Source organism: Methylocaldum sp. GT1TLB (assembly GCF_051027445.1).
Classification (GTDB): Bacteria; Pseudomonadota; Gammaproteobacteria; order Methylococcales; family Methylococcaceae; genus Methylocaldum.
Genome location: NZ_CP194898.1, coordinates 4953419 through 5068761, shown reverse-complemented (window position 1 = coordinate 5068761; position 115343 = coordinate 4953419). Strand labels below are relative to the sequence as shown.

Below are 115343 nucleotides of genomic sequence, written 5' to 3'. Positions count from 1 at the left end.
CTCGTCGACCAGCATGCTTACGGAGTCGTCCAGCCAGATTTCGATAGAGCGCGAATCGGTCCAGCGGGCTCCGGCCTCGGCGAGAATCAGCAGGGCGAGGATCAGAGCACGGCGGCGCCACGCCGGATCGGCGGAACTCCAGCGGCTTCCCGTTGTTTCTTCGGATGCCGCAAATCGCCACAGAAAAACGGCGGACACCGCAAGTTCTCCGCGTCTGGCCCTTAGTTTGTGCAAGGCCCAAACCAGCGGCAGAACGACGAGGCCCCAGAGCCAGCCGGGCGAGGACCACTCAATCATTCGAGGCCTCGAGCTTTCGGATGTGATCGATCAGCCATCGGTCCCAGGTCCGCGAGGTCTCGCACGAACTGAACGGTATGCCGCGCCGACGGCAATACGCGTCCGACGATCCTCTAAACCGGTTTAAGCTAGTTTGGGCGGCGGCTCGGCCGGATTCCGAAGCATCGACGGGCAGACTGACGCCGTTTTCGACGTCCCGGATAAGCGTCGGCCCGGTCCGATGCAGCGTGCATTCCTCGGCCGAGAGCGTCTGCACGACCTGCACTTCGTGGCCGCGCCGCAGCAGAAGGTCCAAGGCGGGCCGCATGCCGTCCTCCGTCAGCAAGTCGCTGATCACCAACACGGACGCGTCGGCGCGCAGGGCGGGGATACAGGCGGCCAGGTTCGAGCCGCCTCCCTCCTCTCGAGGGCGGCAGCGGCGCACGGCGTCCAGCAGCCGGGTGTATTGTTCCCGCCCGCTTCCGGACGCGCACAGCGTATCGATTCCGCCGCTGAAGACGATCAGACCGACCCGGTTGCCCGCGTGGAGCAGTACATAGGCGAAAGCTGCCGTCAGATGCGAGGCCAGCGCCCACTTGCCGCTTTCCGGCAAACGCATGGACGCGCTGCGATCCAGGCAGATGAACCAACGCGTCGAGCATTCGCTTCCGAATTGTTTCACCTGGGGATGCCAGGCGCGCGCCGAAGCGCGCCAATCGAGGGCTCGCAGATCGTCGCCCGCCCGATAGTCGCGATAGCCCAGAAAATCGTTGCCGGATGCGGTGGGGCTTCGCCGCGGACGACGTCCGGGCAGAGCCGCCGCCCGGCCGCGGAACAGATGTCCGGCTACGGATGCAAGTCTGCGGAGGGTCGGCTCATCGATAAAGCATTCATCTAGATCGAACGTCGCCATGAGCCGATCACTCTCTCCAGTGCAGAGTCGATCGCGATACCGTCCATTTCGCTTTCGATGTTGAGGAGTACGCGGTGCCGCAAAGCCGGCAGCGCCACGCCGGCGATATCGTCCGCAGCCACGTGCCCGCGTCCGCTTTGCAAAGCTCGGACGCGCGCGGCCCGCAAGAGAGCCTGCAAGCCCCGCGGACTCGCGCCGTAACGAAAATGACGGCGCGCCTCTTCGCTGCCCGCACCGTGCTCGGGATGAGTGGCGAGTACCAAGGAAACCGCCGCCCGCTTCATCTCGTCGGCGATCACGACTTCGCGGCACAAGGCCATCATCTCGCTGATCCGCTGAAGCGAGATCACGGCGTTCATGTTTTCGGTGGGTTCTTCGTCCAGGGAGATGTCGATCAGTCTGAGCATCGCGTCCACCGCCGGGTACCCCACGGACAACTTGAACAGAAACCGATCGGTTTGCGCCTCGGGAAGCGGAAAGGTCCCTTCGATCTCGATCGGGTTTTGGGTGGCGATGAGCCAGAACGGATCGGGTAGACGATGGCTTCTGCCGGCGGCGGTCACTTGCCGCTCCTGCATGGCTTCCAGCAGCGCCGCCTGCGTCTTCGGAGTCGCACGATTGATCTCGTCGACCAGTACCATGGGCGCGAAAATCGGCCCCGGCCGGAACTCCAGACGGTGTTCGCGATCGTCCTCGGCTCTCAGCAGGACTTCGCTCCCGGTGATATCGGCGGGCATCAGATCGGGCGTGCATTGCACCCGCGACATGGGAACCCCGATACAGCAGGCCAGCCCCTTGGCCAGATGGGTCTTGCCGAGGCCGGGATAGCCTTCGAGCAGAATGTGTCCGCCCGCCAGCATCGCGCTGACCATATCCCGGATCAGTGCTTCCTGGCCCACGATGACCCGGGCCAGGGATTCGCACAGCCGATTCATATCATCCTGGAAATGCTTGATTGCCGTTCCGATATCCGGGTCCGCACGACGGGAAGTCGATAGCGCCATGGTGTCAATCCGAGTGTTTCGTCAAAAATTGAAAGTAGCGGTCCGAATAGCGGCGCATGGCCGGAGACAAGGGAACGAATGCTTGCGATTCTCCGTGTCTGGACGCCCCGGACGGCGGTGCGAGCTCCCCCGATGCCGGCCGCGTTACCGAACTGTGCTTCAGCGCCCGGCGCCGGTTCGAAGCGTGTTCGCCTTTGCCCCGTTCGAGGTCGGTCCAACGAAGCGTGAGTTCCGCTTGCTCCGTGCTACGGCCGTAGGTTCTCGAAAAATCCGAGCCCTCGCCCGCCGCAGAGGTTTTTTGAGCGGCCCGATCATCGGGCGATACGTGATCCGATGTCGTCGACTGCCCGCCGGATCGATCCGGCGACGGCATGGACCTTATGGACTGTCGTCCCCCGGTTTCCTGTCCCGAGTTTTTCGCACTCGCGGCGTTCCGAATCGGCGTTTCGCTCGTATGGGATTTCGGCGGCTGCGCTAGTCGAGGATTTCGCTCCGTTTCCTCACGAAGACTGCTCGCCGCAACGAATTGCGAAACCTTGGAGTGGGTATCGGGATTTTCGGAAAACGAAATCGGCTTTTCCGGCGTGAATTGTCCGACTTGTTCAAGGGGCGTCTTCCCATCGGCCGCAACCGGAAATGTTCGGTCCGCGCCCCCGGAAAACAGCACGAAAAAGCCGCCCAGCCCCAGTCCGAGCGGTATCCAGGCATTGGACCAGGCCTCGAGGCGGGGCAGTCGCTCGGGATATTGTTTCCAGGAGGCGGCGGACAATTCAGCTTGCTCGAGCACATAAAACCTCATGCGGCTCCGGTCGACGGAATCCTGGAGCACCAGATCGAGGCTCGTAATGAACAGGTTCTTGCCGTCGAATGTTTCATCCAGTCGTTTTGCGGCTTTCCGATAATCGGAACGGGAAAAGCACATGAAAAACACGGGAGGAATCAGTACGGGCAGTAATGAAATCGCAAACGTCGCAGAAAGCGGCAGCGGACGTAGCCCGAGATGAACGGCCCCTGCCAGAGCCATAAGCACAGCGGAACACCATGACCCGATTCGGAACAGCTTCCACGCGCCGCACCACCGAAGCCGCGCGGCTGTTGTCTTAAGCAGCGCGGAAAGGTTCGGGCAATCGACTAGTGCATTTTCCGATTCGGCGTAGCGGAACCCAAATGTAGGTCGGCAATCCTTTGCCGACAAAACCCCTTGCCGATCTTGTGCGTCGGCAATGGATTGCCGACCTACGATCTTCCGACCCGTACCGCTAAACCGGGGTGAAAAACGCGCTAATGGGTGATCCAGCCGAGCCATACCTTGTCGAACCGCCAGACGAAATAGACGAGCACCAGACTCAAGACGCCGTGCCACGCCCAAGGAGAGCTGTGACTGATCCTCCCGAGCCCGCGATTAATGGCCAGAAGCGCCGACGAGAATGCAAGAGCCGCCGCCAATCCTCTCGCCAACATCCATGCATCCGCGGCACCGCCTGCCCAAACGAGGGTAAGCAAGGGAAGCGGCACGAGCCAGAACGCCAGCATTCCTTGGGCGTGTTCAATCGGATCATTCTCGACCGGCATCGTTGCCATCAGCGCCGCCGCGCAAGCTTGAACCAGCCACAACGCTTCGACGGCAGTTCTCAACGTCTCATCCGTTTTCGCCGACGCTGCCGTCGAATCCGACATTAATTGTCCGGCCGTCCAGATCAGTACGGGTCCGCAGCACAACAGCGCCATCAACAAACCGAAGCGAACCGAATTCATAAGCGGGCCTTGATAAGCAGCCATTCCGCATCGCCCGGCACTTCGTTCCCGCGCCACAGGCGCGATGCATAGGGAATAAGCAGCGCCGCCATCCGATCCCGATTTAGGTAGGGGCGCAGCTTGTAGGCTTCGGGACTGTCAGGAGCGACCGGAGCTTGGTTCTCGGCAGACCAGCGCTCGCCGGGACGCAATGACGGCAGAGCGAACAGCTTGCCGTCCCAGGCTAGCAGTCCAGCCGGCTGAGTCGTTCCGCCGGGATTCGCGACGGCGACGGCATCCTGGTCGAGATCGAGCGTCAATGGCGGATGGAATCGGCGGATGGTTCCCCGAAACAGCAGCTCGTCGTACGAAAACAATTCGGTCTTTAGCGCCAGCCCGTGAGTTTCGGGCCGGTCGATGTCCAATTGAATGTCCGGGTAGGTCTCTGCCTTCGGTAGCCAGAATTTGATCGGCGCCGGCAGCCTGCCTTGCCAGCGGCCGGTGCCCGACACGGTCAGGAGCGCGATGAAGCGAGCGTTGTCGTCTCCCACGCTGGTTTCGGTCCAGCCGGTCAGCCGCATCTCCGGCGGCTTGCCGGTCAGCAAAGCCGCGGCCAAGGCGCTGAAAGCCAAGGGCAATAAAAACAGGGGCCAGGGACGCGACGATGTGAGGCCGGCCACGCTCAAGGCGGTGAAATAACAAAACAATAGAACGGCCGCCGTGCGCAAGGCCATGGGAGGCTGCGCCGCGGACAAATCCCGGAGATCTTGAATGCCGGGCAGAGACGGCTGCGCGCGGTCGAGCAGTTCACCGGCAAGCTCCGCCCCCTGGCCGGGATGTTCGGCGCGGATAGCGAACGCACCTCCGCATCCCGCCTCGGCTTCGAGGTTTTCCCAGGTTTCCTCCGCTCCCAGAAATACGAGACGCCCGCAATCCCGGAGATAGTCCGACAGAGCCTCGAACTGCTCCGGATCGAGCTCGGCGAATTCCCGGTCGCCCAGGAGAATCATGTCGACGACCTGGTAGGATTGAGCCATTCTGGGCAAGTCGGACGCGTGCGCGCTTATGACCGCGGCGGTTCCGGCCAGGGATTCCAATAGGCTATTTGTCTCGACGCCTTCGGCCGCGACCGCCACCGCCCTGCCGCTGATCGGGTACGAGGCCGCGATCTCCGCTTCGAAAGTCCGACGGTTCGGCAGGAAACCGCTTATCCGAATCGGTTGTTCCGCGGATGGCGTGACGGGTATCGAGATAAACCGGGGAGTGCCGGGGTCTACCGCTAATGCCGCGTCGATCGGGGCCGTATCTCCGGAGACGAGCCGAACGGCGGCCCTGCCTCCCTCGGCGGAAATCAGGGTGAGCCCGATCTCGGTCCGGACGCCGCTCCGAAAATACCCGCCCCAAGCGATTTTCGCTGTCAGTTGTTCCGGCTCGTCCGCTCCCGCGTCGAGGCTCAACGCCAAGAAGACGGGAAGCAACTTCAGAAGCGGACGGCCGATCATCGCGTCAAACTCAGCGCACTGCCAAATTGAGCGCAATGATGCTCCATGCCGTGACCAGATTCTTGTCGCCCTCCCACCATTTCGTGGTCGAGTTGACCCAGGATCCGTCGGGATTCTGAAGGCTGACGAGCTTGCGCATCAAATCTTCCCGCCAATTGTGCTTGCTTCCTTTCCCGTCGGTAATTTCCGCTTCCCCGTAGGCGTACATGCTCTTCGCAAAAGCGTTGTAATAGTAATAAAGACCCTGCTTATTAGGCGCTCCGGGATTTTCGTCGACGCTGTAATGGTTACGAATCCAGTCGTAAGCCGCCTGAACGCGTGGATCTTGCTTGTCCGCGCCGGCAAACAGCAAGCTGAGCAGACCCGCGTGGGTCATGCCGCCATAGGAGGCGGTGGCTTCGTGCGGGCTGTATCCGGGCATATAGGTAAAGCCGCCGTCGTTGGCTGCCCAAGTCTGGTCGTTGCTTTCGCTGCGGTTTTGACAGCGGTTGATGAACACCAGGGCTTTTTCCCAGGCCGGGTCCTTGGGATCCAAGGCCGTGGCTTTCAGCGACTCGAGCGCCAGGTAGGCGTTGGAGAGGTCGGGGCGTTCATCGCCGCCATAGCCTATGCCGCCATAATATTTATGGTCCTTCGAATAGCCCTCCCCCTCGTCGATCAGATGTTTTTTCAGGAAACTCTGGCCGCCTTTGATGGCCTCTTGATACTTCGGATTTCCGGTGGCCTGAAGCGCCGTAATGGCGACTGCTGTGTTGTAGCTCAGATTCTGCATTTCACCGCTGATCGCCCCGTCCTCTCGAACACGGGATAGAACGTATTGGACAGGCTTGGTGATGAAAGCGCCGTCGTCCTCGGTGTATTTCCGGGGGCTTTCCAAAAATGCCCGCAGCGCCAGGGCGGTTATGCCGACGTTCTTGGACCAGGAACCGTCTTCCGCCTGATTCTCGCGCAGATAATGAAGTCCTCGATCGATGGCACGCTTGGCCTCTTCCGCGAGCTTTTCATCCTGCTGCATCACGGTCTTTTCGATGGTTTTCCGTGACGTCGATTTATTCGTTTCCTTGGCGGCAGCGGAAACCGTCGTCGCCGACATCATCAACGCGACCAATATAGGCAGATATTTCATGGTTTGGCTCTTTATTCGGATTAACGGACGATTACGTATCATGTTGGAATTTTCCAAACGGTTCGTTCGGACTGCTTTTCCGGAATCGGCGGTCTATCCGTACCGCAGCCAGACACAGGAATCCGTAAACGAAAATCAGTAGGCCCGCCGAAGGGTATTCGTATCGGTGCATGGCGTAGGCCGTGTGCTTGTAGAACCAGGGGCTCCGCAAGTAATCGTAGTCAAGCGCCACGGCAAAGCAGGTGGGCGGGCTCATGGCCAATGCCAGATCCATCAACGGGCTGTGCTCGCCCGACCATTCCAGCCATGGGCTCAGCCATATTGGCGATGAGGCGCAGAGTATCGTCAGAGCCGCGACGAGAACGCCGGCGCGAGCTTGTGAAAAACGTCGGCCGATCACGTGTCTCAAGAGAAGAATGGTGGCTTGGATCAGTCCGATGGCCAGGCCGAGCCGAATGACCAGCGGCAGGGCCAGGGTGACCGAAACCACGAGCCAAAACGCAAAGACGCTAATGGCGGCTCCGGAACTCCAGACGAAAATGGCCAGGAGCGGGCTAGAACAAACCGACGATTTGACAGGGTAGAGAATATAGCCGACCGCCGTGCCGACTATCGCATACAGAAATAGCGCATGCGTGGAAGAACCCGATTCGCCGCCACGCCAAAAATCGAGCGTCATCAGCAGCGAGATCCCGATTCCCAGCAGATACGGCGGGATCATGGCCACCAGTGGATTTCCGCGCCACATAGCCGGCTATCATCCTTCGTGCTGTTAGCCGTGAATTCCCTAAGTCGCTGCCCTTAATCCGGCGAGGTTCTTACCGCCTGACTTGGCTGCAATTTTGGACCGATGGCGCTCGACGTACTCGAGCAACAGCCCGAACTGGGCGGATAACGACTGCTCGGCCACGCCGATCGGATTCTTGAAGAAACTGGCGAGGTGTGGCGTCGGTCCGGACTCTCCTTGACAGCCGGCGAAATGGATCAGACGGATCAGATCCAGTACCAAGGGAGCGGCCAGTATGGAATCGCAGCCTTGCCAGGTGAACTGCATCGTCATGGGCACATCCATGAATCCCTGAAAGTGGATCAAGTCCCACGCCGTTTTCCAATCGCCCAAGGAAGGCACGAAATTGATGGAGACTCCCGCTTGAACCGGATAACCGAGTATTCTCTCCAGAACGGCTTCCTTATTGCCGATTTTCGCTTTGCTGTTGTCGGGATCGTTCAGTGTCCGCCCGTCGTTATTGCCGAGCAGGTTATAGCCCTCCCAGCTCATGACGCGAAGGTTGCGGCAGGCGAACATCGGCGCCAGCGCGGTTTTCACCAGCGTTTCGCCGGTTTTACCGTCGTTGCCGCAGTACGATACGCCTTTCGCCTCGGCGAGCTGCTGCAGAGCCGCCACGTTCGCGCCCAGATTGGGGGTGAAGTTGACGTAAGCGCAGCCTTCGGAAAAGCCCGCGTAGACCCAGGCCATGCCCGGCGAAATCAAATCCTTTCTGTCCTCGTTCAGGAGTCTTTCGAAAGCGGTCAAATCCAGGTGATATTCAGATAGCGGCGGATTCGGCTCGGCCGATGTCAGATTGACCAGCACCACACGATCGAAACCGAATTTGTCGATGAAGCCGCGCAGATAGCCCCGCATCCGTTCAATCAGCGCATCGAGCGGCGGCAGACGGTCTGACGGACTCAATACGTTCCATTGCAGGGAGGAATCGATGACGACGTTACCGTTGATGCGTTGCAGATCGGCCTGAACCGCATCCAGAATTTCCCGCGAAAAGGTCCGCGACTCGCGGTAAATGCGGTCGGCGGACTCCGGCACGGAGCCCTCGGCAATGTCGTGCCCGCCGAATTCGAGATTCTCCAAGGCAACCAAATTCAGATCGGCAAAAGGCGTCAGGTCTGTGACGAGTCCGGCGCCGGAGACTAATCCCCGCCGTATCGCCGAACACCCCACGAACAGCGTGTTTGCGATGTCCCCCAAGGCACCGATTATGAAAACTCCAGTTTTCGAGACCATTTTTATGAAACCTTATTATCGTTTTGATCGAGGCACGATCCTTTTCAGGCGCGGACGACCGCTGCGGAAGCGAATAGGCCGCTCGATGCGTACCAGGCAAAAAGTCAGAGGGCTGACCAACAGAACTCACTGACCGTAGATCCAGCAGCCCCAGGTGTTTACCGGCTTTGAAACTCCGGCGAGCGTGCGGCTTGGATGTACGGACGCCGGACCTGCGCAGGTGTCTCTGTCGGAATTTGGACTCCGAGCCAGAACGCGCACGGCTCACCCGTTCCAGAAAGTAGCCGACCCAGGAGAGAGATTGAGTCGGCTTTCGTGAGAAGAGAGTTTTCGATTGATTTTAGAGCAAACTATAGACCAAGTTTTAAAGCTCACCGATTCAAGACTGAATCTGCCGTAAATTCCGACACTTAGATCACCTGGTTTTCTTGGGCACGCTGACGACGGGTCGTTGGCGTGTCGGTTTTTTGTACAGACGCCTTTTTCGGTCTTTACTCAAAACCGCTTGTAAAGCCGGTACAGCTGCGGAATTCGAATCCGAGAAGGAAACAAGTACCGCTGTACAATTTTGCATCAGGAGGGGAAATATTTTTTTCTCAAGGTCGTGCGGTGCAGGCCCAAAAGTTCAGAAGCGGCTACCTGATTTCCTTTCGTGATTTGCAGAGCCTCGTCGATAATCGCGCGTTCGACCGCTTCGATCACTGTATAAAAAACCCCCAAAGTCGAATCTTTGGGTCCATCGACGTTAATGGCGTCGCGCAGCGCGCGCCGGGCGGCATCCAGTAAATCGTCCAAATCCGTGGAATCCAGGGAATGGCCGTCCGTGCGAGCCTTCGGTTTTATACCGAGTTCGTGCAGGCTTAACGAATTGCCCCGGCAGAGCAACACCGCACGCTTGATCGTATGTTCCAGCTCCCTGACATTTCCCGGCCAGTCGTGGGCTTGAATGGCTTTCATGGCGTCGGCCTCTATACCCGTGATTTGCCGGCCGAGTTCGTTGTTTGCCTGTCCAAGAAAATGCCGAGCCAGTAACGCGATATCTTCGCGGCGCGTTCGTAACGGCGGGATTTCGACCGTAATCAGTTTGAGCCGAAAATAGAGATCTTCGCGAAACCGCCCCGCGGCCGTTTCGACATCCAGATTCCGGTTGGTGGCGGCGATAAGTCTGGCTTTAAATGGAATCGACGCGACGCTGCCGACACGCTCGAAGTTTCGCTCCTGTAAAACCCTTAATAGCTTGCCCTGCAATTGAAGGGGAAGTTCTCCGATTTCGTCGAGAAACAGCGTACCCTCGCCGGCCGCTTCGAATCGACCGATGCGTCTCGCCTCCGCTCCGGTAAACGCGCCGCGTTCATGGCCGAACAATTCGCTTTCCACGATGTTCTCGGGCAAGGCGGCGCAATTGACCGCGACGAAGGGATGCTCGCGCCTAGGGCTATTGAAATGAATGCCGCGCGCGACCAATTCCTTGCCCACGCCGCTTTCTCCGGTTACCAGAATCGTGAGATCGTTAGTGGTTAGCAGGGACATCAGCTTGAAGATTTCCTGCATCGCTTTGCTCTGACCGATCATGACACCTTCGCCATTCGTATCCAGGCTAGCCTCAGCAGGGATTCCGGCGGCAGATTCGGCACGGCTCGACAGGGCACGCTGCAGCAACGTTCGAATCTGCGACAGTTCCAGAGGTTTTCCGAGATAATCGAACGCGCCGAGCCGCATCGCCTCCATTGCGCTTTGCATGGTTCCGTAAGCCGTCATGACGATGACCGGCAGTTGCGGATCGCGTGCGCGGATTTGAGCGAGGGCATCCAGACCGCTCAAATCCGGCATGTTGACATCGAGAAAAACGGCCGCCGGTTTCTCCCTCTCGACCAATTCCAACGCTTCCCGTCCCCCGGAAGCGATGAGCGGCTCATAACCGTCCCGCTTCAGCAGCTGACTGAATGCCAGGCAGATGGCGCGTTCGTCGTCGGCGATCAGAATCTTGGTCATCTGATCGACTCAATCGGCAACAAAACGGCGAAACGCGCACCGCCCAAATCGCTTCGCGATATCTCTATAGTGCCTCCATGGAGCTCGACGAGCTCTTTGGAAATGGGCAACCCTAGCCCGAAGCCACCTTTTTTGTCGGTATGCAGCGGCGTGAAAATCAAGTCCATCCGCGACGGATCGATCCCCGAACCCGAATCCTCGACCGTTAACGAGACATGATCGCTTCCCGTCCGGCACGTTCCGATTCGGATCAGCCCGCCCGTCGTCATTGCTTCGGCGGCATTGACGAGCAGATTCAGCAACACCTGCTTGATGCGGTCGGCATCCAAGCGAACCTGCGGCAGCGAAGAGTCGAGCCGGCATTCGAGAGCAATGGCCCGGTGTTGCAGTTGCGGACCGAACAGGCGCCTTACGTCGCCGACCAGATCGTTCAGGTCGACCTCGACCGGATCGAGACTCCGGGGCCGCCCGAAGTCCAGGGCACCGGAGACCACCAATTCCAGACGACGGATCTCGTCGAGCGTTTGTCGTATCGGTTCCGCCTGAGCCTCATCGACATTCTCCTGCATCAGTTGCAGTTGCAATTTGATTGCCGTGAGCGGGTTTCTCACCTCGTGGGCGATACGGGCGGACATTTCGCCCAGGGCTTCCAGCCTGGTTCTTCGCGACAGGGCCTGTTCGAAAGATTGGAGTTTTTCCGCCATGGTGTTCAAAGCGCCCATCAATTCACCGATCTCATCGGATCGACGAGACTCGACGCGCACATCCCTGTCGCCTCCGGCGAGTCTTTCGGCCATGCGAGCGAGATCGCGCAGCGGATTGATGATGCCCGCCGCAATCCGCTGACCTGCCCACGCGATCAGCATGCCCCCCAGCAGCGTGGCTGCGCCGATCCAAACCGCCGCATTGCGGGTAGCCGACTGAACGTCGGCAAGCGATGACAGGACGGCCACCGCCCGATAGCGGGAGTCGCGCCCTGCCGGAACTAGCCTGAGAACCACACTGTAAAGACCGCTTGGCAATTGCATCGGCATCGGGCGTATACAGCCACTTTCCTGAGGACACTGCGCGAAGATTTTCGATATTTGGCGATGTGCTTCATCCCGGCCATTACCCCAGGTCGACATCGCGATATAGCCATCCCTTTGTATCAGCACGATTTCGGTCTCGAGCAATTGCCGAACCTTGAATACCAAATCGTCGGTCAGCGGAAGATTGCCCTTGGCCAAGACGGTCGCGACATTCGTAAGCTGTTCGTTGACACGCTCCTCCAGCGCTATGGAAAACATACGCGTCGTGAGCCACCAAGCGATAGCGGCTGTCACCAGCAAAACCACCGAAAAGGGAACCATCAGTTTCAGATAAATGCTGGGCGTCCAGTTCCGGAGCGCGTGCCGGCTCAAAAGGCTTGCTCTTGCCATGACCAATCGACTTTTGACGAATCGGAATGCTAGTGAAGCGGCAAGTCTACATCAACCTTTCGTGAAGGCCCGGATCACTGTCAGTTTTTTTTACAGCAGTTGGCTCGATCGTGAACACTTTTTCAAAGAAAGCAGCCACCCACTTGATTTTTAAGTCACCTTTCATCGTGGCTCGACTCTTGCTCGGAACCTCCTTGTTTCCGGAATCGCTTGGAGAGAGGGGATTCCCGGACATGGGCGCAGGGAAGCCTATCGAGACGAGTTTGAGAAGAGAGAGAGAAAACCAATGAAAAACTTACGATTGAAACCCGTGATACTGGGCACGGCGCTGAGCCTGGCCGGAACGGGCGCGCAAGCGGTCACGCCTTTCGAGCAGGATGTGGCCGTGGCGATCGACCGCGGCTTGGAATATTTAGCCAACGTGGGCGCCTACAACAACCCCAGCAGTGCCGGGGATGCAGCCGGTCTGACAGCGCTCGCATTGCTCGAGAAACGCGCTACCGGAAACCCTGCCGATCCGCCACAGGGCTATTCCGGCGCCAATGCAACCGACAAGGCCCGCATGCGCACAGTCGTCGCCTATATGCTGGATCGCGTCAACGAGACTTCGCTTTACCTGTATCGCGACGGCAGCTTCCTCATGGCACTGAGCGAATATCTGCGCTCCGGCGGACCGGACAAGGGCGACCCCAGCGCTCCGGAAATCCCCGATACCGCAGATTACGTGGATCTGATCACCGCCATCAACACGCTTTCCGACCGGATCGTCGCCGGACAGACTAAAGACAACACCCCTCCGGAAGATCCCCCGAGCACTTCGAACAACTACGGTTATTGGGGTTATACAGGTCCGGGTGCGGACTCCTCGACCACCCAGTTCGGCGTAGCCGGTCTCGCGGCGGCCAAGGCCGTGTACACGGATCCGGCCTTCGGCGATCCGGGCAATCGGCTTCCCACGCTTAATGCCGCCTTGGAGCGCTCGAAGCTGGCTTACGCCGCCAATGGGTCTGCGGCGGGTTCGAACAACTCCGCTTGCGACTCGATCGATGCTATAGAGCGAGGACACGGCTACCAAAGAACCGGTTATGCCCCCAGCCTGCAGCAAACCGCCTCGGGCACTTGGGTACAGCTCCTGGGCGGGGCCAACGTCAACGACCCTTCCGTTCAGGCTTATCTCCGCTGGCTGCACAACCACTATCGCTGGCAGGACCTGGACAGCATGGGCAATAGCTGGCCCGGCAACTCTTACTGGTATTACCTGTGGAGTTCTTTCAAGGGCATGGAGTTCATGCGCCAATCGGGCATAGCGCCGGCGCCGGGCAACCTGGGTCCGGACGATCTCGGCACCAAGGCGCCCGATGCGGCCTGTACCGTACGCCAGGTACACCAGGATCCGGATGCACTGCCCCGCGTGGCGAGCTTCGGTGCCGGCGGCGTAGGTTATTACGGCGCGGACCCGACGCAGACCCAGAACCAATATTTCGACTACGCCTACGAAATCCTCGAACACCAGTGTTGGGACGGCTCTGCGCCCATCAACGGCAACGACGGTAATTTCATTTGCAACAGCGCTCCAGGTTCTTGGAATAACTACTCCAAACAAGCGTACGCGCTCCTGGTGTTGCAGCGGGCCACCGGCGGCGCCTTTATCGACAGCGACGGCGATGGCGTGCCTGATAACACGGACAATTGCCGCGCGGTTGCCAATCCGGATCAGAAAGACAGCGACGGCGACGGCGTGGGCGACGCCTGCGACAACTGCCCGAACGCTGCCAATGCCGATCAGACGGATTCGGACGGCAACGGCAAAGGCGATGTCTGCGATTTCCTGCGCTGTGACGTGGAGCCGGACGGCGATGTCGACCGCGATGACATTAATGCCATTTCCGCGGCGCGGAACCAGCCTGCCTCAGGTCCGAACGACCCGCGCGATGCTGACGGCAACGGCTGGATTACCGTGCTGGATGCGCGTAAATGCGCCACTCAGATGACTGTTCAGTAAAGCCAAGAAATACCCGACGCACCTTGCGGGGTGCGTCGGACATAACTCGAATTGAGACTTAAGACGATGGGGAAAGTGATATGAATAAATTACTCAAGATATTGGGACTTGCCGTCCCGCTCAGTCTGCTGGCCGCCCAGCCGGCCTCGGCGATTTCTCTGGTGTTTAATCCAGTTTCCCAGGACGTGGCGCTCGGTGACCCGGTTAAGGTCGATGTCATAGTCACCGACCTTAACAATCAACTCGTCGGTACCTACGATTTCAACGTCCATTGGAATGACAGCATTCTGTCTCTTGCCAGTGTGGATTTCGATATCTTTCTGGATGGTCCGTTCGACTCCATTCAAGGCTTTGACGACAGTGTTTCCGGTACGGTGAATGTATTTGAGACCTCCTTGGATTTGCTTACGAACCAGGACGGCAACACCGCATTCCGGTTGTTCACATTGACCTTCGATACCCTTGCAAACGGCCTCAGCCCACTGTCGTTCACGGATAACATCGCTTCGACCGGCGAGTTTTTGGGAGATGAAAACGGCGATCCGTTTGTTCCCCCGGTATCGGCTGGAAGAGGCAGTGTTTGCGTGGGGGGCAATTGCCAGCAGTCACAGCCTATCCCTGTCCCCGAACCGCCGGTCGTGATGCTGATGGGAGCGGGATTGTTGGGGTTCGCATTTAACCAAAGGCATCGTAGGGCCGGCGTTCGATAAAAATAACGGTTTAGTGAACAACGGGTGGGTTGTTTTTGATTCCCATCCGTTGTTTTCGGAGATGGAAGTTCCAGGCTGGATCGATTAAGCGCATGAATATTCGTAGGACAACCCTGTTTTCGTTACCGGCATTTCTATTGGCTATCGTCAGGGTGGATATCGCAATCGCCGCATCTTCGTCGGAACCGCCCTTCCGTCTTTCAGGTGTGGTGACGGTCGGCGACGAAGCTCGGGTTGCCATGATCGAATTCCCGGACGGCCGACAACAGACGGCGCGACGGAATACCTCGATTCCGGACGTGGGCAAAGTCGAAAAGATTTCTCGCGACCGCCTTTGGCTGAAAACGGAAACCGGCGAGATCGAGATCCAGTTGACCGCGGATGGTTTGCCGTCCGAGCAGGGGCATCGGAATTTGTTGTCGCCCGAGTCATCCAATGCCGATGCGGCAGCCCCGACAGCCAGCGAGGCCGAAACACAGCCGAAACACCGAACGGTGGAAGTAAGCGAGGAGATGGCCTACCAAATCGAACAACTGGCCAAAACTCCCGCCGCGACGATAGACGAACTTTATTTCGCCCTCAAACCGATGCTGGGATTGCCGTCCGCAGCGGAGCTGAAGCTCAACGGCCTCAGTTTCGAACCGATGGACTCGGTCTCGCAAATCAAGCAGCAGCTGGACCAGGGACAGATGATGCGTGCAGTCGTCCAAGGCGCAGAGGGTGTCGAAATGATTTACCTTCAACCCGGTCCTACCCAGCAGCCGTAACCCGGTAGCAGGGCCGATCCGTTTTCGAGGTTTCAGTTTCCCGTTCGCATGACTTTGCTCTTCTGCTTTTTCCGAAGGCGCCATCCCAGCCAGGCAATGACGGGCAATGTCATGGGAACGATGATTCCTGGTCCGACTATCGCATCGGGTAATAGTGCGGCGCCATTTCCGGCCAGTACCACCGAGTACAATAAGTTGCCCGCAGCCGCCGTCAGCAGAAATCGAGAAAAATCCAGACCTTCGGCACCGGCTGTAAAAGCCACGGCCTCCGCCAGCACCGGGACCGGCCGGCTCGCGAACACCGCTAAGAGCGTCGGCACTTCCGGGAGCCGCGTGCCGAGCCGGGCCAGCAGCAGCCGCCCGGCGGCATAACCGATAAGATGGCCGATAGTCAGTCCCGCCCATGTCCATAATGTTCCGGAGATGAAACCGAGACGCGCGCCGAGCAGGGTTCCGATGACGCTGGACGGTATGGGCAGGAGGGCATCGCCGGCCAACAGCGCACCGCCGAGGAAGCCGAACCGAAGCGCGTTGTCATCCGTGGCCGACAGCCATCGTTCCCCGGGCAGTTCGCCAATGACGAGAAAAGGAATGATCGGTATCGCCAGTGCCGTGGAAACCACGAGAATAAGCTGTCTGTTGATTTTCATGGGTTAAACGTATCGGGAACGCGATTCGGCATACTACACTAAGTGCCGATCCCGGTAGACCTTAAAACACGCTTCGACAAGCTCAGGGCGAACGGCCTGCCGGGATAGGCTTTAAGCCCAAAGAAGAACTCAGGAGACCAATGCCATGCAGCCTCCCGCCCTCCCAGAAACCGCCAAACGCAAACTGGATCTGATTTTCGAAGGCATTCGCTACACCGACGCTTTGGGACGGGCGACGGAGCACTCGTTTCCGGGTTTCTACCCGTATCGTTTCAAACCCGGCGAACACGATCCGACCGGCAGGGGCAAGGCGATGGTTCCCTACTCGCTTGCCACGTCCGACGGCGTTTTCGCCAGGATCAAGGGAAACGGGGACTCGGCTTGGTCCGTAACCGGCTCTTTCGAATCCGGCTACCGCTTGGCTCACGATCGCGGTACGCACCCGGAAACGTCGGTCGAGTTCATGAATCTTCCCAAGTGGATGCACGGAAAAACCAGCGACGGCTTTCCCATGGCCCAGGCCGGCATCACCTTGCACCACGACATGGCGGTCATCAACGTGGCGCCTGCTTGTCAGTATTTTCTCGCCGATAAACAGGACGGGCAGTCCATGCGCTGCCTGTTTTGCGGTTACGGCGCTCCCGACGCGCGTACCGAGCAATTGGGGCAGGTGATGGATCGCACATCCTTGTCGCCCCTGACTTACACGCGCCTAAAGGAGACGCTTGATGCCGCCTTGCGGGAAAGCGAAATCCGCCACATCTATCTGGTCGGAGGCTCCATGACCGATTGGCGGGAAGAAGGCGAACGCTTCATCGAATTGGCCCGCGAGGTACAAACGGTCAATCGGCATCGGATTCCGGTCACCTGCGGTTCCGGTGCGTTGCCCGAGGAATGTCTACGCCGGTTACATGATGAGAATCTGGTGGATGCCGTTTGTTTTAATCTGGAAGTCTGGTCCGAGCGATTGTTTAGCCAGGTTTGCCCCGGCAAGCACCGGTTCGTGGGTTATCAGCGTTGGATCGGGGCCCTCGAAAGTGCAGTGTCTTTTTGGGGTAAGGGACGTGTCTACACGGCCATGGTGGCGGGAATCGAACTGGAGCCGGAGTACGGATTAACCGAGAAAGAAGCGATCGAGCTTGCGCTCGAGGGCGCCGAGACGCTTGGTGCGAAGGGCATCATTCCGATTTACTCACTTTATTGGCCCATCGCGGGGCGGGATCATCCCAAACACCTGGAGAAACTGCGCAGCTACTTTGAGCGCGTTAACCTAGGCTATTTTGACATCCGCCGGAAATACGAATTGAACATCTGGGATGGATTCATGTGCCATCGCTGCGGTTACATGCAGATGGAATGCGACATCGACCATGCCCTTTGCGCCTAAGACATCACAAGGAAACGATCACATGCTCGATCCGACACCGATCATGCAACTCACCACCGCCTACTGGAATGCCATGACATTTCTGACGGCCAATCGTATCGGCGTGTTCGAAGCTCTCGCCAAGACACCCATGAGCGTCAGCGAGGCAGCCGATGCCCTGAATACCCACCCTCGGCCTACCCGTCTGCTGCTGAACTCTTGCGTTGCCTTAGGGTTACTTGAAGAATCCGAAGGGGTTTACACGAATAGCGCTCTGGCCAGTGCCTTTCTGGTGCCGGGCAGTCCGGCGTTCATGGGAAATGCCGTGCGTTACAGCGATGACCTTTACGCCACATGGGGCAAGCTGGAACAAGCGCTCCGGGAAAATCGCCCCCCTCTCGCCCAGGAAACCTATCTCGGCGACGATCCCGCGAAAACGCGCCATTTCGTCTATGGAATGCACAACCGCGCCTTGGGCATCGGCAACGCTTTGGCCGGCCTGGTCGACCTGAGCGGACGCAAACAACTGCTGGATATCGGCGGCGGACCGGGTACATATTCCGCTTTGTTCGTCCGAAGATATCCGGAACTCCGGGCGAAAGTGCTCGACCTGCCCCATGTGGTGGAACTGGCCGATGAAATCATAGGAAGTCTGGGCGCCAAGGATCGGGTGTCTACACTCGCAGGCGATTACCACACCACCAAATTCCCGACCGGTAACGATGTGGTGTTGATCTCGGGGGTCCTGCATCGAGAGAGCGAAACGGGATGCCGGGAACTCATCCGCCGCGCCAAGGACGCCCTGGCACCCGGTGGGCTGCTGATTTTGAGCGATGTCTTCACCGACCACGGCGGAACCGGCCCCCTGTTCGCGACCCTTTTCGGCCTCAACATGATGCTGACGGCGCCGGAGGGCGGCGTACATGCCGATACGGACGTGGCGGCGTGGATGGCCGAAGCCGGATTTACGCACATTGAAACCCGTCCCTTTCCTTCCCCGATGCCGCATCGGGTGGTCACCGGCATGGTCGGCTAGGAGATCGGCCGATGCGACAAATCAACTTTGTTATTTATAGCGCTTTGATCGGTGTTCTGGTGTCGTCCGCCACCTTTGCGGAAGCCCCGCTGGAATACGGCTCTCAACCCATGCCGCCGCAGCCTGAAATCCGCCACCTGGGCGGCCAGCGATACCAAGTCGGCAGCATCGAAGTCAACAAGGCCGAACGGAACTTCGCCGTTCCAGGCACAGTGATTCGCTCCGAGCCGCCGCTGGAATTTCTGGCGGTTACCAAGGGAGCGTATAAATCCTACGAAAGCCTTTTCGAACTGGATGCCAACGCGGTCGAATTCAATTTGGCCTGCATTCTCATCGGCTTGGATGCAAAAAAAGCCAAGCCCGCCAGCTTTCATTTCGATAAAGAACCGGTCGCAGGCGACAAGCTCGAATTGTGGATTACCTGGGAATCCTCCGGCAAAACCGTTCGACGCCGGGCCGAGGAGCTATTGACGGCAGCGGAAGGCCAAGCGACTCACGAGTGGGTTTATACCGGATCGACATTTACGCCCGATGGTCGCTACCTGGCTCATATGGACGGCACGTTAATCGGATTCGTGCACGATCCGGCCAGCGTCATCGAGCATAGAGTTGGCATCGGCCTCGGCGCTTTCGGAACCATTGAGGCGAGAAAGGACCTATTACCCCCTGTCGGAACTCGTATTCGGTTGTTCGTCCAAAAAAGCAATTAACGAATGCCCGCCGTCATCACATCTATCGCCGGGAATTTTCACTATAACCAAATATCGCTAAAGCATTTTCATATCTACTGTACGGGCATTCGCGAGTAGGTCGGGAATCCTTTCCCGACGCGACGCCACGTCCCGGCCGAGCGTCTTCGTCGGAAGGGTCGCGACTAAAGCGACCGTTTGCGATTGGGAAGGGATTGCCGACCTACGAATGCTTGAATCCATTCACCCGAGCCGAAGGCGCCAACGACGTCCGCCAAGCTGGTTTTGCCGTACGAGCGGGATGAAAACGCTCTAAGCACATTCAGGGAAGTCTTGCGGCATACGCACCACTGCAGGAGAAACCTGCCAATCGAACTAATTTGTCGAGATTCCGCAAAAGTTTATGGAATGTACTTAGATTTGAGGCCTGGATTTCTAGTTCGATTCTGTCAACGCAAATCGTAGCCAGATAAGTGCTGCAACTTTGGATTTACCCCAGAAGTCCGGTCGCCCTGAGCTTGTGGAACGGGTCCGCGGACCTACCGGGATAGGCTATAACAAGCCGCGGCCATCTCGAAGGCGTGCGTCACCAAGGCTAAGGCGATGTGCCGATGCCACGCGGCCCACACATGCCCTGCCTTCTATTCATCCAGCCCACAGTCTGGCTTGGCCGCTTCGAAACGCGATATTCGATGGACCGAGGCCTTTCCGCGACGTAAACCAGGGCGTCCAGCATGCCGTCCCTCGGCGCGAAGGTCACGTAGTATGCCCGGTCGCTCGGGTCGTCGAGACTCCGGCGCAGCAAAAGCGAATGGGCCTTCGCGTTCCTCGGCCGTTCGTTCAGCCGTCACTTCGTTCGATGCTGCGGATCAAAGACCGGAACAAAGCCCTGAGCAACTGGCTGCGTACCCACCGTCGCGATATTGCAGATTATCGGAGAACTCAACCGAACCTTGCGCGGCTGGCCAACGATTTCACGAACGTAACTGCACCAGGACGATCTCCAACGTGAAGCTGCGTGTGGATGAGCGGGTGCAAATTCATCTGCTGCATCGTCACAAGCCAGGAGCGAGCACATGGACACAGCCGCTTCCCGGGACCTGTGATCTATGGACGCAATGGACTGTTTAAACTGCCGACAAAGGCGCTTTGGCGATCGGCACATGCCTTGTTGCGAAGACCATCGGAAAGCCGTGTACGGAAAAGCGTAGGCATGGTCCGATGAGACGGGACAGGCCAACTTGACGTCGTCGCGGTTTGTGACGCAACGCCAGACAAAAGGGTGGCAACAGACAGACCGGCGCTAAACTAATGGCAACCCGTCCTCTACTTTACCCAGCTTCATTAGGACAACTGGCGAAAGCTCATTTCCTACCCTTGTCGATCTTGGCTAGTGACTGCTGCGACACCAGTTTTAGCTGCCGCGCCTGCTGGAGTTTGATAATGCTGTCCAGGCTCATGTTACCGGAGTTTGTCTGCTCCAGGCGATCCTGCTCCTCGACAACGAACCGCAACGCACCCGCAGCCTCGTCGCCCCCAAGCTCCCCCAAGGCTGCTGCGGCGAGTATCCGGGTCTCCATCGGAGACTCCTTCACGAACTCGATTAATGCAGGTATTACGGAGGTATCGCCGATCTTTCCCAGAGCCTGGATGATGGCGTTTCGCAAAGGAATATGCTCTTCCTTCTTAAGATGCGCCTCCAGTTTGACCGCGGCATCATGGGCTTTGAGCTCTCCTAGAGCCCACACGGCGCGCATGCGTACGGAAGTCGCGGGGTCGTCTAGCGCCACGATGAGCGCATCGACAGCCTGAGGCCGCCTAAGTTGTCCTAACGCTGCGGCAGCCTCGCCGCGCACCGATTCCTCCGGATCTTTGAGGGCATTTAGCAATGGCGGAACGGCCGAGTCGCCGCCGAGTTCCGCCAGCACTCGGGTTGCCAGTTCCCTAGCGCTCGGATCAGCGCTACGGATAACTTGCGCTAACAGTGGTACGGCTGCCTCGTCATGCAGTTCCATCAGCCTGCCGGCAGCCTCTCCCCTCGCTTCGCCATCGGCGGAGGCCAGGATGTGAACTAGTCGTTCGATCTCACTCATATTCCCAATCTCCGGAGCCCGGTTACTAACCACACGATAACCCGCGGTTATGGCGGCAACGCTCTTGATATCTTCCTGCAAGATTCCGGAATCGCCAACTCGAAAGGCACCCTGCTCAAAACATCTAGCGACGATCTCCATCATGTCCGAAAGGCTTGCGTATCTTCTGACTGGTATGCGGTCCTCGTTCGTAATGAAGTATACGGGGGACACCTCGATCGGCCGATCGGAACCTTCTACGACGTAAAAATCTCCGTGACTGACAAACACCGGGAACCACCGCGAACTCCAAAGTTTGTCTGGTTCTATCTTGGCTAGTGTGGCGATCCGAGCCGCGGTTTCGATTTGCAGCTTGTAGATTGCCATAGCCTCGGAGAGAGTTAACATCGTGCCGCCGGGAAAAAGTTCAGCCACCTTCGCCCCTTCGGCCACTCCATCTCGCCAGGCATAGAAACGGTCGAGTTCTCGCGGCAGTTGCCACGGGAAATCCGCTAACACGGCCTGTCGGTCCCTATCTGACAACCCGGGTCTGAGTAGACCAGGCAACAGATATCCACTCCGCTCCATCGCGGCAAGGATCCGGCCAAGGGCATTGCTTAAACAGTCGTCCACGGCAGAATGAATAAAACACTCAGTGTCAATCGGGCGGCCGGTTATTAGATCGGCGTTTTCCGAATTGGGTAACCGCAGGCCGGCGGAATATGCCCCCAGGTAAAGGGCGACCGCCACGATTACCTCAAGCAAACATCCAAATCTGATAAATCTTTTCATCCCTTAGCATAAACCCACCTGGCACACCCGAAGCGGTTACTTACATTGCCACGAGGTTGTCGGTGTTCCGGGCACGACTCCGAAAACGCCGTTCAACGGATCGTTGGCGACCACGTTACAAGCAAAGTAGAACGCCGACAGCATACCTCCCTGATACATCTGCTCCACCGCTGGAACCAACATCAGCGACGGGCCATTTGCCTGTCCACCCCGGTCAGTGGATGCGAATGGATACTCATCGCACCACAATAAAGTCTGGCTTGCAACGTTTCCGGAACAGCGCGGATCGCTCCGCAGCCAAGCTCTGGAATGTGGCGGCGAAATCCGCCGCAAAGGCGATGCGGGCGCGCCGGTCGCTATCGCCGATGCGATATGAGCGGTCGTAAACGGGGTATCCATGCCCGAGTAGAAGATATTGAATTTGCTCACATCGCACGCCCCGCCCGAGCCGATTGCCGTCGAGAAGGACAGCGCGGCATTCAAAGCGCAGGCGGCAACCGCGGCACCGGCAACGGCCAGCGTCACCTTCGCGAGAAGGAGCGCCGCGCTCGCGATCGCTGCGGTATTGATGCTAATGCTTATGCTGATGCTCGGCATCGCCATCGCTACACCCGCAAAATGTCCCGAGGGATCCACCAAGTTAACCGGATCTCCGTTTGCATACACGTATTTGTGTAGCGATTTCGGATCATAGATGTTGCCCTGGAAGCTATCCATCGACGTGAAGCGCCCGACACCCGGATCGTAATAGCGGGCTCTAAGGTAATAGAAAGCCGTCTCTGGATCGAACTCTTCACCGGTAAACAGATACCGGTTATCGGTAATTCCGGAGGAATTCAGCAGATTACCGAATGCGTCGTAAGCATAGCGGTCGGTGATCCCGGCGCCAAAATCCGTCAGCAAGCGCGTGCTGCCCAAGCCATCGTAATGGTAGAAACGAATCTCGGTGCCGCGTTGCTGGCTGATAAGATCGTCGCCATGAATATAGACCACGATGAGCCCGTTGGCAGAGTCACGCTCTTCCAGTACCTCGGGTAACTCCCGGTTCTTATCCACGAGATAGGATGATGTCACTCCGTTACGCACAGTACCGATTCGCACCCCGTCGTCATCGTAGATATATTCGGTGACGTTTCCTGGCTCGGTCGCCTTGACCATGCGATTCTCGTAGTCAAACTCGAATTGAGACGCCGACCCGCCGTTCGACCTTTCAATGAGATTCCCGTTGGCGTCATAGCTATACGTTACCACTCCCTCGCTGATCATCCGGTCATTGTCATCGTATACGTAATTAATGACCTCGCCATCGGTCGTCTTGGATAACCGGTTCCCGACACCGTCGTAAGTATAGGAAACCACTTTTCTCACGATGCCGGATTCGGTGATCTGCTCTTGGGTCAACCGGTACAGTTTGTCGTACGAATAATCGGTCCTGACTCCACCTTCCTCAGTTGCGGCTGTGCGATTGCCGACGGCATCCAGGACATATTCGAACCCTGCCAAAACGCTGCCGTCGCTTGTCACATGGGAAAGGCTCGTAAGTCGGTTCAATGCATCGTAGCCGTAATTTGCTTTGCTGCCGTTTGGATATTCGATCCGCGTCCGATTACCCACATTGTCGTATGAATACCGCGTAACTCGGCCTTGAGTGTCAGTAACGGCTATCAGACGATTGATTGCGTCGAACTCATGGTTAATGGTACCCGACGGCAGCGTTACCGATGTTCGGTTACCTTTCGCATCATACTGGTACTCCAGTATCGTTCCATCGGCGTTCACCACTTTCACGGGCATATCCCGCAGATCGTATTCGAAGGTAGTAACGCCATGATCATCAACGATGGTCGTCACTTTACCGGTTGGAGTATAGGAATACGTTATCTGGCTTCCGTTCGGAAGAGTTTTCAAAATAAGTTGATTATTCGAATCATACGAATAGGAAATAGTCTGTCCTTTGAAGTCGGTATGCGTGGAAATATTACCGTTTGCGTCGTACGTGAAAGTTTCCGTCATGCCCAACGGCAACGTCCGACTCAGAATTCGCCCTAGACCATCGTAAGTCCATGTAGTCTGATGACCGTTAGCATCGATCTGGGCTGTCCGATTTCCCACTTCATCATATGCGTACTGAGTTACACCGCCGAGCGCATCCGTAACTCTTATCAATCTTCCCTGTGCATCGTACGCGAATTGCGTGATATTCCCGGCCTGGTCGCTCTCCGAAATTTTCCTGCCAAGCGTGTCATAAGCGAACACCTTGAAGGTTCCGTCTGGGAACACGGTTTTGGTTTTCCGATCGTTCAGGTCATATTCAAAGCGCGTTATGTTGCCGGTGGCATCAGTCATGGAGACCTGATTGCCTTTGGCATCGTAGGCATAGCGCGTTACGTGACCTAACGCATTGGTGACGCTGATCTTGCGGCCAACGGCATCATAGTCATACCGGGTAGTATGCCCATTTTGATCCGTGATCGAACCCACCTTGTCAATTGCGTTATAGCTCCTGGTTTCTGAAGTGCCGTCGGGGAACTGGGTACGGACCAGCCTGTTGTTGCCATCATACTCATAGCTTGTGATCCGACCGGCCCTGTCAGTCGAACCTATGCGATTGTTTTCCGCATCATAGGTATACGCTTCAAAGGTTCCATCGGCATAAGTGGTTTGAATGAGATTACCGATGTCGTCATAGTATCGGGTTAGCCGATTGCCATTCTTATCGGTAAAGGTCTCCTCTTTGCCCAAACTGTTATATGTGAACCTTACCGAGTTACCCAGTGCATCGATCTGCTCAATCGGCTTATTGCGTTTGTCGTAGAGCATGCTTGTAGTAACGACAACCACATTCCCATTCGCGTCAGTCCTGGATGAGGACTCGGAGGTCTTATTGCCATTAACGTCATATTGATAGGTCGTGATGTTCCCGGCAGCATCGATATACTTAGTTCTATTCCCGGAAGCATCATATTCATATTTAAAGAGATTACCCTCGGCGTCCTGCGTAGAAGTTCGATTCCCACGCGCATCATAGGTATGGGAGGTTGTATTTCCCGCTGGGTCCACGGTACTGATCAAATTTCCTTTGGCGTCATAGTTGTTAACCGTTTTGCGCCCGAGCGGATCGGTTATCGTCAATAACTGATTCCGGGTATTGTAGGTATAGGTAGTGACGTTACCGCCAGCATCGGTCTCGGAAGTTCGGTTGTTATTCTGGTCATAGGTAAACGTCTTTCGATTGCCTAAAGGGTCGGTGATTGACAGCTCGTTTCCGCGATCGTCATAAGTATGCGTCGTCGTATTACCTAAAGGATCGGTTTCGGAGGTCAAATTGCCCTTATCGTCATAAGTGCTAACTGTAACATTGCCATTACGGTCTCGACGAATTTCCCGCTGACCGGCCACATCATGAATTAGCTCAACTCTGTTTCCTTTAGTATCTATCGTTGCGACTAGCCGACCTTCGGCGTCATATTCGTTACGCGCAGGCACATTACCGCGCGGATCACGAATCTCCAATAAGCCATGGCTGAAGTTGTACTTGAATCTCGTGCTGTTACCTTCAGGATCGGTATGGGTAATCAAGTCTCCGTGTACATCATAAGCATATTGAATTATGTTCCCATTAGGATCGGTAATTTTGGTAATACGCCCTTGGCTATCGCGGGTAAAGGTGATGCCTTTGCCACTGGAATGCATGATACCCGTCGTTCCGATGGTCAACGAATTGCCGTTAGCATCGCTGACTTTTTGCACACCTGAATCCTTGTTAATGATGAATACACGACCTTCGGGCGTGCTGTATTCGAAGGTAGTTGGATTATAGACAGTGAAAAAGTCGCCATCGTCCAACAAAGTTACTGCCCCGGGCTGCGAGCCGGAGACGAAAATGCCGCCGCTTAGAGGTCTTAGCTTGCCGAGGGTCCCGGGCCGCGCCTTGTAGACCGGGGTGACGAAATCCAGCGGGAACAACAGCTGACTGCTTGGCTCGGTCGATAGGTCGAATTGCTCTACCTTGCCGTCCGGCAGAGTAATACTGACGACATGGCTTTGGTTGGGCACCAGGGTGTAGGTTGGGAAAAAGCCGCCGCTCTTGTTCACCTGCCAACCCGAGCCCTGCTCTCGATTGACGCGCAGTCTCAAAGTCTGCAGATCCAGCCGCCAACCGAAGCCGAAATCGCCGCTCGTCTTGTCCCGGCTGTCGTAAACCCGGGTGATGGTGATCGGAATGCCGGCAACCGGGATGTTCAGATCCTGGAAAGCCAGGCTGAAATTGCCCACTTTCTGGTCACGGCCCACCTGAACCTGCACACTGACCTGAGCCGTGTTGCCGCCTTTGTCATAGGTGGTCAGGCGCAGGGTATAGAGGTCATTGAGCAGCAGCGTGGGATCGAAGGTACCGAGCGTGCCGTTAACCACCGGCGTCGTACCGGTCGCGAGCACAGTGAAATGGGTCTCGCCGGCAGGAGCATAATCGAGTACGTACTTCAGGAAGTTGGCGTCGCTCGCGGTGCCCTTGACTTCCGTCGGATCGGTCACGGTGCTGTCTGCCGCGGGAGCGGTGAGGACCGCAATCGGCAGAGTGGTATCCGAGACCGTCGCACTGACGGTTAGGAGGGTAGTACCAGCGATCGCGCCCTGGCTGGCACGGATCGTCGTGCTACCTTCGGTCAGGGCCGTGACCACCCCATCGGCCGTGATGGCGGCCACTGACGGATTACTGCTGTCCCAAGTCACTTGCCCCGTCATGTCTTGACCGGTGCCGTCGCTGTTGGTGCCGATGGCACTGAACGGCTGGGTCTGCCCCACCAGGATCGTGGGGCTCGGTGGAGTTACCGTGAGCTGGCTCAGAACCACCGGCGCAGCCCCGGTAGAGACAATCAGGTCGACCGGCGTACCGGCAGCCACGCTGGTTCCACCGACCGGTGTCTGGCTGACGACGCTGCCGGGCGGGATCGTATCGCTACTCTGCTGGGTGACGATACCGACGCTCAGTCCGACGCCGGCAATGGCGGCCGTGGCCGCTGCCTGGGTTTGGCCGACGACATTCGGCACAGTGACTAGGGCGGGACCGGAGGAAACGACTAGGTTGACCGCCGAGCCCTTCGCGACGGACGCCCCGGCCAGCGGATTCTGGCTGATCACCTGCCCGGCCGGGACCGTGTCGCTGGCCGCGGAGGTGACCGTGCCGAGCGTCAACTGGGCGGCGCTGATCGCCGCCGCGGCCGCCGCCTGGGTCTGACCGACCACGTTCGGCACACTGACCAACGCCGGGCCCGTGGACACCACGAGGGCGACCGCACTAGCCTTCTCCACCTCGGTGCCGGCCACCGGAGCCTGGCTGATCACACTCCCCGCAGGCACGGTGTCGCTGGCTTGTTGGATGATCGCGCCCACCGTCAGTTGCGCGGCGATAAGGGCGGCCTCGGCCGCCGCCTGGGTCTCACCGACCACGTTCGGTACCGTGACCAGGACCGGCTTGGCCTCGATCGTGATCGTGTCGGCCTCGCTGTTGAGCTGGCCGTCGTTCACGATGAGTTGCAGCACATAGGCGCCGGTCCGATCCGCGACGAAGGTGGGGGTCGCGCTGGCAGGATCCGACAGCGTGGCCGTGCTGTCCTGGGGCTTGGCCGTGAACGACCACTGGTAGGTCAAGGGGTGGTGGTCGGCATCGCCGGAGGCGCCGCCGTCCAGCTGCACGGCATCGCCTGCTTTAACCTCCTGGTCGGGTCCGGCATTCGCTACCGGCCGGCTGTTTTCGGTGCTGATGATGACGTTCGCGGGATCACTCGCCAGGTGACCATCGTTGACGATCAGCTGGGCGATATACGAACCGGGGAGATCGACCAGGAACTGCGGCTGTTGCGCGCCAGGGTCGGACAATGTGGCGGCGCTGCCGAACGGAATGCTCGTCAATGACCATAGGTAGGTCAGAGGGTCGTTCTCGGCATCGGAGGAGAGACTTCCGTCCAGCGTAACGGTAGTCTGCAGAGGTACCGTCTGAGGAGTGCCGGCATTCGCCACGGGCTTGGTGTTCTCGGTCGTCAGGGTCACCGAGGCCGGCGCGCTGTTGGCTTTGCCGTCATTGACGATCAGCTGGGCGACATAATCACCGGGCAGATCGGCGGTGAATTTAGGTTTGACGAGGCTCGGATCGGAGAGAAAGGCGGTGCTATTGGCCGGTTTTCCGATCAGCGACCACAAGAAGCTGAGGGTGTCGCCGTCAATATCCATGGAGGCGCTGCCGTCCAGCACCACTTCCTCCTGGAGCGCGATCTTGCGGTCCGACCCGGCATGGGCCACCGGCGGCGTATTTTCGGTGCTGATGACGAGCGGCGTCGGAGTGCTGTCCTCGGTGCCGTCGTTGACGATGAGTTCGACCGTGTACTGGCCGGCCTTGTCGATCGGCAGGGTCGGTGTCACGGTGGCTGAATCCGACAGAATCGCCGTGCTGCCCGCCGGCTGGCTCGTGAGGGTCCATCGGAAGGTCAGGGGATCGCCGTCGACATCCGATGATGCGCTGCCGTCGAGCTGCGCGGTTTGTCCCACGCGAACCGCTTGGTTCAGACGGGCCACCGCCACGGGCGGAGTATTGAGCGTGCTGATCGTGACCTGGGCCGGCAGGCTGGATGCCTTGCCATCATCGACCACGAGCTGGAGGGTGTAGTCGCCGGGCCGGTCGATCACAAACGTCGGCTTGATGGCGGCGGCATCGCTGAGCTGCGCCGTACTACCCGGGGGGACCGCCACGAAGGACCAGGCATAGGTGAGATCATCGCCGTCCGGATCGGACGAGCCGCTGCCGTCCAAGGTGACGGTGCCGCCCACGGCCATGGTTTGGCCGGCCCCCGCGTTTGCTGCCGGGGCTCGATTGGCCTGGACCGTCCACACCAAATCGTTCGGATTAAACGGGACGGTGCGGTTTTGGCGAATGGTGAACGTGTCCTGACTGAACAGCGTCGCGCCGCCCGTTACTTCGCCGAAAAACACCGCGCCATCGACGATCATCGTGCTGGCGGCCCGGCTCACCACGGTGGCGGCGACGTCGGGGAAGGTCTCCGTACCGCTGTTGGTGATCTCCGCGCGGTAGGTAAAGTCGATCAGCGTGCTGGACACGCGCTTGGACCCGATCAGCTGGTAGGTCCCGGTGACCGCTAACTCGGTGACTGCCGCGGATGATGGAGAGTCAGAAGGCGTTGCAGCAACAGCGGGGGCCGGCAGACCGAGAAAGATTTGAGTGAAGATTAAAAGCCGCGCGAAAAAGCGGAATAGCGCGGTCTCGTTGAAATGCTCGAGAAATCCTTTGTAGGTATCGGTCTGCATGGACATCGCCATAATCCTTATCTCCCCTCAGATTTAGTAGGCGGCAGGTGTAGACGAGCCGCTTTTGTCACTGCCAACAATCCGGCAGCGGAAAAATGGCTACGGCTTGGAAAGCTCGCGTTGGCTGCGCCGGGTCCGAAACCAGGTCAATCCGAACAGTCCTACGAGCAGCAACGCGGGAACCGCGGGTTCTGGGATCGCTTCACCGAACGGTCTGGTGCGCCCGGCTTCGAGGATGTCGAAGTTGGCATCGTAAATCGCAAAGCTTTGCCCACCCGGGGCTCCGGTCCCGGGCCAGACAAAGTTGACGCTGAAATAAGTATCGGGAAGATTCGGTAGAACCGGCGAAACGGCGACGATCTCGGCATAAAAACGGCCGTCGTCCGGCAGGACCGGGTCGGGCTGAAGGAGGACGACCGTCCAGTCGCCATTGGGCGCCAGCGGATCGCTCAAGTCGCCCGCCTGGTAGCCCTCGCTCAGATTGAAGAACACATCGAACCCCACGGCCGATCCGGGCAAGCCGCTAACGTCATAGCGGTATTGCCAGAGATCCTGACCGACCACGCTGTCGGCGAGATCGATCGCCTGATAGCGAATCACCGTCGCACTTGCATTCGAACCAGAACAGATAAGGAGCAAGCCAAGACTGGCTTTTAGAAGACTTTTCATCCGGATCCTTCCCCAATCAAAGCGGACAAAATGGGCTTGTTCGTAGACGCCCTATGGTTGGCGCTCGAAACCCGTCGACGTCACTCCGAGCGAGCGGCCTACCGGGATAAGCGCTTATTACCGTCGAACATCAGAAGCGTACGGACGACTCAAATGACTTGCCGACCATAACTGCCTCATGTACAAGGCAAGGCCTGTGCCATAAATGCAACAGATATGATAATAAATTGATTTTATGGAGCTTTTTGTGTGATGCAGGGAACTTTAGCAACTCAGGTCCCTTATCGGCCGGCGAGACCGTAAAAGATTTCGACACTCGCGGTGAGGTTTTTTAACGAGTGTTCTCAGACTGATACACCTAAGCACATGTTTGTATTGAAGATTGAGCACGCCGCACCGAACTCTGGTATGTAAAAATTTTTGACATTGCAACTCCGGTTTAAGCCACCTCGATAGCCGAGAGTGCCGGAACTTCCGTTGCCACCCCGCCCCGTACATCACCGCTCGTGGTTATCGCCTGATTCAATAGGGCCCGGCCCCCGGCTTGCCTAAGGGCGAAGATCGCGCCCCCGACGATCATGTGCGAACGACTGAGATAACCGGAAGAATGAACGCCGAAGTTTCAAATGAAGAAATGATGGTGAGCTATGCCGGAGGCGAACCCATGACCATGGACCGGTAGACCCTAAATCCAGTGAATGGCTTCTACGGAAGCCGCTGTCAATTAAGGCTATTCAATATCAGTTGTTTAATTCCGGTTATCGGCAACTGATCAACCGCAAAGTCGCGCCGGGAAGAGATCAAAACGGGATTCAAGTCAGCCGATTGGTGGCACCGGCCATGAGTGCCCTTAACCAGGTCCGGTTTGAGTGGAATCACATCCATCAACATTCGGAAGCCTAGTTGCTTTTGGAGCAGCCGAAACCCAATTTTGAGCTTTGGCCACCGGATGTCCGGATCGACGAAAAGCTCCACCGGATCGTAGCCCGGCTTGCGATGGATATCGACCGTACGGGCAAAGTCAGGACTCTTCGCATCGTCCTGCCAATAGTAATAGCTGAACCAATGCCCGGGTTCGGCGATGGCGATCAATTCCCCGGAGCGCGGATGATCCAGGCCCATTTCGGCTTTTCCCTGCTCCGCCAGTACTCGCTCGATACCCGGTACCGTGCCAAGCAAGCGTTCCACGGCAGGACTGTCCGAAGCGTTCCGCACGTAGACATGGGCTATCTGATGATCGGCCACGGCGAAGGCGCGCGACGCGCCGAAGTCCAGCAACTCGTAGCCGAGGGTCTCGCGCACGGAGATGTAGCCCTGTTCGCGCAAAACTTTATTGATATGGACACAGCCCGTGGCCGGCTCGATGCCGTACTCGGAGACCACCATAACATCGGCTCCCTGAGCCCTAACGTGGTCGATCAAGTCTCCCGCGACGGCATCGATGGCGCGGACGTCTTCCCATATTCGCGGATCGGCCGGCCCGAGGCGCTGAAGGTTGTAATCCAGGTGCGGCAGATACACCAGTTGCAGTTTGCAGGGATGATGGTCGAACGTCCATTTGGCGGCATTTGCGATCCAGCTCGACGATCGTAAGTCCGCCGCCGGGCCCCAAAAGTTAAACATCGGGAAAGGACCCAATTCGGCTTCGATCCTCCGGTGCAGATCTGCGGGATTCGAGTAAAGCGCCGGAATTTTCCGCCCATCCGCGGGATAAATGGGGCGTGGGGTAACAGAGTACTCCACGTCAGCGTACATGTTGTACCACCAGAAGAGTTGAGCGCAGCTGAAATCGCGGATGGACATTTTCGCTGCATCCCAAACCTTCTCGCCATGGACGAGATGATTGGACTGACGCCAGAACCATACTTCGGCAAGATCGCGAAAATACCAGCCGTTGGCGACTATTCCGTGCTCCCGGGGAAGGGAACCGGTCAGCATCGATGCTTGGGCGGTACACGTCACGCCCGGAAAAACCGGCTCCAAATTAGCGACAAATCCATCCGTAATCAGCCGGTTCAAATGTGGCGTGTGCTCGCCCAAGAGCGAAGGATTAAGCCCAACGATATCGATCACAACCAGTCGTTTCATGGTTTAGCATCAATCATTAATAACGAGAAATTTGGAGCTTAAGCTCAAGAACTTAACTTCACAACGGATGAATAAGGACCAGTCGGAGCAATGGCGATATGGGTACGGAGTCCCGAAAATCAATTGAGAACAAACACCCAGGCCGAACAGGTTGTATCCGTGCGATCTTTCAGATGTATGCGGGTGGACATCGCCATACCACCCTGATCAAGACCCTGAGCGGCGATCCAACCGAATCAAGCAAGCCCTGACGACTGAGCCGCCCGACTATCTGGGCGAGATCCAAAAGCTCAAAAAGGAACTGGCCAACTTCATGGCGCTGATTGCCTCGGGCCAGACGTCCACCAGCATCCTCGCAGAAACCCCCAAACGCGAACCCCGGATCCAAAGCCTTGACGAGGACATGAGGCGTTTGAGCGAAACGCCGGCCGCATGGGATCCGCGCCAGCTTCGCCAGCAACTTCATGACGGGATTGGATGCTTCAAGATCCAGATGCAGGGCGATGTGGCCGCGGCACGAAAGGCAGCTTCGGCAGCTGCTCAAGGAACCGATTCGGCGTATTCCGGTGGAACGGGACGGCAAGAAAGTCTTGCTGGCGGAACGACAAACGACCGTTGGGACTTTGCTGCCCCAAGGTTATATAAACGTGGCGTCCCCAAGGGGATTCGAACCCCTGTTACCGCCGTGAAAGGGCGGTGTCCTAGGCCTCTAGACGATGGGGACAAGGAACTTGATTGGTCAATCCGCGAGTGGTGGAGCCAGCGAGGATCGAACTCGCGACCTCAACAATGCCATTGTTGCGCTCTCCCAGCTGAGCTATGGCCCCACGCGATCGAGAACGCGAATATTAAAGAAAGACTTCGCGTTTGTCTAGGCTTTTTTATTGATATAGGCGATGGCTCGGCCGACCCTGGAGAGCGTCGTATCTTTTCCCAACAACTCCAGGGTGAGGTCGATGGGAGGCGATACCGTCGTTCCCGATACGGCAACCCGAAGCGGCTGAGCGACGCTGCCCATCTTCACTCCAAGCGTTTCCGCCGTCTCCACGACCACCTGGTGAATCGCCTCTCGGCTCCAGTTACCCAGCGCCCAGAGTTTTGTTTCCAGCGCTTGCAGCGCCCCGAGGTTATCGGCGGTCAGGTTCTTGCTGGCGGCCTTCTCGTCGTACGCTTCGAACTCTTTGTAAAAGAAGACGCTCGCGTTCGCCATATCGACCAGGGTCTTGCACCGCTCGCGCTGCGCTTCGACCACCCTGACGGGATCGGGCCCCCGAGTGGGATCGATGTCCAGTTGTCCCAGATGCCAGCGCAGATGATGCGCGACATGCAAGGGATCGCTGTGCATGATGTAGTGATGATTCAGCCACAACAGTTTTTCCGGATTGAACGCCGAGGCCGAATGATTGATGTCGTTAACATCGAACAGCTCGATCATTTCGTCCACCGAAAAGATCTCCTGATCGCCATGGGACCAGCCGAGGCGCACCAGATAATTGATGAGCGCCTCGGGCAAATAGCCGTCGTCGCGGTATTGCATGACGCTGACCGCTCCATGGCGTTTCGATAGCTTGGCTCCATCTGGCCCTAAGATCATCGGCACGTGAGCGTATTTCGGCAGCGGCGCGCCCAAAGCCTTCAGAATGTTGATCTGGCGCGGCGTGTTGTTGAGATGGTCGTCGCCGCGGATGACATGGGTGATCTGCATGTCGAGGTCGTCGACCACCACCGTGAAGTTGTAGGTGGGGGTACCGTCCGAGCGAAGAATGATGAGATCGTCCAATTCACTGTTCTTCACAATGACTTGGCCACGCACGAGATCTTCGATGACGACTTCGCCGTCGTCCGGATTGCGAAACCGCATCACCGGCTGAACGCCTTCGCGGGGCTCGGTACGATGGCGGCAACGGCCGTCGTAGCGGGGCTTTTCCTTGCGTGCCAGTTGTTCGGCACGGAGGTTATCCAACTCTTCCCTAGTGCAGTAGCAATGATAGGCCTTGCCTTCGTTCAGCAATTGCTGGGCAATGGCTTTATAACGCTCGAACCGATGGGTTTGATAAAACGGTCCTTCGTCGTATTCCAGCCCGAGCCAGGTCATACCCTCCAGAATCGCATTGACCGCGTCGACCGTGGAACGCTCCAAGTCCGTATCCTCGATGCGCAGGATAAAGGTGCCGCCGTGCTTGCGTGCGTAAAGCCAGGAGAAAAGCGCCGTGCGCGCGCCGCCAACGTGCAAGTAACCCGTAGGGCTGGGAGCAAATCGGGTGCGTATGGTCATTCGAATAATCCTGAAAAAAGACTAGAGTTGCCGACTTTTGCCGTCGGCCCTCAGTGACTAGAGGGTGGAGGAACGCTAATAATACCAAAATCCGGTGTATTCCTTTATCGCGAAGATCGAGGGATGTTACCGAGGGACCGGAACCAGGCTATCCTTATTGTTTTTCCCGGATTCAGTGTCATCGGCGATCCAACGAACGCATTCCATTCGTAATGACTCTCGAGACGGCAGATACTCTTCAAAACCCTTTATTGCAACTTTGCTACCAGGAAATGCGGGCGAAGAAACTGGTGCTGCCCACGCTCCCCGACATTTCCCTCAAGATACGCAAGGCCATCAACGACGACCGGGCGAATAATTCGAAGATCGCGCGGGTCGTTCAAATCGATCCGGCCATTACCGCACGGCTGATTCATATCGCCAACAGTCCGCTTTATCACGGCCGCAAGAAAATAGAGAGCTGCCCCGAGGCTCTGACGCGACTCGGGCTCAAAGCGGCGCAGCACTTGATCACCACGTTTTCCTTGAAAGCAGTGTTTATCGCCAAGTCGTCCCAGATCCGGAAACGGATGCATGAACTGTGGGCGCACAGCAGCTACGTCGCCGCCATCTGTGCCGTGCTCGCCCATAAGACCAGGGGGTTCGATCCCGATCGGGCGATGCTGGCTGCGCTGGTTCACGATATCGGCACCGTTCCCGTGCTCACCTTCGCCGATCGGCATCCGGAATTGATCGCCGATCCCCGCCATCTCGACCAGGCGATACAAACCTTGCGCGCCCCCGTAGGCGCGATGATCTTACGGAAGTGGAATTTTCCTCCGGATTTCGAAGATGTGACGGTCCACGCCGAAAATTGGTTTCGCGATCACCCCGGCGCTCCGGATTATACGGATCTGGTCATTCTGTCCCAGCTCCACAGCTTCGTCGGCACGCTGCAGATCCACAAATACCCCCGCATGGATGAAATTCCGGCTTATCGCAAACTCATGGAGGGACAAGCGGCGACGGATTTGAGCAAAGACGTGCTCGGTCTTGCCAAGGAAGAAATTTTGCAGATTCAGCAAATGCTTACACGTTGACACAAATGGAAATCCGGCTGTCTGTCCTCGTCCCGACGACTCCCCTGCTTCAAGCCGGGGCGCAGCCGCTAAAGCTCGGGGACATTCTTCGAGCGGTCGTTGAGACACAACTCAAGGACAACAGCTTCCTTCTCCGACTCGACGCCGGCGGCCGCACTCTTACGGCAAACAGCAGCGCGAACCTCCAGCCGGGGCAGATACTCGAACTCGAGGTGGTCAAGCTCGGCACCACGCCCGAGCTTCGCATCGTGCCGCGCGATTCCGGCGCCGATGTGCCGGAATCGACGGTTCAGCAGGCTTTACGCCTGTTCTTGCCGAAACAGGAACCGCTCGCCGATGTGATCCAGGAACTCCACCGCCTAGTCGCGCAGGCCAGACAAACGTCCCCGTTGCCCGTCCCGATCACACAAGCTTTAGAAAAGCTGTTGGCCTCGATCCCGAAAAAATCCGAGTTGGCGACACCCGAGGGCTTGGAAAAAGGTTTATTGAACTCGGGGATATTTCTTGAAGCGAAGCTCGCCGACAATGCCGATTCGTCGGCCGAATTCGCCGATTCGGATTTCAAAGCGCAACTGCTCCGAGTTCTCGATAGGCTGAAGGTGCTTCGGACCAGTGCGGACGCTATCCCCGATACGCCCCGCACTACGGCGGACGGAGGAGAGATTCAAACCCGACCGTTCAGCGCCGATGCCGAAGAGCAAGCGGAACTAACCGAGTTTCGTTTCGAAGATGCCGGCACATCCGAAGATATCGCGCTCGCGGATGAGCGAATCGCGCGAACTGCGGAGCGCGGCGAAAAGGATTCACCGAAACTGCCTGGAGACTCGCAGCTCGCGACGCCGCGCACCCCGGAGCACGAATTATCCACCGCACGCCGCAAGACTCTTCCGTCACCGGACGAACAGAACGAACTCGTGCAGGGGAATGAACGCGGAGCCGAACGTATCGCGCAAAAAGTCGAAGCCGCAATCGCCAGGGTGGTCATGGATCAGCTTGCGTCACTGCCCAGGAACGATGCCGCGCCATCCGTTTGGCAAGTGGAAATCCCTTTTACCGATGGACAGCATAAGGACGCGGCAAAACTGCTGATAACCAAGGATGCGAAGCCCGGCAGCGCGGAGAGTCCCGACTCTTGGTCGCTTACGCTGGAATTGCACCCGCCGGGGCTCGGGACGTTCTGTGCGCGCGTCGTCTTGAAGGGCGACCGGATCGACACCTATTTGTGGAGCGACACGGCAACGACATCCGACCTCATCCGCGAGCAGTGCGAACGTCTTAGAGCGCGACTGCATGGCGCAGGGCTAGCCGTAGGTCAACTGACGGCGCTGGATCGACCGCCCGATTCGCCGCGCTCCGAAAATCCCTCCCCGCCGATCCTGGATCTCCGCGCATGACCCGGCTGGTCAATCCTCCCGATATCGCCGTCGCCCTGCATTACGACGGAGAGAGCACCCCGCGCGTGACCGCAAAGGGCAAAGGTGCGGTCGCGGAGCAGATCATAGAGCGGGCGCGGCAACACAATATTCCGCTGCACGCGGACGAGGGTTTGGCGAACGTGTTGGCCAAGGTCCCGCTGGGCAATGAAATTCCGCGGGAACTCTATCTTGCGGTGGCCGAAGTGATCGCTTTCGCCTATTCGCTCAGCGGCAAAATGCCGGGCAAATAGCGGAAGCCGAACCATTCGATCTTTAGGATTTATAGCGCGTGGGATCTGAAATACCGGCTTCGGCAAAACCGATTTTTCGGAATCGGCACGAGTCGCACGAACCGCAGGCTCGCCCTTCATCGTCGGCCGAATAACATGACACCGTTAAAGCATAATCGATGCCCAAATCTGTCCCGATGCGGATGATTTCGGCCTTTTTGAGCGTGATCAACGGCGCATGTACCTTGAAATGCTTCCCCTCGACACCGGCCTTGGTCGCCAAGTTCGCCAGACGCTCGAAAGCCTCGATATACTGCGGCCGGCAATCGGGGTAGCCGGAATAGTCGACGGCATTCACGCCTATGAAAATGTCCGCGCTGCCCAAGACTTCCGCCCAGCCGAGGGCGAATGCGAGAAAGACGGTATTCCGCGCAGGTACGTAAGTGACCGGAATGCCTTCCTGCGGAGTCTCCGGCACGGCGATGCGGGTGTCGGTGAGCGCCGAGCCGCCGAACTCGCCGAGACCTATTCGGATGATCTTGTGCTCGATCGCGCCGCAGCTCTGCGCCACGCGCCGGGCGGCATGGAGCTCCGCGCCATGGCGCTGTCCGTAATCGAAACTGAGGGCGTAACACTCGTATCCTTGCGACTTCGCGATAGCCAGAGTCGTCGCCGAATCGAGTCCGCCGGAGAGTAAAACAACCGCTTTTTTCATCGTCGTCATCACCGTCCGGGTGTGTCGCCCCAGAGGATCTTGTGTAGCTGTACTTGGAAACGAACCGGCAAACGGTCGCGCAAAATCTTGTCGGCAAGCTCCGCAGGATCTTGCGCGCCCATGGCCGGCGAGAAGAGCACTTCGCAACGATCCGACAAGCCGTATTCCTCCATCTTGGCCTTTGCCCATTGATAATCGGCCTCGTTCATGATGACGAACTTGAGCTGATCCTTCCGATCGAGATAGTCCAGGTTGCGATAGAGATTCCTCGACTCTTCGCAGGACGAAGGCGTCTTGAGGTCCAGAACCTTGACGACTTTCGGGTTGACGTCCGACACGTCCAGAGCCCCGCTGGTTTCCAGCGAAACCTCATAGCCTTTCTCGACCAGCGCATCCAGCAAGACGAGACACCCGCGCTGCGCCAACGGCTCGCCCCCTGTGACGGTCACATAACCCGGATGGTAGGTCCCAACTTCAGCCACGATTTCGTTGATGGACATCTTTTGGCCGCCGGTAAAGGCGTAAGCCGTGTCGCAATACACGCAACGCAACGGACATCCCGTCAAACGGACGAAGACCGTCGGCAATCCAACGGTGCGGGACTCCCCTTGCAGGGAGTAGAAGATTTCGGTTACTCGAAGTTGATTCACTAATCAGGCGCTGCCAAAAATCAGCGCTTTGCTTCTTGCCGTAGCTTATCCAGCCGTTTCTCCGCCATCTTTGCGGCGCTGGAATCGGGATAACGCTTGACGACCTCGGTCAGCAGTTCCTTCGCGTTCGCCTTCTGGCCGGTTTCGTACTCGATGAAACCGATTTTCAACAGAGCGTCCGGCACTTTGCTGCTCTGTGGAAAGTCCTTGATCAGTTTCCGGAAAATGTCGCGCGAAGTATTGAAATCACGGCTGACATAATACGCTTCCGCAAGCCAGTAGTGCGCATTGTCCGCGTATTCGCCGGTCGGATAGGCCGCGATGAAGTTTTTGAATTCCTTGACCGCTTCCGGATATTTTCCTTCTTTCAATGTATTGAAAGCCTTTTGATAGGCCGCCTGGCGATTTCCCGGATCGCCAGGCGAAACGGGCGCTTGTGGCGCCGGTGCCTGAGACGCGGTCGCTTCCGTCGGGGCCGCGCCATCGGGCGAAGCGGACTGATCGAGGGGCGCCTGCGGCGCAGCGGAACCGCCGGCGGACAACTGCTGCATACGCTGGTCCAAGTCCGTATACATAGCCTGTTGCTGGTTTTTCAGCTCTTCGAGCTGATGGGCAAGCTCCTCGTTTTCCCCGCGGAGCTTGAGGACTTCAGCCTGCAACTGCTCCATCCGATTGAACATTTCGATCAAGGTGTTTCCCGAGAGACGCTTCTCCAACTGAGAGACGCGCTCCTCGAGGGTAGCCACCCCGTAGCCGGTTTGATTTTGATCGTACCTTCGATCGTATATCTGGTCGTACTGCTGGGCACTCGAAATCGTCGCATGCAGCGATCCCAAAAACAGCAATGTGAAAACCGGCTTTTTTAGATGCATACGGTTAACGTCCCGAATAGGAAATTTCCACCCGACGATTCTGCTGCCAAACCGATTCGTCGTGACCCGATACGGCAGGTTTTTCCTCGCCGAAGCTGACCACTTGGACCTGGCCATCATTAGCGCCCTGGAACTGCATCATCTTGGCTACGGCCTTGGCCCGCTGCTCGCCCAACGCGATGTTGTACTCGGGAGAGCCCCGCTCGTCCGCATGTCCTTCCAGAATGATGTTGCGCTCCGGATGGGAAGCCAAATAATTCGCATGAGCACTGACGACCTGCTGATACTCCGGCAGCACTTCGTAGCTATCGTACATAAAGTAGATGACTCGCTTGGACAACGGACTGGACGGATCATCCAGCATCGGATCGCCGGTACCCCCCGCACCCGGACCGTAACCGGCGCCGCCCGGACCGCCGTACGCGCCGCCATCCGTGCCTTCGCCGTACTTGCTGATCTGCGGGCCGCCGGGCCCACCCTCCATGCCCACTTCGGCGCCGGCCTCCTCTTGCACACCGCCTTTCGAGCTACAACCGCTCAGGACAAGAGACATCATAGCGACGACCAATGCAGTCTTGACAAGTTTCATCTGTTTTCCCCACTAGCAAGATAAAAATCGACCTACTGTTTTTTCTAAGCTTCCGCCCTTCTCACGAAACCCGCCAACGCCGCCTTACGGGGACCACGCCGGCTCGCGCACTTGTCCGCTGTCGATACGAAGGCTCTGCTGAACCCTGCCGTCTATCGAAACGGCTGCCAACTGCCCTACTCCGCCGCTCTTCGAGGCGTAAAGAATCATGCTCCCGTTAGGCGCAAAACCCGGCGATTCGTCCAGACGCCCCTTGGTTAGCACGCGCAATGTACGGGTCTGCAAATCCATCACGGCGATCCGGTAGTCGCCGCCATTGCCGTGGACCATCGCAATGCTGCGTCCGTCGGGCGAGAACACTCCGCGCGCATTGTATTCTCCCTCGTAGGTCAAGCGCTGCGCCGGCCCGCCGGAGGAAGACACGAGATAGAGCTGCGGCTTCCCGCCTCGATCCGAAGTGAATACGATGCTCCCGCCATCCCGCGACCAGTTCGGCTCGGTATCGATGCCGATATGATCCGTAATTCGGCGCAAAGAGCGGGACGCCAAATTCATCACGTAAACGTCAGGGTTGCCATCCTTGGAGAGGGTCATGGCCAATTGAGAGCCATCCGGAGACCAGGCCGGCGCCCCGTTGATGCCGGGCGCGTCGGACACCTTCTGACGTTCGCCCGTCGCAAGGGTCTGGATGAAGATGGCCGAGGTCTTGTTCTCGAACGACACGTAAGCGATCCGCTTGCCGTCCGGCGACCAGGCCGGGGACATGATCGGTTCGACCGAGCTGATGATGGTTTGCGGGTTATACCCGTCGGTATCGGCGATTTGGAGACGGTACTGCCGATCGCGAGGGCCGCTGCCGGTCACGGTTACGTACGCCACGCGAGTAGCGAACGCGCCGGGCTCGCCGGTCAACTGCTGATAAATGACGTCGGCGATACGGTGCGCGGTGCGGCGCGTCTCCGGCGCATTGAACGGGATTCTGGCGCTGGTCAGCAGCGTACCTTTTATCGAGTCGTACAGGAAAAACTCGGCCTCGTACTGGCTGCCGGCACCGGGCTGTACCCGCCCTATGACCAGATGATCCTGCCCCAACACTTGCCAGGTACGGAATCGAACCTGCTCCGGCGACGTCGGCGTTTCCAGCATTTCGCTTTCCGGCAAAGGTTTGAAACGTCCGCTACGTGCGAGATCAGCCGCGATGATGCTGCCGATGTTGTCGCCCGGCAAAATCTGCTGACCGAAAGGCACCACGGCGATCGGCATGGCGCCTTCGACGCCCTGAGTAATTTCCACGTTTAGCTCGGAGCGCGCCCAACCACTGAAGAGCGTGAGAAAGACGCTCAAAAAGAAAACGCTGCGAAATCGTCTATTCATCAAACACCTGGACAAGAATTATTCGGGCTTGAATGTGAACTTAAATGCTCGAAGTTGTTCCGCCACCTTCGGGTCAGAAGGCCATGGCAAAGGCGATGCTTTGCGCACGGCAGCCTCGGCGGATCGGTCGAACGTGGAGTCGCCGCTACTGCTGACCACTTGGACATCAGCCACCTCACCGCCCGGCAGCAAGCGGACTTGAATTATACAGGACAGCCCGCTCTTGGCGGACGGCGGACGAAGCCATGAGCGCGTAACTTTCGGCTTGATGTACGTATTCGCCCAGTCGCTCGCCGCTTTCTTGGCTTGCTGTTCCATCGCGGCTCGGTGTTCTTCCTCGAGCTGCTCGCGCAATGCCAGTTCGCGCTCCGCCTGTAGCCGGCGGGCCTCTTCCTCGGCCTTCCGTTTCGCCTCGGCTTCGGCCTTCCGGCGCGCTTCTTCTTCGGCTTTCCGCTTTGCCTCCAGCTCGGCTTTTCGCTTCGCTTCCGCTTCGGCTTTCTGTTTGGCTTCGAGCTCCGCTTTCCGTTTCGCCTCGGCTTCCGCCTTCTGCTTGGCTTCCAGCTCGGCTTTTCGCTTCGCGTCGGCCTCCGCTTTCTGTCTAGCTTCCGATTCGGCAGCTTTCCGTTTCGCCTCGGCTTCCGCCTTTTGTTTGGCCTCCAATTCGGCCTTCCGCTTCGCTTCCGCTTCGGCCTTGAGTTTGGCTTCCAGTTCAGCTTTGCGTTGCGCTTCAGCCTTTTGCTTGGCATCCAACTCGGCTTTCCGTTTTGCCTCGGCTTCCGCCTTTTGTCTGGCTTCCAGCTCGGCTTTTCGCTTTGCCTCCAACTCGGTCTTCCGTTTCGCTTCCGCTTCGGCTTTCTGTTTGGCTTCGAGCTCCGCTTTCCGTTTCGCCTCGGCTTCCGCCTTCTGCTTGGCTTCCAACTCCGCCTTCTGTTTTGCCTCGGCCTCCGCTTGACGCTTGGCCTCGGCCTCGGCTTTTTGTTTAGCTTCGACTTCGGCCTTTCGCCTCGCCTCCTCTTCAGCCCGGCGCCTGGCTTCGAGCTCGGCCTGACGGCGATCTTCCTCCTGGCGTTTCTTCGCTTCCGCCTCCGCCTTGCGCAACGCCTGTTCTTCCGCCTTGCGCTTGGCTTCCAGCTCAGCTTGCCTGGATTCGTCGGCCTTACGCTTCTGGTCGGCGAGGCGCTTGGCCTCCTCCAGGCGTTTTCTTTCCTCCGCCTCGGCTTTGCGCTGAGCTTCCAGTTCGGCTTGCCGCTTGGCATCTTCGTCCTGTTTGCGCTTCAATTCTTGGGCTTCGGCCTGCTCCCGGCGTTCGGCCTCTTCTTGGACGCGCCGCTCCTCTTCCAGCTTTTCCTGACGAGCCTGCTCCTCGCGCCGCCTGACTTGCCGTCCCCGCTCGATCTGGAATTCGTCGACCGCTGTCGCCTGAATGATTTCCGGCTGGGGCGGCTGCGCGACCGGCGTGACGGAATCGAACTGAACCGCAAAAAGAAGGATCAGAACAGCGTGTAGCGCCACCGATAGCCCGAACGGACCACGGTAGCGTTTGGAATGGGAACGACTCATTCGTCCTCGGCCGGGCCCGTCATCAATCCGACGCTCGGTACGCCCGCGTTTTTGAGCGAGGCCATGACCATCACGACTTTGCCGTAATCCACGGTCTTGTCGCCCCGAATCAAGACCGAGAGCCCCGGTTTTTTCTGGAGAGCATCCATGACTCTGGCGGTAAGCGCGTCGGAATCGACCTCGACGTCCTCCTGATTGCCGGCATCCACGAACAAGCGGCCTTCGGCATTGATCGATACGATGATGGGCAGATCCTGCTGCGGATCGACGGTTCTGGCCTCGGCTTGGGGAAGGTCCACGTCCACCCCGGTTTGAAGCAGCGGCGCCGTCACCATGAAAATGATCAAGAGGACCAAAGAGACGTCGATATAAGGAACGACATTGATTTCGGCCATGGGCCTGCGGCGACGGCCGCGCCCGCTTCCCCCGGATGATACGTTCATTTTGCGTGCGCCTGACGATGCAATAAGCTCAGGAATTCTTCGGTGAACGCTTCGTACCGATTGGCCAGCCGCCCGATATCGGTCGAATAGCGGTTATAGGCCATGACCGCCGGAATCGCGGCGAACAAGCCCATGGCGGTCGCCACCAGCGCTTCGGAAATGCCGGGCGCCACCATGGCCAGGGTCGCCTGCTTGACGCTGCCGAGCGACCGGAACGAGTTCATGATGCCCCACACGGTGCCGAACAGTCCGACGTAGGGACTCGTGGAACCGACCGTGGCGAGAAACGGCAAGCGCTCGTCCAGGCTCTCCAATTCGCGGTTCAGGGCCACGCGCATCACCCTCTGCGTTCCCTCCATCACCGCATCGGGACCGATGTTCGGCTGTTGCCGCAGCCGCGCGAATTCCTTGAATCCGGCCATGAAGATATTTTCGAGCCCTTCCGTCCCCAGATCCTCTCGGGTCAATTGGCGGTAGAGATCGGCAAGATCTATCCCCGACCAGAAGCGTTCTTCGAACTCCTCCGAAGTCTCCTCGGCGCGCCTGATCTCCTTGTATTTCGAAAAAATGAAGGTCCATGAAATAACCGATGCCAAAACCAGAATGAGCATAACGATCTGGACCACCGGGCTCGCTTCGGTGATTAACTTGAATATGGAGAGTTCAGAGGTCATTTTTTAACCGTTGCAATAAAAAATCAGGAATGGCCGTGGGCCGGAAGGTTTCGGCGACGAGACAGACGACGCGCACCCGCGCCTCGCACACGAGTTCGTTATCTTGCCGTACCGCCAGTTGTTTGAACGTCAAGCTCGCCGACTTCAACTGCTCCACTTCGGCAGACACCCAGAGCATCTCGTTGAACCGTGCCGCTTTCACGTAGTCGATCTGCATCGAGCGAACGGCGAACAAGATCCCATGTCGGGTCCGAAGGTCATCCTGCTCGAAACCCAACGAACGCAAAAACTCGGTCCTTGCCCGCTCGAAAAATCTGAGATAGCTGGCGTGATAAACCACGCCGCCGGCATCGGTGTCTTCGTAATATACGCGGACGGGCCAGCGAAACCCGCTTTGTTCGGAAATATCCCCCAACTAAAAGAGCTCCTCGTTCACATTGAGCGCCTTCGGCGGCTCCAGACCGAAATGAAGGTAAGCCGTGCGCGTCGCAACCCTCCCCCTCGGCGTGCGCATGATGAAGCCTTGCTGAATCAAGTAAGGCTCCAGAACGTCCTCTATGGTGCCGCGCTCTTCGCTGATCGCGGCGGCTATGTTGTCTAGCCCTACCGGACCGCCCTCGAATTTCTCGATCATGGTGCGGAGCAGCTTGCGATCGAGCTGGTCGAAGCCGTTATGGTCGACGTTCAGCATTTCCAGCGCCTTGCCGGCCACCTCGACGGTGACTCTTCCGTCCGCCATGACTTCGGCGAAATCGCGAACTCGCCGCAACAGCCGGTTGGCGATGCGCGGCGTTCCGCGCGACCGGCGCGCGATTTCGCGGGCACCTTCGGGGCTCATTTCAACGCCGAGGATTTTCGCCGAGCGGGTGACGATCCGGGTCAATTCCTCCGGCGTGTAGAACTCCAGGCGGTGGACGATCCCGAATCGGTCACGCAAGGGCGAAGTCAAAAGTCCGGCCCGGGTAGTCGCACCCACCAGGGTAAACGGCGGGATATCCAGCTTGATCGAACGCGCAGCCGGACCTTCGCCGATCATGATGTCGATCTGGTAATCCTCCATCGCCGGGTAGAGAACCTCCTCCACCATCGGGCTCAAGCGATGGATCTCGTCGATGAATAGAACGTCGCGCGGCTCCAGATTGGTCAGCAATGCCGCCAAATCCCCCGCCTTTTCCAGAACCGGCCCCGAGGTCTGGCGTAGGCTGACGCCCATCTCGTTGGCGATGATGTTGGCCAGGGTTGTTTTGCCGAGTCCCGGCGGGCCGAAAATCAGAACATGATCCAAAGCTTCGCGCCGCGCCAGGGCCGCCTGAATGAAGATCGCCATCTGCTCGCGCATGGCCGCCTGGCCGATGTAGTCGTCCAGACGGCGCGGACGTATGGCGCGGTCGACTGCGTCTTCGTCCGGGGAGCCGGCGGGATTGATGAGACGGTGGGTAGGCATAGTTATAAATACGGTCTATTTTGAGCGGCAATTACTCCGCCCACAGTTCCCCCAACGCCCATTCGACGGCTTCGAAAGGCGGAACGGAAACCCGGCTGTCGCCGGCATGGGTCTGTACCAGCAACCAGCGCCCCTGCTGGTTTTCGTAAGCCTCGAGAACCCGCGTGTCAGGGTCGACCAGCCAGGCATGAGCTACGCCCAGGGAGCCGTAGAGCGGCAGCTTTTCGGCGCGGTCGTCGCGGGCCGTAGACGGCGACAGCACTTCGCAAACCCAGTCCGGTACGCATTCGAACCAGGCGGCATCGGGCAAGCGGGGCATTCGCTCCCGTCGCCATCCGGCCAGGTCCGGCACCAGGACGTGCCCACCGAGATGAAGCTCCGGCTCGTCCAAAATCCACCAGCCTCCGGGGCCGCCATCACCCAAATCGAAAGGACCGCCGATCCGAACCCCGAGATTCGATGACGCCCGCGCATGACGCGGCGCCGGACGGGGATGGGTGATCAGGCGCCCGTAAACGATTTCTCCCACCAAATTGGGCGGAAGGGCGAGAATGTCTTCGTAGGTCGCGGGTTTAATCGCTGGATTCGCCATGGCTGCTCGGATTCTATCGTATCAAAGTTCAGCCGGTTTTTACTTCGCCGCGGACTGCAAGGCTGAACGAATGATCTCCTCGCTGCTCTTGCCGTCGACCGGAACCTTCCGCACCAGGTTGCTGGCATCCTGCGGCTTAAATCCTAAAGCGATCAATGCGCTGACCGCATCGTCCACCGGACTCGCCGCCGGTGCCGGCAGGGTTCCCGCGCCGGGCAGATGAACCGTGGGCAGCTCGGGCAGACGGTCCCGCATTTCGATGATCAAGCGTTCCGCGGTTTTCTTGCCGACCCCCGGCAAGCGCACCAGACGGGCGGCGTCCTGCGCTTCCACGCAACGGTGGAACTCTTCGGCGCTCAAACCCGACAGAATCGCCAGGGCGAGCTTCGCACCGACGCCGCTGACACGGATCAGGCTGCGGAACAGGGCGCGCTCCGCCTCGGATACGAATCCGAACAGGCTGTGGGCGTCCTCGCGGATCGCCAGATGGGTGTACAGCGTCACCTCTTCGCCGATCTCCGGCAGCTTGTAGAAGGTCGACATCGGCGCGTCGATCTCGTACCCGACGCCGCGCACGTCCAACAAAAGAGAAGGCGGCTTTTTGGCGACCACCAAACCGCGCAAAAATCCGATCATCGCATCACAACTCCGGCCAGCCGCAGACGCCGCAAGGTCTGCCGGTGGTGGATATGGCACAAGGCCACGCCCAAAGCATCACTGGCGTCCAATTGCAGCGGCGAAGAAAATTTGAGCAGGAAACGCACCATGTGCTGGACTTGCAGCTTGTCCGCACTGCCTTTTCCGACCAGGGCCTGCTTCACCTGCCGCGCGGCATATTCATGAACCGGCAATCCCGCCGCAAGGCCCCCGCAGATGGCGGCTCCCCTGGCCTGCCCGAGCTTCAGAGCCGAATCGGCATTCTTGTGCATGAACACTTGCTCGATGGCCAGTTCGTCGGGCCGGAATTCGAGCGCGATTTTATAGACCCCGTCATAGATTTGCTTGAGGCGTTCGGGAAAATGATCCGTTTCCGCGCGAATACACCCACAGGCAATCAAGACGGGTCCTTTATCGCTATCGCGAACGACGCCGTAGCCGGTACGGCGTGACCCCGGGTCCAGTCCCAAAACGACCGTCACATCGCCTCTTTATCCGATCTGGGCGAGGATCTCCTCGCTGATATCGGCATTGGAATAAACATTTTGCACGTCGTCCAAATCTTCCAGTCGCTCCAGAAGGCGGATCATCTTTTCCGCGTCGTCCTTGTCCAAGGCCACGCTGGTGCTGGCTCGCATAGTCACCTCCGCGCTCTCTGGCGCGAGCCCGGCTTGCGCGAGCGTATCGCGCACCGTCTCGAACTGATCCGGAGCGACCAGCACATCGATCGAACCGTCGCCGTTGCTGATCACATCGTCCGCGCCGGCTTCGAGCGCGGCCTCCATCACCCGGTCCTCTTCGACGTTCGCCGGATAACTGATGATGCCGGTCTTCGAAAACAAATAGGCCACGGAGCCGTCGGTGCCCAAGTTGCCGCCCGCCTTGGTGAAGGCATGGCGCACTTCAGAAACCGTGCGATTGCGGTTGTCGGTCAGGCAATCCACCATTACCGCAATGCCGCCGGGGCCGTAGCCCTCGTAGCGCACTTCCTCGTAATTGTCGCCTTCGCCAGCACCGGTACCTTTCTTGATGGCCCGTTCGATGGTGTCCTTGGACATATTGGCGGTGAGGGCCTTGTCCATCGCCGCCCTAAGGCGCGGGTTATTCGCGGGATCGCCGCCTCCGTTCCGGGCCGACACGGTGATCTCCCGAATCAGCTTGGTGAACAGCTTGCCGCGCTTGGCGTCTTGAGCGCCCTTGCGATGTTGGATGTTGGCCCACTTGCTATGACCTGCCATTGATTAACTTACCTCCGCTTCAGCTAAAACCGTGCCGAAAAACCGGAGAATTCTACCACCATTGCTATAGAAGCGAGCGGGCCCGGTCCGTCAAAAATACCGCAAGCGGTTGGCATTGCTCACCACCGTCACCGAGGACATCGCCATGGCTGCGCCGGCGATCATGGGATTGAGCAGGATTCCGAAAACCGGATAGAGAAAACCGGCGGCGATCGGAATAGCAAGCGTGTTGTAGATAAAGGCTCCGAACAGATTCTGCTTGATGTTGCGCACCGTGGCCCGCGACAGCTCCATGGCCTCGGCTACTTTCAGGAGCGAACCGCCCATGATCACCACGTCGCCGCTTTCTATGGCGACATCGGTGCCGGTGCCGATCGCCAGCCCCACGTTGGACTGGGCCAAGGCCGGTGCATCGTTGATGCCATCGCCTACCATGCCTACGATCTCCCCGGCCTCCTGCAAGGCTTTCACGACAGCAGCCTTATCCTGGGGAAGCACCTGCACGCGTACCTCGTCGATGCCGGCCTCGGCGGCAATCGCCTTGGCCGTGACCTCGTTGTCGCCGGTTACCATGAGCACCCGCACGCCCATGGACCGCAATCGCGCAACGGCTTGCTTGGAATCCGCCTTGATCGGATCGGCCACTGAAAGCAGCCCGACCACGGTTCTGTCGACCGCCAACAGGACGGGGGTTTGCCCCTCGCTAGCCAACTCGGTCAAGCGTTCGGCGAAACGTCCGCAATCGATTCCCTGTTCGGCCATCAAGGTCAAATTACCCAACAGTACGGCACGGTTTTCGATGAGACCCGAAACGCCATGACCCGCAACCGCCGCGAATCCCGTAACCGGCAGGAGAGTGCCGTTCTTCTCGGCGGCCGCCGCCAGAATCGCCGCGGCCAGGGGATGCTCGGACCCGGTTTCGAGACTCGCCGCCCATTGGAGTACCTGTTCCTCGGTCCAATCCTGGGAGGTCTCGATTCGAACCAGACGCGGTTTGCCCTCGGTCACCGTTCCGGTTTTGTCCAGCACGATGCAGGTCAGTTTCCCCGCCGATTGAAGCGCGTCGCCGTTGCGGATGAGGATGCCCTTCTGCGCCGCCTTTCCGACCGCCACCATGATGGATATCGGCGTAGCCAGCCCCAAGGCGCAGGGACAGGCGATTACCAGCACCGTCATGGCCGTGACGAAGGCGTAGCCGAGCGCCGGGGCCGGCCCGGCCGTCCACCAAACCAGGAAGGTCAGCAGCGAAACCGCCACGACTGCCGGAACGAACACGGAAGCAACACGGTCCACGAGGCGGGCGATTTCCGGCTTGCTCGCCTGCGCCTTTCGAACGCTGGCGATGATTTGCGCCAATACGGTGTCGCGCCCGATCCGGGTTGCCTTGAACAGCAGCGTTCCAGACTGATTGAGCGTGCCGGCGACGACTTCGTCTCCCACGGTTTTCTCGACCGGCATGGGTTCGCCGGTGAGCATGGATTCGTCCAGGCTGGAATGACCCTCGATGACGACGCCGTCCACCGGGATTTTTTCGCCCGGCCTCACCCGCAAGGTTTCATCCAGGCCAACCTCCGCGATGGGAATATCGATCTCCTGACCATCCCTCAACACGCGTGCCGTTCGCGGCTGAAGACCGATCAACTGACGGATTGCGGACGATGTCTTGCCGCGGGCGCGCATTTCCAGGGCGCTTCCCAGGTTGATGAACGCCAGAATGATGGTCGCCGCTTCGAAGTAGGCGTGCCGCGCCAGCATCGGCAGGCTGTCGGAAAAGAAAATGGCCATGGTCGAGTAGAACCAGGCGGCGCCGGTGCCGAGCGCGATCAGGGTATCCATATTGGCCTGGCGATGCTGCAAACTCTTGATCGCCCCCCTGAAGAAATGGCCGCCTGAGAAATACAGAACCCACAACGTGACCATGGAAACGATCAGCCACACGCCGCGGGCGGTCGGCTCCCCCAGCATAGGAAACCATCCGAAGTGCTCTACCAGCATCAAGGGCGCGCCGACCGCGCCGGCGACGGCGGCCTTGTTGAGCAGCGTATGGTAACGGGCGGTTTCCAGCGCCTCCTGTTCGGCCGGATCTTCCAATCCCTCCATTACCGCCGCATCGTAACCCGCATCCTGCACGGCCTTGCGCAAGACGTCCGGGTCCACGTTCCCTCGCACCAGAGCGGAATGATCGGCAAAATTGACATCGGCGGAAAACACATTGGGCAGCGAGCGCAGCGCGGTCTCGACGGCCTCGACACACCCGGCGCAGCGCATGCCGGAGACGGAAAGGCGGATAGTTTTCGATTCGGGATGGAGAGTCGATGCCATAGTGTTCTCTATGAAAAAAAGCTCTTGTGCGGAATTAATACCCTTTCGCCGCCATTATTTTTATCGGCTGTCCAGCGGAGTTGCTGTCCGCATAACGTATTGGGCCGTGCCTAATACCCCGCTACCGTATACCAAACCGAGCGCCCCCGCTACTACGGATGTTTTACGGTACAATAATCGGTTTTTCCGGAACCGATATTCTGACCGTGACATCATCACTTTTATCCATTTTGGTGCCCGAATGGGCGGAGCAATCAGCGGTTTTGATCGCTTGGCCTTATTCTCAAGGCGATTTCGAGCCGTGGCTAAATGCGGTCGAAAAAACATACGACCTGATCGCACTCGAAATCGCTAGCCGTGAAACTGTGATTATTATTTGCCGGGATGATGCCCATCAAAGGCATATCCATCAACGGTTGGCGGCATGCGCCGCGAATCTCGACCGGGTTCGGTTCGCTCAGATGTCTTACGACGACGTGTGGGTGCGGGATACGGCGCCGCTCACGCTAGCAACCGAACAAGGCGTAAGGCTTATCGACTTTCGCTTCAACGGATGGGGCGGAAAATATCCGCACGAGGCTGATGCCCGATTGGCTCAGCACCTCCACGCGTCTGGATTGCTTGGCGACATCCCGATGGATAGAGTCGACTTTACATTAGAAGGCGGAAGTGTGGAATCGGACGGTGAAGGCACGATCATGACAACCAGCCGCTGCCTGCTCAATCCCAACCGCAATCCGGAACTGACGCGCGAACAAATCGACAATCGGCTGAAAACCAGCCTCGGCGCCAACCGTATTCTTTGGCTCGACCATGGCCATGCCGAGGGCGACGATACCGATGCCCATATCGATACCCTGGCCCGCTTTTGTTCGGCAGATACGATCGCCTACACCGCCTGCAACGATCCCGGCGATCCGCTATACGACGAATTCAAAGCGATGGAAAATCAACTGCGAACCTTCGTCACGTTTTCGGGTCAATCTTATCGCTTGATACCTTTAAATATTCCGCAACCGATTTTCAGCGAAGAAGGCGATCGATTGCCGGCGACTTACGCCAATTTTCTAATCATCAATGGAGCCGTTCTAGTCCCTGTATATGACGATCCGGCGGACTCCGAAGCTGTGGCGCGTTTGGCCGATGCCTTTCCGGATCGCGAAATCGTGGGCATACCTTGTATACCGCTCATCCGACAATACGGCAGCCTGCACTGCATGACCATGCAGTTTCCGAGAATAGTTCGAGTAACCTGATATGACACAATCGATCAAAATAGGTTTGGTACAACAAGCCTGCGGCTCTGCGGACAAGGATGTCAATCTGAAGATATCGATTCAGGGTGTGAAAGATGCCGCGGCCCAGGGTGCGAAACTGGTATTGCTGCCGGAACTCCATCTCGGCCCTTATTTCTGCCAGACGGAAGATTGCAGCCGTTTCGATCTGGCCGAACCCATACCGGGACCGACCACCGAAATCTTGGGCGTACTTGCTAAAGAGCTTGGAATAGTCATCGTAGCTTCGCTATTCGAACGGCGCGCTCCGGGGCTATATCACAACACGGCTGTCGTACTGGAAAAAAACGGCAGTTTGGCGGGTAAATACCGAAAAATGCATATACCCGATGATCCGGGATATTATGAAAAATTTTATTTCACGCCCGGTGATATAGGTTTCAAACCGATAACCACCTCATTGGGAAAACTCGGAGTCTTGGTATGCTGGGACCAATGGTATCCGGAAGCCGCGCGGCTAATGGCCCTTGCGGGTGCCGATCTGCTGCTGTACCCCACGGCCATCGGCTGGAATCCGGACGACGACGCCGACGAACAGCAAAGGCAATTGCAAGCCTGGATAACCATTCAACGGGCACACGCCGTTGCCAATGGCCTACCGGTCATCTCCTGCAATCGCATCGGGCACGAGCCTGATCCAAGCGGTCAAACCAGAGGCATCATGTTCTGGGGAAATAGTTTTGTCGCCGGCCCCCAAGGGGAAATTCTTTGTCAGGCCAACGAGAAAGAAGAGCGGGTTATGGTGGTTGAAATAAACCGCCGCCGATCGGAGGACGTCCGTCGAATCTGGCCGTACCTGCGTGACCGGCGGATCGAAGAGTATGGCGGATTGACTAAACGTTATCTGGATTAGCAAAATCGCCGCGAAACCAGGTACAAGAATTCATCGGCAGCCAAGTTTCAGGAGCCAAAATCCTTTCGATCCTGTTCACTCGATAGCAGAATTGCAGTGGAACCCGGCGGTCCGGCCGGGGACCTTATCTTGCTCTCGATCAGGACTTCACTTCAAAGTCCTCCAGCTTATGGCCTTGCTCGATGAGCGTTTGCAGCCATTTCGGTTTCATACCACGGCCGGTCCATTTTTGAGACAGATTATTGGGGTTTTGGTATTTAACCGGAACTTTACTGCCCTTTCTCCCGGAGACCTTTGTGCCTTCAGTGATGTCCACATTAACACCGATCGAAGCAGCCAATTCCTTTATCTTGCTTATGACTTCCTTGCGCTTAGTTTCCTTCTTTTCTTTCAACGCTTTCTGAGCGTTTTCGATCATGTTTGCCAGTTCGGCTTCGGAAAGGTCTGCTAAATTGCCCTTCATAAACTACCTCTATTATAAAATTGACGTAACAAGATATAGGTTAACCTTGTGAAGACGTAATTAGTATATTAAAAAAATATAAAAAATAAATCGCTCATATTTTAGACAATTAGATAGAAGCAATGAGCGCTGATTCCGCAGTGCCCGTGTTAAAACGGAAGATTGGCGTTATTTCGATTGAATTCCAAGAACCAGGCTGTATCGATGCCGGTCCTACCTGTCAACAATTTGACCGTATATATATAGGTAGACATCCGAATACCGCTAACCCGGTCGCACGAGAGCCTAGAGCAGATTTTTCTGCGACACTACCCCTTTAGTTATTCGTTCGACATTCATCACTTCAGAGCCATGAATCAAGCTGCAAAACAGTTCGGAGCCATTTCACCGTTCACGCCGACCGTTCCGGGCTACAACGCCCCGTCCATGGTCTGGCAAAACCTAAATGGCTGCGGCGATTCTCTGGCCTTGGCTCAGGCGGTAAAGCAAGATAAACGGCTCTATCTGATCGTGACCGAAGATACGCAAACCGCTCTGAGGCTCGAACACGAAATCGAGTTTTTTCTGGACGGAAGCGCGCCGGTACTCCACTTTCCCGATTGGGAAACCCTGCCTTACGACGTTTTCTCTCCCCTGCCCGAAATCGTCTCGGAACGGCTGAAAACGCTCGCCCAATTGGCGCGCATCGAACACGGAATACTGATTACTCCGGTCGCCACCTTGATGCAGCGGTTGGCGCCGCGCTCGCATGTATTGGCCAACACCTTTGCGCTAAAAGTAGGCAGCCGGCTTAATCTAGAAGAGACCCGGCAAAGACTGGAAAGCGTCGGATACGAGTGCGTGTCGCAAGTTCTGCAACACGGGGAATTTGCGGTACGGGGATCGATCATCGATCTTTTCCCTATGGGCAGTACCGTCCCGTATCGTATCGAGCTTTTCGACGATGAAGTGGAATCGATCAGGACTTTCGATACCGAGACTCAACGTTCCCTGGAGAAAGTCAGAGAAATCAGCTTATTTCCCGCTCGCGAGTTTCCTTTCGACGAGGAAGCGATCAAACGGTTTAGACGGGCATTCCGAACGCATTTTTCCGAGGCGTCCATCAACAATCCTTTGTATCAGGACGTCAGCAAAGGCATCGCGTCGGGCGGCATCGAGTACTATCTGCCGCTGTTCGTGGACCAAACCGAAACCTTGTTCGACTATCTGCCGAAAACGGCCGCGGTCGTTCTACACCGTGCCATCGACGATGCCGCCGAGGTTTTCTTTCGAGAGGTCGAAAAGCGGCACGATCACCGGTCGGGGCATATCGACCGCCCTCCACTCCCGCCGGAATCGCTGTTTCTGACACCCAGCATTCTGGCCGAACGGCTTGCCGTCCATCCCAGAATCTGGATTGCGTCCTCTCCCGCGCGTCCTACCGAAAAATTCGATTCGGTCGACTACGATTGCCGGCCGCTTCCCCCTGTCGCGATAGACCCGAAATTGAAGCAGCCGGCTGTCGCATTGTCCTCTTTCCTAAGCGAGAAGGCTGGCAGGATTTTGTTCGTCGCGGAAACCGCAGGTCATCGGGAAGCACTGCTGGATACCCTGGCGAAATACGCCATAAAGCCGCAAGTCGTCGAAAACTGGCAAGGATTTCTCGCCGCCGAGAAAAGCCCCTGCCTGGTCGTCGCGCCGATGGACCACGGCCTCTGGCTTACCGATCCGCCGTTGGCCATCATTACCGAAACTCAGCTTTCCGGAGAAAGGGTTCAACAACGGAGACGGCGCCGGACCGCAGCCGATCGCAACCTCGAGCAGATCTTCCGTAACCTGGAGGAACTGGATATCGGCTCACCGGTCGTGCATCAGGATCACGGCGTCGGCCGCTATCTCGGCCTGACCAAGCTGACAGTAGGCGGGATCGAAACCGAGTTCCTTGCACTGGAGTATGCGAACAACGACAAGCTGTACGTCCCGGTTTCCTCTTTGCACCTGATCAGCCGGTACAGCGGCGCCAGCCCCGACACCGCCCCCCTGCACAAACTGGGCGGGGAACAGTGGCAAAAGGCCAGGCGCAAGGCACTCGAGAGGGTAAGGGATATCGCGGCGGAACTGCTGAATATTTACGCCAAGCGAGCGGCCAAGGAGGGACACGCCTATAAAACGGTGACCGAGGAATATGCCGCTTTCGCCGCCGGTTTTCCCTTCGAGGAAACGCCCGATCAGGAGAACGCCATCCTCGACGTCGTCAAGGACATGGCCGCGCCCCTCCCCATGGATAGAGTCATCTGCGGCGATGTCGGCTTCGGCAAGACCGAAGTAGCCATGCGAGCGGCTTTCATCGCGGCGCAAAACGGCAGACAGGTGGCGGTTCTGGTGCCCACGACCCTATTGGCGCAGCAGCATTTTCAGAATTTCCGGGACCGCTTTGCCGACTGGCCGATTCGGGTCGAGGTGGTTTCACGCTTCGTCGGCAAAAAACAGCAGGAGCAGCTCCTCGAAGACTTGGAGAAGGGCACGATAGATATCCTCATCGGCACCCACAAGATTCTGCAAAAGGATGTCCGCTTCAAGAACCTGGGACTGGTGATCGTCGACGAGGAGCACCGGTTCGGCGTCGCCCAGAAAGAGCATTTCAAGAAACTCCGCAGCGAACTGGATTTTCTCACCCTGACCGCGACGCCGATTCCGCGCACGCTCAATATGGCGATGTCCGGGCTCCGGGATATTTCCATCATCGCCACTCCGCCGCCCAACCGGCACGCCATCAAGACCTTCGTCAGCGAATGGGACGATGCCCTGATTCAGGAAGCAATACTCCGAGAAATCAAACGCGGCGGGCAGGTTTATTTCCTGCACAACAAGATCGAAACCATGGAAAAAGCGGCGCGGGACTTGGAGAAGCTGGTGCCGGTCGCCCGTGTCCGCACCGCTCATGGGCAGATGGCGGAGCGGGAACTGGAGCGGATCATGCTGGATTTTTACCATCAGCGTTTCAACGTACTGCTTTGCACCACCATCATCGAAAGCGGTATCGACGTTCCGACGGCAAACACCATCATCATCCACCGCGCCGATTTGCTGGGACTCGCCCAGCTGCACCAGATTCGAGGGCGGGTCGGCCGCTCGCATCATCGCGCTTACGCTTATCTGGTGGTACCGCCGAAATCCTTGATGACCGCCGACGCGGTCAAGCGGCTCGAGGCCATCGAGGCCACGGGCGAACTCGGAGCAGGGTTCATGCTATCTTCCCATGACCTCGAAATCCGCGGCGCCGGCGAGTTGTTGGGCGATGAACAAAGCGGCCAGATTCAAGAAATCGGTCTCAGCCTGTATACCGAGTTGCTGGAACGGGCTGTGGCGGCACTCAAATCGGGCAAATCGCTGGATCTCGACATGCTTCCCCACGAGGCCGGCCCCGAGATCGACCTCCAGTGTCCCGCCCTCATTCCCGACACTTATCTGCCGGACGTTCACACCCGTCTCGTGCTCTACAAGCGTATCGCCAATGCCAAGAACGAAGAGGATTTGCGCAAGCTGCAGGTGGAAATGATCGACCGGTTCGGACTCCTGCCTCCGCAGACCAAGAACTTGTTCGCGATCACCGAACTCAAACTGAGAGCGGAAGCCCTCGGGGTCCACAAGATCGAAGCGGGCTCCGGAAACGGCCGGCTATTATTCAATCCGAATCCGGCCGTCGATCCCGCCCAGGTGATTCGTCTGATCCAAGCCCAACCGCAAACCTACAAACTGGACGGCCCGGATAAACTGAAATTTTTTGCCCGCTTCGATACTCCCGAGAGTAAGGTCGTTTTCATCGGCCAATTGCTGGAGCAACTTGCCGCTTAATTCGACTGACCGCTTTCGCCTGGGACTGACCGCTTTCGCCTGGGACTGACCGCTTTCGCCTGGACGGCGGCTCTTGGCGGAAAGAACGGTTACCGACCCTCATAGCCGTACTTTTATTTAATGCGGAGTTTTTTGTGCGGTATTTCTTGTTTTCGTTCTTGATTTTGCTGATCGGCTTATCGACCGCTTACTACTGGGCCGGACTGGCCGGTCTCTTCCTGGCGGGCATTTTGAGCGTGATGGAGGTCAGCCTTTCGTTCGACAATGCCGTGGTCAACGCCTCGGTACTGAAAAAAATGACCCCGCGCTGGCAGAGGCGTTTTCTCACCTGGGGCATGATTATCGCCGTATTCGGGGCCCGTTTTCTCCTGCCCATCCTGATCGTCGCCGTCATCACCGGGCACAGCCTACAGGATGTGGTGATCATGGCTTTCCGAGAAAGCGACGAGTACGCCCGTCACATCACGTCCGCGCACATACAGATTTCCGCGTTCGGCGGCATGTACCTGCTGCTCGTGTTTTTCAGCTTTCTGTTCGAATCGGAAAGAACGCTGCACTGGCTGGGCTGGGTCGAACGCCGCTTGTCGCGCCTGGGCAAACTGGAATCGATCGAGGTCATCACCGCGCTCACGGCTCTTTTGACCGCTCAACACTATCTGCCGCACGAAGAGCGCCTGGACGCCCTGATCGCCGGATTGGCCGGCGTCATCCTATTCGTCCTGGTAAAAAGTCTGTCCGCCCTTTTCGAAACCCCGAAAGCCGCCGAACACACGGCACACAAAGCCGGCTTCATGTCCTTTCTTTATCTGGAAATACTCGATCTGTCTTTCTCTTTCGACGGCGTCATCGGCGCTTTCGCATTATCCAAGGACGTCGTGATCATCATGCTGGGCCTGACCATAGGCGCGATGTTCGTGCGCAGCCTCACGGTTTTCCTGGTTCACAAGCGCACCCTGGACGAATACCTGTTCCTCGAACACGGCGCCCACTACGCCATAGGCGCGCTGGCCCTCCTGATGCTGGCCAGCATGGTCGTCGAAGTGTCCGAAGTGATAACCGGACTGACCGGGATGGGGTTCATTCTGCTGTCGCTGCTGTCGTCTGTTCGTCACAAACGGAGACACCTACGCCGGAAGACCGCTTGAGACAAACGTTATATAGCCTTGAAGCCGGACTCTTAATCGACGATAATACGTTCTCTTCAGCCCCGCCATGGGACATGGCCGGGTCTTCGAGTTCAATGGCGAGTCGCGTCGGTCCCCTCGCAACGATACGCTGTAAACCCCGTCAGGCCCGGAAGGGAGCAGCGGTAGCAGCGGATTCGTGTGCCGAGGTGCGGCTGGCGCGGCTTGCCGCCCTAATTCATTCATCCCGGTCGATAGCGTGCACAAACCCAGAATGCCGTATCAGGCCCTAGCCCGGAAATGGCGCCCCCGCACTTTTAGCGAAATCGTCGGCCAGGAGCATGTGGTCCGAGCGTTGACCCACGCGCTCGAATTCGACCGTATGCACCATGCCTATCTCTTCACCGGCACCCGCGGCGTCGGCAAAACCACCATCGCTCGAATCCTGGCCAAGGCGCTCAATTGCGAGGATCGAAAAACTTACGACCCGTGCGGCGAGTGCGTGATCTGCCGCGAAGTGGACGAAGGCCGCTTCGTCGATTTGATCGAAGTGGATGCCGCTTCGCGCACCAAAGTCGAAGATACCCGCGACCTGCTCGAAAACGTGCAGTACGCCCCCAACCAGGGGCGGTACAAGGTCTACTTGATCGACGAAGTGCACATGCTTTCGGGGCATAGCTTCAATGCCCTGCTCAAAACGCTTGAAGAACCGCCGCCCCACATCAAATTCCTGCTGGCCACGACCGATCCGCAGAAAATTCCGGTCACGGTGCTGTCGCGATGCCTGCAATTCAATTTGAAGCGGCTGACGCCGGATCAGATTCGCGCCCAGATGGAAGAAATCCTAAGGCGCGAGAGCATCGAATACGAGGCCGCCGCCGTGAAGCTGCTAGCCCGTGCCGCGGAAGGCTCCATGCGCGACGGGCTGAGTCTTCTCGATCAGGCAATCGTCCACGGCGGCGGCCGGCTCAGGGAAGCCGAAGTCAGCCTGATGCTGGGCACCGTGGCGAGGCATCCGGTCTTCGAGCTTCTTTCGGCACTGGCCGAAGGCGATGCCGCAACCTTGCTCCGGCACATCGAGCAGATGGCGGAGCACACGCCGAATTTCGCCGACGTGCTGCAACAAATCCTGATCATCCTGCACCATGCATCGCTCGCCCAATGGATTCCCGAGGCGATCAAGCGGGAGGACGACGCCGACCTGATTTTGAATCTCGCACAACGGATCGGCGCAGAGGATTTGCAGCTGTTTTATCAGATCGGCTTGATCGGACAGCGGGACTTGCCGCTCGCCCCCGATCCGCGCTCGGGTTTCGAAATGGTGATGCTGCGCATGCTGGCCTTTCGTCCGGCGACGAAATCTGCGGACCTGCGGAGTGCCGTCGACGCGGCTCCCCCACGGAAAACCGATCCGCCGAAAATTGCTCGTCCGCTCGACGCCAGCCCCGTCTCCATGCCGACTCAGGTCGAAGCCGAGCCTGCTCCCGAACCGATTAAGACCGAGATCGGAACAGCTCCTGCGCCGCCCGCGTCTCGAATCGGATCGAGCCATGACTGGCACGGGCTGATCCAGGCGATGGGCATCGCCGGACTGACTCGCGAACTGGCGAACAATTGCGTATTGCAAGACCTGGACGAAAAATCCTGTATCCTGGTGCTCGATCCACAACATGCTCACCTCCGCGTCAGCCGGGTGGAGGCCAACCTGGAAAAGGCTCTGAGGGATTATTTCCGAAGTCCTTTGAAACTGACGATCAAAATCGAGGCGCCCGGACGGGAAACGCCTGCTTCGCTGATTCAACGCGAAAAAGAGGAACGCCAGCGGACCGCGGAAATCGAAATAGAGCAAGACGAGAACATCAGGGCACTGAAAGAGCGTTTCGACGCCCGTATCATCCCAGGTTCCACCAAACCCATTGACTGACGGAGAATCCCATGAAAAACCCGCTCGCCAATCTCATGCAGCAGGCGCAGAAGATGCAGGAAAACCTGCAGAAGGCCCAGGAGGAATTAGCCGCTTTGGAAGTTCAAGGCGAATCGGGCGGCGGACTGGTCAAGGTCGTCATGAACGGCAAAAAGGAAGTGAAAAAGGTCAGCATCGACGAAAGTCTGGTAAGAGACGATCGCGACATGTTGGAAGACTTGGTCGCCGCCGCCGTAAATGACGCGGTAAACCGGGTCAATCGCCTCAAACAGGAAAAAATGTCGGCTTTAACCGGCGGTATCGAGCTGCCCGCCGGATTCAAACTTCCGTTTTGAACGAGTCCTGCCCTAACATTCGACCGCTCTATCGCCAATGCCAAAGACCGGGGCCTTGTCCCAATTGATGCAAGCCCTGCGCTGCCTGCCGGGCGTGGGTCCGAAATCGGCCCAGCGGATGACGTTCTATCTTCTTCAGCGCGACCGGCAAGGCGCGCGGAGTCTCGCCGAATCCCTGCTTTCCGCTCTCGAAAAAATCGGACATTGCGCGCTATGCCGCACCTTGACCGAAGGCGAACTGTGTAATATCTGCGCCAGTCCCAATCGCGACAGAACGCAGTTGTGCATCGTAGAAACGCCTGCCGAGGTTTATGCAATCAGTCAGGCAACCGGATTCAAGGGTCTCTTTTTCGTGCTCAACGGAAGGCTTTCTCCGCTGGATGGCATCGGCCCGGAGGAGTTGCGCCTCGATTTGTTGGAACAGCGGTTGAGGTCGGGCGAAGTCGCGGAAATCATCCTAGCCACCAATACCACGGTGGAAGGAGAAGCCACAGCTCACTACATCAGCGAGATGGCGAGGAAGAACGGAGCTCGGACGACCCGCATAGCCTACGGCGTACCCTTCGGCGGCGAACTGGAATACGTCGACGGCGCCACCTTGGCACATGCGTTCGACGGCCGCAAAGACTTTTGAACCTCGAGACGGCAGTTGACCGCTTTGATGGTGTAGAAAAGCCCTAGGGATTCCGACTGTCCAGCCTTACTATTCCCGTTTCTAGGTTAGACCCAGCGGAGGAAACGATGACGGATTGTCTGTTTTGCAAGATGGTCGCCGGCGACATCAAGCCTGCGGTGGTATACGAGAACGATCACGTGCTGGCGTTTCGGGATATTCGGCCGCGTGCGCCGGTTCATGTGCTGGTCATACCGAAGCGGCACATCCCGACTCTCGACGATCTGCCCGAGGCCGACTCGGTATTGGCTTCCGAGCTACTGCAAGCGGCCAGGAAAGTCGCCCGATCCGAAGGCATCGCGGACACGGGCTACCGCACGGTCATCAATTGCCGAGGGGATTCCGGCCAAGAGGTCTACCACCTCCACCTCCACGTTCTCGGCGGACGCCCGATGAGCTGGCCGCCGGGTTAATGCCGACGCCGACGGGCTACTCAGATCCGGATTAAAGATCCGGCGTTTTTCCGCCGGATCTTTAATCCGCCACTACGGATTTTCCGGAAACCCCGGCCGGGTACTTATTCCTCCTCGTCTTCCGAGTGGAAATCGATACCCAGAATCGACCAATTCTTGAAATCCGTCGGGTCGTTCTCGACCAAACGGATTTTGCAAGCAAACTTCCTCTCCGTCTGTCCCTTCTCGGGATCGACCACCCTGATGCCTGAACGAATGATGTAGGTTCGATTGCCCAAGGCCCAAGCATCGTACTTGGCGTCGAGAAAGTCGGCATTTTCAGGCAACATACCCTCTTCTTTCATCGAATTTTTGCAGTGCATCAGCGCAAAGTCGGTACGTTCATTTTTGACGTTACCCAACTGTTCTTCTTCCGTTTCTTGCTCAAAGAACACATCCGATTCGACCACTTTCATCACGAAAGGAAGGACTGCTTTGTCCAAAAGGACATAAAGCAGGATGATGAAGAGGAATAAGAAAAGAAGTGAATACTTGCTACGCAATAAATCTTTCATGGCTGACGCTTTGTTATAGTCTTAGGTAAATTGACAATTGAATAATTTTGGCACGTTCATAAAAGGAGGACAGATTTTGCGGCAGCAGAAAAAAAATGTATATATTGATCGCTTAACCAAACGGCTTTTCGAAGCTCCCTCGGCTGGGCGAAGCAACAGACCGCAAAACAGCAGCTAAGACCCCTCAGATTGCTATTAGTGCCCGCATCGACGTTACGAATTATTTTTCTATGGATTTTTTCGCGACGTGACCAGCCTTCCAGATTTGACAGCCAAGCTTACCAAACAGGATAAGAAACTGGTGGTGGCCATCTCGTCCAGAGCGCTATTCGACTTGGACGAATCCCACGCTATTTTCGAACAGGACGGCAAAGAAGCCTTCTGCCGGTACCAGGTCGAACACGAAGACAGCGTCTTGGCGCCGGGCGTGGCTTTTTCGCTGGTCAAGAAACTCCTGGCACTGAACCGGGTATTGGCCGCCCCGATGGTCGAGGTCATCCTGCTGTCGCGCAATAGCGCGGATACCGGACTTAGGGTTTTTAACTCGATTCGGCATCATGAACTCGATATCTGTCGCGCGGCGTTCACCAGCGGCCAATCGCCGTTCAATTACATCGCGGCTTTCGGCGCGCACCTGTTTCTCTCCGCGAACGCAGAGGACGTGGCCAAGGCCTTGGATGCCGGATACGCGGCGGCGACCATCATGTCGGCCAGCAAGTCCGCGAACGAGTCCGAACAACTGAGAATCGCTTTCGACGGCGATGCCGTGCTGTTTTCCGACGAATCGGAGCGCATCTATCGTTCCGACGGTTTGCAAGCGTTCACCGAAAATGAAATTACCGAGGCGCGAAATCCGCTCTCCGGCGGCCCGTTCAAAGCCTTTCTGGCCGCGCTCCACCAAATTCAGACCCTGTTCGGCCCGGACCAGTCACCGATCCGGACCGCTCTCGTAACGGCCCGCGCGGCTCCCGCCCACGAACGGGTGGTCCGTACCTTGCGCGCCTGGAACATCCGCATCGACGAAGCGCTGTTTCTGGGCGGGATGGATAAAGGCCCGTTTCTGCGGGCGTTCGGCGCGGACATTTTTTTCGACGACCAAAAAGGCCATTGCGAATCCGCCTGCCTCCACGTCGCCACCGGCCACGTACCGCACGGCATCGCCAATCGTTAGCGTCCTACGCTTTTAAAACCGGCGTCAGCGGACTTCCGGACCACGTCACACAAAATGGTCGAGAAAGATAATGCCTTCTTTCCCTCCGGAGCGCGTCGTGAACCCAACATGTAAGTTGGGTTGGGAAACGAAAACGGGCATTTTCGCGGAAATGGCGGGATCCTTCGTCATCCGAGCCTACTAGTCCACCTCAAATGCCTATGGCGCTTCCGCTCGGCGTCGATTTGCTCCTCGACCTCGCCTTTTGAAAAACCGAGCATGGTCAGAACTTCCGCCGCAATCAGCAGGCTGGCCTCGAACATCTCGGGCACCACGTGATTGGCGCCGGCCATGATCAAGCCGGTGTAATCGCTGTGGTGCTGGGTCCTGACGATGATGGGCAGCGCATAGCCCGACGAGCGTATTTTCGAAACCGCTCGCTGGGCTTCCTTAAGCGATTTGAAGGTTAGGATCGCCAGGCGCGCGCGGGCGATGTGGCAACGCTCGAGCAGTTCGATCCGGTCGCAACTCCCGTAAATCACCAACTCGCCGTCCTTACGCCCTTTTTTGACCTGCTCGCTGTCGATATCCATCGCGATGAACGAAATCTGGTTGGTCCGCAAAAATCTCCCGATCATTTGCCCGACCCTACCATAACCGGCAAGGATCACGTGATCGCTCAAATCCGGCGGGATATGCTCGCTTTCTCTGTCGCGCGCCGAGAACCGCTGCCCTGCCATTCCGGCCAGAGCTTCGCTGATTTCGAAGTTGTAGCGGATCAGCACGGGACTCAAAACCATAGTGGCCCAGGCAATCAAAAGCACCCGTGAACTGGTGTCCGTGGCGAGTATGCCCACTTCGGTGGCCAAGGCGATCAGGGCGAAACCGAACTCGCTCACCTGAGCCAACAGCAGCCCGGCCTTGCAGGCGGTGGGGAAGGATTCGCCGACGATCAGAGCCGATGCGACTGTGATGGCCCATTTGCCCAGTACCACCAAGGCGGTACCGATCAGGAGCATGGACCACTCGCCGCTCAACAGCCCGATGTCGAGCTTCATGCCGAGACTCGCGAAAAACAGTCCCATCAAGATATCGCGGAACGGCCGTATGCTCATCTCGACCTGATGGCGGAATTCGCTCTCGCCCAGCATGACCCCGATGATGAAGGCGCCGAGCGCCATCGATAGGCCAAAGGCACTCATCAACCAACCGGAGAGCAATACGATTACCAGAGTCGTCAGCACGAAGATTTCTTCGGATTGAATCTTGGTGATCTCATAGAAAACGTGCGGCAACACCCATCGCGCCACGCCGAGAAGAAAACCTCCCAAGAGCAGACTCGATCCGAGAGTCCACGCGATTTGCCGGTAAACCGGTTGATCGGGGGTAACGGCGAGCGCCGGAATGAGTATCAAAAGAATTACAGCGGCGAGATCCTGAAGAATCGAAACGCTTATGGACAGCTGGGCGTGGTGCCGATTGATGAGTCTCAGCTCATTTAATTCCCGCACGATGATCGCGGTCGACGACACCGTCAGCGCACCGGCGATCACCAGAGAGGCGGCGGACGAATAACCGCCGAACCAGATCAGGACGCCGGACATTACGGCGATCGTAAGGGTCAGTTGCAATACCCCCAAGCCGAACACCGACCGGCGCAGAGCGAGCAGCCTGGGCAGAGAGAATTCGAGCCCCAGATCGAATAGCAGGAAGGTGACGCCCAGATCGGAGAAGAGACGGATATTCGCGTCGTCTTTCACCAGGCCCAGCGCATAAGGCCCAATCACGGCGCCGGCGAATAGATAAGCCAGAATGTCCGGAATGCGGAAACGCCGAAAAACGACGACACTGACCAGCGAACTGGTCAGAATGACCAGCAGTTCAAGAAAAAATGCCGGTTGTTTCCAGTCGATCATGACTACCCCGGCTTAGGCGTGGCAGCTACTTTATAGATAAAGCCGGCGGCGAATAAATATCCGACAGGCGCTTATCCCGTTCGTTCAGCTAATCGAACAAGTAAATTTGATCCGGCGATACCGTCAAGCGAACGGCCTCATCCTTGGAGAAGAGATGCAATCCGGGCAGTCTTGCCGTCCAGACCGGCGCATCCGACAGTTGATCGCTGGCGCGTCCGGGACGAAAGTGAAGCAAAGTCTCGTGGCCCAGGTATTCCGCGTTGACGACTACGGCCGGAAAGCCGTTTCCGCCCTCTTCCGACAAACGCACGGCTTCCGGGCGAAAACCCGCGGTTACCGGCAAGCCGCGGTCGCGAAGGCTTGCCGCGCACTTGTCGGGCAACACCAGGAGGGCTTGTCCGTTGACCAAGAGTTGCAAGCGTCCGTCTAAGTCCTTTCGCAATTCCGCGGTAAACAAATTCATCGGCGGGTTGCCGATAAATCCCGCGACGAAGGCATTCGCCGGATGCTCATACAGTTCCTTGGGATTGGCCACCTGCTGAATGCGGCCTTGATCCAGCACGGCGATACGCTGCCCCAAGGTCATGGCCTCCACCTGGTCGTGAGTGACATAGATCATGGTTGCGCCCGTGCGCCGCTGCAGATCGCCGATTTCCGCCCGAACCTGAGTGCGCAGCTTCGCATCGAGATTCGATAGCGGTTCGTCGAGCAAGAACACCGTCGGCTCCCGCACCAGCGCCCGCCCCATGGCGACACGCTGACGCTGGCCGCCGGAAAGCTGCTTGGGCAAGCGGTCCATGACATCCCCCAATCCGAGCATGTCCGCGGCCCAGCCTACCCGCCGTCTGATTTCCTCCTTGGAGAGCTTCCGCATCTTCAAGGGAAATTCGAGATTGCCGCGCACAGTCATGGTCGGGTACAAGGCATAATCCTGGAACACCATGGCGATATTCCGCTGCTGCGGACTGAGCTCGTTCGCCACGCGGTCGCCGATTCTTATGATTCCCCCGGTGACCTCCTCGAGTCCCGCGAGCAGTCTCAGCAGGGTGGATTTGCCGCAACCCGAGGGACCGACGAAAACCATCAGCTCGCCGTCCTCGATGCGGAGACTCAGGTCGGAAATGGCCCGATGGCCATTCGGATAGGTTTTATCGACGTGCTCGAATTCGACGCTGGTCATCCTCGACAGGCCTAAAGTGGATGATGGACGTTTCGGCGCGCTGCGCCGCGATCGAAGGTGCGGATAAGCTTCGCTGTCGATGCCACGGTCAAGGCGCCTGATCGACGAACTTCTCGAAGCCGATCAGGGGCAAGGCCCGTTGTACGATCGGATCGGCCGCGAAGCGCTTCTGCACCGCATGGTCGGCGAGATGGTCCGCCAGAGCCACGAGAATCATCGCCTGATTCAGGCACAGATAGTTGTACGCCACTTCGCCCGTCACCGGATTCACCGCGTCGTAGAATCCGAAATCGCCGTAAATGGGATAAAGTTCGATCAGTTTCCGCAAATTGACCGCCGCTTCGGAGGGTTCGGTGAGCAGGGCCAGGGCCGCCGCATGAGGCGTTACCACGCCCTCGCCGTAGCCCGCCGCACCGAGAAACTTTACCCCGTACTCCGAATAACGGTCCGCGCCCGGAGTAGAACTGGGCGACATGCCCCAGACCGGATAACCGAGCGACTCCAGCGCGTATGCCCGCTGTATGTCGGTATGCACTTTGCCGTTGTAGCCGAGGCTGCCCGGTGCGTGCTGCGCTTCATCCAGCACCAGCGCCGGCATCAGCGCCTCGAACAAACTGCCTCCCCACGAAGGCACATAGCGGTAATCCCGCCATTGGTAATAGCCGCCGATCCAGCGAAAACCGTTCACGCTCTTCTCCGTGCGCTCCAGAGGCGTAAGCGACTGCCAATCGAATTCCGCCGGCAGGGTGCGCGCCATCCTGAACCAGTGTTCCTCGGGAACATCGCCCTTGCCGATGGCGATCAAGCTTCCGATGCGGGATTCGGCGTAAAACACCCCGTAATGGAAGGTCGACCGCAAGGCCATGTTCACATAATACCCGTGGGACATGAGCTTATGGTCGGGATCGTAAAAAAAACGGTAGTTGCCGTTTTCGATCAGCCGCGTGCAACGGGCAGCGAACTCCGGAAACGTCTGCCGCGCAACGACGAGACCCGCCGTCAGCCAGGACGAATCCACGAACGAGACGAAATTGCTGGTACGCTCCAGTGTCGTGGTGTTGTAGTAATTGAAATAAAAGCCCCGATAGGTTTCCAGAACTTCCAAGGTCGCGAGCGTCGCCGCGAGCCGTTCCAGCGCCTGCTCGCGGGTAATGAATCCGAGCTCGTGAGCGGCAACCACCGCTAGAAAATGAAAACCGATATTGGTGACGCTAGTGTAATCGCCGATTTTCGAAACCGAGAGATCGACGGAGCCGTTGCCGAAATGCACGCGATCCAGCGGCAAACCGTGCAGCTTGTCGGTCAAAGCGTCGAGGCCGCGCCAGGTATCCTGCGCGATGCGGCGGAGAAATTCCCGCTCGTCGGCAGGCAGGGTTTTGCCGTCGATCAAGGGCGTAGCGGGCCAGCCGGCCAGTCGCTCCCGCAGTTTGGGACGCGCCGCCGCTTCGCCGCCTAAAGCGTCTTCCCAGGCTTTCTTCTTTTCGGCGATGACTAGATCGCCGGTGCCGGGCCCCGGTTTGCCGGTTTTGATCAGCGCGATATCGTCGATCCAATAGGCCCCATTATGGACGCGCATCTCGCGCGGCGAAAAAGTAATGACGAAGGAAGACAATTGGCTCCAGTCCTTGATGCCGATCATGTAATTCAAAGGCACGACGACCTGTTTCCATTGATCGGTAATACCGCTCACCATAAAGCTGCCGACTTCCTTCATCCCGCTCCCTGCCGGTTCCGGACGGCGAAACTGCACCTCGAACTCGGGGTTGAAACCCTCGGCCGGATCTCCCTTGACCCAGAACCTCAAATGATCGTAGTCCGCCGCATCCAGCGAGTTCAAATTCAGCGACGCGCTGAACTCGCCGCTGGTTTCCGGGAGATCCACCGAATCGGTCTTTGGCGGCAAGGCGTATCTCACCTGGAGGGACCTCCCCGAAACACCGTTCGTTCGGTCTTCGCCCAGCCGAAACGCCATGCTGGCCGGTTGTCGCTCCACTATGATCTTCCAATCGCTCAATAAGGCGGCTTCGTCCGCCTTACCGTCGAAATCCGCCAAATGAAATTCTTTTAATAAAGGTTCGTCGCTCAGGCCCAGATCGCTTCCCTTAACCGAAACAGCCATCAAACCCAGGCCGACCGTCAATAACAATTGCTGGATTAGGTTCACATCTCCGCCCGCCGGTTATCGTCTTATTGAGCACGAATCGGCTAATTTCATTAAAGTCGCTAAGAATAGAGGATGCCGGCAGGCATCTCAATTCGCGGACGGCGGGCTCGTGCGATGCCGAGTATGCGTAGTTCTCGTGCAGCTCGGCTTATTTCCAGGTCTGAAAAAAGTCTCCGCGTGAAACGGTCATGCTTTTTCGAACCGCCTCAGACAGCATTGCGCAATGGAATGGATTCCAAGCGGAACGATGTACCCCATTTTATTTCCAGTTTCAGCATGAGCGATGCTTTTCACGGTGCGCCAAGATAATAAGAGGGGTGGCAATGCCTCCTCATCTTGCCACCCCTTCATGTGCTCCACCACTCGAGACTACCGGCGATTCAACGCGATGATGTTCTCGATCAGGCTTTTGCCGGGGAAATCGGCCCAGATGAGGCCGACGCGGGGATAGGGGATGCGCTTCCGGTCTTTGTTTCTCGGGTCCATGTTGAGCAGGTCCACCGTCATCCTCTGCGTCAGAAGCCAAAGGTTGGTCAACTGGTTGGTGCCCAGGAAGGCGATGGAGCAGATGCCCAGGACGCAGTTGACCCGCGGGAAATCCGAATACCAGTCCTTCCAGCCCGGCGTGGTCAGGCCGGTCATCAATTGGGGTGCGTTGGTACCCGGCGAGCTATGGCCGCTGGCGACGAAGTAGGGAAAAGCGATTTCGGCGCCGTTCAGGCCGATGGAGAAAACCGTATCGGTCGACGCCGTCGCGGCCAGTTGGAGCTGGGATTTGACCGAGGTCCATTTGTCGTAGAGTTTCCAGTTGGTGCTGACTTTCCAGTCGTTATCCCGCTTGGCGAAACGGTCGTAATCGAGACCCACCGCAGGATCGTGATAGAAATTCTGAATGACGACGACCTTGCTGCGGGTTTCGCCCAGGGTCGGATTCTCGCCGGTATACTCCCAGAACAGACCGGGATACCGGGACTTGTAGTCGTCGAAGGTTTCGGCGAAGGACCGGGTGTTTCCCTTGGCCGGCGTGATGTCTGTGGTTTCCGACTGGATATACATGTAAACGGTTTCCCGTGAGTTTTGATTCAGGAACTGCTGCACGGCGTCCAGCACGGTCTCGAAGCTCGCAAACTGGTACACGAAGCCGTGATAGATCTGGAAAGTATTTTCGTAATGGCGGCAGCGGATATCCAGTGCCCGGATGCCCGCATCGAGTTGTTTCGCGAGCGACATGGATTGCGCCTGAGCATAGTCACCGCCGTACAACGCCATGGTGTCGTGGGTTCCCGGCACGGATAGTTCGCTAAACTTGCGGCTATCGGGCAGCGAACTCATCCACTGCGGATTGCGGGCGCCGTTGTCGGCGTCGTGCGAATAGGCGGAGTTGTCGATGGCCAGGGAAACCGTGCTTCCCAGGGCGGTGGCTGCGGTAAGGAACCAGGCGGTCAGTGTTTTGAGAGTGTTCACGGCTCGTCTCCTGAATGTATGTAAAGAGATTTCTTTTCGGGTACGGTGACGATGCGTACTGGCGCAAACCGCGGGCCAACGCTCGCCTCCTCATGTAAGCGACTGAATTGACTGGGTTATGCCTAAGAGCATGGGGCAGCGAGCCGATCGTAATCCGTCGAGGAATTACGATATTTCGTACACAAAACGATATGGCGTAAAAATGGTGCTGATTTGAGGGGGGCGACCGAGGGGGGAACCCAATCCGAAGCGCGTCACCCTGCCTGGCGAGCTTCCCGAGTGCGGGAATTCGGCGCGCGTGTGTCCAGTCTTCGAGGCGATGGCATCCCGGTTGCTTTCAAGGTAAAAGCGCCGTCGTGCCCGGCGAGGCATGGCGAAAGTAACGGGCGAACCCACACCGAACGAGGTCTTGTGATCATGATCCACCGGAAAACCATTTTAGGAGCCGTCGCACTGTTGGCGGGAGTTTGCGGCGAAGCGCTTCCGGCCACTTCCACGGTTGAGCCCGAAGCGCGCTATACCGATCAGCGCCTGAGCCTGCGCTGCGAAAATCAAACCTTGGAGCGTTGCCTGGAAGAAGTCGGGGCCGCCGCCGGAATCCGCTTCCTCATCCGCGAGGCGGAAGCCGACCGCCGAAAGGTATCGGTGACGTTCGCCGACCTCGACGTGCCCGAGGCGCTGCGACGACTGCTCGACGGTTATTCCTTCGTAGCGTATCCCGACAACCAAGGACGTTGGGTGACGCAAGTCCTGGGAAATCCGGGCAGCGCGGACACGCTCCGGCTGATCGCCGCGGAGCCGAAACCCGCTCCCGGCGAGCCTAAGAGCCTGGACGAGTTCCGCCCACTGCCCGGATCGTACGCGGGGATCGATCCGGACGAAGCAAGAGATCCCGAAGCCCAGCAGAAACTTTTCGAAGAGGCTCAAAGGCGCCGACTGTCCGCTTCGGTGGAACGGGCCCTGGATGCCTTACGATCGCCGTATAGCCGATTGCACGAGGAGGCGCTGGATGTACTGGAGGGCGTTGACGATCCCAGGGCTACGGAAGCGCTGATCGCCACCGCCCAAGCGTCCGGCCGCACCTCCGAGTTCCGTCAGCGTGCAGCGCACCACTTATGGCAGCATGGCGCTAGTCAGGGATTCCGCGATCGTGCGGTGATCGATGCATTCGAGCGACTCGCCGGAGATGCCGATCAAGGAGTGCGGTCGTTTGCGCAACGCGTGGTGCGGGACTGGAACGTCGCCATGAACTCGGGTGCCGAGACTGGCGAGGCTTCCACAGAAACAACGATGACGGAATTAGATGGCGGCGCCATTCCCTGACCGGCCTGCTGCGGCGGAAGCTGAAACTGGTCGGTCATCGCGGCCTGACTCAACGTTAACTGTCTCCGGGAAAACCGGGGCGGTTCAGCTGGACGGTGCACGCACCGCACTGGAACGCGAAAGCGTTAGCGTGAACAAGGCTGCGCACCGGGCCGGTTTCACCAGTGCCGCCAACTTCGCCACCGCGTTTCGCCGCCAATTCGGCGCCCCCCCTGAATCAACTGCGTCCGCGGAACTGAGTCGGAATATCCCAAACGTCAGTCCGCATTTCTCAGATTGATTCGCAACAAGACCACACCGTCGATCCCGTTCGCGACACCTATTACGCACTATTTTGCTGTGTTATTATCGGCCTCCACACTGCCATATTTCACTCGTGTTACCGCCGAATTATGTCCGTATCCGCTCTTGCCATACAGCAATTTGCCCTATTGGATGACGCCGAGTGCGAGCAACGAATCATCGCCGCGAAGCGAAAACTCGGCGATCGTTGCGTGATTCTGGGCCATCATTACCAGCGCGATGAGGTGTTCCGCCACGCCGACCTGACCGGCGATTCCCTCAAGCTGTCCCGCGAAGCCTCCAAGTCCAATGCCCAGTACATCGTGTTCTGCGGCGTGCATTTCATGGCGGAGGTGGCGGATATCCTGTCGCGTCCCGAACAAATCTCGATTCTCCCCGACCTCGCGGCCGGCTGCTCGATGGCCGACATGGCGAACTTGGCCGCCGTCGAGCGGTGCTGGAGCGAACTCGGTCAACTGTTCGATCCCGACGAAATCGTGACGCCGGTGACCTACATCAATTCGGCGGCCGATCTGAAAGCCTTTTGCGGGCGGCACAACGGCATCGTCTGCACCTCCAGCAATGCCCAAAAGATTCTCGACTGGAGCTTCGCCCAGCGGCAGAAAGTGCTGTTCTTTCCCGACCAGCACCTCGGACGCAACACCGGCTATCGCATGGGCATTCCGCTCGACGAGATGGTGACCTGGGATTTCGCCAAACCCATGGGCGGCCTGACCGAAGACGAAATCCGCCGGGGGAGGATCATTCTCTGGAAGGGCTTCTGCTCGGTGCATCAGATGTTCCGCCCGGAGCATATCGACCGATTTTTGGAGCGTTACCCGGACACACGGGTGATCGCCCATCCCGAGTGTTCTTTCGAAGTCTGCCAGAAAGCCCAGTACATCGGCTCGACCGAATACATTCTGAAAACCGTACGCGAGGCGGAGCCGAACACCCGCTGGCTGGTGGGCACCGAGCTCAACCTGGTCAATCGGCTGGCCGAGGAACTCAAGCCGCAGGGCAAGGAAGTTCATTTCATGTCCCCGACCGTGTGCATGTGCTCGACGATGTTCCGAACCGATCCGCAACACTTGCTCTGGGTGCTGGAAAACCTGGTGGAAGGACACGTCGTCAACCGCATCAAAGTACCCGAGGGCGACGCACGCTGGGCCAAGCTGGCTCTGAACAAGATGCTGCAACTGGCTTGATTCGTAACGCGTCGATGGCGAGCCGGTAGGATGCGCTGACGCAAGGAAGCGCATCGTTCGCAACCGATGCGCTTCCCTTCGGTCAGCACATCCTACGTGCTTTTTCTTTCAGCCACCCCATTTGTCGCAGTCGGTAAATTAGGCCGATTGCCTTATAATTCGTTTTTTTGTCCCGCGCTGTCACATGCGGATTCATCTGGTGGCCGTCGGTAACCGCATGCCGGATTGGGTGACGGAAGCTTATTCGGAGTATGCCAAACGCCTGCCCCGGGAGTGCGAACTGGTGCTGAAGGAAATCGCCCCGGCGAAACGCGGGAAGAATGCCGACATCGTCCGACTGACCGAGGATGAAGGAGAGCGGATGCTGGCGGCATTGCCGCGCGATGTGCATGTAGTCGCGCTCGATGTGGCGGGAAAGGAGTGGAGCACGCCGGACTTGGCCGCAGCTTTGGCGCACTGGCTGGAAAGCGGACGCGACGTGGCGCTTCTGGTGGGAGGACCGGACGGACTCTCTCCGGCTTGCCTGGAACGCGCGAATCAACGATGGAGCTTATCGAAGTTGACTTTTCCTCACCCGGTGGTGCGTATCATCGTAGCCGAGCAGATCTACCGGGCGTGGAGCATTCTGCAGCATCACCCTTATCACCGATAGCATGGACACCCGAAGTCCGCAGATTATTTTGGCGTCGGCATCGCCCCGCCGCCGCGAACTGCTCGATCAACTCGGCATCGCCTATCACGTGATGCCGGCCGCAGTTCACGAACACCCGCAGCCGAACGAGCCCCCCGAGGCCTATGTCCAGCGCGTGGCGGCGGAAAAATCGCTCGAAACCTGGCAGAACAGCGGCGGCAGGCTGCCGGTATTGGCGGCGGATACCGAGGTCGTATTGGACGGGAACATCTTGGGCAAGCCGCAAGATTTCGAGCACGCTTCGCGCATGCTCTCGCAGCTGGCCGGTAGGGAGCATCGGGTCCTGAGCGCCGTTTCGCTGCGGAAAGGCGACCGGCATTGGGAAGCGCTGAGCGTCAGCAGCGTGAGCTTTCGCCGAATGAGCCAGGAAGAAATCGAAGCCTACTGGGCCACCGGCGAACCCCGCGACAAAGCCGGCGCCTACGCCATTCAGGGCAAGGGCGCGGTCTTCATTCGGCATCTGTCCGGCAGCTACTCGGGCGTCATGGGTTTGCCGCTCTTCGAGACGGAGGAACTGTTGAAATGTGTCGGAATCTCGGTCCTCAACGTTTCTGCCACCTAGCCGGCGCATGAGCGACGAAATACTCATCAACGTCACACCGCGGGAGACTCGCGTAGCCATCGTCGAAAACGGCGTCTTGCAAGAGGTCTTGATCGAGCGGACCCGCCGCCGCGGGCTGGTCGGCAACATCTACAAGGGCAAGATCTGCCGAGTGCTGCCCGGCATGCAGGCCGCTTTCGTGGACATCGGGCTGGAACGGGCGGCATTCCTGCACATATCGGATCTAGGCGCCACCGATCGGGAGAAAACACCGACCGACCAGATCGAGCTGATTTTTCACGAAGGGCAGGAACTGGTCGTACAAGTCGTCAAAGACCCCATAGGCGCCAAGGGCGCGCGGCTCACCACCGAAATCGCCATTCCATCGGTGTACGAGGTCTATATGCCTTACAGCCGAACCTGCGGCGTATCGCAGCGCATCGAATGCGCTCAGGAACGGATTCGGCTGCGCACCGTCATCGAAACCTTTCAGAAGGAGCACGCCACCGGAGGATTCATCTCGCGCACAGCCGCCGAGGGCATCGAAGAAACCGCGCTCCGCACCGACATGCTGTTCCTGCTCAAGCTGTGGAATTCCATCGCTCAGCGGATCAAGACCGTCAAGCCGAAAACCTTGCTTCATGAGGACCTGCCGCTCAGCATGCGGGTCTTGCGCGATCTGCACCGCGCCCGAGTCGAGAAAATTCGGGTCGATTCCCGCGAAACCTACGGTCGCCTGGTCAAGTTCGCCAAGGAATTCGTTCCGGAACTGGCTCCCCTCGTCGAGCATTATTCCGGCGAACGGCCTTTGTTCGATCTCTACGGCGTCGAGGACGAAATACAGAAGGCTCTGGAGCGCCGGGTCATGCTCAAGTCAGGCGGCCATCTGGTGTTCGACCAGACCGAGGCGATGACGACCATAGACGTCAACACCGGCGCCTTCGTCGGCGGACGCAGCCTGGAAGAAACCATCTTCAAGACCAATCTGGAAGCGGCCCAAGCCATTGCGCGCCAGCTGCGGCTGCGCAATCTCGGCGGCATCATCATCATCGATTTCATCGACATGCGGGACGAGGACCACAAGCAGCAGGTCCTGCAAGCGCTGGAAAAAAGCCTGGAAAAGGACCACGCCAAGAACACCATCAGCGAGGTGTCTTCGCTCGGGCTGGTGGAAATGACGCGCAAGCGCACCCGTGAGAGCCTCGAGCATATCCTGTGCGAGCCCTGCCCCGCGTGCGGCGGGCGCGGTGTGCTGAAAACGCCGGAAACAGTCTGCATGGAGATTTTCCGCGAAGTCATTCGCGAAGTGCGTCAATATAATGTCCAGGAACTCCTCGTGCTGGCATCCAACGAAGTCGTCGAGCGGCTGCTGGACGAGGAAGCCGACACCTTGTCGGAACTGGAGACATTCCTAGGGGTTCGCATCAAATTCCGCGCCGAAACGCAGTATACCCAGGAGCAATACGATGTCGTCCTGCTGTAGCGCCGTCTTTTGAAAAGAATTCTTCGTTTCACCCACCGAACGGCGCTGTATTTCGGTCTTTTCTTCATCGTCACATTGGCGCTGACGGTTACTGTCCTGCGCTTCTGGCTGTTTCCCGGAGCGGCGGAGTATCGCCACCGCCTGGAAACCGAAATCGGTTTCCTGATCGGCGAAACCGTCCGAATAGGCGAGCTGTCGGCCCGCCTGCATGGCTTCCATCCCGAGTTTTCCCTGAACGGCTTCCATATCCTGGACTCGCAAGGCCAGCCGGCAATACGGTTCGCCGCGATCCGCGTCGACGTCGATCCGCTTCGCACCTTGGTGACCGGCCAACCCAGCTTCGACCGGTTGAAGATTATCGGAGCGAAACTCTCGATCCGGCGCAGGCACGACGGCACGATCGGCATCGTCGGTCTGCACGTGCGCGACCAGCCGCCGGCCTGGCTCATGGGCGACGGCCGCTTCGAACTGTTGGACTGCGATCTGGAATGGCTGGATTTGCAAGGGAACAAACCGCCTCTGCATTTAGGACGGGCGAATATCCGGCTCGCCAACAAAAACGGAAAACACAAGCTCGGTGCCGATATCATCTTGCCTCAAAGTCTCGGCCAAGCGTTCCGGCTTGTCCTGAATGCGGAAGGCGATCTCTTCCGGGCCGACGATTGGTCCGGAAAGCTTTACCTCGAAGGAAAGCGCATCGATACGGCCCGGATAGCCGGCGCCTTATCGACGCCGCGTTTCGCCATGAAATCCGGCATAGCGGATTTCAGACTTTGGGGAAACTGGAACGGCGCGCTAAATTCCGTGACGGGAGACATCAAACTCGTAAAGCCGGTATTCGCTTTCCATGGAGACGCAAACACCGAAAATCAGCTGGCCTTGGCCTCCCTGGAAAGCCGGTTCAGGTGGCAGCTGGAAAACGACGGCTGGCGCCTGGATCTCGATCGCTTCAGGCCGGCGTTGACCGACACCTGGCCGAAGACCCGCCTTTCCTTCGCCCTCACCCGTCGCGCCGACGGAACGCCTGCCGTCATACGCGCCGCGGCGTCGTACCTCGAATTGGGCGACATCAACACCGTCTTGCACGCTCTCCCGGTACTCGGCGAAAAAGCCGGCGGAATGTTGAGGGACTTGGCTCCGCGCGGCATCGTACGGAATGCCAGTTTCTTTTTCGCACCCGAAAGATCGCTGGGCGAACGCATAGCCTTGTGCGGAACATTCGACGATTTCGGCTCGAATGCCTGGCAATCGCTTCCGGGCGTCTCCGGCTTCACCGGAAAACTCTGCGGTACCGACAAAACCGGCCGGATCTCGGTATCCGTCGAAAACGGGGATATCCAACCGGCCGCGCTGGGACTGAAGAGCCCGGTTCATCTGAATAAGGCCACGGCCGATCTGTCCTGGCGGCAAACCGACACGGATTGGTCGATTTCATCCCGTTCGCTTTCGATCGAAAACGCCGATCTCGCCGCACGCGGCCGGTTCGGAGTCGTCCTGTCGAAAAGCCCAAATGCCTCTCCCTTCCTCGATCTTCGCGTGCAACTCGGCAAAACAACTGTGGCCGCCGTCAAGAATTACCTGCCTTTCGCCGTAATCCCCCAAACTTCGCGTTGGTTGGAACAGGCGCTGATCGGCGGACAAGTCCGAAATGCCCATCTTCTGTTTCACGGCGCGATCGCCGATTTCCCGTTTTATCGGAACGAAGGCGTATTCGAATCCTCGATCGAAGCGCAAAACATCGAACTTCGCTTTCATCCGGACTGGCCGCCGCTGACCCAAACCGACGCCCGCGTGCAATTCCACGGTCCTCGCATGGAAATCGGCTCGACCAAAGGACGAATCGGCCAGGGCCAGATTGTGGAAGCGCACGCCGAAACCAAGGACCTAAAGTCTTCGCCTTGGCTCAAACTGAGCGGAACCGCTCGCGCGACGGTGCCGGATGCCCTGGATTTTCTCGCCCACACTCCCCTTCGGGATATCCCCGAACGGCTCGGCAAGTTCGTGAGCACCGCCGGCGAAACGGATATTTCGCTGAACCTGACCATTCCGCTCGATCAAAAACTGGGCGATACCGAAATCGAAGGCAAAGCGGAATTCAAAAATGCGACCCTCCGCGTCGAGGATGCCGGGCTGGAACTGGGGCACATCAACGGCCCCTTGCATTTTACGCGAACCGGTTTGAGCGCCGATGCCATTCGAGCCTCGGCGTTCGATCGTCCCGCCGTCATCCGCATCTCGGGACAGAAGGCCGAGACTTCGGTCGAGATCAAAGGCCGAATCGGCGTGTCGGACCTGCAGGAACAAATCCCCGGCAGTCTTTGGCGATGGGCGCGGGGAGCCACGGATTATCGGCTCACTCTCCGGATTCCGGAATCGCTCGACACCGAAAGCGATCCGCTGGTTTTATCACTGTCGTCCGGAATGACGGGCCTGGAGTTGAATCTGCCGGCGCCACTCGGAAAGCGCGAAAAAGCGAGAAAAGATCTATTCATCGAAACGGCGATTCTCGCCGGCAGCAAGATCCCGCTTCGGCTGAGCTATGGACACGATGTCACGGCGCGGCTCAGGCTCTCGGAATCGGATACCGGCATCGAACTGGAAGGGGGCGATATCGCCATCGGAACACTGCTCCCCTCCTCCTCATCGGAACCCGGCCTGGCAATTTTCGCCCGACTGGATGAACTCGAAGCCGCCGAATGGCGGCGCTTGCTGCCCAACTCCTCGAACGAACCGGGCAGTACCGGTCTCTTGCGTAAACTGGAACTGAACGTCGGGACGCTATATTGGAACAAAGAAACCTTGGGTCCCCTGATCATCGAGATGGAGAGCGAAGACCAACATTGGCGGGGCCATGTCGACAGCGCTTACGGCAAGGGGGGCTTCAAAGCCACGGCCGATTCGATCGCTTTCGATCTGGAACACCTCAAGATACCGAAACTGAAGGCCAATAAAGCCGAACCGGCAAACATCGAACCCATCGCCCCGTCCGCCGTACCGAATCTGGCGCTTAATGCCAAGCGGCTGCTCTGGCAGGACGCCGATCTCGGACCGCTTACCTTTCAAACCGAACGTCATGCCCATGGCATGATCATAAAAACACTCGAGGGCGGGACCAAAAATCACCGCTTCGACATCCACGGCAGTTGGACACGGTCGGCGGACCAAACCGTATCCACCCGTATCGATGGGAAACTCCGCATCGAGGACATGGGTGATTTGTTGACCGTCATCGGTTATTCCGGCGAGGTCAGGGAAACCCCTTCCGACGTCGACTTCACTTTGTCCTGGCCGGGCGCGCCCCAGCAATTTTCCCGTGCCAGCGTCAAAGGCGACATCCGGATGAAGCTGGGCAAAGGCGCGATTCTCAAGGTCGAGCCGGGGCTGGGCCGGGTGCTCGGTATGTTAAACTTGGACACGTTGTGGCGCAGGCTGTCCTTCGATTTCAGCGATTTGTTCGGCAAGGGCCTAGCCTATGACAGCGTCCTGGGAACCTTTCAGCTCGGCAACAGTCAAGCCGTAACGAAGGGTTTTCTAATCGATGCGGTTCCCGCCAAGATCGTCATCAACGGCCGCGCCGGATTGGTGGCGAGAGATTTGGATCAAGTCGTCACCGTCATACCCCACACCAGCGTCGCTCTGCCCATCGCGGGCGCTCTGGCCGGCGGACCCGCAGTCGGGGCTGCCGTGCTTCTGGCACAACAACTGGTCGGCGAAAAAGTGGACAGCATCACCGCGACCCACTACGCCGTCAAGGGTAGTTGGGACGAACCGCAAATCACCAAGATTAGCCGCAACCTGCCGCTCGACATTCTCGACCGGGCCTGGAGCGGCATGAAAGATTTATCAGGTTTTGGCACCGAAACGGAGAAAAAGACGAATGAGTAAAACGGTTCTCGCCGCTATCCAGATGGCGTCCAGTCCCAATGTCAGCGCCAACCTCATCGAGGCGGGGCGACTAGTCGAGAAAGCCGCGTCCCGGGGCGCTTCCCTGATCGTGCTCCCGGAAAATTTCGCCATCATGGGTACATCCGAAGCCGACAAACTGGCCGTAGCCGAAGCCGACGGTTCCGGACCGATCCAGGATTTTCTCGCCCAGACGGCGGAGCGGCTGAAGGTCTGGCTGGTCGGCGGCACCATGCCGATCCGCGCCGACAACGGCAAAGTCCGCGCTGCCTGCCTGGTTTATAACGACAAAGGCGAGCGGGCAGGACGCTACGACAAGATTCATCTGTTCGACGTCAACGTGCCCGGCACCGACGAACAGTATCACGAGTCCAAGACCATAGACGCCGGTAGCGAGGCTCTGGTCCTGGACACGCCGTTCGGGCGACTCGGTTTGTCGATCTGCTACGATCTCCGCTTCCCCGAACTGTTCCGGCAGATGGCGGACAGCGGCATGGACATTCTCGTCGTTCCCTCGGCCTTTACCGCGCAAACCGGCGCCGCTCACTGGGAAATCCTGGTGCGCGCCCGTTCGGTCGAAAACCTGTGCTACACCGTCGCCGCCAATCAGGGCGGGTTTCACGTCAACGGCCGCGAAACCTTCGGCCACAGCATGATCGTGGACCCTTGGGGCCAGGTGCTCGGCAGCCTTCCACAGGGCGCCGGTGTGGTGACTGCGGAATTCGACCGCGACCGGCTGCAGAAAGTGCGGGCCGCGTTTCCGGCCCTGACCCACCGCAAACTGCATTGCCGCTGAGGGCTATGGCGTGTAGGCTAGTTTTTATCATCAGCTTAATTCTCACACCTCATCATGAGTCATGATCCTCTTGTAATCGCCCGGCAAACCCTGCTGGAGCCGGCTGGACTCATAGGCGGCGACATCGACCGCGTCATGGGACAGCTCTTGAGCGCGTCGGTGGATGCCGCCGACGTCTATCTACAATCCACCCGGTTCGAGTCCTGGATGCTGGAAGACGGCATCGTGAAGGAAGGCAGCCACAGCATAGAACAAGGCGCCGGGGTACGCGCCGTTTCCGGCGAAAAGACCGGATTCGCCTACAGCGACGAAATTACGCTGCCGACCCTGCTCGAAGCCGCCAAGAACGCGCGAGCCATCGCTCGAGAGGGAGCACAGGGCAAACGGGAAGTCTCCGGCCTATATCGCCCGCCACAGCTTTATCTGCCGATCGATCCGCTGCAATCGTTGCCCGAAGAAGAGAAGATCGCCCTCCTCAAACGTCTGGACGAGGAATGCCGGAGACTCGATCCGCGCGTCGAACAGGTCATGGTGAACCTTGCCGGCAGCCACGAAGTCGTTCTGGTGATCGGCCAGGACGGAGCGCTCCATGGCGACGTGCGTCCGCTTGTGCGGCTCAACGTCAGCGTGATCGTCCAGGAAAACGGTCGCCGCGAGCAAGGCAGTTGCGGCGGCGGCGGCCGCGCGGATTACCGCTTCTTTTTGGAAGAAGACCGGGCCATCGAATACGCACGGGAAGCCGTGCGCCAGGCCCTGGTGAATCTGGAAGCGGTCGAAGCTCCCGCGGGAACCATGACCGTGGTCTTGGGACCCGGCTGGCCGGGCGTTTTGCTGCACGAAGCGATAGGCCACGGACTCGAAGGCGATTTCAACCGCAAAGGCACTTCGGCCTTCGCCGGGCGAATCGGCGAGCGCGTGGCTTCGCCGCTCTGCACGGTGGTCGACGACGGCACCCTGCCCGGCCGGCGCGGTTCGCTCAATATCGACGACGAAGGCACGCCGACGGAATGCACGGTTTTGATCGAAAACGGCATTCTCAAGGGCTACATGCAGGACAAGCTCAACGCCCGGCTCATGGGCGTATCGCCCACCGGCAACGGCCGCCGCGAATCCTATGCCCACCTGCCCATGCCCCGCATGACCAACACATACATGCTGGCGGGACCTCACGATCCGCAGGAAATCATCGGTTCGGTGAAAAAAGGGCTGTTCGCCAAGAACTTCGGCGGCGGCCAGGTTGACATCACCTCGGGCAAATTCGTGTTCTCCGCCAGCGAAGCCTATTTGATCGAAGACGGGAAAATCACCCGGCCGGTCAAAGGCGCGACCCTGATCGGCAACGGCCCGGACGTGCTGACCCGCGTCAGCATGGTCGGCAACGATTTGCAGCTCGATACCGGCGTCGGCACCTGCGGAAAGGACGGCCAGAGCGTACCCGTGGGCGTCGGCCAGCCGACCTTGCGGGTGGACGGGCTGACCGTGGGCGGTACTCGGGTTTAAGACCAGCGCCCGACCCGTTCCTATATCCGAACGATTTAACGATTAGAAGGAGCCATCCGTGCAGGAACCCACGACTTTCGCACGTGAAGCAAAACAACTCGAACAATTGAAATCCCTGGTGGCGGATTGCCTGGCCGAAGCCCGGCGGCAAGGCGCCACCTCGGCGGAGGCCGGCGTCAGTCTGGAGCACGGCCTTTCCGTCACCGCGCGGATGGGCGAGGTCGAAACCATTGAACATCATCGCAGCCGCGGACTCGGCGTCACGGTCTACGTGGGCCAGCGCAAGGGTTCGGCCAGCACCACCGACCTCAGCGCGACGGCGATGCGGGAAACCGTAGAAGCCGCGTGCCGGATCGCTCAATACGCGGCCGAAGACGAATATGCCGGATTGCCCGACCGGGACATGCTGGCCACCGAGTTCCCCGATCTCGACGTTTATCATCCCTGGGACCTGGACGCGGAAACCGCCATAAACCTGGCGATAGGCTGCGAAAATGCCGCACGCCAGTTTCATCCCGAAATCGTCAATTCCGAGGGCGCGAGCCTCAACACCTTCCAAGGGTTACGAGTCCTGGGCAACTCGCTGGGATTCCTGCATGGCTATGCGTCCAGCCGCCACAGCCTGAGCTGTTCGGTCATCGGCCAGCGGGGCGACAGCATGCAGCGGGACGATTGGTGGACCGTGGCGCGAGACGCCCGAGACATGGAAGCGGCCGAGCTGGTGGGCCGAAAGGCCGCCGAGCGCACGGTAAAGCGGCTCGGCGCCCGTTCGCTGAGCACCCGGCAATGCCCGGTCATCTTCGCGGCGGATATCGCGTCCAGCCTGCTGGGCCATCTCATCGGCGCCATCCGCGGCGGCAATCTCTATCGGAAGTCGTCGTTCCTGCTCGACCATCTGGGAAAGCAGATCTTCCCGGCCTTCATACGAATTCGCGAGGAACCGCACCTCAAGAAGGCCTTGGGCAGCGCACCCTACGACGCCGAGGGCGTTCGGACCCGACCTCACCACATCGTCAAGGACGGCATACTCGAATCCTATGTGTTGAGCACATACTCGGCCCGCAAGCTCGGCATGAAAACCACCGGCAATGCCGGCGGCGTGCACAATCTCGTCATCGACCCCGGCGAACTCGATTTAGAGGGCTTGCTGAAACGCATGAATACGGGACTTCTCGTCACCGAACTGATGGGCCAGGGCGTCAACCCGGTCACCGGCGATTATTCCCGCGGCGCATCCGGATTTTGGGTGGAGAACGGCGAGATCCAGTTCCCCGTGGAGGAAATCACCATCGCGGGCAACCTAAGAGATATGTTCATGAATCTACAGGCCGTCGGAAACGATGTAGACCTGCGGGGCAATACCCGAACCGGGTCCATTTTGCTCGATAAGATGACGGTGGCGGGAAATTGAAGTTTCCCTGACGAGACACCTTCGTCGGCAAGGGATTGCCGACCTACCACTCACGAAAGGACAGCGTTATACAGGGCTAAAGTTTCGGAGGTTATCTTTTCCGAGGAAAATTCGGTCTCCGCGATTTCCCGGCCGCGACGCCCCATCCGCTCCCGCTGCGGCCCATCCTCGATTAACGTTTTGAGCGCTTCGGCCAGAGCGAGCGCATCCGCCGCCGGTACCAGCAGACCGTTGTCGCCGTGACGGACCACCTCCCGACAGCCGGGGGTATCGGTGGTGACGATGGGTTTTCCCGCGGCTGCCGCTTCGAGCAGCGCCTTGGGGAGGCCTTCCCGATACGAGGGCAGGCAGACGATATGGCATGCGGCGAGCACTTGAGGCATGTCGTCCCGCCGCCCCCACCATTCGACCGCCCCTTTCTGCCGCCAGCTTTCGAGTTGGTCGATCGAGACCGATTCCGGATTGTCGGGGTCAGGATCGCCTACCAGGACGAATCGCGCCGCGACGCCTTCGGCGCGCAGCCGCTCGGCGGCCGTGACGAACTCTCCTACCCCCTTGGTCCAGAGCATGCGCGCCGGCAGGACGACCAAAGGGACCCCATCGCGCTCTACCGCCGGACTGAATTCCCGGAGATCCACACCGGCGCCCCGGATCAAGCTCACACGGGCGGCCGGCAACCCCAAGCTCATCATCTGCTCGTAATCGTCCGGGTTTTCCACGATAACGTGCCCCCGTGCGAAAAGCTGCCTCAACACGGCGCGGACCACCGGACGAAGCAGCCGCGCCTTGACGCTGTCCGAAGTAAACAGCCAGCCGAGACCGGCCATGTAATTCACCACGGCACATGGCTGGCTGAACCACGCAGCAATGGTGCCGTACACCACCGGCTTCATGGCGACATGCTTCACCAGATCGGGCCGAATCTTTCGGTAAATCTTGATCAGATCGGCAATCACCCGGAGTTCCGCCATCGGATTGCGGCCGCGCCGCGACAATTCGAGCGGAACGACATGGACGCCTCGCGCTTCGATGATAGCCCTGTGCTGCCGTACCCGCGTCACCACGTAGACCTGGTAGCCTGCGTCACGGGCGGCAGTCACGTGGGGCAGCCAATGCGAGCAAACGAACCAGTCTTCGGTAACGAAAAATAAAAGTTTCTTGTTCAAAACGGCTTGGCTCAATGACCTGGAAAGGCGGAACGTCGTCTTTTCGTATGGCCCGTGTCTTGGTTGCCTGTTCGCACTCGACCCGCAGCCCGTCGTCCCGAAACTCGCGAAGAAAGACTCAAGAAAATAGGACAGTATAATACCCGATGGCGCGAACTTGATCGGTTCAGGGTCAGCATCCGCCGCTTCGTGCCGCAACCGAAAAACGATCGGTCGCGCGCTCGCGCAAACCCATTCAAACCTTATCGGAATCAATGATCGCAAAACCGAGGTTCGGGAAAGACCGGACCTTTTTTTATCTCGCTCGCAACGCAATAGGCACTTTCAGCCTCCGAGCGGTCGGCATCGGCCTGTCGTTCACGGCTCAGGCGATTACCGCGCGGTTCATGGGTTCCGACAATTACGGGCTATTCGTGTACGCCCTCGCCTTCGCCCCGGTCTTATCCTGGCTGGCCCAACTGGGCATGGTACATACCTCGATCCGGTACGTCGCGATTTACAACTCGCAGGAAGACTGGGGCGCCATTCGAGGTTTCATGGCTTTCGCGACGCGCAGCACGCTCGGAGCTTGCCTTGTCGTCGGGTCAGCCGCAGCGATGATCGGCTGGCTGCTGAAAGACACAATGGACGATCTGCATCGTTATGTTTTCATCCTGGCTTTCCTCCATGTGCCCTTCATGTCCTTGTCCGAATTGCGCGTGGGCGTTCTCCGCGGCCTGCTCAAAATCAGTTTCGCCGAACTCCCGGAAAACCTCGTTCGCCCCCTGCTCCTGATCATTCTGCTGTCGGCGATTTATTTCGGGTTTCACGACTTCGTCGATCCCGTGACGGCAATGCTGATCAGCCTGGCCGTAGCCATGACCAACTTCCTGCTGGGCAGCGCATGGCTTCGGCAATCCCTGCCGGGAGGCGTTTCCGGCAGCCTGCCGTCCTATCGAAAAAAAGAATGGCTGACCATGGCCGTTCCCATGTTCGTCGTCGTCGGCATCCAGCTGCTGATCAGCCAATTGGACATCCTCCTGATCGGATCGATGGTGGGCACGCGGGAAGCCGGTTCGTATGCGGTAGCGGCCAGAGTCGCAGATTTCGCAGCTTTCGGCTTGGTCGTGGCCAGCAGCGTAACCGCGCCTTTAATCGCCGCACATTGGAACAATCGCTTGATTCCGGACCTCCGGCGGCTACTGAAAATCACCACAATAGGCAATGCCTTGTTCGTTTTGACGGCCGCCTCATTCATTGCCGGCACCGGAAAATACATACTCGGTATTTTCGGAGCATCGTTCGTGGATGCTTACCCTCTTCTGATCATGCTCCTGGCCGGAAAATCGCTGTACGCTCTGACCGGACTCGGGACCATCCTGCTGACCATGACCGGACATCAGAAGGAAGCCACGTGGCTCATGGGCGGCGGCTTGGCCGTGCAACTGCCTTTAGAGCTGTATCTCATCGGCGAACACGGCGCCATGGGCGCGGCTATTGCCAGCGCGATCGCGGTCGCCGGCATAAACCTTTCAGCGCTGGTAATCGTCAAAACCAGGTTAAAATTGAGCCTCATCGGCTAAACGCCAACAACAAAAATCAACGATGAACATGGATCTAGCGATCAGCCCGATACCGCCTTTCGTCAAAGCCGCCAAAGCCGTGACGCGGCTTATTCCGCCCGTTTGGCGGTTTAGCGGAATTAGCAACCGCATCGTCAAACCCTTGGTCTGCTCGTTCATCTCTGGGGCCTGGTTTCGCTCCACCATCTGGACTTATCGGGGACGCGACATCGAGATGATCGTCGATCCGTCCGATTGCGTGGGCGGCAATCTGTTCTTCATCCCGCACATGTACGACCGGTGGGAGCGAAAATTCCTGATGAAGCGTTTGCCGAGAGGCGGCGTATTCGTGGACGTGGGCAGCAATATCGGCGCCTACGCGCTGTTCGCCGCGGAGATCGTCGGCGCATCCGGCAAGGTGATCGCCTTCGAGGCGGCGACGGAAAATTTCCGACTCCTGCGAAAAAATATCGAAATCAACGGCCGGAACAGCGTGATCGCCGCTTATCAAATCGGCATCTCGGACAAGAAGGAGATGCTGCGGCTAGGGCTCAATCGGCAAGGCAACCGAGGCGCCAACAGTTTCCTCAAGGCCGAGGGAGAGACGGAGGAGGTCCAGTGCTATTCCTTGTATGACGCTTTGCAGATGGCTGAGGTGAAAAAGATCGATGTCCTGAAGCTGGATATCGAAGGATTCGAATATCCGGTCCTGAATCGGTTTTTCGATGACGTCAAAAGAGCTCCGCAGCTTAAACCAGCCTACATCCTGGTCGAGATCGAAGGCGGTCCGCAAACGGCCGAGCGGAAACAACTATTACGATCCCTCATTTCGGACAACGGGTACCGCATTCTTCGGGAGCGGGAAAATACCCTTTTCGAGCGGTCTGCCTGATCGGTTCGACGATGCCATCATACTCATTCACGGTCTTCACCCCGACCTACAACCGGGCTCGGTTGCTGGCCGAGGTTTTTGAGAGCCTCAAGGCGCAGACGTTTACCGATTTCGAGTGGATCATCGTGGACGACGGTTCCACCGACGATACCCGTGCGCGGGTCGAGGAATGGCAAGCGAGCGCCGGTTTTCCTATCGTCTACGTACATCAGGAGAATCGAGGCAAGCATGTGGCGATCAACCAAGGGCTGATGCTGGCATCCGGCGAATTGTTCCTGATTCACGACTCGGACGATCTCCTTCTGCCCCACACTCTGAAACGATTCCATGAAATCTGGCATGCCATTCCTCCCGAAGAAAAAATGTCCTTGGATGGCGTCATGGGATTGTGCGCTTATCGCGACGGGAGCATCGTCCCGAAGCGGTTTCCCCGTGACTCCATGGATATGAGCCATCGGGAATACTGGTTCGAAATGAACATGAAAGGCGACAAGTGTTATTTCGTCCGGACCGAACGGCTGCGGTCATATCTTTTTCCGGAAATTCCCGGCGAAAAATTCCTGGCGGAAGGTGTCGTGTTCAACCGGCTCAATCCGAGATTCCGGTGCGTCAACGAGGTGATGCGGATCATTCAGTATCTGCCCGACGGATTGACCGCCAAAGCGAGGGCAATACGCTATCGAAGCCCGAGAGGCGCTCGGCTTTATTACGGCGAAGCGGTACGCTTGCCCACCGGGATCAAACCCAAGCTCAAGAATATGGCCAACTTCATCCGATACTCGGTCCATGCCGGAGAATCCTTATATGCCAGCTTGGCGGAAGTCGGCTTTCCGCTGCTGTTCGGGATCAGCCTTCCGATCGGTCTGGGCTTGGCGTGGATCGATAAAGCCCGTCTAGCCAGCTCTCGCTAAACATCAATATGGTTTCAACTGATACGCCAGATTCTATTGCTCTTGAAAGCAAGCCCTGTCCCATGGGCTGCGAAAGCCGCGATGAATTGGTTCTGCAAGGAAGGGACAGACTGCATGACCTGCCCGGCACGTACTCCGTGGTTCGATGTTCGGCGTGCGGGTTGTTGCGAACCGATCCGAGACCGACCGCGGACACCATCGGCTATTACTATCCCGAGACTTACGGGCCTTACGCCGGCACCCGCATTACCCATTCGCGTTTCAGAACAGCGGCGAATGCCATTAAGGAATTCGTCAGAAATGCCTTGAGGATACACAGCCTGTCCTTGCCCGCACTCGAACCGGGACGAATGCTGGAAATCGGTTGCGCCTCGGGCAGCTTTCTAGGGCGAATGGCCGATAAAGGCTGGCGAGTGGAAGGCATAGAATTTTCGCCCACGGCGGCGAAGAATGCTCAAGATGCAGGCTTCTCGGTTCATTGCGGGAGCCTGGAATCGGCGCCCGAACCCGCCGAACAGTTCGATCTGGTGGTAGGCTGGATGGTGCTGGAACACCTGCACGACCCCGTGCTCGCGCTCAACAAGCTGCATCGCTGGACCCGGAAGGACTGCTGGCTGGCCATCTCGGTTCCCAACGCGGCCTGCTTCCAACTCGGCTGGTTCAAACAGCGATGGTTTCCCTTGCACTTGCCCGCCCATTTGTACCACTTCACCCCGGAGACTTTGGAAGCCCTGCTGAACGCTACGGGTTGGCGCATCGAGAAGATTCTTTACCAGAAAGTGATGACCGATTTAGTGGCGAGCACGGCTTATCTCATCGAAGACAAATGGCCCAATTCGACCGTTTCCCGCTTCCTCAAGCGGCATCCCGAAATTTTCAACCTGCCCCTTTATCCGCTGGCCCTGATCCTGAGCCGGCTCGGCCAAACCGCACGGATGACGGTTTGGGCCAGACGCGCCGATCGATAAATGAAGGTGCTGCTTCTTAGCCGCTACGGCCAACTCGGGGCCAGCAGCCGGCTCCGCTCGTATCAGTATCTACCCTATCTCGAAAGCCAGGGATTTCGGATCACGGTCGCGCCTTTCTTCAAGGACGAGTATCTCGAACGATTCTATGCCGGACACGGAAAATCCCTACTCTACTCATTCGACGGCTATACCAGGCGGATCGCATCCCTGATGGGATTACGCGCATACGACCTGATCTGGATCGAAGCGGAGGTATTGCCCTGGCTTCCGGCTTGGATTGAGACCGCCATGGCGCGCGCGGGAATTCCCTATGTCGTCGACTACGACGACGCCATCTTCCACCGCTACGATCGTCACGCCAATCCTGTCATCCGCAAAATCCTGGGCGATAAGATAGACCGCGTCATGCGGCATTCCAAAGCGGTGATCGCGGGAAGCGAATACCTCGCCGAGCGGGCGACTAAAGCCGGCGCCGCACGTGTGGCGCTTATCCCAACCTCGATCGACTTGAACCGCTATCCCCAGAATCCGACCGAACCAAACGACATCTTCACCATCGGCTGGATAGGTTCGCCCACTACGGCGCAGTATTTGCGAAATTTGAACGACGTTTTTTCGGCGATAGCACGGGACCATCCCTTACGGATAAAAGTGGTGGGGGCGGAAGCCGCGCATTTGCGGCTCTCCAATGTTGACATCGAGTATCGCGACTGGTCGGAACAAACCGAAGTGGACGAAATCCGGCGCTTTGACGTCGGCATCATGCCGCTGTCCGATACCCCTTGGGAAAGGGGGAAATGCGGCTATAAACTCATCCAGTACATGGGCTGCCACAAACCCGTGGTCGCCTCGCCGGTCGGAGCCAACCTCAGGATCGTCGAGCATGGCGTCAACGGCTTTCTCGCCTCCACCGAATCGGAATGGAAAGCCGCCTTGCTGGAACTACTGCATAACCCCGACCTGCGCATCCGCCTGGGACAAGCCGGACGAGCCACGGTCAAACGCGAATACTGTACCGCAGTCAACGGGCCCAAAATGGCAAGAATTTTAAGCGAGGCATGCGGACAATGATGTGTTCGGCTTTATCCTGAAGCTACCGCCCTGGAAATGTTACAGTCCTTTCTTTAGCACCGGTTTAAACATCATGCACAATCAAATCGTCATCTCGATTTTCCTCGCCCTGATCGCTGCCGGTCACGTTTGTGCCGAAACCGTCGATCAAAAGATCAAAATCGGCATGCTGGCTTTCGGCACGCTCAACTGGGAGCTTGCCGTTATTCAAGAGGAAAAACTCGATAAGGCGCAGGGGATCACCATAGAAACGACTCCCCTTGCCAGCGCCGAGGCGGGGAAAATCGCCCTGCAAGGAGGAAGCGTCGATGTAATCGTGTCCGATTGGATCTGGGTGGCCAATCAGCGCGGGCAAGGCATGGATGTCACTTTTCTGCCCTACTCTACCAGCCATGGGGCGTTGATCGTACCGGCCGGCTCTTCCATCCAAGGGATCGCCGATCTCAAGGGAAAGCGGCTAGGCATCGCGGGCGGCGGATTGGACAAAAACTGGCTGCTGCTGCGCGCTCTGGCTCAAAAACAGCACGGCCTGGACCTCGACAAGTCCGCCGACAAGGTCTTCGGCGCGCCGCCGCTGCTCAACCAACAGTTGCAACAAGGCAAGCTGGACGCCGTCCTGAATTACTGGAATTTCGCCGCCAAACTGGAGGCTCAGAATTATCGTCGTCTTATCGATGGACGCGGCATACTTCGAGGCTTGGGGGTAGACGCCGATGTACCGAGTCTCGGTTATGTTTTTGGGGAGGACTGGGCCAATGCTCACGCGAATGCGCTTTCAGGATTTTTGAAGGCGGCGGACGCGGCCCAAAAATCGATCTGCGAGTCGGACGCCGTTTGGCGCAAGGTCGTCCCCTTAACGCAGGAAACCGACGAACGGATTCAAAACGCCCTGCGACAGCATTACTGCGACGGAAGAATCAAAAGCTGGGGGGAAACCGAGAAAAAAGCCGCCGCCGAAATTTTTGCGCTGCTGCATCAATCGGGCGAGGGACGATTGACCGGAAAGTCTGGAACGTTACCTGAAGGAGTGTTCTGGCGCTAACCGATTCGGCTTATTTGTAAAAAAAGCTGACACTTTAACTTCCTGATAAAGATGTAAAAACATATGAAAAAGGATACGGACATAGGTTTATCCGGATTAATCACTCATTCCGGCTTCTTGATAACAGAAAATGTCAGTTTTTTTTACAGTCGCAAAACGGTATAGCCGGTTTATAGTCGTGCCATTTGTCTTAGCAATCTAGATTTAATGGAAAATCGCTTCGTGGAAAGCTTATATCGTCTTTTGAAACACTGGGACAAAAGACATGGCCCGCTTTATGCCTCTGTTATTGTCGAAATCTGACTTCAAACCCTGTTAATTAATGCTTTTTAGGCTTTTTTCTTAATTTGCCTGTAATCCGCCGACTGCGGACGGCACGCTCAATAATTTTATTTATCTTTCAACACCAACAAACGGATGGAAATTCTGCTATGAAATCAAAAGAAATAATAATAGCCTTGGGGGCGGCTGCCTTGGCTTGCAGCAATGTTATGGCGGATTCTTCCGCTGGCAAGGAGGCGTGCAACGGTTTGCCCTCCCATGCCGAGCTAAAAAATGCTCTCATCAGCGCCGTTGCCAGCGAAAGCAGCGGACTGGACTTCGACATGTGGGGCACCATCGTCAATCGTGATGGCGTAGTCTGTGCGGTTGCTTTCTCCGGAACCGACCGTGGCGCCCAATGGCCCGGCAGCCGCGTAATTTCCGCCCAAAAAGCCAATACGGCCAATGCATTTAGCCTCAATGGCCTAGCACTCTCCACCGGTAACCTTTACTCGGCCGCGCAAGGAACCTCCGGCGCCAACGCGGAAACGATGCTCGGCGGCAGTTTGTACGGCCTTCAGTTCAGCAATCCGGTAAATCCCGGCGTGGCTTACGGCGGTAACCCGAAGCACTATGGTCAGGCCAATGACCCGATGGTGGGCAAACGTCCCGGTGGCGTAAACGTATTCGGGGGCGGATTGGGCCTCTACAAGAATGGAAAGATCATCGGTGCCGTGGGTGTTAGCGGCGATACCTCCTGTGCCGACCACAACATCGCCTGGCGCGTTCGTAAGAACCTGGGATTGGACCAGATGCAGGGTGTCGGCGGTGTATCGGGCGATCCCGCTCGTCCGGACAATATTATTCTCGACCAGTATAACGGCAACGGGGATGGCGTCACGGCCGGCTTTGAACAGCCCGGCTGTCTTAATGACGCCAGTGGCGATCCTCGCACTTTGCCGGCGGTACAGAACTAGACGAACGCCTGTTATCGATCTGCATTTAGCCGGGCCTTGCGCCCGGCTTTTTCATTTCAGCCGAGCGGCCATAAGGCGTTTCGTTCCGCTCACTGTCACTTGGAAGTGAGAGAAACTATTTTTGTCCCTTTCTTAACTTCGGCACTGCCTCCAACAGACGCTTGGTGTAAGAGTGAGCCGGCTTAAAAAGAACTTGCTGAGTCGACCCCATTTCGACGATCTTGCCCCGGTGCATGACCGCCACCCGATCGGCCAACTCGGCCACCACGGCCAAATCGTGGGTGATGAACAAATAACTGAGACCACGCCGATCGCGCAGATCCCTCAAAAGCTTCAAAATTTGGGCTTGGACCGAAACGTCGAGGGCGCTGGTCGGCTCGTCGCACACGATCAGCTTGGGATCGACGGCCAAGGCCCGCGCGATGCAGATGCGCTGCCTCTGTCCGCCGGAAAATTCGTGCGGATAACGCAATCGGGCCTCTTTCGGCAAACCGACGCCGTGGAGCAAATCCTCGACTCGTTCGCGCCGCTCCTTCTCGGTCATGGACGGATGCAAGGCACGTAGTCCCTCTTCGACGATGTCGCCCACGACCATGCGCGGATTCATGGAGGAATACGGGTCCTGAAACACGATCTGCATCTCGGCGTAACGTTTCCGGCGTTCCTCGCCGCGAAGCCCGGTGATATCGGCGCCATCGAAGCGGACCCGCCCACCGGAATTCTCGATCAGATTGAGAATCCCCTTGCCCAGGGTAGTCTTGCCGCATCCGGACTCGCCCACCAGGGCCAGGGTCTCGCCCTGCGCCACCGAAAGCGAAACACCATCCACAGCCCTGACATAATCCACGGTCCGCTGAAGGATGCCGCGCTTGATCGGGTAATGGACCTTGAAGTCCTCCACGACTAGCAGCGGGTCCGAATGATGTGTTTCGGGCCGGGCTAGGCAGGCGTCCAAGCGGGGCATGACCGTGAACAGCTCGCGGCTGTAAGGATGCTCCGGTTTTTCGAAAAACCCTTCTCGATCGCTCTGTTCCACGATCTTGCCGGCGCGCATGACGGCCACGCGGTCGGCCAGTTCCGCGACGATGCCGAAATCATGGGTGATCAGCCACAGCGCCATTCCGCTTTCGCGCTTCAGTCGCTCGAGAAGCTCCAGAATTTGCGCCTGAATCGTCACGTCCAAAGCGGTAGTCGGCTCGTCGGCGATCAAGAGGTCCGGCTCCCCGGCCAGAGCGATGGCAATCATGACCCGCTGCCGCATGCCGCCGGAAAGCTGGTGGGGATATTCATTCAGATGCCGCTCCGGATTCGGCAGTCCCACATGATCCAGGAGCTCCGAGGCACGATTTCTCGCCGCCCTGCCCTGCAAACCCCGTTGCAAGCGCAGGACTTCGCCGATTTGCCGTCCTACCGTCATGACCGGGTTCAGCGAACTCATGGGATCCTGGAAAATAATGCCGATGCGCAGCCCACGGATGGCGCTCATGGCATATTCCGGCAACCCGAACAAATCGGTGCCCCCAAGACTCACTTGCCCCCTCATGATTCGTCCATTGTGGGGCAAGAGCCTTAATACCGACAGCGCCGTGACCGATTTTCCCGAACCCGACTCGCCCACGAGGGCGAAAGTCTCGCCCTTGTCGATATGAAACGAAACCCCGCTGACGGCGGCTATCAGCTCCGCGCCCTGACGGAAACTCACGTGGAGATCGGAGACCGACAAAAGCGAGCTGGCCGGTTGCCGCTCTACACCGGTTTCCAGCACCTCAGAGACAACACTCACAATTCATGCTCCGAAATTTCGGCCACCTTAAGAAAATGTTTTAGAAGCCCGATTTTGAGCGGCTCATTGCCGTGAACAGGAACCGAAATACGCGCCGAATAACCTTGCTTTCCGTAGACATGATGGCTGCCGTTGATTCTCTTTAGCTCCCATCCATGCCGCTCCGGCAATTTCCCTAAAGCTTTGCCGGAAATGGTTTTCAAACGGCGATCTCCAAAATCCTGTCCGTCTGTGCGAGACCTTTCTCCTCGACCTCAATGGACAAGCAAGCTTCTACGGCCTCATGAAGATTCGCCAACAACTCCTCTAAGGTTTCGCCTTGAGAAGCACAGCCTGGAATCGCAGGAATTTCAGCCCAATAACCGCCCTCCTCGGCCTGATGGACGATCACTTTTAATTTCATGAAAAGCTACCTCCGGGAATCTGGAAAAAATACCATGGTCTTGTCGAACATGATGACAATGGCTAGTCCATTACTCCGCCCGCCTCGGATCGAAAGCATCCCGCACGGCATCCGCAAAGAGATTGGCGGCGAGCACCAGGGTGAACATGAACAGAAACGCGGCCGCCAAAGACCACCACACCACCGGGTCCCGCGCCATTTCGAGCCGGGCGCTGTTGATCATGTTGCCCCAGCTCTCCATGGTGGGATCGACGCCGATATTCACGTACGACAGCACGGCCTCGGCCAGCACGAGCGAACTGAAATCCAGGGCTACCGAAATCAGCACCAGATGGAATACGTTGGGCAGGATATGCCGCGCCAGGATCGTGCCTTGCCTGACGCCCAGCGCCCGAGCCGCCTGAACGTATTCCATTTCGCGCAACTTCAGGGTTTCCGCGCGGAGCAGGCGGCACAGGCCGGTCCAGCTGGTCATGCCGAGAATCAGGCAAAGAAACAGCAGCCTGAAATCGGCCCGCAGCGCCAGGCTGGCGAAGTCGTCCTCGTGCCGGGCCATGTACACCTGCATGATGAGCATGGCGGCAGCGATGAGCAGCACGCCGGGGATGGAATTGAGGGTGGTGTAAAGATACTGGATCACGTCGTCGACCCAGCCGCGGAAATAACCGGCGAGGATGCCGAATCCCAAGGCTAGCGGCAGCGTGGCGAAGGTGGTCAGGGTGCCGATCAAAAGCCCGGTCCGAACGCTCTTGAGGCTTTGGTAGAACACGTCCTCGCCAACCTTGTCCGTGCCGAGCACGTGATAGCGCAGCCCCAGCTCCCCCAGCATTCCGCCGCACCCCAAAATGAGAAACAGCGTCAGTAATGCGGCCCGCCACGGAATTTCCGTTCGGCCGAGGGCGATGCGCTTGAAACTCTCGGCCGGACCGATACGGTCCTGGCGGCTGCGCCAGGCGATGACCAGCAAAGCCGGCAATAGCCAGACCAATACTCCCTTTCCAAATCCCTTCATGCCGATCGTCAGGATATCCGCTATATTCTCGTGTTCCGGATCGGCCAGATGCGCGCCGCCGTACTGCAAACGGGGATAGTCCCATCGTTGCGTACCGTCCGGCTGACGGATCATTTCCTTGGCATAGGCATAGGACGAAAAAGGCGCCGAATAGGTTTTTTCCACGCGCGTCCGGATCGGCGTCATCCAGCTGTCCAGCACGCTAATCACCTCGCCTTGGTATTGCCCGTTTTCGCCTTCAATCCGCGGATGAAAGTGGATCGAATCCAATACGGCAATAAAAAGGTAAGCCAGCAGAATCACCAGCGACACCATGGCGCTGCGGCTCTGCGCCACCTTGCGCCAGGGCCGGCGCAAATGCTCGCGGCCCCTGGCCCGGACGACGAGCACGGCGAACCCCGCCAGCAGGATGAAGAACAGAATGTCGGTCCAGAGCAGCTTCAACATGTCGGATTACTTTGCGAGCGGCACACCTAAGTCCTTGCAAATCTTGAGAAGATTAATTTTAGGGTGGGTTAGCGCAGCGTAACCCACCAATCCGAGGTCTCTCGGTGGGTTACGGCCTCGCGGCCTAACCCACCCTACGAGAACTCGCCTCCTCGTGATTGAATTGCAGCGCCTCGATCAGAGTTATCCTGAGGCTTTTCAACAACTCTTCATGAGTTCTTTCCTGGCAATTCACGCCGGGGATTTCTTCGATCCATCCCACCCGCCATTCGCCGATTTGCTTGGTAATCGCCGTGTATTCTCTGTTCATGCTCGTTTCCACATTTGATACTGTTGCAATGCGCAGCGCCTCTTTCAACGCTTGCGAGTCCTGTTCAACCCAGCCTCACCCTTGGATCGACCAGCGTATAGGAAAGATCGGTCAGCAGAAGACCGAGGACGTAAAGCGCGGAGCCTAGAAACACCATGGCGCGCACGATGGCGAAATCCTGCTGGCTGATGGCATCGATGGTATAGCTGCCCAGCCCCGGAATGGCGAAGAACGATTCGGTGATCAGACTGCCGGTGAACAGCAAGGGCAGCACTACGACCACCCCGGTCAGAATGGGAATCATTGCATTCTTGAGCACATGCCCGAACAGCACCTGCGGCTCGGACAGCCCCTTGGCCCGCGCGGTACGGACATAATCCTTCTCCACTTCCTCCAGGAACAGGGTTCGATACCAGCGCACGCCGGAACCGATGCCGGCGATCACGCTGATGGCCAGGGGCAGGATCAGGAAACGGATAGCGTTGACTCCGGAGTCGTAACCCGAGATCGGAGTGAGCTGCAGCAGTTTTCCCAATAGGTATTGCCCGCCGATGATGTAGAACAGGAACGAAACGGACATCAGTGCGACGCACAAGGCAACGCCCCAGAATTCCAGATAAGTCAGCCGGAAAAACACCAGGAGTAGCGCCAGGCTGATGTGCACCAGGAGCCCTACCAAAAGCGAAGGCACTGCGATGGCGAGGGACGGCCACATGCGCTGACGGATATCGGCGCCGATTTCGCGTCCGCTGTCGGAACGTCCGAACCGAAACATGAACAGACCCACCGACTTCTGATAAAAAATCGTCCGGGTCGCCTTCTCGGCGCCTTCCGCTTTATCGTTCCAGAACAGGGGCAAATCGTAGCCGCGCTCGTGTTTCCACCCTTCGACCGCCTCCTGGGTGACATGCTTCTCCCCGAGATGCATACGCGCCATGTCGTCCGGCGTATTCACCACGAAGAACAGCAGAAAGGTCAGGATGTTCACGCCCAGTAGCAGCGGAAGAGCGTAGAGCACGCGGCGGATGATATAGCGGATCATAACGCGGTGGACCTCATGCGGCGGCGATAGGTCGAATAGGCCGGGACGACCGCCGCGACCAGCAGCCCCGAACCCGCGGCCAGCGGCCAATAGATCGGCCGGTTCCACTCCGCCCGCTTGAGCTCCCGCTGCTCGGCTTCGATGCGCCGGTACTTGAGCCCGTTGTTGGCCATCAGATTGGGTTTGAGGTTGCGGAACCAGTCATGATGCAGCGAAAAAGCCTTGGGATGATAACCGAATAACCAGGGCGAATCGTGCCTAAGGATTTCCTGCATGGCCTGGATGATACGGAAACGCTCCTCCCCGTCGTCCATATTGCGCATACGCTCGAACAAGCGATCGAATTCCGGGTTCTTATAATTGGCTGCGTTCTCTCCGCCCTTGCCCACCTTGGCGTTCTCGCCGTACAGCAGAAAGAAGAAGTTTTCCGGGTCGGGATAATCGGCATTCCAGCCCCACATGAAAATCTGTGCGTTGCCGTTCAGCATCTTCTGCTGGAACTGGTTGTAATCGGTGGTGCGCAGCACCAGCTGAATGCCGAGCTTGGCGAATTGCTTGCGGTACCAGTTCAGAATCGATTTGTCGTCGGGGCCCCGCGCCACGGTATCGAGATAAAGCACCAAGGGCCTGCCGGTCTTGGCGTCGACACCGTTGGGGTAGCCGGCCTCGGCCAGGAGCTTTTTCGCGGCGTCAATGTTCTTGCGGCGCGGCGCGCCGTCCGCCCAGTCGTACACGTAAGGGTTGATCCCGTCCTTGCCCTCGACTTGACCGAAAATATCGGGGGGCAAGATTCCCTGGGCCGGAACGCCGCGTCCGTTGATGAAAATATCGATGAATTCCTCGTAATCGACCGCGATGTTGATGGCTTGGCGAAGCTTGGATTTGGCCTCGTCCAGCCCGCCCACCGTGGCATCGAGCATGTTGAAGCCCATATAGAATATGGTCGTCGTGATCGCCGTCTCCAAGTGGATATCCTTGGCCTTCATCTCCGGCGTCAGTTCGGCATCGTTCTGCCCGGTGAACTGGACGGCCTGATCGAAATTGTCCGAAGCGATCCCCGAGGCGTCGTAATAGCCCTGCAGGAACTTGTTCCAATAGGGAATCGTTTCCTTTTCCAAAGTGAAGACGACTTTCTCAATAAACGGCAGCTTTTGCCCGACATCCTTCAAGTAACCCTTCGCCGCATCCTCCGGCTCGCCCTCTGCCGGGTAGAACTCATCGTGATAATTGGGGTTTTTCAGCAACACCATGCGCCGGTTCGGATTGTTCTCCGCCAGCATATAGGCGCCGGTGCCGACCGGATACCAGTCGAGGGTGATGTTCTTTTCGATCAACCCCCTCTGGGCATAAAACGCATCCGCCTCCCAGGGCATGGGGGCAAAAAACGGCATCGCCAGCCAGAAGCGGAACTGCGGATACTTGCCGTGCAGCCGGATCTTCAAGCGGTGCGCATCGGCGATGTCGACGCCCTCCACGGTATAGCCGCGAATATCGAAAAATTCCGATTTATCCGGCCGGGCTTCGAAATCCTTCGCCATCCGCTCGCCCGTCTCCTTGAGACCGACGATATAACTCTTCATCATCTCGGCGATCGGAGAATGCAGCTGGGGATGCACCAGCCGCTTGATCTGATAAGCGTAATCCTCGGCCGTCAGCGCTCGGGCGCCGGTTTCGGCAAAATCGGTAATCGTGCTTATTTTCGCCAATTCGCCTTCGGTCAGCGCGTGATAGCGAAAGCTCCCATCGCCGTTCCTGGCGAATGCCGGATGAGGCTGAAACAGGATGTTCGGACGAAGGCGAATATCGTATTCGCTGTACGCTATCCGTTCCTCAGGCGCGTTGTCCGGGAGCGGACGCAAATCCTTATCGAGGTAAGTCACTATTGGCAGAGCCTCCGCCGTCAGCGGCTCGAGCTGATAAGGCCGTTTCAGATAGGCGTACTGCAGCAGCGGCTCGTAAATCTGGGCGATGATCTCGTATTCATTCGAGCTGTAGGCCCGCGCCGGGTCCAGGTGCTTGGGCCGCTCGGTGAAGGAGGTATAAAGAATGTTCCTGCCCTTGTCCCCGGCCGGATAAGGATTGTTCAAGGGACTCCCGCAGGAGGCGAGCAGAAAAGCGAGGAGGAGAACCGCGGCAGGCCGGAATAAATGTATAAAGCTTCGACGTGCAAAAAAAAGCTCGCGGCCGGAACTTGCCGGACCGGAAAAACGATGTACCGATTCTTGCCTGATCGCCATAGGCGGCCATTATACGCGAGCGAACGGTGCGATAGTCGCATCGTTAGCCGCATTGCAGGTGAACTGACACCGCTCAGTCCGTAGGTCGGCAAAGGATTGCCGACCTACTTAAGCGACCGTTTGCGATTGAAGGGGGGGAGAAATGCAGGCTAGACAGCATTCGGCCTCTAGCGGATACTTTCGCGCCATTTCCAGACGAAATCGGAGATTCACCATGGGTTTCATGCAAGACAAGCGTGCTCTTATCGTCGGTGTCGCCAGCAATCGGTCCATCGCCTACGGCATCGCGGAGGCGATGCGGCGGGAGGGAGCGGAAATCGCGCTGACTTATCAGAACGACAAGCTCAAGGAGCGCGTCGAAAAACTGGCGGCGGAACTGGGCGCGAAAATCGTCCTGCCCTGCGAAGTGGCGAGCGATGAGCAGATCGACGCGCTTTTCGACGAATTGGGCAAACGCTGGGACGGGCTCGATTGCATCGTCCATTCCGTCGCCTTCGCCCCTCGCGAAGCCCTGGAAGGCTCTTATCTCGACGCGGTAACCCGCGAAAATTTCCGTATCGCCCACGACATCAGTTCCTACAGCTTCGCCGCGCTCGCGAAAGCCGGCCGCAAGCTGATGGCGGGACGCAAGGGTTCGTTGCTGACGCTGAGCTATCTCGGTGCCGAACGGGCCATTCCGAATTACAACGTGATGGGCGTCGCCAAAGCCAGCCTCGAAGCCAATGTCCGTTATCTGGCGGCTTCCCTCGGCCCCGAAGGGATCCGCGTCAATGCCGTCTCCGCCGGAGCCATCCGTACCCTCGCCGCCTCCGGCATCGCCAATTTCCGCGAGATGCTGGCCAAAGGCGAACAAGCGGCTCCCTTGCGCAAGAACGTCACCATCGAGGAAGTGGGCAACGCCGCCGCGTTTCTATGCTCCGATCTCGCATCCGGCATCACCGGGGAAATCCTGTACGTGGACGCCGGCTACAACATCGTCGGCCTCTCCGGGATCTGATCTTCGTCATCGGCGGGCCGGGACGATCGTCCCGGCTTGCCCCTCGCCCCTTCACCGCGGCTTCTTGCGGGTCTCCGACCGCCCTGCTTGCCCTGGAATCGAACTCATTCCATTGGGCATTCGAGTGACCATTATGTAGGGTGGGTTAGCGGAGCGTAACCCACCGATTCGAGGTCGCTCGGCGGGTTACGGCCTCGCGGCCTAACCCACCCTACAAAAATTAATTCCTCATCGAAAGCGACTTTGAATGGGTCCGTATTCGTACGGCTATCGCTATCGAGATGACTGCCATTTAATTAAACATTTCGTCTACGGACTTCAACCATCGCGGCTTTCGAGGCTGCATTCAGCAAAGTGCCGATAGGGAGGAACGGACGATGCCAGAAAAAGCACTCGAAACGGTTCTGCGTGGATTCGCAATCCTGGGCCTGACCTTCACCGGCCTCGCGATGTGTCCCGCTCCGGCGAGGAGCGCCGAGGAATTTCAGCAGTTCATGGCGCGCATGAAGACCGCAAAGCTGGATGCCATGGAGCGCCATTTGAAGGCTCTCGACGAACGTTACGATCTCAGCGACAACCCCTCCAAAACAGTGACGATGACCCATGGCAAACCCATTCAGGAAGGCGTGCGGGTCAAACTGCGGGAGGTCATAACCTGGGAAGAATTAGTGGAAATGTCCCCTGAGGACATTCGAAAGCAAGACTTGTTTCCGAAGGGGTTCATGCCTCTGCCCCACCCCAATCCCGCCGAGGGCGGCATCGTGTTCAGCAAAAATTTCATAGAAGCCGTCGAGGAGCAAGAAGGCCGGGATCTCACCCGTTTCGACGTGGGCTTCGACATTCCGGATCGCTTCCAACCGGAACTCCCGTCTCCGCTCTTTCTCAAGACACGGCCGGACCTGGGCGATGTCTCTCGAAGCCGCTTGATAACGCTATCCAACTACCGCGAACTTTTCGACGGCATCATCAATGCGGAACAGCTGGAAGGGCTGCGGCTCTTGCTCACACCTTTTCCCCAGCAGCAGTTCAACGCCACCGATGACCGCCGTACCGAAGATCCTTCTTCCGGAGTCGCCTGTTTCGACTGCCATGTCAACGGCCACACCGGCGCGGCCATACAGACGGCATCGAGCACCCGGCCGCGGGAACCCGGCCGTCGCATCGACACGCGGAGCCTCAGGGGCGTCGACGTCCAGCAGTTGTTCGACACCCAGGGCCGACTGAAAAGCATCGAGGACCGCTCGGAATTCGAACTGGAGACGGCTTATTTCGACGGAGACGCTGAAGCCGCCAAAAGAAAGGAAGCCCACATGGTCGAACGAGCCGACGAAGTGCGCCTCATGGCCGAGTTTCAAAAACTCATCGATTTTCCGCCGGCGCCCAGGCTCGATACGTCGGGCAAACTGGACCCGCAAAAAAACAACGACGAGGCCGCGCTCCGAGGGCAGGAACTTTTTTTCGGCAAAGCCCGGTGCGCGACTTGCCACACACCGCCCCACTATACCGACAACCAGACCCATGACCTGAAGGTGGAACGGTTTTACCGACCCGGAATCACCACCAGCCAAGCCACTTCGACGGACGGCTCCGTCAAGACTCCGCCTCTGCGCGGCATCAAGGACTCGCCGCCCTATCTGCACGACGGCCGCTTGCTGACGCTGGAAGACACGGTGGAATTCTTCAACCTGGTGCTCGGACTGAAACTCACCAAGTCCGAGAAAGAGGATCTGCTCGCGTTTCTGCTAACGCTGTAAAGCATTCGTCGCATCCTCCATATCGATGCTTGCGCATTTCTCGAAAGCCCAACTATACTGCTTATAAAAGCACTGCTTTTATAAGCCATGAAGAACACGACTCCGCGCCAACAGGAAATACTCGACCATATCCGCCAAACCCTGCGCCAGAGCGGCGTACCGCCGACCATCGCGGAAATTGCCGATGCGCTGGGTCTCAAATCCACGAATGCCGTGCGCGGCCATCTTCAGGCATTGGCCCGAAAAGGTCTGATCGAGCTCATGCCCTCTCTGGCGCGGGGTATCCGGCTGCTGGAATACCAGGCTCCGGCCGACGCCCTGCCCGTCATCGGCAGAGTCGCCGCCGGCCGGCCGGTGCTGACAGAAGCCCATATCGAGAAATATTGCCGCCTCGGCCCGGAATTGTTCCAGGGCAAAGCGGATTACCTGCTCCGCGTGCGCGGTCTCAGCATGCGCGATGCGGGCATTCTGGAAGGCGATCTTCTGGCGGTGCAGCGCACCGACCAGACCCGCAGCGGCCAAATCGTGATCGCCCGCATCGGCGACGAAGTCACGGTAAAACGGCTGCGGCTCGAAGGCTCCGTGGCCTATCTGGAACCGGCCAATCCCGACTTCGAAACCCTGGCGGTCGACCTAGAGCGCCAGGAGTTGTGCATCGAAGGCGTGGTAGTCGGCGTCATCCGCAGCGAGTGGGTGTGATGAACAGCCCAAATGGACTTGATGAACTGCTCCGCACGACGCCGCTTCTGTGGCGCGGCCGCCGGCCTCAACCTGCCGAGAATGCTGCGATTCCCACCGGCTTTCAGGAATTGGACCACGCATTACCGGAAGGAGGCTGGCCTTTTGCGGCATTGATGGAAGTTTCCGTTCCCGCCTGGGGCATCGGCGAACTGCATCTCTTGCTTCCCGCCATGCGGCACGTGCAAGGATCGGGAAAACGCCTGGCCTGGATCGCGCCGCCTTATCTGCCATATGCACCGGCCCTGGCGGATGCCGGCATCGATTTGGGCCGTCTGCTCCTGCTGGACAAGCTCTCGAACGACAAGGACATCTGGTGGAGCGCGGAAAAACTGTTGCGCAGCACCGCCTGCGGCATGGTCCTGGCCTGGCCCCGCAAACCGTCTCCTTTTCCGGTATTGCGCCGCTTGCAACTGGCGGCGACGGAAGGCCATTGCCTCGGTGTACTGCTTTTGTCCGATCTGCCCGCCGGCACCCCGGCCGCCCTGCGTCTTCGCCTCGAAGCGGGAGAGCAAGGGCTTTGGGTTCACATTCTCAAGACGCGCGGCATGCCGGTCGTGAATGCCGTACTGATTGGCGGGGCGGACGATATGTTTCCCAATTATTAATCAGGCCCGTAAATACCCTCCTGGTATTTCGGGCCGCCGCCCAGGCCGGTACACGCCCGGCCTGGGCTCACGCGGCTTGTCGCCGCGCCGGGGCATCCCTGCCCCGGATTAACCCGGCCTATATTTATAGGCCGGGTTAATAGGCAGCATGCAGAAGCAGCCACGTAAGTCGGGAATCCTTTCCCGACGCAGCCGGATGTAGGCCAGGATAAGCCTGTCCTGAGCGAAGTCGAAGGGGCGATAGCCGTTCCCGGCACAATGTTATGTCCCACTGAGTTTTGCCGGACCAAGCGGCCGGGAGCGGATTGGCATGCGCAGCGCCCACAGGGGACGGCACACGGTGTGCCGTATGAAACGCTTTGCTTATTCCGGCCTACAACTCAAACGAAGCTATCGCGCAACGATTCCTTCTTTGATCGACTTATGTAGATACCTCTGCCCGGAAAGAAGGAGCAAATTGGGCAAGAGCATTTTCAGTTCGAATTTATGGTGTAGGGGCGAATTCATTCGCCCCTACACCCGATATAAAAATGCCCTAAACATTGGAACACCCCATGGCTTTGCAGGCTTTTCCGACAGTTCCGGCAGCCCAGCTCACATTGTCGGCCACGCAAGTCTCCGCTACTTCGCAGCCGGCGCCGGCGGCACTTTGGCTGTGCTGTTATCTGCCGCGTTTGCCGCTGGAGGTCTTCAAGCTCGAAGACGACTGTCCCGCCGCCGTATGGGTGGACAGCGGCGGGCGTTCCCTGATTTCTGCCGCCACCCCTGCCGCCGGGGCTTTCGGCATCCATCCCGGCTTACCTACGAACGCGGCCCTGGCCTTATGCGCCGGTCTGCAACTGCATCGCCGCGACGAACGGATGGAACGCGAAGCGCTGGAAAAGCTGGCGGAAGCCGGGCTCGGCTTCACGCCCTGGGTGAGCCTCGATTATCCGGCCGCCCTGGTCCTTGAAATCCGCGGCAGCCTGACCCTGTTCGGCGGCTTGAATGCCTTGACGCAGCGGCTGCGTGCCAAGCTCGAAAACCTGGGCCATTGCAACATTCTCGCGGCGGCACCGGCACCTTTTCCGGCCTGGCTCATGGCCTCCTCCGGGCTGGAGCGGACGGTGGAGAACCCGGCGGCACTCCGCTCCGGGCTCGGCGATCTGGCCATCGCCCGCTTGCCCCTGGAACGGAATACGGCGAACCGGCTCGCCAAGGCCGGTCTCCACACCCTGCGCGATCTCTGGCGTTTGCCGCGGGACGGCCTAGCTCGGCGTTACGGTCTTGCCGTGCTACGCCAACTCGACCGAGCCGCAGGGCGGGAAAAGGAAATGCCCGGGCTCTTCCGAACGCCGCCTGTCTTTCAAGCTTATCGGGAACTCGCCGCGGAAACCGAGAACCTGGCTCACCTGCGCCCCGTGTGCGCGGTTCTGCTGGAAAATTTGGCTGCCTTTTTGCGCCAGCACGACGCCGCCACGGACCGGCTGGAACTGGAGCTTTTCCACTTCCGCCGGCCAGCCACGCGCCTGGAACTGAAGCTTCGCTACGCCAGCCGCGATCCGGAGAGAATTTCGATGCTGCTGAGCGAGCGTCTGGAGCGAACGCCCCTGCCTGACGCCGTTACCGCCCTTCGCCTGCGTTGCGGCGCGCTACAACCCTATCGGGCGCACGAGGCGGATCTATTCGCTGCCAAAACTCCGGGCGTTTTGGACTGGGAGACCTTGCTGGAACAATTGCAGCAGCGCCTGGGACGCGATGCCTTGCGCTTTCTGGACACTCCGGCCGATCACCGCCCTGAGTTCGCCTGGAAGGGGGTCTCCGGCGCCCCCGAAGACGCCGTTTGCGATTGGAAGGGCGGCTTCGGTGCTCCTGGAGACGCCGTTTGCGATTGGAAGGGCGGCTTCGGTGCTCCCGGAGACGCCGTTTGCGATTGGAAGGGCGGCTTCGGTGCTCCCGGAGACGCCGTTTGCGATTGGACGCGGAACGAATCGCCCATCGGCTTCGCCATCGGCAAGGAACGCCGGCCGTTGTGGCTGCTGCCCAAGCCTCGACCGTGCGATCCGACCCGTTACCGATTGCTGCCGGAGCGGGAGCGCATCGAGAGCGGCTGGTGGGACGGCGCTTCGATCCGGCGGGATTACCGCGTGGCGGTGAGCCCGGAAGGCGTCCGCGCCTGGATATACCGGGAACTCGATGGGAACGGCGGGTGGTACCTCCATGGTTTCTTTGCTTAGGACTTGGTCGCCCTCAGCGCGATACGCTTTCCTGCCGCTTTTTCTGCAGTTCGATTTCGTAAATGAATTTCTGAAGGCTGATTTCGAAATTTCGGCTGGCGCCGCGGAAAATACACCCCACCCGCTGACCGACCGGAGGGTTAGCCCAGGTCATCGCGACTTTATTGCGCACTTCGAGACCCAGCATCATTTCGCCATGGCCGGGCAGGATCAGCCTGCATTCTTCGAGAATATGCCCGACGGAGAACAAGTCGCCGAGCCGATTGGCTTTGTCGATCAGGGCTAACCCAGAAAGACTGATGTCGGCAATACCGAACTCTGCGGGCATGTCGTCGAGCCTGACCACGCATTTGGCCGGCATGGCTACCGGAATCGCCACCCGGTAGAACGTCCGCTGCTGCCGCCAGTACAAGGAATCCGGAATCGGGGCCGCAAGCACGGTTTGCCCGTTCAAGGTCGCCTCGGTAAGTTTGGTCAGGGCGAAGCGGCACTGGATGCCGTCGACTTGTCCGCGAAATGCGACTTGCTGCGCCGCCAGCAACTGCCGATTGACGCTGGCGTTCTCGCTCAAATCCATGACCACCAATCCTTTTTCCGCCATCACCTGCACGACCGTGGTCACGAAACTCAGGCCACTACCGTCCGGCAGAGTGCTTAAAAGACACTTCTTCGTCTGCATGAGCTTGAGCTTTTCGATGATTTCGCCCCGGCTTTTCAGAACGTATCCGCCTTGACTTTCACTGGTATCGGCTGGCATAGGTCGCAATAGAACTAAGGATCACTTGACATTAAAGCTTAGCAGGGCAACGCACCGAAAAACGTGATCGGAATTGCCTGCGGTTGTTAATCATCCGTCGTTTCGGGCGAAGGCCGCTTCGGCAAAGGCACGTCGAAAACGATATTTTCGCCGCCATTGAGAACCAGGAAGTGCCGTCCCTTCGCGCGGGCGAGCATGGTCACGCCCGCCTGCCGCGCCAGCTCGAATCCCATGTGGGTGGCCCCCGAACGCGACAGCAGCACCGGGATCCCCATTTGCGTGACCTTGATCACCATTTCCGAGGTGAGGCGTCCGGTGGTATAGAAAATCTTGTCCCCGCCTTCCATGCCGGTGAGCCACATGTAGCCGGCGATCGCATCCACGGCATTATGGCGTCCGACATCTTCGACGAAGATCTCGATCTTGCCGTCTTTGCACAGCGCGCAGCCATGCACCGCCCCGGCCCGCTTGTATACCTCGTTGTAATCCCTGAGCGCATTGAAAACGCCGTAGATCTCCGATTGGCGGACGGTCACCTTGGGTACGCGAATTTCGCGGAGCTGGTCCATCAACCGGCCGAACACCGTGCCCTGACCGCACCCCGTGGTGACGGTACGGCTGCCCAGCCTTTCGAGAAAGGCGTGTTCGGTGAGCCGGGTAGTCACCGCGACCGCCTCGGTCTCCCAATCGACCTGCACCGACCGGATGTCGGCGATGTTCTCGATGAATCCCTGGTTGCGGAGATAACCGAGCGTCAAAAGTTCCGGATGGGTTCCGATCGTCATCAAGGTGACGATTTCGTACTTGTCCACATAGACGGTCAGAGCGCGTTCGCCCACCAGTTCCAATTCGCGGCGTTCACCGTACTCGTCGAGCGCGGTGGCGGCATAGCAGGAGGCGCGTCCCGCATTCGTCATTCGGATATCGTAAGGATTGGCCTGAAGATCGATCGGAGCCGCTGCCGTTGCATCCGCCGTTTCCATGCCCTCCAGCGCCGCCAACTCCCCCGGCGTGTTGACGTTGGCGAACAACTCGGGATGATCGCTGAAATCGACCAAGGCCAGCCTGTGCTGCTCGAGCCAGAGGTCGATCTTCCGCTGACCGCCGGCCAGATAACGTTCCAGGCTGTCCGCCAGGCGGCGTTCAGCCAGCAGGAAAACCGGGTGCAAACGCTCGCCGTCGTGGGCGGCGCAAAGCTCGGCTCCGGTCTCCTGCATCACCCGGCACAGTCTTTCCAGAAGACGCCCCGTCACCAGCGGCGAATCGCATGGCACGGTTAGGACATAGGGCGTTTCCGCGGCACGCATGGCGCTGAGCAGCCCGGCCAGAGGCCCGTCGAAAGTGTCGGTCTGATCGGATATCACGGGATAACCGAAACGCGCGTATGCGTCCCGATTCCGGTTGGCGTTGATCAGAATGTGCGCGGCGACCGAATCCAGGGCTTCCAGAGCGTAGCTCGCCAGTGGTCTGCCTTTGAAGCGAATCAGCCCTTTGTCTTCGCCGCCCATCCGTCGTGCGCGTCCGCCGGCCAGAATCACGCCGGTTATTTTTGCCCTCTCTAAAATCATGGTGATAAGCTAAAAATCGAGTTTCGATATGTTTCTATTTAGTGTATGCGCTTATTTCTTGGTTCGATTGTCGCACTGCTGCTGATTATCCTGCCAGGGTGCTCCGCTCCAAAGAATCCCGAACCGCTCTACTATCAAGCCGAGACTACCAAACCTTATCAGGACGTTCTGTCCGAGTTGGAGCTCGCGATCACCGAGCGGAATTTCCGCATCACCGGCCACAACAAGATCGGCAGCGTGATCCGGGAGCGCGAGAACATCAGCTTCCCCGATTACGACACCATTCAGTTCTGCAATCTCACGCTGGCCCGCGAGATGCTGGAAATTTCGCCGGAATCCGTCATCTACATGCCCTGCAATGTGGCCGTCCGTTCCGAGAACGGCAAAGTTATCGTGACCACGCATTTGCTGCCGACCCGTTCGCCTAACCCGAAAATGAACGAATTCGCTCGGCAAATGAACGAAAAGCTCAAACAAATCGTGGACTTTGCGGTCGAAAACTGAATTTCACAAATTGCGCCTTCCGCTTTCGCTGCACTATCATGTAGCGATTTTGAGACAGGCTTACGAGAACGATTGAGCATGAAAATACCCGCTTTTCCCTTGAATATCCGGTGGCCCGCAACGGCCGCCGTTCTGATCCTGGCAGCCGGCTGCACGTCCGCTCCGCCCTCCCCCGAAACAGAAGCAAAGGAAACCAACGATTTTCCCACGCTGGCCAGGGTCGAATATGTCCTGCAATGCATGCAGGAGCATGGCGGCCAGAATTACAACAATCTCTATCACTGCACGTGCAGCGTCGACAAGATCGCGAGCCGGATGAGCCACGATGAATTCGTCCAGGCGCAGACTTTCACCTACGGATTCAGCATGGCCGGCGAGCGCGGCGCGGAATTCCGCGATCCGCCGGAATCCGCGAAACTGCGCGAGAAGTACAAGGAAGCGAAGAAATACGCTCAGGAAGCTTGCTTTCCGGCGGGTGCGGATAAGGACGTGAAGAAATAAGGGGGACAACAAACTCCGTTTCGGTGGGTTACGCCCTTCGGCTTCGCTAACGCTACGCTCAGGGCTAACCCACCCTACCAAGTCGTAGGTCGGCAATCCTTTGCCGACAAGGACTCTTAAAACATATCCTTCCGCCGGCGCGTTTCCGCAAACACCTCCAAGGGGTCGGCGTTCATCATTCCCAAGTTGCTCCGGATTTCCTCGCTTTCGGGGCGGAGGAACGGATTGGTCGCCAATTCCTCTTTCAACGTCGAAGGAACCGTAGGCTTGTTCTGCCGCCGCAGATCATCGACTTGCGCCATCCGTTGCTGAAGCGCCACATTACCGGGCTCTACCGTCAAGGCGAATCGGCCGTTCGCCTGGGTGTATTCGTGGGCGCAGTAAACCCTGGTCTCGGGAGGCAAGGCGCGCAGCTTCGAGAGCGAGCGCCACATTTCTTCCGGCGTGCCTTCGAACAACCGTCCGCATCCCAGGGCGAACAGCGTATCACCGCAAAATAGCGCATCGGCCCCGGCGAACCAGAACGCGATGTGCGCACGCGTGTGTCCCGGAACATCGAGCACGCGAGCCTCGGAGCTTCCAACTTTCAAAACCGTCGTCTCGCCCACGGCTATATCGATACCTGGAATGCGCTTGAGGTCCCGCTCCGAACCCACTATCCGACAGCCCGTCCGCCGCTTGAGCTCAAGGTTGCCGCCCACGTGATCGCCGTGATGATGGGTGTTCAGGACATGAGTCAGCGTCCATCCGTAAGCGGCGAGCGCCTCCAAAACCGGATCGGCCTCGGCGGGATCGACCGCCGCCGTCTCGCCGGTTTGGCTGTCGTGGATCAGGTAAACGTAGTTGTCCTTGAGTACGGGGATTTGAAGGATTTCCAGCATAATGCGTCCTTATCTGCCACCGGATAAATACTGGGCGATATCCTCTTTCGAAAAACCGATCTTGCGAGCCACCCGATCCGCGTGGCTGACCCTCGAAATGCCTTCGACCACCCGGTAAGTCGGCTGCTCGTTCTTGAACTCGACCTGCCTCGCCAATCCGATTTCTTTCTGCTGATAAGCATCGACCAGTTCGTGGTTGTGGGTGATCAAAATGGTGTTGCTGCCTTTCTGATAGAACCCGTCCAGGATATTCATGGAAATCTCGATCTTTTCCTCGTGGGTCGTGCCTTCCGAGAGTTCGTCCATGATCACCAGGCTTTTCGGCGTCGTCGCGAGGAAAATGTCCTTGGTCCGCTTGAGTTCGGTGCCGAAGCGCCCTTCACCGTCGGCGAGGTGGCTGATTTCGGGGACCTGGTAAAAGATGCGGTCCGCGACGGTCAGTTCCGCTTCCTGAGCCGGCACATAGCATCCGATTTGCGCGAGCAACTGGCTCTGCGCCAGGGTTTTACAGAACGCCGTCTTGCCGCCGCTGTTCGGTCCGGTGATGAAGGTCAGCCGCGTGTTTTTCAGGCTGATGTCGTTGGGCACGTAGTCGGGATTGTCCTTGCTCAGCACCGGATTCCGCACGCCTTTGAGCACCAGCGAATGGCGCTCGGCCTCGACGATCTTGGGCAAGACCACGGAGTGGTGGAAGGATTCCTTGAGGCGGACGAAGCTCAAGAGCTCGTCCAGCTTGCCCAGCGAATCCAGCGTGTTTTGCACGTCCTCGGACCGTTTGAAGATGTCGCGGAGCGGATAGATGCAGCCATCGCGATCGAAACCGCCGACGATGGGGATGTAAACGAAGCTGATGGGAAGCAGGAACAGCCAAAATACCGGCGCGATCGAAACCGCCAGATCGAGCAGCAACGGCACGAATTCCAAAGTCAGCACCAGGAGGATGGCCGCGACCGCGAGCCCCACCGGCTTGAACAGTGACGGCCGAAAGCGGATCGCCGGGGTATACCAGGGTTTCTCCGCCTTGGAGCGGACATCTTTCTCGGTCCGGTACACCGGCCCCTTCATCAGGGCATAGGCGCGCGAATGGGCAAAGCGCCGCAAGTCGTCGATCAATAGGCCCAGGTACTCGCTGTTCGGCTTCGGAAACCGGTTTGCCGCCTCCACCAGATTGAGCATGAACCGAGTGCCTTTTTTATAGGTCTCATAACCGTAGCCCTCGATTTCCAGCTTGTGCGCGGGCGAACTCATGAGCCCCATGAACGTGCCGAATAATAAACCGTAAAAGTCATCTTCCAGCGACTTCGCCTGTTTGATCAGGGTTTCCAACGAGTCTCGAAGCGCCTTGTCGGATTCGATTTCCCGAACCGCGTCCTGCTTGGCCCGGATAAGGTCCGCCGACGCCAGCGGCTGGACCAGCGAGCGATAAAGGGTTGCCTGACCGGTGATCGTGGCGGCGTGATTGATGCTGTCGAACAGCTTATCGACTTCGATGGCCTGAAACGTCGAAACATCGATGACACCCTCTCCGGTTGCGCCCGGCGCGGCGGAACGAACGACCGGCGGTTCCTTGGAATCGGATTGCAGAAGAGTCTGGTATAGGGAATTCATGGAGCGAGGACCTGGCAATGATAGTTCGGCGCCTAACCTACACCTTAGCGGCGCCCGCTTCAACCTGGAAGGAAACGGGGGCGATACCTATGTTTCTTAATGACCCTGTAATGTCTCGAACAGTGCCCATGATCGACTCGACCATCGATTCAGCATAAAATTTCACACATTTTTCACGAAAATCCGTCCGTCTTCTGGCAACGCTGACGAAAAAGAAGTTTCATCAACCCACGCGATCTCGACAATCATGACCGATCACTCCGTTCGCTCCGATACGGGCCTAAGCGCCGCATCCGTTTTGACCCTAGGCATATCCGGCTTTAACTATGCTGATTTGTACGAACCGGAACGGCTCAAGGACTTGTCAGACGTCTTCGACGCAACGGTCCGCAACCACGATCCGGCCCTATTCGCCGAATTCGAGCGTTATCGCGCATGCCAAGGCGAAGGCATGCCGCCCGAAAAGATTTCGGATGTCCTGGTCAAAATGGCGCCCTATGTCGGTACTTTCGTGGCGCGGCTGTTCGGCGTATCGTCCGAACGGGACACGCAAATACAGGCGATCCGCGACGAGTTCGACAGCATCTTCCTGTACCGCAACGAGATCGTCGGGAAGGTCGCGGGACTGTTCAAGAATCAGGCGCTGGAAAGCTGGAATATCGCCGGTATCCAGGCGGACTTCGAGTCCTTGCTCCGAATCGCCGAACCCGTGTTGATCGAATCGGACCGGGAAAAAGCGGTTGCCGTCTTAGGCGCACGCTTGCACCGCTGGCATCAAGATGCGTCGGTGAGCGGAAGGGAAATCGCCGAATTGCGCCGTACTCTTGCCACCGATCCGGATACCGAGGCGCGCTTTGCCGGTCTGCTGGGCAAGAGCGACGAAGACCTGGTGAAGGCGCTGCTGGATCTGGTCCAACGCTGGACCTATGCAGCTACGCAAATTCCCGAGCTCAAAGCCCAAGTCCAAGGGTGGGCCAGCTTCAAGTTCCCGGCCAAGACCGATTTCAATCATCTGGTTCATCACGAGACGCGCTCGGCGGACGGCTACAGCGTATGGGCGGCCCCCGAGGAACACCACAGGAGGCGCGAAGGATTCGGCCTTACCGATCCACGTTTTCCCGAACGGCGCGTGTTGTACGAAGTCGACCACTGCATTTATTGCCACGACCGGGATACCGACTCGTGCTCCAAGGGCATGCGCAACAAGAAGGACGGCACGTACAAGACCAATCCGCTCGGCGTGACCATTACCGGCTGCCCGCTGGAGGAAAAAATTTCCGAGATGCACGTCGTCAAGCGGCAAGGCGACAACATCGGCGCGCTGGCCTTGATCACCGTCGACAACCCGCTCTGCCCCGGCACCGGCCACCGCATCTGCAACGACTGCATGAAGGGCTGCATCTATCAGAAAACCGAGCCTGTCAATATTCCGCAGATCGAGACCAACGTCCTCACCGACGTTTTGTTCATGCCGTGGGGCTTCGAGATTTACAGCCTCCTGACCCGCTGGAATCCGCTCAACGTCAAGCGGCCGTACGCCCTTCCCTACAACGGCAAGAACGTGCTGGTGGCCGGCATGGGGCCCGCCGGCTACACGCTGGCTCATTATTTGACCAACGAAGGCTTCGGCGTGGTCGGTATCGACGGCCTCAAGATCGAACCGCTGCCCAAAGACATCGTCGGAGACGAGACCCATCCGCCCCGCCCCATCCATGATTTCCGAGAGTTGTACGAGGATTTGGACAAACGCATCATGCTGGGCTTCGGCGGCGTGGCCGAATACGGCATCACGGTGCGCTGGGACAAGAACTTCCTGAAAGTCATTTATCTGACCCTGTTGCGGCGTCACAGCTTCCGCTGCTACGGCGGCGTGCGCTTCGGCGGCACTCTCACGATCAACGAAGCCTGGGATCTCGGTTTCGACCACATTGCCATCGCTTCGGGCGCCGGCAAACCCACGCTCATCGACATCAAGAACAATTTGATTCGCGGCATCCGCAAGGCGTCGGACTTCTTGATGGCGCTGCAATTGACCGGGGCCGCCAAGGAGTCGTCGCTGGCCAATCTGCAAGTGCGCCTCCCGGCCGGCGTGATCGGCGGCGGCTTGACCGCCATCGACACCGCCACCGAGCTTTTGGCCTACTATCCGGTGCAGGTCGAAAAGATCATGCAACGCTACGAAAAGCTGTGCGCCGCCTTCGGCGAGGAAACCGTACGCGCCCGCTACGACGAGGAAGAATTGCTGATCCTCGACGAGTTTTTGGGTCATGCCAAGGCCGTGCAGGCAGAACGCCAAAGGGCACAAGCCGCCGGGGAAAAGCCCGATTTCCTCCCCTTGCTGAATGCCTGGGGAGGCGTCACGCTGTTCTACCGCAAGGGCATGAAGGATTCACCCGCTTACCGGCAGAATCACGAGGAAATCAAGGAAGCCATGGACGAAGGCATTCTGCTGGCCGAGGGCATGAACCCGCTCGAGGCCCTGGAGGACAAATACGGACATCTCCGCGCCGTGCGCTTCGAAAAACTGGAGGAACAGGATGGCCGCTGGCAAAAAGCCGGCAACCTCGAAGTCCCGTTGCGCAGCCTGTTCGTCGCCGCGGGAACCTCGCCCAATACCATCTACGAATCCGAGCATCCGGATTCCTTCGAGATGGACCAGAAGTTCTATCAGCGCTACGAACCCAATTGGCTGAGCGAAATTCCGGAGCTGGAACCGGTCAAAGACACCGCCGTTCCCAAGATCGGCAAGCCTGCGCCGTTCACCTCGTACCGCCGCCACGGCAAGTTCATCACGTTCTACGGCGACAACCACCCGGTCTATGCCGGCAACGTGGTGAAAGCCATGGCCAGCGCCAAGGACGGATATCCTTACATCGTCAAACTGTACGAAAAGGAGCTCGCCGCGCTCGATCGAGCCCAGCAGCCCCAGCGCCTTGCGAATCTGCGAGAGTTCCAGCACAGGCTCGACGACATACTGCTGGCGCGTATCGTAGAAATCAATCGGGTCACCCCGAACATCGTCGAAGTCATCGTAAGGGCTCCGCTGGCCGCGAAGCACTTCTGCCCGGGCCAGTTCTACCGCGTTCAAAACTTCGAAGCGCTCGCACCCGTCGTGGACGATACGGTGCTGGTCGCCGAAGGCCTGGCATTGACCGGCGCCTGGGTCGACAAGGAACAAGGCCTCATATCCCTGATCGCTCTGGAAATGGGTTCGTCGTCCAAGCTCTGCGCGATGTGGAAGCCCGGCGACCCCATCGTGGTGATGGGGGTCACCGGCGCCCCCACTGAAATTCACGCCGGGCAAACGGTCCTCCTCGCCGGCGGCGGCCTGGGCAATGCGGTGCTGTTCTCCATCGGCAAAGCGCTGCGCGCGGCGGGCAGCCATGTCATCTATTTCGCCGGCTATCGGAAGCGCGAAGACGTGTTCAAGATTCGGGAAATCGAAGCGGCCTCGGATGTGGTGGTCTGGTCGGTCGATAATCTCCCAGGAGCAGAGCCCATACCGCCGCTGCGCCCCCAGGACAAAACCTTCGTCGGCAACATCGTCGAAGCGATGCTGGCTTACGCGAAGGGCGAACTGGGTCCGACTCCGATCCACATGGACGACGTCGACCACATGATCGTCATCGGCTCCGACCGCATGATGGCGGCGGTCAAAGCAGCCCGTTACGGCGTCCTCCAGCCGTATCTCAAGGCTCATCACTCCGCCATTGGCTCGATCAACTCGCCGATGCAGTGCATGATGAAGGGCGTCTGCGCGCAGTGTCTGTGCAAGCATGTGGAACCGGACAGCGGCAAGGAGTATTTCGTGTACTCCTGCTACAACCAGGATCAAGACCTGGACCGGGTCGATTTTCCCAACTTGTACGCACGCCTGCGCCAGAACTCGGTACAGGAGAAACTGTCGACGATGTGGCTGGACTATCTACTTTCGAAAAACGGCGATCGACGGGTAGGCTGAAAAATTTCCAAAGACGAAAGCATGACAATATCCGGAAAGTCTTTTACCATTGACGCCCGTTGACTGCATGGACGGCTTTACGCCTTTCCTCGATCGACGCCATCGCAGGAGCTCGCGACCTGGAAGCTTCCGCGAAACGCGGTATGGCAATGGCGGCGTATGCATCAGCACTCAATAAGCAATCGTGACATTTGTTTGGTTATTCCAGGAATAGCCAGAGGAGAACGCAAGAGAATGAAAATGAACAAAACCTTAGTTCTGGGCGCTTTGTTGTTGACCGGCACGATGGGTAGCGCCATTGCCGCCGAAAACGCCGCTGGCGTAAAGGAATTCATGGTCAAGACCGTCCAGACCACCAAGGAAGCCCAGGCCGCTGCAACCGCTGGCGACAAGGACGGCTGCCTGTCTGCCATCAAGCAGACCAAGCAG

The 115343-nt window shown here is 58.3% G+C and carries 94 protein-coding genes, 2 tRNA genes and 1 other RNA gene (2 of these 97 running past the window's edge); 45 read left to right on the top strand and 52 right to left on the bottom strand.

The genetic code is table 11. The features are described from left to right. The 11 genes from ACR2R1_RS22410 to ACR2R1_RS22360 all read right to left on the bottom strand — a co-directional run. Nucleotides 1-297: the start of a BatA domain-containing protein gene (locus tag ACR2R1_RS22410; protein ID WP_434112031.1), read on the bottom strand. The gene continues 1275 nt to the left of window position 1, outside the view; 297 of the gene's 1572 nt are visible here — the first part of the coding sequence; the start codon lies at nt 295-297; its stop codon lies off the left edge, out of view. After that, nucleotides 290-1189, bottom strand: a complete 900-nt coding sequence (locus ACR2R1_RS22405) for a DUF58 domain-containing protein (protein ID WP_434112029.1) — start codon at nt 1187-1189, stop codon at nt 290-292. The genes ACR2R1_RS22410 and ACR2R1_RS22405 overlap by 8 nt, the downstream gene beginning before the upstream one ends. Further along, nucleotides 1171-2193: an AAA family ATPase gene (locus ACR2R1_RS22400; protein WP_434112027.1), complete on the bottom strand. Its 1023-nt coding sequence runs from the start codon at nt 2191-2193 to the stop codon at nt 1171-1173. The genes ACR2R1_RS22405 and ACR2R1_RS22400 overlap by 19 nt, the downstream gene beginning before the upstream one ends. Nucleotides 2194-2197: 4 nt before the next feature. Next, nucleotides 2198-3217 carry a hypothetical protein gene (locus tag ACR2R1_RS22395; protein ID WP_434112025.1) on the bottom strand — a complete coding sequence of 340 codons (1020 nt, stop codon included), beginning with the start codon at nt 3215-3217 and terminating at the stop codon, nt 2198-2200. 257 nt (nt 3218-3474) lie between these two features. Beyond that, nucleotides 3475-3948 carry a hypothetical protein gene (locus ACR2R1_RS22390; RefSeq protein ID WP_434112023.1) on the bottom strand — a complete coding sequence of 158 codons (474 nt, stop codon included), beginning with the start codon at nt 3946-3948 and terminating at the stop codon, nt 3475-3477. Then, nucleotides 3945-5429 carry a hypothetical protein gene (locus ACR2R1_RS22385; RefSeq protein ID WP_434112021.1) on the bottom strand — a complete coding sequence of 495 codons (1485 nt, stop codon included), beginning with the start codon at nt 5427-5429 and terminating at the stop codon, nt 3945-3947. Before ACR2R1_RS22385 ends, ACR2R1_RS22390 begins: the two co-directional genes overlap by 4 nt. Before the next feature lie 10 nt (nt 5430-5439). Next, nucleotides 5440-6555 (bottom strand): prenyltransferase/squalene oxidase repeat-containing protein, encoded by a 1116-nt coding sequence (locus ACR2R1_RS22380; RefSeq protein ID WP_077729000.1) that lies wholly within the window; start codon nt 6553-6555, stop codon nt 5440-5442. Nucleotides 6556-6586: 31 nt separating this feature from the next. Next, nucleotides 6587-7303: a hypothetical protein gene (locus tag ACR2R1_RS22375; protein ID WP_086135347.1), complete on the bottom strand. Its 717-nt coding sequence runs from the start codon at nt 7301-7303 to the stop codon at nt 6587-6589. A gap of 39 nt (nt 7304-7342) precedes the next feature. Beyond that, a complete protein-coding gene (locus ACR2R1_RS22370; protein ID WP_434112018.1) occupies nt 7343-8578 on the bottom strand; it encodes an inositol-3-phosphate synthase in 1236 nt (411 codons plus the stop codon). A gap of 573 nt (nt 8579-9151) precedes the next feature. Further along, nucleotides 9152-10570, bottom strand: coding sequence for a sigma-54-dependent transcriptional regulator (locus ACR2R1_RS22365; protein ID WP_434112016.1), 1419 nt, complete (start codon nt 10568-10570; stop codon nt 9152-9154). Beyond that, the gene (locus tag ACR2R1_RS22360; RefSeq protein WP_077728996.1) at nt 10567-11991 is read right to left on the bottom strand and encodes a sensor histidine kinase; all 1425 of its coding nucleotides are present in this window, start codon (nt 11989-11991) and stop codon (nt 10567-10569) included. The genes ACR2R1_RS22365 and ACR2R1_RS22360 overlap by 4 nt, the downstream gene beginning before the upstream one ends. 286 nt (nt 11992-12277) lie before the next feature. On the opposite strand from ACR2R1_RS22360, the gene ACR2R1_RS22355 reads away from it, so the two are divergent. The 3 genes from ACR2R1_RS22355 (at nt 12278) to ACR2R1_RS22345 (ending at nt 15470) form a co-directional block, all read left to right on the top strand. Beyond that, nucleotides 12278-13993, top strand: coding sequence for a thrombospondin type 3 repeat-containing protein (locus ACR2R1_RS22355; protein WP_240502426.1), 1716 nt, complete (start codon nt 12278-12280; stop codon nt 13991-13993). Nucleotides 13994-14073: 80 nt separating this feature from the next. Then, on the top strand, nt 14074-14703 hold the full coding sequence (locus ACR2R1_RS22350; protein ID WP_086135343.1) for a cohesin domain-containing protein: 630 nt from the start codon (nt 14074-14076) through the stop codon (nt 14701-14703). Nucleotides 14704-14795: 92 nt separating this feature from the next. After that, on the top strand, nt 14796-15470 hold the full coding sequence (locus ACR2R1_RS22345; protein WP_434112013.1) for a hypothetical protein: 675 nt from the start codon (nt 14796-14798) through the stop codon (nt 15468-15470). A 32-nt stretch (nt 15471-15502) separates the two neighbouring features. Here ACR2R1_RS22345 and ACR2R1_RS22340 read toward each other — a convergent pair whose 3' ends face one another. Further along, a complete protein-coding gene (locus ACR2R1_RS22340) occupies nt 15503-16120 on the bottom strand; it encodes a hypothetical protein (protein ID WP_434112011.1) in 618 nt (205 codons plus the stop codon). Nucleotides 16121-16265: 145 nt separating this feature from the next. Here ACR2R1_RS22340 and ACR2R1_RS22335 point away from each other — a divergent pair, with 145 nt between their 5' ends. From ACR2R1_RS22335 to ACR2R1_RS22325, 3 genes are read left to right on the top strand one after another with little or no spacing between them, the layout of a single operon-like run. Beyond that, nucleotides 16266-17507: a radical SAM protein gene (locus ACR2R1_RS22335; RefSeq protein ID WP_434112009.1), complete on the top strand. Its 1242-nt coding sequence runs from the start codon at nt 16266-16268 to the stop codon at nt 17505-17507. Between the two features lie 22 nt (nt 17508-17529). Further along, complete coding sequence (locus ACR2R1_RS22330; protein ID WP_347258924.1) at nt 17530-18522, top strand: methyltransferase; 993 nt, start codon at nt 17530-17532, stop codon at nt 18520-18522. 11 nt (nt 18523-18533) lie between these two features. Beyond that, nucleotides 18534-19232, top strand: coding sequence for a YdjY domain-containing protein (locus ACR2R1_RS22325; protein WP_434112007.1), 699 nt, complete (start codon nt 18534-18536; stop codon nt 19230-19232). A 1343-nt stretch (nt 19233-20575) separates the two neighbouring features. On the opposite strand, the gene ACR2R1_RS22320 is transcribed toward ACR2R1_RS22325, so the two are convergent. From ACR2R1_RS22320 to gltX, 7 genes are all read right to left on the bottom strand, one after another. Next, nucleotides 20576-22075, bottom strand: coding sequence for a HEAT repeat domain-containing protein (locus ACR2R1_RS22320; protein ID WP_434112005.1), 1500 nt, complete (start codon nt 22073-22075; stop codon nt 20576-20578). A gap of 36 nt (nt 22076-22111) precedes the next feature. Next, nucleotides 22112-29398: a PKD domain-containing protein gene (locus ACR2R1_RS22315; protein WP_434112003.1), complete on the bottom strand. Its 7287-nt coding sequence runs from the start codon at nt 29396-29398 to the stop codon at nt 22112-22114. Nucleotides 29399-29491: 93 nt separating this feature from the next. After that, nucleotides 29492-30061 carry a PEP-CTERM sorting domain-containing protein gene (locus tag ACR2R1_RS22310; protein WP_077728985.1) on the bottom strand — a complete coding sequence of 190 codons (570 nt, stop codon included), beginning with the start codon at nt 30059-30061 and terminating at the stop codon, nt 29492-29494. Nucleotides 30062-30781: 720 nt separating this feature from the next. After that, nucleotides 30782-32149: an alkaline phosphatase family protein gene (locus ACR2R1_RS22305; protein ID WP_077728984.1), complete on the bottom strand. Its 1368-nt coding sequence runs from the start codon at nt 32147-32149 to the stop codon at nt 30782-30784. Nucleotides 32150-32797: 648 nt separating this feature from the next. Further along, nucleotides 32798-32873, bottom strand: a tRNA-Glu gene (locus tag ACR2R1_RS22300). Between the two features lie 27 nt (nt 32874-32900). After that, nucleotides 32901-32976: transfer RNA gene (locus tag ACR2R1_RS22295), tRNA-Ala, on the bottom strand. Between the two features lie 44 nt (nt 32977-33020). Continuing rightward, a complete protein-coding gene (gene gltX / locus ACR2R1_RS22290) occupies nt 33021-34424 on the bottom strand; it encodes a glutamate--tRNA ligase (RefSeq protein WP_086135334.1) in 1404 nt (467 codons plus the stop codon). 272 nt (nt 34425-34696) lie between these two features. On the opposite strand from gltX, the gene ACR2R1_RS22285 reads away from it, so the two are divergent. Genes ACR2R1_RS22285 through ACR2R1_RS22275 form a run of 3 tightly spaced genes read left to right on the top strand, consistent with a single transcriptional unit; the run spans nt 34697 to nt 37169 of the window. Continuing rightward, a complete protein-coding gene (locus ACR2R1_RS22285; RefSeq protein ID WP_240507114.1) occupies nt 34697-35503 on the top strand; it encodes an HDOD domain-containing protein in 807 nt (268 codons plus the stop codon). A gap of 5 nt (nt 35504-35508) precedes the next feature. Next, complete coding sequence (locus ACR2R1_RS22280; protein WP_434114301.1) at nt 35509-36897, top strand: flagellar hook-length control protein FliK; 1389 nt, start codon at nt 35509-35511, stop codon at nt 36895-36897. Further along, entirely contained in the window at nt 36894-37169 is a 276-nt protein-coding gene (locus tag ACR2R1_RS22275; protein WP_077728979.1) for an EscU/YscU/HrcU family type III secretion system export apparatus switch protein, read from the top strand. The genes ACR2R1_RS22280 and ACR2R1_RS22275 overlap by 4 nt, the downstream gene beginning before the upstream one ends. A 22-nt stretch (nt 37170-37191) precedes the next feature. On the opposite strand, the gene queC is transcribed toward ACR2R1_RS22275, so the two are convergent. The 15 genes from queC to ACR2R1_RS22200 all read right to left on the bottom strand — a co-directional run bounded on the left by queC (nt 37192) and on the right by ACR2R1_RS22200 (nt 50278). Continuing rightward, nucleotides 37192-37863 (bottom strand): 7-cyano-7-deazaguanine synthase QueC, encoded by a 672-nt coding sequence (gene queC, locus ACR2R1_RS22270; protein ID WP_086135497.1) that lies wholly within the window; start codon nt 37861-37863, stop codon nt 37192-37194. Nucleotides 37864-37871: 8 nt separating this feature from the next. After that, nucleotides 37872-38513 (bottom strand): 7-carboxy-7-deazaguanine synthase QueE, encoded by a 642-nt coding sequence (gene queE, locus ACR2R1_RS22265; RefSeq protein ID WP_086135332.1) that lies wholly within the window; start codon nt 38511-38513, stop codon nt 37872-37874. A gap of 20 nt (nt 38514-38533) precedes the next feature. After that, nucleotides 38534-39385, bottom strand: a complete 852-nt coding sequence (ybgF, locus tag ACR2R1_RS22260; protein WP_168183894.1) for a tol-pal system protein YbgF — start codon at nt 39383-39385, stop codon at nt 38534-38536. 4 nt (nt 39386-39389) lie between these two features. Then, a complete protein-coding gene (gene pal, locus ACR2R1_RS22255) occupies nt 39390-39974 on the bottom strand; it encodes a peptidoglycan-associated lipoprotein Pal (protein ID WP_156879601.1) in 585 nt (194 codons plus the stop codon). Between the two features lie 84 nt (nt 39975-40058). Beyond that, nucleotides 40059-41348, bottom strand: a complete 1290-nt coding sequence (gene tolB / locus ACR2R1_RS22250) for a Tol-Pal system beta propeller repeat protein TolB (RefSeq protein WP_077728975.1) — start codon at nt 41346-41348, stop codon at nt 40059-40061. Nucleotides 41349-41366: 18 nt separating this feature from the next. Beyond that, on the bottom strand, nt 41367-42908 hold the full coding sequence (gene tolA, locus ACR2R1_RS22245) for a cell envelope integrity protein TolA (RefSeq protein WP_434111998.1): 1542 nt from the start codon (nt 42906-42908) through the stop codon (nt 41367-41369). After that, nucleotides 42905-43351: a protein TolR gene (gene tolR, locus ACR2R1_RS22240; RefSeq protein WP_077728973.1), complete on the bottom strand. Its 447-nt coding sequence runs from the start codon at nt 43349-43351 to the stop codon at nt 42905-42907. The genes tolA and tolR overlap by 4 nt, the downstream gene beginning before the upstream one ends. Continuing rightward, nucleotides 43348-44025 carry a protein TolQ gene (gene tolQ, locus ACR2R1_RS22235; protein WP_077728972.1) on the bottom strand — a complete coding sequence of 226 codons (678 nt, stop codon included), beginning with the start codon at nt 44023-44025 and terminating at the stop codon, nt 43348-43350. Before tolQ ends, tolR begins: the two co-directional genes overlap by 4 nt. Further along, entirely contained in the window at nt 44015-44440 is a 426-nt protein-coding gene (gene ybgC / locus ACR2R1_RS22230) for a tol-pal system-associated acyl-CoA thioesterase (protein ID WP_077728971.1), read from the bottom strand. The genes tolQ and ybgC overlap by 11 nt, the downstream gene beginning before the upstream one ends. Continuing rightward, nucleotides 44441-45469, bottom strand: coding sequence for a Holliday junction branch migration DNA helicase RuvB (gene ruvB, locus ACR2R1_RS22225; protein ID WP_077728970.1), 1029 nt, complete (start codon nt 45467-45469; stop codon nt 44441-44443). Nucleotides 45470-45500: 31 nt separating this feature from the next. Further along, nucleotides 45501-46061 (bottom strand): Uma2 family endonuclease, encoded by a 561-nt coding sequence (locus tag ACR2R1_RS22220; RefSeq protein ID WP_077728969.1) that lies wholly within the window; start codon nt 46059-46061, stop codon nt 45501-45503. Between the two features lie 39 nt (nt 46062-46100). Continuing rightward, nucleotides 46101-46697, bottom strand: coding sequence for a Holliday junction branch migration protein RuvA (ruvA, locus tag ACR2R1_RS22215; RefSeq protein WP_086135330.1), 597 nt, complete (start codon nt 46695-46697; stop codon nt 46101-46103). Beyond that, complete coding sequence (gene ruvC / locus ACR2R1_RS22210; RefSeq protein WP_434111994.1) at nt 46694-47200, bottom strand: crossover junction endodeoxyribonuclease RuvC; 507 nt, start codon at nt 47198-47200, stop codon at nt 46694-46696. Before ruvC ends, ruvA begins: the two co-directional genes overlap by 4 nt. A 9-nt stretch (nt 47201-47209) precedes the next feature. Then, entirely contained in the window at nt 47210-47956 is a 747-nt protein-coding gene (locus ACR2R1_RS22205; protein ID WP_434111992.1) for a YebC/PmpR family DNA-binding transcriptional regulator, read from the bottom strand. A 90-nt stretch (nt 47957-48046) separates the two neighbouring features. Next, nucleotides 48047-50278 (bottom strand): heavy metal translocating P-type ATPase, encoded by a 2232-nt coding sequence (locus tag ACR2R1_RS22200; RefSeq protein WP_434111990.1) that lies wholly within the window; start codon nt 50276-50278, stop codon nt 48047-48049. Nucleotides 50279-50484: 206 nt separating this feature from the next. On the opposite strand from ACR2R1_RS22200, the gene ACR2R1_RS22195 reads away from it, so the two are divergent. After that, complete coding sequence (locus ACR2R1_RS22195; protein ID WP_434111987.1) at nt 50485-51534, top strand: agmatine deiminase family protein; 1050 nt, start codon at nt 50485-50487, stop codon at nt 51532-51534. Nucleotide 51535: 1 nt separating this feature from the next. Continuing rightward, a complete protein-coding gene (locus ACR2R1_RS22190; RefSeq protein ID WP_156879597.1) occupies nt 51536-52426 on the top strand; it encodes a carbon-nitrogen hydrolase in 891 nt (296 codons plus the stop codon). Between the two features lie 139 nt (nt 52427-52565). Here the strand turns inward: ACR2R1_RS22190 and ACR2R1_RS22185 are convergent, their stop codons facing one another. Beyond that, the gene (locus ACR2R1_RS22185; RefSeq protein WP_077728962.1) at nt 52566-52889 is read right to left on the bottom strand and encodes an H-NS family nucleoid-associated regulatory protein; all 324 of its coding nucleotides are present in this window, start codon (nt 52887-52889) and stop codon (nt 52566-52568) included. Nucleotides 52890-53240: 351 nt separating this feature from the next. Between ACR2R1_RS22185 and mfd the strand changes: the two genes are divergently transcribed. The 7 genes from mfd (at nt 53241) to ACR2R1_RS22150 (ending at nt 61192) form a co-directional block, all read left to right on the top strand. After that, nucleotides 53241-56723, top strand: coding sequence for a transcription-repair coupling factor (mfd, locus tag ACR2R1_RS22180; protein WP_434111985.1), 3483 nt, complete (start codon nt 53241-53243; stop codon nt 56721-56723). 134 nt (nt 56724-56857) lie between these two features. Continuing rightward, a complete protein-coding gene (locus ACR2R1_RS22175) occupies nt 56858-57868 on the top strand; it encodes a DUF475 domain-containing protein (protein WP_133716665.1) in 1011 nt (336 codons plus the stop codon). A gap of 106 nt (nt 57869-57974) precedes the next feature. Then, nucleotides 57975-58071, top strand: an RNA gene (ffs, locus tag ACR2R1_RS22170) — signal recognition particle sRNA small type. A gap of 50 nt (nt 58072-58121) precedes the next feature. Beyond that, entirely contained in the window at nt 58122-59771 is a 1650-nt protein-coding gene (dnaX, locus tag ACR2R1_RS22165) for a DNA polymerase III subunit gamma/tau (RefSeq protein WP_133716690.1), read from the top strand. 11 nt (nt 59772-59782) lie between these two features. After that, nucleotides 59783-60106, top strand: a complete 324-nt coding sequence (locus ACR2R1_RS22160) for a YbaB/EbfC family nucleoid-associated protein (protein WP_077728959.1) — start codon at nt 59783-59785, stop codon at nt 60104-60106. A gap of 37 nt (nt 60107-60143) precedes the next feature. Beyond that, nucleotides 60144-60740, top strand: a complete 597-nt coding sequence (gene recR, locus ACR2R1_RS22155) for a recombination mediator RecR (RefSeq protein WP_133716664.1) — start codon at nt 60144-60146, stop codon at nt 60738-60740. 107 nt (nt 60741-60847) lie between these two features. Continuing rightward, a complete protein-coding gene (locus ACR2R1_RS22150; protein WP_086135325.1) occupies nt 60848-61192 on the top strand; it encodes a histidine triad nucleotide-binding protein in 345 nt (114 codons plus the stop codon). A gap of 104 nt (nt 61193-61296) precedes the next feature. Here the strand turns inward: ACR2R1_RS22150 and ACR2R1_RS22145 are convergent, their stop codons facing one another. Continuing rightward, entirely contained in the window at nt 61297-61746 is a 450-nt protein-coding gene (locus ACR2R1_RS22145) for a hypothetical protein (RefSeq protein WP_434101719.1), read from the bottom strand. A gap of 247 nt (nt 61747-61993) precedes the next feature. Between ACR2R1_RS22145 and ACR2R1_RS22140 the strand changes: the two genes are divergently transcribed. Then, entirely contained in the window at nt 61994-62917 is a 924-nt protein-coding gene (locus ACR2R1_RS22140) for a 5'-nucleotidase (protein ID WP_240502422.1), read from the top strand. Between the two features lie 167 nt (nt 62918-63084). Here the strand turns inward: ACR2R1_RS22140 and ACR2R1_RS22135 are convergent, their stop codons facing one another. From ACR2R1_RS22135 to ACR2R1_RS22120, 4 genes are all read right to left on the bottom strand, one after another. Beyond that, the gene (locus tag ACR2R1_RS22135; RefSeq protein ID WP_077728955.1) at nt 63085-64812 is read right to left on the bottom strand and encodes a cation:proton antiporter; all 1728 of its coding nucleotides are present in this window, start codon (nt 64810-64812) and stop codon (nt 63085-63087) included. An 88-nt stretch (nt 64813-64900) separates the two neighbouring features. Further along, complete coding sequence (locus ACR2R1_RS22130) at nt 64901-65992, bottom strand: ABC transporter ATP-binding protein (protein WP_077728954.1); 1092 nt, start codon at nt 65990-65992, stop codon at nt 64901-64903. Nucleotides 65993-66080: 88 nt separating this feature from the next. Beyond that, nucleotides 66081-68156 carry a glucoamylase family protein gene (locus ACR2R1_RS22125; RefSeq protein ID WP_139841151.1) on the bottom strand — a complete coding sequence of 692 codons (2076 nt, stop codon included), beginning with the start codon at nt 68154-68156 and terminating at the stop codon, nt 66081-66083. 369 nt (nt 68157-68525) lie between these two features. Further along, nucleotides 68526-69620 carry a phosphatidylinositol-specific phospholipase C gene (locus ACR2R1_RS22120; RefSeq protein ID WP_434111980.1) on the bottom strand — a complete coding sequence of 365 codons (1095 nt, stop codon included), beginning with the start codon at nt 69618-69620 and terminating at the stop codon, nt 68526-68528. 417 nt (nt 69621-70037) lie between these two features. Here ACR2R1_RS22120 and ACR2R1_RS22115 point away from each other — a divergent pair, with 417 nt between their 5' ends. The 10 genes from ACR2R1_RS22115 (at nt 70038) to pmbA (ending at nt 82758) form a co-directional block, all read left to right on the top strand. Continuing rightward, nucleotides 70038-70943 carry a hypothetical protein gene (locus ACR2R1_RS22115; protein WP_434111978.1) on the top strand — a complete coding sequence of 302 codons (906 nt, stop codon included), beginning with the start codon at nt 70038-70040 and terminating at the stop codon, nt 70941-70943. Beyond that, complete coding sequence (locus ACR2R1_RS22110; RefSeq protein WP_434111976.1) at nt 70924-71223, top strand: helix-turn-helix domain-containing protein; 300 nt, start codon at nt 70924-70926, stop codon at nt 71221-71223. Before ACR2R1_RS22115 ends, ACR2R1_RS22110 begins: the two co-directional genes overlap by 20 nt. A 112-nt stretch (nt 71224-71335) precedes the next feature. Continuing rightward, a complete protein-coding gene (nadA, locus tag ACR2R1_RS22105; RefSeq protein WP_434111974.1) occupies nt 71336-72433 on the top strand; it encodes a quinolinate synthase NadA in 1098 nt (365 codons plus the stop codon). A gap of 184 nt (nt 72434-72617) precedes the next feature. After that, on the top strand, nt 72618-73085 hold the full coding sequence (gene rlmH, locus ACR2R1_RS22100; protein ID WP_434111972.1) for a 23S rRNA (pseudouridine(1915)-N(3))-methyltransferase RlmH: 468 nt from the start codon (nt 72618-72620) through the stop codon (nt 73083-73085). Between the two features lies 1 nt (nt 73086). Further along, nucleotides 73087-73686 (top strand): Maf family protein, encoded by a 600-nt coding sequence (locus ACR2R1_RS22095; protein ID WP_434111970.1) that lies wholly within the window; start codon nt 73087-73089, stop codon nt 73684-73686. 7 nt (nt 73687-73693) lie between these two features. Further along, nucleotides 73694-75148 carry a ribonuclease G gene (gene rng / locus ACR2R1_RS22090; RefSeq protein ID WP_434111967.1) on the top strand — a complete coding sequence of 485 codons (1455 nt, stop codon included), beginning with the start codon at nt 73694-73696 and terminating at the stop codon, nt 75146-75148. 9 nt (nt 75149-75157) lie between these two features. Next, nucleotides 75158-79033 (top strand): YhdP family protein, encoded by a 3876-nt coding sequence (locus ACR2R1_RS22085; RefSeq protein ID WP_434111965.1) that lies wholly within the window; start codon nt 75158-75160, stop codon nt 79031-79033. Then, nucleotides 79026-79847, top strand: a complete 822-nt coding sequence (locus ACR2R1_RS22080; protein ID WP_133716654.1) for a carbon-nitrogen hydrolase family protein — start codon at nt 79026-79028, stop codon at nt 79845-79847. Before ACR2R1_RS22085 ends, ACR2R1_RS22080 begins: the two co-directional genes overlap by 8 nt. A 54-nt stretch (nt 79848-79901) precedes the next feature. Then, nucleotides 79902-81347, top strand: coding sequence for a metalloprotease TldD (tldD, locus tag ACR2R1_RS22075; protein WP_086135314.1), 1446 nt, complete (start codon nt 79902-79904; stop codon nt 81345-81347). Between the two features lie 58 nt (nt 81348-81405). Next, a complete protein-coding gene (gene pmbA, locus ACR2R1_RS22070) occupies nt 81406-82758 on the top strand; it encodes a metalloprotease PmbA (protein WP_434111963.1) in 1353 nt (450 codons plus the stop codon). Between the two features lie 50 nt (nt 82759-82808). On the opposite strand, the gene ACR2R1_RS22065 is transcribed toward pmbA, so the two are convergent. After that, the gene (locus tag ACR2R1_RS22065) at nt 82809-83924 is read right to left on the bottom strand and encodes a glycosyltransferase (RefSeq protein ID WP_434111961.1); all 1116 of its coding nucleotides are present in this window, start codon (nt 83922-83924) and stop codon (nt 82809-82811) included. A gap of 254 nt (nt 83925-84178) precedes the next feature. On the opposite strand from ACR2R1_RS22065, the gene ACR2R1_RS22060 reads away from it, so the two are divergent. From ACR2R1_RS22060 to ACR2R1_RS22030, 7 genes are all read left to right on the top strand, one after another. Then, nucleotides 84179-85486, top strand: a complete 1308-nt coding sequence (locus tag ACR2R1_RS22060) for an oligosaccharide flippase family protein (RefSeq protein ID WP_156879588.1) — start codon at nt 84179-84181, stop codon at nt 85484-85486. Nucleotides 85487-85508: 22 nt separating this feature from the next. After that, nucleotides 85509-86357: an FkbM family methyltransferase gene (locus ACR2R1_RS22055; RefSeq protein ID WP_347259143.1), complete on the top strand. Its 849-nt coding sequence runs from the start codon at nt 85509-85511 to the stop codon at nt 86355-86357. Between the two features lie 11 nt (nt 86358-86368). After that, nucleotides 86369-87268: a glycosyltransferase family 2 protein gene (locus tag ACR2R1_RS22050; protein WP_156879586.1), complete on the top strand. Its 900-nt coding sequence runs from the start codon at nt 86369-86371 to the stop codon at nt 87266-87268. A gap of 62 nt (nt 87269-87330) precedes the next feature. Continuing rightward, nucleotides 87331-88236 carry a class I SAM-dependent methyltransferase gene (locus tag ACR2R1_RS22045; protein WP_434111958.1) on the top strand — a complete coding sequence of 302 codons (906 nt, stop codon included), beginning with the start codon at nt 87331-87333 and terminating at the stop codon, nt 88234-88236. Next, nucleotides 88237-89307 carry a glycosyltransferase family 4 protein gene (locus tag ACR2R1_RS22040; protein ID WP_434111956.1) on the top strand — a complete coding sequence of 357 codons (1071 nt, stop codon included), beginning with the start codon at nt 88237-88239 and terminating at the stop codon, nt 89305-89307. Between the two features lie 73 nt (nt 89308-89380). Next, nucleotides 89381-90349: an ABC transporter substrate-binding protein gene (locus tag ACR2R1_RS22035; protein WP_434111954.1), complete on the top strand. Its 969-nt coding sequence runs from the start codon at nt 89381-89383 to the stop codon at nt 90347-90349. A 431-nt stretch (nt 90350-90780) separates the two neighbouring features. Beyond that, complete coding sequence (locus ACR2R1_RS22030; protein WP_434111952.1) at nt 90781-91587, top strand: GlcG/HbpS family heme-binding protein; 807 nt, start codon at nt 90781-90783, stop codon at nt 91585-91587. Between the two features lie 115 nt (nt 91588-91702). On the opposite strand, the gene ACR2R1_RS22025 is transcribed toward ACR2R1_RS22030, so the two are convergent. From ACR2R1_RS22025 to ACR2R1_RS21995, 7 genes are all read right to left on the bottom strand, one after another. Beyond that, on the bottom strand, nt 91703-93370 hold the full coding sequence (locus tag ACR2R1_RS22025; RefSeq protein WP_434111950.1) for an ABC transporter ATP-binding protein: 1668 nt from the start codon (nt 93368-93370) through the stop codon (nt 91703-91705). Beyond that, nucleotides 93367-93573 (bottom strand): type II toxin-antitoxin system HicA family toxin, encoded by a 207-nt coding sequence (locus ACR2R1_RS22020; protein WP_077728934.1) that lies wholly within the window; start codon nt 93571-93573, stop codon nt 93367-93369. The genes ACR2R1_RS22025 and ACR2R1_RS22020 overlap by 4 nt, the downstream gene beginning before the upstream one ends. After that, nucleotides 93570-93773, bottom strand: coding sequence for a type II toxin-antitoxin system HicB family antitoxin (locus ACR2R1_RS22015; protein ID WP_077728933.1), 204 nt, complete (start codon nt 93771-93773; stop codon nt 93570-93572). The genes ACR2R1_RS22020 and ACR2R1_RS22015 overlap by 4 nt, the downstream gene beginning before the upstream one ends. A gap of 70 nt (nt 93774-93843) precedes the next feature. After that, entirely contained in the window at nt 93844-95232 is a 1389-nt protein-coding gene (locus ACR2R1_RS22010; protein ID WP_434111948.1) for an ABC transporter permease, read from the bottom strand. Between the two features lie 124 nt (nt 95233-95356). Beyond that, the gene (locus ACR2R1_RS22005; protein WP_077728931.1) at nt 95357-95542 is read right to left on the bottom strand and encodes a hypothetical protein; all 186 of its coding nucleotides are present in this window, start codon (nt 95540-95542) and stop codon (nt 95357-95359) included. Nucleotides 95543-95606: 64 nt separating this feature from the next. Then, entirely contained in the window at nt 95607-96584 is a 978-nt protein-coding gene (locus tag ACR2R1_RS22000; protein ID WP_434111946.1) for an ABC transporter permease, read from the bottom strand. Further along, nucleotides 96581-98671, bottom strand: a complete 2091-nt coding sequence (locus ACR2R1_RS21995; protein ID WP_434111944.1) for an ABC transporter substrate-binding protein — start codon at nt 98669-98671, stop codon at nt 96581-96583. The genes ACR2R1_RS22000 and ACR2R1_RS21995 overlap by 4 nt, the downstream gene beginning before the upstream one ends. A 364-nt stretch (nt 98672-99035) precedes the next feature. Here ACR2R1_RS21995 and ACR2R1_RS21990 point away from each other — a divergent pair, with 364 nt between their 5' ends. The 5 genes from ACR2R1_RS21990 to ACR2R1_RS21970 all read left to right on the top strand — a co-directional run bounded on the left by ACR2R1_RS21990 (nt 99036) and on the right by ACR2R1_RS21970 (nt 105134). Further along, on the top strand, nt 99036-99818 hold the full coding sequence (locus tag ACR2R1_RS21990) for an enoyl-ACP reductase FabI (RefSeq protein WP_077731210.1): 783 nt from the start codon (nt 99036-99038) through the stop codon (nt 99816-99818). 377 nt (nt 99819-100195) lie between these two features. Next, on the top strand, nt 100196-101572 hold the full coding sequence (locus ACR2R1_RS21985) for a cytochrome B6 (protein ID WP_434111942.1): 1377 nt from the start codon (nt 100196-100198) through the stop codon (nt 101570-101572). An 87-nt stretch (nt 101573-101659) separates the two neighbouring features. Continuing rightward, complete coding sequence (lexA, locus tag ACR2R1_RS21980; protein ID WP_077731208.1) at nt 101660-102271, top strand: transcriptional repressor LexA; 612 nt, start codon at nt 101660-101662, stop codon at nt 102269-102271. Further along, the gene (imuA, locus tag ACR2R1_RS21975; RefSeq protein ID WP_086135301.1) at nt 102271-102918 is read left to right on the top strand and encodes a translesion DNA synthesis-associated protein ImuA; all 648 of its coding nucleotides are present in this window, start codon (nt 102271-102273) and stop codon (nt 102916-102918) included. The genes lexA and imuA overlap by 1 nt, the downstream gene beginning before the upstream one ends. A gap of 554 nt (nt 102919-103472) precedes the next feature. Beyond that, on the top strand, nt 103473-105134 hold the full coding sequence (locus tag ACR2R1_RS21970) for a Y-family DNA polymerase (RefSeq protein ID WP_434111939.1): 1662 nt from the start codon (nt 103473-103475) through the stop codon (nt 105132-105134). A 13-nt stretch (nt 105135-105147) separates the two neighbouring features. On the opposite strand, the gene ACR2R1_RS21965 is transcribed toward ACR2R1_RS21970, so the two are convergent. Both ACR2R1_RS21965 and mobA read right to left on the bottom strand, forming a co-directional pair. Further along, the gene (locus ACR2R1_RS21965; protein ID WP_086135299.1) at nt 105148-105891 is read right to left on the bottom strand and encodes a flagellar brake protein; all 744 of its coding nucleotides are present in this window, start codon (nt 105889-105891) and stop codon (nt 105148-105150) included. An 86-nt stretch (nt 105892-105977) separates the two neighbouring features. Further along, on the bottom strand, nt 105978-107459 hold the full coding sequence (gene mobA / locus ACR2R1_RS21960) for a molybdenum cofactor guanylyltransferase MobA (RefSeq protein WP_086135298.1): 1482 nt from the start codon (nt 107457-107459) through the stop codon (nt 105978-105980). Nucleotides 107460-107504: 45 nt separating this feature from the next. Here mobA and ACR2R1_RS21955 point away from each other — a divergent pair, with 45 nt between their 5' ends. Together ACR2R1_RS21955 and ACR2R1_RS21950 are read left to right on the top strand one after the other, a co-directional pair. Continuing rightward, nucleotides 107505-107963, top strand: a complete 459-nt coding sequence (locus tag ACR2R1_RS21955; RefSeq protein ID WP_077731203.1) for a DUF302 domain-containing protein — start codon at nt 107505-107507, stop codon at nt 107961-107963. A gap of 78 nt (nt 107964-108041) precedes the next feature. Beyond that, nucleotides 108042-108464, top strand: a complete 423-nt coding sequence (locus ACR2R1_RS21950; RefSeq protein WP_077731202.1) for a hypothetical protein — start codon at nt 108042-108044, stop codon at nt 108462-108464. Between the two features lie 116 nt (nt 108465-108580). On the opposite strand, the gene gloB is transcribed toward ACR2R1_RS21950, so the two are convergent. Next, nucleotides 108581-109345 carry a hydroxyacylglutathione hydrolase gene (gene gloB / locus ACR2R1_RS21945; protein ID WP_086135297.1) on the bottom strand — a complete coding sequence of 255 codons (765 nt, stop codon included), beginning with the start codon at nt 109343-109345 and terminating at the stop codon, nt 108581-108583. A 9-nt stretch (nt 109346-109354) separates the two neighbouring features. Beyond that, nucleotides 109355-110953 (bottom strand): MutS-related protein, encoded by a 1599-nt coding sequence (locus tag ACR2R1_RS21940; RefSeq protein ID WP_434111936.1) that lies wholly within the window; start codon nt 110951-110953, stop codon nt 109355-109357. Nucleotides 110954-111200: 247 nt separating this feature from the next. Between ACR2R1_RS21940 and ACR2R1_RS21935 the strand changes: the two genes are divergently transcribed. Then, on the top strand, nt 111201-114914 hold the full coding sequence (locus ACR2R1_RS21935; RefSeq protein ID WP_434111934.1) for an FAD-dependent oxidoreductase: 3714 nt from the start codon (nt 111201-111203) through the stop codon (nt 114912-114914). A 234-nt stretch (nt 114915-115148) separates the two neighbouring features. Beyond that, on the top strand, nt 115149-115343 hold the 5' portion of the coding sequence (locus ACR2R1_RS21930; RefSeq protein ID WP_077731198.1) for a hypothetical protein. 168 nt of this gene lie beyond the right edge of the window; the window shows 195 of its 363 coding nt (coding positions 1-195); the start codon lies at nt 115149-115151; the stop codon falls past the right edge of the window.

Bases quoted from the DNA above. Each gene is read 5' to 3' on its own strand.
- ACR2R1_RS22405 (WP_434112029.1), bottom strand. From the start codon at position 1,189: ATGGCGACGTTCGATCTAGATGAATGCTTTATCGATGAGCCGACCCTC.
- ACR2R1_RS22400 (WP_434112027.1), bottom strand. From the start codon at position 2,193: ATGGCGCTATCGACTTCCCGTCGTGCGGACCCGGATATCGGAACGGCA.
- ACR2R1_RS22395 (WP_434112025.1), bottom strand. From the start codon at position 3,217: ATGGCTCTGGCAGGGGCCGTTCATCTCGGGCTACGTCCGCTGCCGCTT.
- ACR2R1_RS22390 (WP_434112023.1), bottom strand. From the start codon at position 3,948: ATGAATTCGGTTCGCTTCGGTTTGTTGATGGCGCTGTTGTGCTGCGGA.
- ACR2R1_RS22385 (WP_434112021.1), bottom strand. From the start codon at position 5,429: ATGATCGGCCGTCCGCTTCTGAAGTTGCTTCCCGTCTTCTTGGCGTTG.
- ACR2R1_RS22380 (WP_077729000.1), bottom strand. From the start codon at position 6,555: ATGAAATATCTGCCTATATTGGTCGCGTTGATGATGTCGGCGACGACG.
- ACR2R1_RS22375 (WP_086135347.1), bottom strand. From the start codon at position 7,303: ATGTGGCGCGGAAATCCACTGGTGGCCATGATCCCGCCGTATCTGCTG.
- ACR2R1_RS22370 (WP_434112018.1), bottom strand. From the start codon at position 8,578: ATGGTCTCGAAAACTGGAGTTTTCATAATCGGTGCCTTGGGGGACATC.
- ACR2R1_RS22365 (WP_434112016.1), bottom strand. From the start codon at position 10,570: ATGACCAAGATTCTGATCGCCGACGACGAACGCGCCATCTGCCTGGCA.
- ACR2R1_RS22360 (WP_077728996.1), bottom strand. From the start codon at position 11,991: ATGGCAAGAGCAAGCCTTTTGAGCCGGCACGCGCTCCGGAACTGGACG.
- ACR2R1_RS22355 (WP_240502426.1), top strand. From the start codon at position 12,278: ATGAAAAACTTACGATTGAAACCCGTGATACTGGGCACGGCGCTGAGC.
- ACR2R1_RS22350 (WP_086135343.1), top strand. From the start codon at position 14,074: ATGAATAAATTACTCAAGATATTGGGACTTGCCGTCCCGCTCAGTCTG.
- ACR2R1_RS22345 (WP_434112013.1), top strand. From the start codon at position 14,796: ATGAATATTCGTAGGACAACCCTGTTTTCGTTACCGGCATTTCTATTG.
- ACR2R1_RS22340 (WP_434112011.1), bottom strand. From the start codon at position 16,120: ATGAAAATCAACAGACAGCTTATTCTCGTGGTTTCCACGGCACTGGCG.
- ACR2R1_RS22335 (WP_434112009.1), top strand. From the start codon at position 16,266: ATGCAGCCTCCCGCCCTCCCAGAAACCGCCAAACGCAAACTGGATCTG.
- ACR2R1_RS22330 (WP_347258924.1), top strand. From the start codon at position 17,530: ATGCTCGATCCGACACCGATCATGCAACTCACCACCGCCTACTGGAAT.
- ACR2R1_RS22325 (WP_434112007.1), top strand. From the start codon at position 18,534: ATGCGACAAATCAACTTTGTTATTTATAGCGCTTTGATCGGTGTTCTG.
- ACR2R1_RS22320 (WP_434112005.1), bottom strand. From the start codon at position 22,075: ATGAAAAGATTTATCAGATTTGGATGTTTGCTTGAGGTAATCGTGGCG.
- ACR2R1_RS22315 (WP_434112003.1), bottom strand. From the start codon at position 29,398: ATGTCCATGCAGACCGATACCTACAAAGGATTTCTCGAGCATTTCAAC.
- ACR2R1_RS22310 (WP_077728985.1), bottom strand. From the start codon at position 30,061: ATGAAAAGTCTTCTAAAAGCCAGTCTTGGCTTGCTCCTTATCTGTTCT.
- ACR2R1_RS22305 (WP_077728984.1), bottom strand. From the start codon at position 32,149: ATGAAACGACTGGTTGTGATCGATATCGTTGGGCTTAATCCTTCGCTC.
- gltX (WP_086135334.1), bottom strand. From the start codon at position 34,424: ATGACCATACGCACCCGATTTGCTCCCAGCCCTACGGGTTACTTGCAC.
- ACR2R1_RS22285 (WP_240507114.1), top strand. From the start codon at position 34,697: ATGCGGGCGAAGAAACTGGTGCTGCCCACGCTCCCCGACATTTCCCTC.
- ACR2R1_RS22280 (WP_434114301.1), top strand. From the start codon at position 35,509: ATGGAAATCCGGCTGTCTGTCCTCGTCCCGACGACTCCCCTGCTTCAA.
- ACR2R1_RS22275 (WP_077728979.1), top strand. From the start codon at position 36,894: ATGACCCGGCTGGTCAATCCTCCCGATATCGCCGTCGCCCTGCATTAC.
- queC (WP_086135497.1), bottom strand. From the start codon at position 37,863: ATGAAAAAAGCGGTTGTTTTACTCTCCGGCGGACTCGATTCGGCGACG.
- ybgF (WP_168183894.1), bottom strand. From the start codon at position 39,385: ATGCATCTAAAAAAGCCGGTTTTCACATTGCTGTTTTTGGGATCGCTG.
- pal (WP_156879601.1), bottom strand. From the start codon at position 39,974: ATGAAACTTGTCAAGACTGCATTGGTCGTCGCTATGATGTCTCTTGTC.
- tolB (WP_077728975.1), bottom strand. From the start codon at position 41,348: ATGAATAGACGATTTCGCAGCGTTTTCTTTTTGAGCGTCTTTCTCACG.
- tolA (WP_434111998.1), bottom strand. From the start codon at position 42,908: ATGAGTCGTTCCCATTCCAAACGCTACCGTGGTCCGTTCGGGCTATCG.
- tolR (WP_077728973.1), bottom strand. From the start codon at position 43,351: ATGAACGTATCATCCGGGGGAAGCGGGCGCGGCCGTCGCCGCAGGCCC.
- tolQ (WP_077728972.1), bottom strand. From the start codon at position 44,025: ATGACCTCTGAACTCTCCATATTCAAGTTAATCACCGAAGCGAGCCCG.
- ruvB (WP_077728970.1), bottom strand. From the start codon at position 45,469: ATGCCTACCCACCGTCTCATCAATCCCGCCGGCTCCCCGGACGAAGAC.
- ACR2R1_RS22220 (WP_077728969.1), bottom strand. From the start codon at position 46,061: ATGGCGAATCCAGCGATTAAACCCGCGACCTACGAAGACATTCTCGCC.
- ruvA (WP_086135330.1), bottom strand. From the start codon at position 46,697: ATGATCGGATTTTTGCGCGGTTTGGTGGTCGCCAAAAAGCCGCCTTCT.
- ACR2R1_RS22205 (WP_434111992.1), bottom strand. From the start codon at position 47,956: ATGGCAGGTCATAGCAAGTGGGCCAACATCCAACATCGCAAGGGCGCT.
- ACR2R1_RS22200 (WP_434111990.1), bottom strand. From the start codon at position 50,278: ATGGCATCGACTCTCCATCCCGAATCGAAAACTATCCGCCTTTCCGTC.
- ACR2R1_RS22190 (WP_156879597.1), top strand. From the start codon at position 51,536: ATGACACAATCGATCAAAATAGGTTTGGTACAACAAGCCTGCGGCTCT.
- ACR2R1_RS22185 (WP_077728962.1), bottom strand. From the start codon at position 52,889: ATGAAGGGCAATTTAGCAGACCTTTCCGAAGCCGAACTGGCAAACATG.
- mfd (WP_434111985.1), top strand. From the start codon at position 53,241: ATGAATCAAGCTGCAAAACAGTTCGGAGCCATTTCACCGTTCACGCCG.
- dnaX (WP_133716690.1), top strand. From the start codon at position 58,122: ATGCCGTATCAGGCCCTAGCCCGGAAATGGCGCCCCCGCACTTTTAGC.
- ACR2R1_RS22160 (WP_077728959.1), top strand. From the start codon at position 59,783: ATGAAAAACCCGCTCGCCAATCTCATGCAGCAGGCGCAGAAGATGCAG.
- recR (WP_133716664.1), top strand. From the start codon at position 60,144: ATGCCAAAGACCGGGGCCTTGTCCCAATTGATGCAAGCCCTGCGCTGC.
- ACR2R1_RS22150 (WP_086135325.1), top strand. From the start codon at position 60,848: ATGACGGATTGTCTGTTTTGCAAGATGGTCGCCGGCGACATCAAGCCT.
- ACR2R1_RS22145 (WP_434101719.1), bottom strand. From the start codon at position 61,746: ATGAAAGATTTATTGCGTAGCAAGTATTCACTTCTTTTCTTATTCCTC.
- ACR2R1_RS22135 (WP_077728955.1), bottom strand. From the start codon at position 64,812: ATGATCGACTGGAAACAACCGGCATTTTTTCTTGAACTGCTGGTCATT.
- ACR2R1_RS22130 (WP_077728954.1), bottom strand. From the start codon at position 65,992: ATGACCAGCGTCGAATTCGAGCACGTCGATAAAACCTATCCGAATGGC.
- ACR2R1_RS22115 (WP_434111978.1), top strand. From the start codon at position 70,038: ATGATCCACCGGAAAACCATTTTAGGAGCCGTCGCACTGTTGGCGGGA.
- ACR2R1_RS22110 (WP_434111976.1), top strand. From the start codon at position 70,924: ATGGCGGCGCCATTCCCTGACCGGCCTGCTGCGGCGGAAGCTGAAACT.
- nadA (WP_434111974.1), top strand. From the start codon at position 71,336: ATGTCCGTATCCGCTCTTGCCATACAGCAATTTGCCCTATTGGATGAC.
- rlmH (WP_434111972.1), top strand. From the start codon at position 72,618: ATGCGGATTCATCTGGTGGCCGTCGGTAACCGCATGCCGGATTGGGTG.
- ACR2R1_RS22095 (WP_434111970.1), top strand. From the start codon at position 73,087: ATGGACACCCGAAGTCCGCAGATTATTTTGGCGTCGGCATCGCCCCGC.
- rng (WP_434111967.1), top strand. From the start codon at position 73,694: ATGAGCGACGAAATACTCATCAACGTCACACCGCGGGAGACTCGCGTA.
- ACR2R1_RS22080 (WP_133716654.1), top strand. From the start codon at position 79,026: ATGAGTAAAACGGTTCTCGCCGCTATCCAGATGGCGTCCAGTCCCAAT.
- tldD (WP_086135314.1), top strand. From the start codon at position 79,902: ATGAGTCATGATCCTCTTGTAATCGCCCGGCAAACCCTGCTGGAGCCG.
- ACR2R1_RS22060 (WP_156879588.1), top strand. From the start codon at position 84,179: ATGATCGCAAAACCGAGGTTCGGGAAAGACCGGACCTTTTTTTATCTC.
- ACR2R1_RS22055 (WP_347259143.1), top strand. From the start codon at position 85,509: ATGAACATGGATCTAGCGATCAGCCCGATACCGCCTTTCGTCAAAGCC.
- ACR2R1_RS22050 (WP_156879586.1), top strand. From the start codon at position 86,369: ATGCCATCATACTCATTCACGGTCTTCACCCCGACCTACAACCGGGCT.
- ACR2R1_RS22045 (WP_434111958.1), top strand. From the start codon at position 87,331: ATGGGCTGCGAAAGCCGCGATGAATTGGTTCTGCAAGGAAGGGACAGA.
- ACR2R1_RS22040 (WP_434111956.1), top strand. From the start codon at position 88,237: ATGAAGGTGCTGCTTCTTAGCCGCTACGGCCAACTCGGGGCCAGCAGC.
- ACR2R1_RS22035 (WP_434111954.1), top strand. From the start codon at position 89,381: ATGCACAATCAAATCGTCATCTCGATTTTCCTCGCCCTGATCGCTGCC.
- ACR2R1_RS22030 (WP_434111952.1), top strand. From the start codon at position 90,781: ATGAAATCAAAAGAAATAATAATAGCCTTGGGGGCGGCTGCCTTGGCT.
- ACR2R1_RS22015 (WP_077728933.1), bottom strand. From the start codon at position 93,773: ATGAAATTAAAAGTGATCGTCCATCAGGCCGAGGAGGGCGGTTATTGG.
- ACR2R1_RS22010 (WP_434111948.1), bottom strand. From the start codon at position 95,232: ATGTTGAAGCTGCTCTGGACCGACATTCTGTTCTTCATCCTGCTGGCG.
- ACR2R1_RS22005 (WP_077728931.1), bottom strand. From the start codon at position 95,542: ATGAACAGAGAATACACGGCGATTACCAAGCAAATCGGCGAATGGCGG.
- ACR2R1_RS22000 (WP_434111946.1), bottom strand. From the start codon at position 96,584: ATGATCCGCTATATCATCCGCCGCGTGCTCTACGCTCTTCCGCTGCTA.
- ACR2R1_RS21990 (WP_077731210.1), top strand. From the start codon at position 99,036: ATGGGTTTCATGCAAGACAAGCGTGCTCTTATCGTCGGTGTCGCCAGC.
- ACR2R1_RS21985 (WP_434111942.1), top strand. From the start codon at position 100,196: ATGCCAGAAAAAGCACTCGAAACGGTTCTGCGTGGATTCGCAATCCTG.
- lexA (WP_077731208.1), top strand. From the start codon at position 101,660: ATGAAGAACACGACTCCGCGCCAACAGGAAATACTCGACCATATCCGC.
- imuA (WP_086135301.1), top strand. From the start codon at position 102,271: ATGAACAGCCCAAATGGACTTGATGAACTGCTCCGCACGACGCCGCTT.
- ACR2R1_RS21970 (WP_434111939.1), top strand. From the start codon at position 103,473: ATGGCTTTGCAGGCTTTTCCGACAGTTCCGGCAGCCCAGCTCACATTG.
- ACR2R1_RS21965 (WP_086135299.1), bottom strand. From the start codon at position 105,891: ATGCCAGCCGATACCAGTGAAAGTCAAGGCGGATACGTTCTGAAAAGC.
- mobA (WP_086135298.1), bottom strand. From the start codon at position 107,459: ATGATTTTAGAGAGGGCAAAAATAACCGGCGTGATTCTGGCCGGCGGA.
- ACR2R1_RS21955 (WP_077731203.1), top strand. From the start codon at position 107,505: ATGCGCTTATTTCTTGGTTCGATTGTCGCACTGCTGCTGATTATCCTG.
- ACR2R1_RS21950 (WP_077731202.1), top strand. From the start codon at position 108,042: ATGAAAATACCCGCTTTTCCCTTGAATATCCGGTGGCCCGCAACGGCC.
- gloB (WP_086135297.1), bottom strand. From the start codon at position 109,345: ATGCTGGAAATCCTTCAAATCCCCGTACTCAAGGACAACTACGTTTAC.
- ACR2R1_RS21940 (WP_434111936.1), bottom strand. From the start codon at position 110,953: ATGAATTCCCTATACCAGACTCTTCTGCAATCCGATTCCAAGGAACCG.
- ACR2R1_RS21935 (WP_434111934.1), top strand. From the start codon at position 111,201: ATGACCGATCACTCCGTTCGCTCCGATACGGGCCTAAGCGCCGCATCC.